The organism is Nitrospirota bacterium (assembly GCA_040757595.1).
Taxonomy (GTDB): Bacteria; Nitrospirota; Nitrospiria; order Nitrospirales; family Nitrospiraceae; genus JBFLWP01.
In genome coordinates this window covers 1-91,374 of sequence record JBFLWP010000015.1, presented here as the reverse complement: position 1 = coordinate 91,374, position 91,374 = coordinate 1, and the positions used below count along the sequence as shown (strand labels likewise).

Below are 91,374 nucleotides of genomic sequence, written 5' to 3'. Positions count from 1 at the left end.
GGCGATCAAGGCGAGGCGGGACGCCGCGGCGCTCCTGACCCCTGAGCAACGGGAGAAGGAAAAGGCGGAGCATGAGAAGATGCTGCGCCACCATCGCGAGAGCTGACGCGGGGGTGGCGGCTGGCCCTGATCGTCCGCGACGGTTCGCGGATGATCCGGGCCTCAGGCGGGGCTCCGATGTGCCGATCGGACCCCCGCCTCTTTTTTTCTGTCATTCGTGCTTCACAAACCTTGATCCGAAAACAATCTGCTGCCTCTCACAATCCGCGGGTCCTGTCGCGGCGGGGGTGCTCGCCGCGCCACCCGTTCTATCTTACGCAGTTTCGCATTACTTTTTTCGGATTTCGGTTGCTATGCCATCTGGAGCTCTAACTGCTCAGTTTTTCTGGTCGGCTCAAGGCCTACCCTGGCTACCAAATTGGCTGGGAGAGGAAGCCGCTCAAGAGCCCGAGGCTCAACTTTGATTGCCCCTGAACCGTAAGACTTCCCAACGAGACCTAGGTTCTGCACGGTTTCCGGATGACTGAGGACTTCCCACAGCCGATCCACGAAGGATTCGGAGCTTTCACGGGGATAGACACAGAGGAAACCGGTCAAGGGCATGACACCTGCTCGATTCCGGATGAAGCGGGCATTTCGCCGACCAAGATACGCGAAGAGAATTGGCGGGACCTGCCTCACTTCCATTTTGTACCAAGGCCTTCGAGACGCGATGAGAGGCCGGTTGGGAAGGTTCAATTGCCCGCCACGTTTCAAGTACTCGCGAACACTCGGAGGGAAATCCTGGATCGGCCTCCCATTTGGGGAGAACAGCAGGGTTGGCCTACCCTTCGCATCTAGCAGAGCCAGCGTTTCATCCGTTATCTCATCACCTTGCACCTCGCGTGTCCGTCCCACAGCAGGCTTGAGAAACTCATTGGGTATGCCCAATTCAGCAGCCATCTTAGAGGTAAGAAAGAAGTACTCGTTTGCGCCTGTGGCAATACCGCGTAACACTTTTGCAAAATCCGAAAGTATGAACGAGGAAGCTGGCACTCGCTGTGGAGCCCGGGAAAGACCGGTAGAAAGTGCCTCACTCAATGGCCTTTGAGTAATTTCTATGCCTTTGAAGCACCGCTTTCGCAAGTCGGATGACATCCATGACTTAAGATCGCGAGTCCCTTGCTTGAGACATCTAGCCCATGCGACTGTCTTTACCGGCCTCGAATTCCGGATTAGGAATATGAGCGGGTTAGTATCCACGCCAGGAAACGGCGAGGCCTCAGGGGAAAAAGTCACAACGCCATCGAGACGATACCTTGCTGTAATCCAGGACCAAAGGCGAGTTGCGAAAACCCCTTCGCACGTATCCGCCGGCATGATGAAAGCCAAGCGCCCTGCTGGCGCAAGGAGTTGAAGTGCTCGTAAAAGGAAATAAATGTGAACTCCTGCACGACCGTCCAAGGGGCGTCCGATCACACGCCCACCGAAACTTCTCAACCGTCCCTTGAGACTCTGCGGCAGCCTGTGATGCCGGATATAAGGAGGGTTTGCCACAATAGCGGAATAGGGACCGCGAGGAGGATTCAGGACAAAGTCTGTCAGACTAATATGAGAGAGATCCCTCGCGGAAAGGCCCCTCTGTCTTGCCTGGAGCAAAGCGGTTTCGTCGAGTTCTGCCCCGACGAGTTTTATTCTCCTACCAGTCTTCTTCCCTATCATCTTGGCTGCGAGAAAGAACGCCCCCGCACCAACAGCCGGATCGAACAAGGAATCACTTCCTGCCGCAAGGGCGTAAGCCGTCATCGCCTCAGCCACCCAGTCAGGAGTCCAGAACTGCCCCTTCTCTCTGAGGGCCTCTCTCTCTGGTCCAGACGGTGGAAGCTTCTGTAGTGGTGCTCTCATAAGACAATCGAACTTGCACAAGACCAGCTAATGGGCAGAGCCAGGAACATTTTTATACTTTACTTAAAGTCTATGGTCAATACCCTTGCCCAGAAGATACAAGTCATCGCATGAGAACAAGGAAGCTAAGTACCCGCCGCAAAGCGTCTCCGATCTGCAAGGAGTTTGGGGCAAAAGTGCGGTATCTGCGAGAGAAAAAGAAATGGTCCCAAGAAGAGCTCGCTCATGTGTCGGGTATCCACGTGACCTATCTGAGCGGGCTTGAACGTGGGCACCGCAATCCAACCCTCAACGTTATTTCGCACCTGGCTGCTGCATTCGGCATTACCACGTCAGAACTGTTGAGGAGTGTCTCAGAGGCCAGCGAATGAGTCCGAGGGGACGAGGGATTGACTTCGAACATCGGTTCAAGACTAGCCGCTGGGCTGAGGACCTTGTCATTCGAGCCCTCGGACAAGACCTCGGATTTCTTACCGTCCGGATCGGGCTCTCAGAAATCCAGGCAAACAATCTCATACCAGGTTCCGCGCAACCCTACAAGGTCCCAGACCTCCTCACTTTCAGACTGCACGCACTGACTGAAGAGGAAAGGCTCCTCTTGCAGCGTACGGACCTCTCGCATGAATCACATGCTTCGTATGGATCACAAGGCGAGTTTGAGTTCGTGATCCGAAAGGCCCTGGCTGCACTAGAGGTCAAGTTCTCTCCCTACAAAGCCTCGGAAATGACTCAGCGGCACTGGCAACCCAGAAGTGAAACCCAGTGGGAGCAAAGACCCCTCAGAAGGGCCAAGCCGCCTACCGCTCCCAATATTTGGGTAAAGGAGAAAGACCTCTCAAAACTGGTTGCCTGGGAGAATCAGTTCCAAGTGCCAGTCCTCATCGTCCACTTGTTCGATCAGGAAGGTTTTGCCATTGCCCTCCGCAAGATCAGGGAATTCAACGACAGGTTAACAGCTCACTCCTCGCAGTCTGTAAAGATTCAAATGACCACGGGGATCTTCAAGAAGGATCAAGCCTACGAGAGAGTTGACGCTCAGGGAGCCCGCGAAACCAAGACGGTTTTCATGGTAGCTCCAGCCGCTGCGGTAAAAGCGGGAAATGTCTCGGATGTGGAGGTCTCGGCACAGTTGGGGTTGAGCGCATCAAAGAAGTACGTTGCTCATCCACTCTTCAAGGGTGGGCGCTTAACGGTTTCTCAAGAGTTCATTGACCTACTTGCTGGCCTACGGCGGTAAAGGCTCAAAAATCTGTGGTGTGAGAGGAGGTCAATCGAAGACGACCGTTTTCTTGCCGTAGACCAGCACGCGCCGTTCGACGTGCAGACGCACGGCGCGCGCGAGGACCAGCTCTTCCAGATCGCGTCCCTTCCGGACCAGATCCTCGACGGTGTCACGGTGTCCCACCCGGATGACGTCCTGCTCGATGATCGGCCCTTCGTCCAGTTCCTCCGTCGCATAATGGGCGGTGGCGCCGATGATCTTGACTCCCCGTTCATAGGCCTGCCTGTAGGGATTGGCGCCGATGAAAGCCGGAAGAAACGAGTGATGGATATTGATGACGGGGCAGCCGACGGAGGCCAGGAACGTGCCGCTGAGCACCTGCATGTACCGTGCGAGCACCACGAGCTCCACCTCGTGCCGCCTGAGCACGGCGAGCACCTGCCGTTCCTGCTGAGGCTTGGTCTCCGGCGTCACCGGAAACACTTCGAGCGGAATCTTGTACAGCTCGGCCCACGGGCGGCAGGTGTCGTGGTTGGACACGATGACCGGCACCTGGATGGACAGTTCGTCCCGGCGCTGACGCTGGAGCAGATCGGACAGGCAATGGTCCTGCCTGGAGACCAGGATCGCGACGCGAGTCCGAGACGGCCTCACGTGGATTTCGTACCGCATCTCGAACACTTTCGCGATCGGCGAAAAGGCTTCGGCGATCTCCGTGGGCGGGAGCTGAAAGCCGTCGAGGGCGAACTCGGTCCGCATCAAGAAATCGCCCTGCTCGCGGTCGGTGTGGTGGTCGGAGTCGAGGATATTGCCCCCGAAGTCGTGAATGAATCCGGCCACGCGGGCCACGATGCCTTTGCGGTCCTTGCAGTGGATGAGCAGAACGACCGAACGGGGGATGACCGTCATGGCCCGCGATTCCGGTTGTCTCAAAGACGACGAGCCGCCGCTCATGCAAGAGCGCGGTCAAACGCAGAACGAGATCAGCCCGGCCCGACGATGCAGCCGACGAGGTCGTAGGCGGCTGCTTCCGTGACGGCCACCTTCACGAACTCACCCGGCACGGGAAAGGGCGCGTTCTTGCGGAGAGACGCCCGGGGCGGGCGGGTGAGATCGATCCGGCCGTCGGTGAGATACACGACCCCGTCAATGTCCGGCGCCTGGCCCTCGTGACGGGCGGCCAGGAGCAGGTCTGATTCTTCGGACGGCCCGTCCACCAGGACCTCGACGGTGCGGCCGACCATCGCCCGGCTCTTCTTGAGCGAGATAGTTTCCTGGAGCGCGAGCAGCTCGGTCCGCCGCTCCTCCATGACCGACCGGTCGAGCTTGCGATCCAGCCTCGCCGCCGGCGTCCCCTCCTCATCGGAATAGAGAAAGACGCCCACCCGGTCGAACTCCATGTCGGCGAGGTATCGCTTGAGCTCGAGGAACTGGGCCTCGGTCTCCCCGGGGAACCCGACGATGAAGGCGGTGCGGAAGGTGAGGCCCGGGATGCGCGCCCGCAGCCGGTCCACCAGCCCGGTGATGGCGGCCTTGTCGCCGAGCCGATGCATGCGTTTCAGCATCACGTCGTTGATGTGCTGGAGCGGCATGTCAATGTACTTGGCGAGCTTCTCCTCCCCCGCGTAGAGCGCGATCAGCTCGTCGTCCACCTGCTGCGGATAGAGGTAGAAGGGGCGGATCCACCGGAGGCCTGGCACCTTCACCAGCTCCTTGAGCAGCGCCGTGAGGCCGCGGCGGAGTCCCAGGTCCACCCCGTAGTTGACCGTGTCCTGGGAGATCAGGTTCAGCTCCTTCACCCCTTCAGAGGCCAGGCGGCGGGCTTCCTCGACCAGGGACTCGACCGGCCGGCTCCGCTGCTTCCCGCGCATGAGCGGGATTGCGCAGAAGGAACAGTTGCGGTTGCACCCTTCGGCGATCTTCACGTAGGCGGAGTGGGGCCGGCCCAGGCGCAGCCGCGGGCTCAGCTCGTCGTAGAGGTAGGGAGGCGGGGCCGTCCAGAGCCGCTGGGTCTTGCGGCCCGGTGTGAGCAGGGTCCGGCAGATCTCGGCGATGCGCCCGATCTCCCCGGTCCCGACCACTCCGTCCAGCTCCGGCAGCTCCTTCAGCAGCTCGCCCTGATAGCGCTGGGCCAGGCAGCCGGCCGCGATCAGGACCTTGCACTGCGCGGTCTTCTTGAGGCCCCCGTACTCGATGATCGCGTTGACGGACTCCTGCTTGGCCTCCTCGATGAAGCCGCAGGTGTTGACGATGATGACCTCGGCCCGCTTGGCCTCCGGGGTCAGCTCGAAGCCGTTGGCCGCCAGCGAGCCCAACATGACCTCCGCGTCCACCTGGTTCTTGGTGCAGCCCAGGTTGACGAAGCCGATCCTGGTCTTGCGCGGCTCCGCGACGAGCGGGACGGATTTGCGCCTTGCCATATGGGAATTGAGTCTACGGGACGGGTCGAAAACCTGTCAACCGACCGTCCCGCGATCGGCTTGATTCGTTCCGCAGACTTCCTCTACAGTGAGCCCGTGATCAGAACTTTCCAGGGCATGATGCCCAAGATCGCCAGGAGCGCCTTCGTCGAGGAGACCGCCGTCGTCGTCGGGGACGTGGTCGTCGGGGAAGACTCCAGCGTCTGGTTCAACTCGGTCGTGCGCGGGGACGTGCACTACATCCGGATCGGGAGCCGGACCAACGTCCAGGACCTCTGCATGCTCCACGTGACCCACGACACGGCCCCCCTGGTGATCGGCGACGACGTGACGGTCGGGCACCACGTCGTCCTGCACGGGTGCACGGTCAAGGACCGGGTCCTGATCGGGATGGGGGCCATCATCATGGACGGGGCCGTGATCGGCGAGGACTCGGTCGTAGGGGCCGGCGCGCTGGTCACGGAAGGGACGATCGTGCCGCCCAAGAGCCTGGTCCTGGGCGCACCCGCCAAGGTCAAGCGGCCGGTCACCGCCGAAGAGCTGGCCTGGATCAGGGAATCGGCTGAGAACTACGTCCGGTATGCCCGCGAGTACCTCTCCGATCCGGCCAAACCCAGGACCGGCTTCCAAGTCTAACTTCTTTCTTCTCCTTCACGTCTCACATCTCACGTCTGACGTTTCACGTCCTCGTGCCGAGGCGGATGAAACAGACCGGGTCGCCCACGATCGCGGTGGGATAGTCTTCCTCCTCGACGACGCAGGGCACAGCCCGCTTCGCGCACCAGCCCACAATCCAGGGGATCTCCTCGACCGACGTGGTCACGAGGCCCGGGAGGGTCAGCTTGTCGAGGCAGGCTTCGGCCAGGGACAAGACCGCCTTCCGTTCCCGCGCAAAGGCCACCGGGTCGAAGGTCGCGGGATTGGCCCTCCCGTACGAGAGGGCCGAGAGCTCTGGAAACCGCTCCGGATCGTTGAACACGCTGACGAGCCACAGGTGGTCGAACCGGCCCCCGGCCGCCCGGCCGTCCCGGGCCTCGAACCGGACCGGCAACCCCCGGCAAGCCCGGTTGAGCAGGGTCACCTCATCGGCCCTGAGATTGTACGCTTCGACTGTCCGCCCCAGCTCCAGGGTCTCCGTCAGGAGCATCGGCAACTCCGCGACGCCCGCACCGACGTAGAGGCTGCGCCCCCCCGGCTTCAACCGGTTGAGCAGCACAAGGGCCAGCCTGACGCCCAGCCTCTCGCACGGCCCTCTGCTGGCCTTCCAGAAAGCCCCACCGCCTTCCTCGCAATAGATGGGACCGAGCCGCCGATAGTCGAGCCGGTCGAACAGCCGCGCGATGGTTTGCCTCGTCCGGAGCTTGAGCCGTCTTTCCTCCGCCCGGTCACTCTCCGTCGCCGCTTGTGAGGGTGTTGGGCCGTTGACTCGCCTCATGATCCTTGGTTCGCCGGCCGCCGTTCACCGGCCAGCTCCTCATCAGCCGAAGCCTTGAGTCGGACGATCCGCTTCACCATGCGGATGCCGGAGGACCGGGCATCGGCGAGAACGGCTCGGCGGATCTTGGCCGGCAAGGCTTCGGGCGGATAGACCCCGGCGAGCTCGCGGGGAGCATGCTTGATGAAGAGCGCGGCGAGGCGGGCGGTCGCCCAGGCGATCGGCGAGATGGACATCCCGCGGAGATGGATCTGGTAGAGGGTGGGAAAGGTAACGTCCCAGCGGATCGCCGTACGTTCTCCGCGCTTCCGGCCTCGCACCAGCACGGCTGCGGCGAAGCGCGCGTTCCGCAGCACCCCCCGGCCGATCAACTCGGCCACCAGGCTCGGGGGCGGGGTCTTGGGAAAGCGTTTCGCGACGAGGCCGCGAGACTTCCTGAGCTTACCCTGTCGGTACCACCGACGCAGCCGCTCGATGTCGCCCCCCCCGATCTTCACGTCCATCTCCTGCAGGTCCAGGACGTGCGGCACCGTGCAGACCTCGTCCTGCGCAGCCAGCACGACCCCGACCGACCCGATCGGGGGGGGAAAGCGGAACAATTCCCGCTCCCCGAAGCGCTGTCCGAAACGGAAGCGGCCCTGCCGGTAGACAGGCGGCCGCGAAGTCGCCTCGGCGAAGGCCACGTCGGGCGACCACTGGGAGACGGGGTTCTCGCTCCTGGTGCTCTCGTACAGCCGCACGTGGACGGCTTCGACCGAGTCGAGCTGATCGGCGCTGCACGCCACGAGCAGGTTCGTGAGACCCGGCGCGGCGCCGGCATCGATCACGGCCAAACGGCGCTTCGCCCGGAAGCGTGCGTCGAAGCCGAGCTGCTCGGCTTTGAAGGGATTGCGCACGAGGTGCGAGGCGGTGTCGAGGTAGTGGGCGCGCAGGCGCAGGGCGGCACGCAGGACGATGGTGTTGAAGACGGCCGGGCAGGCGTTGACGATGAGGTGGGCGCCGCGCGCGGCCCTCACGACGCTCCACAGGTTGCGGGCGTTCACCTGCTGGACCGTGGCCGGGGACTCCTTGCCCAGGAAGCGGTGCGCGCGATCGGGGTCCCGGTCGCCGCAGGAGACCTGGTGACCCTGGCGGGCGAGGAGCTGCGCGAGCAACGACCCGGTGGCGCCCACTCCGAGGACGAAGATCCGCATGGGAGGGCCACTGTACCATAACCGGCCCGGTCAGAGATCAGCGAAGTTCTTGAGCGGAGGCGGGCCGGCCAGCTCGCAGGCCGCCGCAGTCACGGCTTCGGCGACCGCCGCGAGAAACTCGAAGTCCAGCGTCTCCACCGCGTCCGTCGGCCGGTGGTAGTGGGGATTCCGGAAATTGGCCGTGTCGGTGAGCATGACGGCCGGATACCCATGCTCCCAGAAGGCTGCGTGGTCGCTGCGCCTGGCATCGGGCAGCAGCTCTCCCTTCCCCGGCACCAGCAGCGGGACGGTCTTCAAATCCGGGACGCGCCGGCGCGCCGCCGCTTCGATCCCCGCCGCGAACTCCGCCGATCGGGCATTGCCGACGATCCCGAGAAAGTCGCCGACCGACGGGACGGCGATCGGCAAGCCGGCCGGAACGACCTGCGAGCCCGCCTCACGGCGGCAGTACCCGACGCATTCCAGCACGATCGCCCCCTGGATGTCCTCGCACCGTTCCCGCAACGAGGCCGCGTAGGCCAGGCTGCCGAGCAGGCTCTCCTCCTCCAGGCAGAAGCCGATCAGGCGCACGGCGCGGGCCAGCGGCACGTCGCGGAGGGACCGGGCTGCTTCCAGCAGAACCGCCAGCCCGCTGGCGTTGTCGTCGGCTCCGGGCGAACCGGGCACCGTATCGTAGTGGGCGCCGATGAGCAGGGGCGGAAGCAGCGGAAGCACATGCGGAACGCTGAACGATGAATGCTGAATGGGAGAGGCAGAGGCTGGCAGGGTGGCAACGACGTTCTGGAAGGTCCGGCCGAAGGCCTCGACGTCGTGGGTGGAGACGGCGACGCCCAGGCCGCGGAACTGCTCGGCGAGATACCGTTGGGCTCGATGCAGCGCCGCGGGAGAGGAGACGTGGTGGCGCTCGCCGACCAGGGCTTCGACGTGGGTGCGCAACCGGTCTTGAGCCCTGGGTCTCGTCGAAGGGTCGAGGGGCCGGCCGCTCACAGAAGCAGGTCCGAGGATCGGGCGAAGAGCGCCCCGGCCTGCTTCATCGCCTGGACGGCCCGGTCGCAATCGCCTGGCGTCGCGTCGATCCCTCGGATCGCGTCCTCGAGGACGACGACCCGAAAGCCCAGCCGCCTGGCGTCCAGCACGGTGTTCTTCACACAGTAGTCGGTGGCCAGCCCCGTGACGAAGAGGGTCTCGACGCCCAGTTCCCGCAGCCGTCCTTCGAGCGTCGTGCCCTCGAAGCTGGAGTAGGCTTCCTTCTTGGGGTCAGTGGCCTTGGAGACGATGAAGGTGCCGGGCGGCACGACGAGGTCTGGGTGGAACTGGGCCCCGCGCGACATCTGGACGCAGTGGACGGGCCAGATCCCTCCCTGCTCCTTGAAGGAACAGTGGGTGGGCGGGTGCCAGTCCCGCACGGCGATGACGGGGATCTGTCGGGCATGGAACCGGCGGATGCACTCGTTGACGACCGGGATGATCTCGTCACCGCCGGGCACCCCCAGGGCGCCTCCCGGACAGAAGTCCACCTGGATGTCCCCCACCAGGAGGGCGCTCTTCTGATCCGGCTGCGGGACCGTCGCGCGGCGCCCGCCGCCCGCTTTCGAGTGAGCCCTCATACGGCCGGCTCTCGGCAGCGAGCCGTCAGCTTGGTCTCGGGGCTGACCGCTGACGGATTTCTCTAGCAGACGATCTCGGTGCCGATCCCTTTGTGCGTGAAGACCTCCAGCAGGATCGCGTGCGGCATCCGGCCGTCGATGATGTGGGCTTTCCGCACCCCGCCGTCCAGCGCCATCAGGCAGGCATGCACCTTGGGCAACATGCCCTCGCTGATCGTCCCCTTCTTGACCATGCGCTGCATGTCTTTCCGCGACAGGGTGGAGACGTGGCGGCCCTTGGCGTCGCGGATGCCTTTCACGTCCGTGAGCACCAGCAGCTTCTCCGCCTTGAGGGCCGCGGCGACGGCGCCCGCCACCAGGTCCGCGTTGATGTTGTAGGTGTGTCCGTCCCGGTCGGTCCCGATCGGCGCGATGACCGGAATGAACTGCTCCTCCTGCAGCTTGAGGATGATCTGCGGGTCCACGGCCTGGACCTCGCCGACCAGCCCGAAGTCCTCGTCCGGCAGGCCGTCCGGGTCCGTGTAGAGGCTCTCCGCCCAGGCCCGCATCGTGAGCGGCTTGGCCTGGATCAGCCGCCCGTCCTTGCCCGTGAGGCCGACGGCCCTGGCTCCGTGCCGGTTGAGCAGGGCGACGATTTCCTTGTTGATCTTGCCGCCCAGGACCATCTCCACGATCTCCATCGTGGGCCGGTCAGTGACGCGCACCCCCTGCCGGAACTTGGCCTCCAGCCCGAGCCGGTTCAGCATCTGATCGATCTGCGGCCCGCCCCCGTGCACGACGACCGGGTTGAGGCCCACGTACTTCAGCATCACGACGTCGAGGGCGAAGCCGTCCTTGAGGGCCTCGTCGGTCATCGCCTTGCCGCCGTACTTGATGACCACGGTCTTGCCCGCGAAGGTCCGGATGTAGGGGAGGGCTTCGACGAGGACGCTGGCCTTCTTGATGAGTTTGTTCATCTACACCTCCGGTGCGGGCTAGGGGCTAGAGGCACGAGGCTCCGCTCCCCTCGCCTCTGGCCTCGCGCCGCGCGCCTTCTTCAGAGAATAAACCGGCTCAGGTCCTCCGCTTTGGCGATGTCCCGCAGGCGGTCCTGCACGTACTTGGCGTCAACCACGAGCTTCTTGTCCGCGAGCTCCGGTCCCTCGAACAGGACCTGCTCGAGCAGCCGCTCCATGATCGTGAAGAGGCGCCGGGCCCCGATGTTCTCCGTCCGCTCGTTCACAAGCGCCGCGGTCGCGGCGATCTCCTCCAGCCCGTCCGGCGCGAAGTCCACCGTGACCCCCTCCGTCTGGAGCAGGGCGCAGTACTGGGTGACCAGCGCGCCGCGCGGCTCGGTCAGGATCCGGATGAAGTCGTCCTTGGTCAGCGGCTCCAGCTCCACCCGGATGGGGAACCGCCCCTGCAGCTCCGGGATCAGATCGGAGGGCTTGGCCACGTGGAAGGCGCCGGCGGCGATGAAGAGGACGTGATCGGTCCGGACCGGCCCGTACTTGGTGTTCACGGTCGAGCCCTCCACGATCGGCAGGAGATCCCGCTGGACCCCCTCGCGCGAGACGTCCGGCCCCGCGAGCTTCTCGCGTCCGGCGATCTTGTCGATCTCGTCCAGGAACACGATCCCCGCCTGCTCCACCTTGGCAACGGCCTCCCGCACCACCTCGTCCATGTCGATCAGCTTCTGGGCCTCGTCCTGGGCCAGGTGCTTCAGGGCCTCCGGCACCTTCATCTGCCGCTTCTTTTTCTTGCCCGGGAAGAGGCCCCCCAGCATCTCCCGCAAGTTGCTCTCCAATTCCTCCATCCCGCCCGCGTTCGAGATGATGCCGACGGGGAGGCCCCGTTCCTTGACCTCCACCTCGACGGACCGGTGGTCCAGCTTGCCCTCCCGCAACTGCAGGCGCAGCTTCGAGCGGGTGGCCTCGTAGGATTCGTGGACCGGAGGCGGCTCGGCCCCCTGCTCGTCGAAGCTGCCGATCGTCACGCGGGCCCCCTGCGGCGGGAGCAGCAGATCCAGCAGCCGCTCCTCCGCCTGCTGCTCGGCCTTCTGCTGCACCTGCGCGACGTGCGCGGCCTTGACCAGGCTGACCGACTGCTCGGTCAGGTCGCGGATGATGGATTCCACGTCCCGGCCCACGTAGCCGACCTCGGTGAACTTGGAGGCCTCCACCTTGATGAACGGCGCCTGGGCCAGCTTGGCCAGCCGGCGCGCGATCTCGGTCTTCCCCACGCCGGTGGGCCCGATCATGATGATGTTCTTCGGGATCACCTCGTCCCGCAGCTCGGGGCTCAACTGCTGCCGCCGCCACCGGTTGCGGAGCGCGATCGCGACCATCCGCTTGGCGTCGCGCTGGCCGACGACGTACCGGTCCAGCTCGGCCACGATCTGGCGCGGCGTGAGATGGCCGAAGCCGGCGGACTTGGCTTGGGCGTCGTCCCGATCGCGGCTCACGGCTTGAGCTCCTCGATGACGAGCTGCTGGTTCGTGTAGATGTCGATGCCGCCGGCGATCTTCATGGACTCCTCGACGACCGTCCGCGCGTCCAGGGTCGAGTGGGCGAGCAGGGCGCGCGCCGCCGCCAGCGCGTAGGCCCCGCCGGAGCCGATGGCCAGGATGCCGTCCTCCGGCTCGACCACGTCCCCGTTTCCGGAAATGACGAAGGACTGGTCCCGGTCCGCCACGGCCAGGAGCGCCTCCAGCCGGCGCAGGACCCGGTCCGTCCGCCAGTCCTTGGCCAGTTCCACCGCGGCACGGGTCAGGTTGCCCCGAAACTCCTCGAGCTTGGCCTCGAACTTCTCGAACAGCGTGAACGCGTCGGCCGTCGCCCCCGCGAAGCCGGCCAGCACCCGGTCGTGGTGGAGCCGGCGCAACTTGCGCGCGTTGTGCTTCATGACCGTGGTGCCCACGGTCACCTGGCCGTCCGACCCCATGGCGACGCGCCCGTCGCGCCGCACGCAGAGGATGGTCGTCGAGCGAATCCTCACGACTTCCGCCCGGCCCCCGTCCGGCCGCCCGTCGCGGCCTGGGTATGACGGCCGGCCCTCGGATGGGTCCGGTCGTAGACCTGCATCAGGTGATCCGTCGCCAGGTGCGTGTACTTCTGCGTCGTGCCGAGCGAAGCGTGCCCGAGCATTTCCTGGATCGCGCGCAAGTCGGCGCCCTCGTCGAGCAGGTGGGTCGCGAAGGAATGCCGCAGCGCGTGGGGGCTGATCCGTCCCCCGGCCAGCCGGCTGGAATACCGTCCCACGATCCGCTCCACGCTCCGAACGGTCAGCCGGCCGCCCCGGTTGTTGAGGAACACCGGCTCCCCCGAAGGATGAAGGCGGAAGGACGAAGGCGGAAGCAGAGAGCGGTACTCCCGGACGGCTTCGACCGCCACGTCGCCGATCGGGACGATCCGCTCCTTCCGTCCCTTGCCGCGGAGCCGCACCAGCCCGTCGCGCAAGTCGAGGTCGTCCAGATTCATGCCAACGAGCTCGCTCACGCGCGCGCCGGTCGAGTAGAGCGTCTCCAGGACCGCCCGGTCCCGCGCGTCTTTGACCCCGTCGCCCTCGGGAAACTCCATGAGCGCGTTCGCGTCGTCCTTCGTCAGGACCCTGGGCAGGGGCTGCGCCTGCTTCGGGGTCCGCACCTCCTCGGCCGGGTTCAGCCCGACCCGCCCCTCCCGGGCTAGAAACCGGTACAGGCTCCGCAGCGCGGCCAGCTTGCGGGCCATGGAGGACTTTTTCTCCTTCTTCCGGTCCAGCCAGGCCAGGTAGCTCCGGATCGTGAGCGGCTCGACCTCGCCCGGAGCGGGAAGGGGCGCGCCGCCGGGACGAGTCTCGCCCATGAACGAGAGGAACTGACGCAGGTCCGACTGGTAGGCGCGGATCGTCTCGGGGGACGCGCCCCGCTCGACGTCCAGGTAGGTCACGAAAGCCCGGATCGCGTCTTCCATGCCTCGAAGTCCTCCAGCGCGCGCTGGCCGATCCGGCGTCGCTTTTCCTCCTTGTCCCGGATCCGGGCCGGCAGGGGCGGGAACAGGCCGTAGTTCGTGTTGATCGGCTGAAAGTGGCGGGGATCCGCCGTCGTGATGTACGTGAGCAGGCTCCCGTGGGCGGTCGTGGGCGGCGGAACGACGAGCGGCAGGCCCTCCAGCCCCCGGGCCGCGTTGATCCCGGCCAGGCCGCCCATGGCGGCCGATTCGGTGTACCCCTCCACGCCGACGAGCTGTCCGGCGAAGAACACGGTGCCCCGGACCTTCAATTGCAGCGTCTCGCGCAGCAACTGGGGCGCGTTCACGAAGGTGTTCCGGTGCAGGCTGCCGTAGCGGAGGAACTCGGCCTGCTCCAGCCCGGGAATCATCCGGAAGACCCGGCGTTGCTCCGGGTAGGTCAGCTTGGTCTGGAACCCGACCATGTTGTAGCAGGAGCCGTGGGCGTTCTCGGGCCGGAGCTGCACGACCGCGTGGGGGCGCTTGCCGGTGCGGGGGTCTTCCAGCCCCACCGGCTTCAACGGCCCGAACAGCATGGTCTGGCGGCCCCGCTCGGCCATGACCTCGATCGGGATGCAGCCCTCGAAATACGGAACCTTCTCGAACTCCTTGGGGAGCACCTTTTCCGCCTTCACGAGCGCCTCGTAGAAGGCGCCGTAGGTCGCCTCGTCCATCGGGCAGTTCAGATAATCGGCGCCGCCCTTGTCGTAGCGGGAGGCACGGAAGACCAGGTCCATGTTGATCGAGTCCGCGTCGACGATCGGCGAGATTGCGTCGAAAAAGTAGAGGTGCTTGCTGTGCGTCAGGGCCTGGATCGAGGCGGCCAGCGCATCCGAGGTCAGCGGGCCCGTCGCGACGATGCAGACGCAGTCGGTGGGAATCTCCTTGATCTCCTCGCGGATGATCCGGACGTTGGGATGGCCTTCCAGGGTCCGGGTGATCCGCTGCGCAAACTGCTCCCGGTCCACGGCCAGCGCCGAGCCGGCCGGTACTCGAACCTCGTCGGCCACCCGGATCACCAGCGAGTTCAGCCGGCGCAACTCTTCCTTGAGGATGCCGGGCGCGTTCAGGATGTCGGCGGAGCCCAGGGAGTTGGAGCAGACCAGCTCGGCCAGGAGTCCCGTCTTGTGGGCCTGGGTGGACTCCTTGGGCCGCATCTCGTAGAGCGTGACCCTGGCGCCCCGCGAGGCCGCCTGCCAGGCGGCTTCCGAGCCGGCCAGCCCGCCCCCGATCACCGCCACGTCTTCGCGCATCCGCCGGTTACTCCATTAAAAATCGCATCATACGAGCCGCCCTCGAACGATGTCAAGGCAAGGGGATCATGCCAACGGCGCGTTGACGGCCCCGGACCGCTAATGTTAGACTCGCCCCCCTGTGGGCGATTAGCTCAGTGGGAGAGCGCTTCCCTCACACGGAAGAGGTCACTGGTTCGATACCAGTATCGCCCACCATACCAAGCTTCGCTTGAACCGCGGCTCTTTATCGTTTCATCGCGATGGACGCCGGCGGATAAAACCCCTCCAGTGATTTTTTCATACGGCCTTCCCCCCTCTCAGGCGAAAACCGCCGGATCGCTGGACAGGATGGGGATTGTAGGCTAGACTGCGTTTGCAGAATGCGCCTCCAAGAAAGAGAGGGTCCCATGAGAAACGTCACGGTCACCGGGTTCGCTCTGGCGGTCGGCCTGCTGCTCACCGGCTGCAGCAGTACGCAGCAGGGGTACATCCCGCAGCAGACGACCATGTACTCTTCAATGGACAGTACGGCGCTGGTCTACACGAGCCCGGCCACGGCTTCGCCTCTGGAGGACCACCCCCTGCGGCTGCTGGCCTTCGGGATGTACCCGGCCGGCGTGGCTGCCGACTATGCCGTGGTGCGGCCGATCTACACCGTCACGTCGTGGCTGCCCGGCCTGTTCGGCTACACGGGCGAAGACGCGATGATCCATTCCCAGCGGCGGACGGCGTTTCGCACCAAGTAGGACCGGCCCGGGCAGGAACTACCTGATCATCCCACGGGAGCGTGAACGGACAGGAAGGTGGCGAGGGCGGCCAGCCTTCGATTGCGTGAGCCGATCCCCTGTGAAGTCGTCGTTGTCCCCGATCCGATGAATTTTCGGTTCCGCTGCATCCTGCGCTTCTTCCTGCCGCCCCTCACGTTCGGCCTCCTGCTTGCCGGTTGCTCGGACGAGGTCGTCCGCCAAGGGCCTCCCTCCGCGAGCGACCTTCCTCTGCTGAAATCCGCCAAGCTCTGTGACCGGAAGGCCGCTTTTCTTCGGGCCCGCTCCGGCGTACCCCTCGAGCGGCAAACCTGGGGAACCGGGGAGGAGGTTCGCGTTCCGGCCGACCGGAGCGAGTCCGGCGCCGAGGAGTCGTTCTTTTTCGACGAGGATGGGCTTTTGGTCGGCGTCCTCTTCGCCTTTCCCGGGGGCCGCGAGCTGGGGCCCTACCCGGTCCTCCAGGAAACCCTCTCGGCGCTTCCGGTGACCGTGGAGTTTTACCTGCCTGTCGTCCCCATCCCTGGGAAGGAAAATTCCGGTCTGAGCGTGCTGTACATGACCGGGGACGAAACGACGACGACGCAGTACGTGGTTCAAGGAGCGGAGGAGGGGGGGCGACCGGGACCGCGGCGATTCGGGCCGCCCGGTCCGGGCATGCCGGGGGGTAGGCAAAGCTTCATGGATGTCCACGCCGCTACCGTGCTCCTGGCATCCGTCGCGACCGACCCCTACGCCAACCTGCTCTCGCCCTACCGGAAGGAGTTCCTGGCTCGGGTCAGCCGCGGCGAAAAGGCCAAAGGCGCGCCTCGGACCGAGGTCAAAGGGATAGAGGACAAGGAGCCCTTTCCGTCACGGCAACAATTCGCCCGGGGCGAGACCGCCCAGTTGGGCTATTGCGGCGACCGGAACTACGCGATCTCGGTTGACGCGTATGGGAAGGCGATCGCCAGCGGGTTTTCGGACAAGGTGAAGCTTTCCGAGGCCTATCACAAGCTCGGGCTCGCGCACAAAGGGCAGGGACAGTTCGACAAGGCGCGGGACGCGATGCAACAGTCCCTCACGCTCACGCCCAACCGGCCGGAAGTCCTGAACAACCTGGGAGACGTGTATTGGTCGCTGGGCGACAAGGAGAAAGCGCGCTCCCACTTCGAACGGGCCGTCACGCTCCTGCCGAACTACCCGATCGCGCGGTTCAACCTGGCCAAGGTCTACGAAACGGTCAATCCCAAGCTCGCGATCTCGGAATACGAGACCTACATGGCGCTGGTGGAGGGGGTGCCTGAGGAGAGAGACCGGATTGCGCTGGCCAAGAAGCGGGTGGCGGAACTCTCGAAACGCTGAGCGGCCTGCTACTGGCGGACCTTCTCTTCCTGTTCCTGGAGGGTCTTGCACTCGATGCACAACGTGGTCACGGGACGGGCCTTGAGCCGCTTGTACGGGATCGTCTGTCCGCAGCGCTCGCAGATGCCGTAGGTTCCCGACGCGATCCGCTCGAGCGCCTCGTCAATCTTCTTCACGAGCTTCTGCTCCCGTTCCTTCAGCCGCAGCGAGAAGTTCTGGTCCACTTCCGCCGAAGCCTGGTCGGTCATGTCCGGAAAGGGCTCCAGCTCGGACCGGTTCAGCAGGGCCATCCCCGCCTCTTCCAGGAGATCGGCCCGTTGCCGCTCGAGGTCCCGTCGGATGTCCGCATACTCGTCGCTTCCGTTCGCGGCCTGGCGGACGGCGCGTTTGGCGGCGGGCTTGGACGGTTGCTTGGGTTTGATGGCTTTCGCCGCGCTCTTGGGCATCGGTGGTCGCGTGCCTTTCCGGATGAAGCGGTCTCGCAGCTTACAGAGAAACTATAGCAGCCACTGGCGGGCCCAGTCAACGAACGGAAGGCCGGACGATTACAAATCCCGCCGGCCCTCGATCGACTTGATGAGCGTCACCTCGTCCGCATACTCGATGTCCATCCCGACCGGAATGCCGTAGGCGATGCGGGACACCCGCACGCCGTACGGCTTGATCTGCTTCGTCAAATAAATGGCCGTCGCCTCGCCCTCGATCGTCGGGTTGGTCGCGACGATCACCTCCTGGACCTCCCCGCCTTTGAGCCGGTCCAGCAGCTCCCGGGCCTTGATGTCGGAGGGGCCCACCCCGTCGAGGGGCGAGAGGGCGCCGAGCAGCACGTGGTAGAGGCCGCGATACCCTCCGGTCCGCTCGATGGCGTAGAGCGTGCTCGGCTCCTCGACCACCAGAATCCTGGCCTGATCGCGCTTGGGATCGAGGCAGAACTCGCAGAGCTCTCCCTCAGCGATGTTGCGGCACTGCCGGCAGAAGGCCAGGCCGTCCTTCACGGCGCGGATCGCCTCGGCCAGACGCAGAGCCTCTTCCCGTTCGGCCTTCAACAGATGAAAGGCCAGCCGCTGGGCGGTCTTCTGCCCGATGCCGGGCAGCCGTACGAGCTCACGAACCAGTTGGGCGAGCAGCCCCCGGTTTTCAATACTCATGCACAGTCCGTGCTGAGTGCTGAGTGCTGAGTGCTGAATGGAGGCCTTGACCTCCGTCACTCAGCGTTCTGCATTCAGCGTTCACCATTGTTTCTAGAAGAGTCCGGGAATGCGCAGCCCGCCCGTGACGGCTTTCATGTCCTCCGCCATCATGTCGCGCGCCTTGCGCAGGGCGTCGTTGGCGGCGGCCGCGACCAGGTCCTGGAGCATGTCGGCATCCCCGGACTTGACCACCTCGGGATCGATCTTGACCGCGACGATCTCCAGCGCGCCGTTGGCCGTGACCGTGACCATGCCGCCCCCGGCCGTGCCGTCCACCCGCTTGGCGGCGGCCTGCTCCTGGATCTTGGCCATCTGCTCCTGCAGCGCCTGAGCCTGCTTCATGATGTTGCCGAAATTGCCGAACGGGTTTCTGGTCATTCCGTTGACTCCTTGCGTGAGGATACGTGCCGCACGTCGGCCAGCTCCCCGCCGAACGTGCTCAGCGCCTGCCTGACGAGGGGATGGGATTTCGTCCGCTCCAGCAACGCCTGCTTCTGGTCCCGCTCCCGCGCCGCGCGGGCCTGGGCCAGGCTGGGACCGGCCGCCTGTCCGTCCGTCAGCTCCACGACGCGGATCTGGACGGGCCGGCCCGCCAGCTCCGAGCAGATCGCGGCCACCGTCCGGAGCGAATCCTCCCGTTGCATCCGCGCGAAGGCCACCGAGGCGGTCCTGGGATAGCCGATGGTGACCTGCGAACCCTGCACGGGCAAGAAGGTGCCCTGCGCCATGAACGGAGCCAGGCTGGGATGCTGGTGCTCCATCCGCTCCACGACCTGCTCCCACTGGAGGGAGACGGGCGGCTCCGCTTTCTGAACCGCGGCTTGGCTTGGCGCTTTGACGATCGGCTTGGAATCCTTGGGCGGCCCGGCGGCCGGCGGACGAGTCACCGCGGGAGGCGCCTCTCCAAGCCCTGCCCGGGCTGGCGCGGGGTTTGGCGCAGCGGCAGGATGGGGCGCCGGTTTCGTCCCCGCCACAAACTCCGTCTTGGAAGCGGGAGGGTTCGTCGTCCCGGCGGGCTTGGCCCCGAACGGCACCTCCCGGGCCTTCTCTTGAGGCTGGCCCTGCATCGGCGCCGAGGCTGGCGCAGCTTGCCGGGCTGCCGGTGGCCCGCCCGGCTTCTGCGGAGTGGCAGCGGGAGAAGATGCGGCAGGCCGGGCCGGCCCGGTTATCGCCGAGGCGGAGGGGGCCGTTCCGGCGTGACGCAGCAGCCGCGTCGCCCGCACGGCGGCGACTTCCAGCACGAAGCGCGGCTGCGAACTCAACCGGAGCGAGTCCTCGGCCTGGGAAAAGAGCCGGAACAGCTCCTGAAGCTGCTCCGGCGAGAATGAACCAGCGTCGGCGGCGATCTGCCGGATCTCCTCCGGCGGGAGGTCAATCAAACCTTGCAGCCCCTGGGCCTGCTCACCGGCCGGCACCACGGCCGCCACCAGCAGGTTGCGGACGTGCTCGACCAGGTCCGCGCAATAGGCCCGGAGGTCGTGGCCCTGGTCCAGCAGCTCCGCCACCACGCGCACGGCCGCCGGACTGTCCTGGGCGACGATGGCCGCGATCATGGCGCGCACGTGCTCCTGCGGCACCGCCCCCAGCAGAACCTCCAGGTCGCCGTGCCGGATCGCCTTCCCGCCGAAGGCCACCGCCTGGTCCAGCAGGCTGAGGGCGTCCCGCATGCTGCCCTCGCTGGACCGGGCGATCGCCGCGAGGCTGCGGTCCTCGACCTGGAGCCCTTCCTCCGCAGCCACGTGCCGCAGCCGCTGGATGATCTCGGTCCGGGGGATGCGGCGGAAGTTGTAGTGCTGGCAGCGCGAGAGGATGGTCGCGGGAATCTTGTGAATCTCGGTGGTCGCGAAGATGAAGACGACGTGGGCGGGCGGCTCCTCCAGCGTCTTCAACAAGGCGTTGAAGGCCGAGTTGGACAGCATGTGGACTTCGTCGATGATGTAGACGCGGTACTGGCCGCGGAACGGCGTAAACTTGACGTTCTCGCGGATCTCCCGCACGTCGTCCACGCCGGTGTTGGAGGCGCCGTCGATCTCGATCACGTCCACCGAGGTGCCTTGCGCGATCTCCTGGCAGTTGGGACAGACGTCGCAGGGGGCGGCCGTGGGGCCCCGCTCGCAGTTGAGCGCCTTGGCCAGGATGCGCGCGACCGTGGTCTTGCCCACGCCGCGCGTGCCGGAGAAGAGGAAGGCGTGTGCGATCCGCTTGGTCGTGATCGCGTTGACCAGGGTCTGCACGACGTGCGGCTGGCCGATCACGGACTCGAACGTGCCCGGCCGGTACTTTCTCGCAGAGACCTGATACTCCATAAAGACCGTGATGGGTGATGAGTGCGCGTGACGGGTAAGAACTATGAAGAGTCCTTAGGATGCTTCGCCAAACATGCCTTGCTCGTTACCCTTCACCGATCACCCATCACGTGCCTTGAAATAGTGGGGCCAGGTGATCCTGCGGCACCCAGACTGGCCTGCTTACCGTTGCTTCCTTCCGGACCTGGCGGGGTTCACAGGATTCTGTCGCACAGGGCCCAGCCCCTTTCAATACTGTGACGAGTGATCGGTGACGGGTGACAAGTTAGAGCGATGCAAACTAGAACTCCCCCTAAATCTCTTACCTGTCACGCGTCACCCATCACCCGTCACGTCTTCATGGCGGAGAGGGTGGGCATTCGAAGTCGCGCTTGCAGTTTCAGCTCGCGCTCCTACTGAGGGGGCCAGCCCCCTCGTATCTCCCCACGCGGTGGGCACACCCCCCGCGATCCCCCCGTTCGAATCCCACCCTCTCGCGTGGCCTCGTCGTTCAACTACTAACGCTCGTCGCGGAGCGACACCGCTTCATGGGCCATGAAAATCACTGCCTGTTGGTAATGCTGGCGCGCCACTGCCCTTCGGCAAACAAGCTGACAGTTTCTATCGCGCCAAGTTATGGCGGAGAGGGTGGGATTCGAACCCACGGTCCCGTTGCCAGGACACGTGCTCTCCAGGCACGCCGATTCGTCCACTCTCGCACCTCTCCGCGCCCATGCCCGTCGAAAGAGCAGGCATCTTAGCACGCGGGGTAGGGAGCGGCAAGACGAGGAAGTTGCCCAAGTCCCCGCTTGACGCTGCGTACGTGGTATAGTCTGCTCCAAGGAAAAGTCAGACGTGGAGGAGCATGCAATGTCCATCAAACCCTTCGATCCTGTCCAATACAAAGCCGCGCAGAAGCAGGACTGGAGCAACGTCGCGGCCGGCTGGAAGAAGTGGTGGAAGACGATGGAGCAGAGCGCGAGGCCGGCGAGCGACCGGTTGGTGGAGCTGGCCGCGCTCAAGCCCGGCCACCAGGTGCTGGACGTGGCTACCGGCATCGGGGAGCCGGCCGTCACGGCGGCGCGAAAGGTCGGCCCGACCGGCCAGGTCATCGCCACCGACCAGGCACCGCAGATGCTGGCCATCGGGCGGGAGCGGGCCGCCGAGCTGGGGCTCGCCAACGTCGAGTTCCGGGAGGCGGACGCCGAAACGCTGGACTTTGTGCAGCAGAGTTTCGACGCGATCCTCTCCCGCTGGGGGCTGATGTTCCTGCCGAATCTGTCCGGAGCCCTGACGCGGATGCACCGGCTGCTGAAGCCGGGCGGGCGGCTGGCCGCGGCGGTCTGGGGGCCGCCGCCGAAAGTGCCCTTCATCAGTCTGGCCATGGGGACGGTCCGGCAGCAGTTGCAGCTCCCGCCGCCCCCGCCGGACGTGCCCGGTCCCTTCAGCCTGGCGGACGTGGGCGTCCTGGAACGGGCGTTCGCGCAGGCCGGCTTCCGCGAGGTCCGGAGCGAGCCGCTGGTCCTGACCTTCGAGTGGCCTTCGGCGGAGGACTACACCCGCTTTCAGCAGGACATCGCGGCGCCGATCCTCGCGCTGGTCGCCAAGGAGCCGCCGGAGCGGCAGGCTGCGGTCTGGCGCGCGATCACAGAGGCGGCCCGGCAGCACGCCGGCGCGGACGGACGGGTCAGGATGGCGGGCGAGGCGATCTGCGTGGTTGCACAACGCTGAGAGGCGGGCGTCGCAAGGGACCGGGACTGTGCTGAACCGGCTAGGGCAATCGGGCCGCGAGATCAAGCGCGAAGCGGCCGTGTATCAGCTTGTGCTGCGCGATCCCCGGACCCCTCGGTTGGCCAGGTGGCTGCTCGCGGGCGCGATCGGGTATGCAGCCCTGCCGTTCGATCTCATCCCCGACTTCATCCCGATCATCGGCCATCTTGATGATGTGGTGATTGTGCCGGGTCTCCTTGCGCTGGCACTGAAGATGATCCCTCCGCAGGTCGTCGAGGACTGCCGCGCGCGGTCCTGCGGAGGGCCATCGGCGCCCCCACCCGCCTGATCAGAGCTTGCAGGCGTTCTGGGCCCGCTCGCCCGCCACTTGGTCGCCGGGCACGGTCGCGAGGATCTTGTAGTGGCCGAGGCCCAGCTCCTTGCCATAGGCCTCGCCGACCAGCACATCCTGCACGTGCTGATGGTCCCAGGCGCGGAAGTAGGACCGGCCCTCCTTGAGCCCGTCGAAGTCGTGCCCCTCCAGTTCCTTGATCACGGCCTGGGTGTCGGTCGTGCCGGCCCGGCGCACCGCCTCCAGGATCTGGGTCATGGCCGCATAGCCGAGGTAGCAGCGGGAAGTCGGCGTGTGGTTGTACTTGTCGATCACGCCCTGGATGAACCGCCGCGAGCTCTCGGTATTGACCTTGGGGTCCCAGATCAGGCCCCAGACCCCTGCGTTGTTGGCGTAGCCCAGCGGCCGGCCGATCTGCTCGCCCCCGATCATCCCGCCCACGCCGATCTTCTCCTTGGCCAGCTCCAGCTTCGTGTAGGCCTTCAGCGCGTGCACGAGGTCCCAGCCGTACAGGTTCAGGACGACCACGTTCGGCTTGGCCGCCTTCGCCTCGGTCATGACGGCGGTGAAGTCGGTCGTGCCGAACGGCGTCGTGCTCCCGCCCGCCGGCTCGCCGCCCCGCGCCCGGAGCGCCTCGGTCATGGCCTGGAGCGAGGCCCGGCCGTCCACCGTGTCGGCTGTGATCGTGTACCAGCGGTTCCCGTAGGCCTTCAGGATGTGGGGCGCGACCGCCGCGGCGAGCATGCGGGCGTTCGGCATGAACACGAAGGTGTGGGAGTTGCAGCGGGCGCCGGTGAGGTCCATGACGTGGGCGCCGGTGACCATGAAGAGCTTGTTTTCCTTCTTGGCCAGCTCGGCCACCGCGAGGGCCACGTCCCCGTTGAAGGTGCCCATGAGAAAGTCCACCTTCTGGTCCTTGATCAAGTCGGTCGCCGCCTTGACGGCGATCTGGACGTTCGACGCGTCGTCCTTCTCGATGAGCGTCACCTGGCGGCCGAGCACGCCGCCCCGCTTGTTGTAGAAGTCCAGCGCGACCGTGGCCCCGTGCACGTCGTGGATCGAGGAGGTCTTGTAGGGGCTCGACAGGGGGTCAAGGATGCCGACCTTGATCGGCGCACCCCCCTTTGCCGGTTCGGCGGCGAGGGCGAGCCCGGCAAAGGGGGCGCGTCCGAGCATCCGGTCCGCCGCGTGGCCCAAGGCCAGCGCGCCGCCGGTCAGGGCCGTAAGTCGCAGAAAACGTCGGCGAGAGATCTCCGTCATGGGTGGACCCTCCTTCCTGGGTGTCAAACCGGCCCGGAGTCGTGCCGGAGCCGGTCTCCGAAACCGCGAACAGGATCGCACGATATAACTATCAAAATGTAATTTTGACAGTTATACCGTGAGTCGGCTAACCTGTCAACGGTCATGTTGCCGGTTGCCCGTACGAGGACCAGCAGGGGCCTCTGAACGATGCGCGCACGCCAGGCCAAGCCGCCGTTCCTGTTCGTGGGCAATCATCTGTGTCTAGATTTCATCAACACAGAGATGATTGTCCGAGGGCAACGGACGAACCTTCTTGAGGAGTGGACAGACCTAATCGCCTGGCTGGTCCGGGCGAAGATCCTGAGCCAGGCCGAGAGCAATGAGACGGTGGGACGGCTCGATCCTGAAGGTGGAGAGCGGCTGCTCGGCGAGGCGAAGGAGTTCCGGACGACCTTACGGGAGATGGCGGAGCGGATCGTGGCGAGGAAGCCGGTCTCCGGTTCGACGGTCGAGGCCATCAACCGGATGCTCCGCCGGCATCCCGGCTACCCGCAGCTCGTCCGCGTGGCCGGACGATTCGAGCGGCGGTTCCAGTCGGAGACCGACGGGGCGACCCGGCTGCTCGCCCCGCTCGCCGAAGCCGCGGCCGACCTGCTCTGCTCCGCGGACCTGGCGTTGGTCAAGAAGTGCCGCAACGCCGCCTGCATCCTCTACTTCTACGACACGACCAAGAACCACGCCCGCCAGTGGTGCAGCATGGGCCTCTGCGGCAACCGGATGAAGGTCGCCGCGCATTACCGGCGGACGCGAGCCAAGCGATAGATCACGCCGGCTGGAGCAGGAAATGCGGAAGGGTCCACTCAACTGAACATGTCGTAGGTGTCGATCTGCTTGATCGACCAGAAGACCGCTTCCTTCAGCTTCTTCAACATCAGATCGTCCGGATCGCGCAGCTTCTGGAGCTTTCGATCCAGCGCCTTCAAGGGCGCTTCGGCCTTCTTGTCGGGCAGCCGCCCCAGAGCCCAGGCGACTTCGATCTGGACCCGGATGTCAATGCCGCTGGGCGGATCCAGCATCTCCAACAGCGTCGGGATGATGCGGGGGTCCGGGTTGATGTTGCCCACCTGTCCCAGTCCCTTGGCCGCCGCGGCCTGCAACTCGGGATCCTTGGAGTTTTTGAGCATGTCGATGAGGATCGGGATGCTCTCCTTGCCGACGTTGCCCAGCGCCACCGCCGCCTGCTTGGCGAGCCCCTTGTCCTTGAGCGCCTCCCTGAGCTTGGGCAGCGCCTCGTCCGCGAGCATCTCCCCCAGCAGCGAGATGATCTTCAGCTTGCGGAGCTCGTTGGTGCCGGGATCATCGAGCAGCTTGACGAGTCGCTCGTGATGGCCCCATTCGGCGGCCAGGAGCACGGGGAAGTCATACTGGCCGAGCCGCTTCTTGAGGTCCCCGAGCGCATAGTCCCCCGGGTCGGCCGCGTTGGCCTTCTGCGCCGCCTGCACTGCGTCTTCAAAGTCGGTACGGACCTCCTTCTGCCACTTCACCCTGGTCCCCCCGAGCAGGTAGTTGAGCTGGCAGGCCGGCCCCTTCCACACCCGCGAGGGGGAATCGGGCAGGTCCGCGTCGCCCCCCTGCGGGGTCGTCCCTTCCCAGGTCTTCCGCTGCTCGCACTTGACCTTGAACTCCACGTCGGAGGGCTTGGTCGAGTCCGTGACGACCTCGTAGCCCAACTCCTGGAGTCGGCGCGTGACCACCTCGGCGATGGGGCCCGGGTCCGCCTTGCCCTTGTCCGTCAGGGCGATTACTTCCAAGCGGACCATCTGCACCTTGGCCAACTGCGCCTTCTGCTCCGGCGTAAAATAGTCCCGATACGCCCACCCCTCCGACCCGGTGAGCTGGGCTGCGATAAAGATGGCGATAACGAGCACAAGACGTATCATGACGCACCTCCCCTCCGTCTGAGCAATTCGTCCGAGGCGTGCGAGGAATGGGAATGACCGCATAGCATCGCCCAGAGGCTCTACAGGGCGGGGGGAGCGCCGGCGGCGCGCGGGACTCGGTCGTCGGAGCGGTAGCAGGATCGACTCCGCGGTGCCGGCCCTCAACGGTATGCTCCGGAGCTGCCCCCGCGTATCAGTCACAGTATACCCCCCCTCCCGAACCCTGCGCCAGAGCGGAGCGCGACGCGCGCCGGGCCGCCGGCCGGCCCCCGCAGCAACGCCCGCTCCCTGTTGACAGTAGGGCGTGGCGGCCTGTACAAGGATACGGACGTGCAGGGGACTTGCTGTGATCCTGACGTGCGTGGCTGACGCTCACCGACAGAGTGCGAGAGTGGCGGAACTGGCAGACGCGCGAGACTTAGGATCTCGTGGGAAACCGTGGGGGTTCAAGTCCCCCCTCTCGCACCACCCTCGTGTTGGTTCGCGCTGAAACGTCTCCCCACCCAACCCAAGGTTGCCGCACCGCATGAAGCTCGAAGTCACGGAACTTGGACCAGTCAAGCGGGCCCTCAAGATCGAGGTGCCCGAAGAGGAAGTCAACCGGCAGTTCGCGCAGGCCTACGCCGAGCTCAACAAACAGGTGCACATCCCCGGCTTCCGGCCCGGGAAGGCCCCGCTGGCCCTCCTGGAAAAACGGTACGCCAAGGCCGTGGAGGAGGACCTCGTCCGTCGGTTGATCCCGGACTATTATGACCGCGCCATCAGGCAGGCGGGGATCGTGCCGGTGCTGGTGGAAGTGCCGCCCATGGAGCGGGTGAAGATCCGGAAGAACGCCCCCTTCACCTTCACCGCCACCGTCGAGATCAAGCCCAAGATCGATCTGCGGGATTACAAGCCGCCCAACCCGATCTCACTCAAGCCAGATAAGCGCACGATCACCGACGAGCAGGTGAGCCAGACGCTGGAGGCCCTGCGGGAGCAGCAGGCGAAACTGCAAGCCGCCCCCGCGGGTACGGCGCTCAAGGAGGGCGACTACGCCTCCGTCAACGTGGAGGGGTTCCTGGACTTGGCCCCGGTGGAAGGCGCCAAGCAGGAGGGACAACTCGTGAAGATCGGGGCCAAGACGCCGGTCCTCGGCCTCGAGGTGGACCAGGCCCTGGTGGGCAAGAAGGAAGGCGAGTTCGTCGAGATTCCGCAGCCCTATCCCGCGGCGCACCCGGACCACCGGCTGGCCGGCAAGACGGTGGTCTTCCGGGTCAAGGTGGCGTCGGTCAAGCAGAAGGCGCTGCCGCCGCTGGACGACGAGTTTGCCAAGGACTGCGGCCCCTATGGCTCCCTGGCGGAGCTGAAAGACAAGCTCCGCGCCGAGATGGAAGCGGCGCTCAAGAAGGACGTCGAGGAGACTCACAAGGACGCCATCCTGAAGCGGCTCGTCGAGACCCATCACTTTGACATCCCCGAGACGCTGGTCGAGCGGGAATTGGCGGCGATGGTCCGGCAGCAGGTCCAGGCGCGGTCCCGGCAGCGGGGGAAAGCGGGAGCGGGAGAGGAGCCGGCCGTCAGGCAGGATGAGATCAAGAAGCTGCAGGAGGAGCTGCGCCCCGAGGCAACCCGCCGCGTGAAGGTCGGCCTGATCCTGGAGGCGATCGCAGAAAAGGAAGGGCTGACGGTCAACCAGGAAGACGTGGCGGCCGAGCTCCAGCGGCTGGCGAAGGACCTCCGGCTGTCCGTGGAAGAGCTTCAGCGACTGATCCAGGCGGGCGGCGAGGACTCCCTGGACGAGCTCCGCGGCCGGATTCTGGCCGACAAGACCCTGGACTTCGTCTACCGTCACGCCGTCATCCAGGGGTAGCTCGGTCTCGGCGACGTGATCGCGCGGCGTGCGGCGAAAAACGAAAAATGTGGTAAGATTGTGCCGGTTTCCTGAACCGAGAAGAAAGGACAGGTCGGGATTATGTTAGTGCCCATCGTCATTGAACAGACCAACCGCGGCGAGCGCGCCTACGACATCTATTCGCGCCTGCTCAAGGACCGGATCATCTTCCTCGGCGCACCGGTCGACGACGTGTTCGCCAACCTCATCATCGCCCAGTTGCTGTTCCTGGAGGCCGAGGACCCGGAGAAGGACATCAACCTCTACATCAATTCCCCCGGCGGCAGCGTGACGGCCGGCCTGGGCATCTACGACACCATGCAGTACGTCAAGCCGCCGATCAACACGATCTGCCTGGGGCAGGCGTCCAGCATGGGCGCGCTGCTGCTGGCGGCCGGCACCAAGGGGAAGCGCTTCGCGCTGCCCAACGCCCGCATCATGATCCACCAGCCCATGGGCGGGTTCCAGGGGCAGGCCACCGAGATCGACATCCACGCCCGCGAGATCCTCAAGATTCGCGAGCGGCTGAACGATATCTTGGCCAAGCACACGGGCCAGCCGCTCGACAAGATCGCCCAGGACACGGAACGGGACTATTTCATGTCCGGCGACGAGGCCAAGCGGTACGGGCTCATTGACGAAGTGATCACGCGCGCGCCCAAGGTGGCCAAGGAACTGTTGAAGGACGCGGGCAAGGAATCGGATCGGGACGGCTCCAAAGACAAGTAGCGGCCAACCGGGCGAGGGGAGGCGGCATGCCTAAACAGGAGAAGACGGATCGCCACCTGCGGTGCTCCTTCTGCGGCAAGAGCCGGGACGAGGTCCGCAAGCTGATCGCCGGACCCACGGTCTACATCTGCGACGAGTGCGTCAACCTCTGCAACGACATCATCGCGGAGGACTGGGAGGAAGCCAAGGAGGAGATTTCGTCCAAGCTCCGCAAGCCCGCCGAGATCAAGCACCATCTGGACCAGTACGTCATCGGCCAGGATCGGGCGAAGAAGATCCTCTCGGTCGCCGTCCACAACCATTACAAGCGCATCTCGGCCAACGAGGTGGACGACGTCGAGCTTCAGAAGGGCAACATCCTCATGGTCGGGCCGACCGGCACGGGGAAGACCCTGCTGGCCCAGACGCTGGCCCGCTACCTGGACGTGCCTTTCACGCTGGCCGACGCGACCACGCTGACCGAGGCCGGCTACGTGGGCGAGGACGTCGAGAACATCATCCTCAAGCTGCTGCAGGCCGCCGACTACGACGTGGAGCGGGCGGAGCGCGGCATCGTCTACATCGACGAGATCGACAAGATCAGCCGCAAGAGCGACAGCCCTTCGATCACGCGCGACGTGTCGGGCGAGGGCGTGCAGCAGGCCCTTCTCAAGCTGATCGAGGGCACCGTGGCGAACGTCCCTCCGCAGGGCGGCCGGAAGCATCCCCACCAGGAATTCATCCAGGTGGACACGAGCAACATCCTCTTCATCTGCGGCGGCGCCTTCGTGGGGCTCGAAACGATCATCGAACAGCGGCTCAACAAAAAAACGATGGGCTTCGGCGCCGAGGTGCGCGGGAAACACGAGAGCCGTCTGGGCGAGATGCTGGCCCAAGTCCAGCCGGAGGACCTTTTGAAGTACGGGCTGATCCCCGAGTTCGTCGGGCGGCTGCCGGTCGTGGCGACGCTCGAGGACCTGGACGAGAAGGCGCTCATCCGCATCCTGACCGAGCCGCGCAACGCCCTGACCAAGCAGTACGAGAAGCTGCTGTCCTTCGAGAAGGTCAAGCTCAAGTTCACCGAGGGGGCCCTGGGGGCGATCGCGCGCAAGGCCTACACCCAGCGGACCGGGGCCCGCGGCCTCCGGGCGATCCTCGAGGAAGTGATGCTCGAGCTGATGTATGACGTGCCTTCCCAGAAACTGATCAAGGAGGTCGTGATCACCGAGGAGGTCATCCTCGGGAAGAGCCAGCCGATCCGCCTCTTCGAGCAGGACAAGGAGATGAAGAGCGCGTAGCGACGACCGAGTACGGGCGACGAGCGTGGTCAAGGGGCGCCCAGCCGGGCGCCCCTTTTCGTTGGAGCCCAAGTCGTTCAAAACCGCGCCGCCGCTTCGCCAACGGCGCGGTCTGCGCTATACTGGGCGGCCATGAAACAGAAGAACGCGAACGGCCCGCGCAAACGCTGGCCGGTGGCCGTGAGCGAGGCCCACCAGGGCAAGTCGCTGGAGGTGGACGTCGCCAAGGAAACGATCTCGTTGATCGGGCCCTCCGGAGAAAATCTGGGCACGGTGACCTGGGCCGCCGTCATCGAGCTGATCCAGGAAACCTACCCGCCTCCGCGGACCGAGGCGCGTGCCCATCCCCGCGTCTCCCTCGTCATCCGCGTCCGTTACCGAACCGCCGCCGGCGTGGAGGCCGAAACCCGCGCCTCGGGCATCGGGGGCGGCGGGCTCTTCATCGAGAGCACCTCCCCGCTGCCGGTCGGCACGGAGCTGGCGTTGGAGTTCGCTCTGCCCGATCGTCCCACCGAATGGCTGTCCGCAAAGGGCGCGGTGGCCTGGGTCTGCCCAAAGTCGGACCACTACACCTTCTTTCCCGGCATGGGCGTGCGCTTCACGCAGATCGCGGCAGGCGTCCGCGAGCGGGTGCAGGCGCTGGTCGCCTCCCTCCAACGCACCGACGAGGGCAAACGGTGACACGCGCCGCCGTCTGGGTCGGCTGCCTGCTCACCGTGCTCCTGCTGGCTCCCGTCGCCGCCCCCCGCGAGCCTGCCGGCAAGGACGGGGCGCCGATGGTCCTGATCCCGGCCGGCGAGTTCACGATGGGCAGTGCGGAGCTGGCCGGCGCCGCCCCCGTCCACCGGGTCTACCTGGATTCGTTCCACCTCGATCGGCACGAGGTCACGGTGGGACGATACATCACGTTCCTCGAATCGACCGGCCGGCAGCCGCCGCGCCATTTCGACGAGATCAACCTCGCCCGGGACAAACATCGGCCCATCGTCGGCGTGAGCTGGCTCAGCGCCGACGCCTACTGCCGGTGGGTCGGCAAGCGGTTGCCGACGGAGGCCGAGTGGGAGAAGGCCGCGCGGGGCACGGACGGACGCCTCTATCCGTGGGGGAACGAGCCGCCGACGGACCAGTACGGGCTGTTCGGGAAGGCGCGCTGGATCGGCTACGAGACCCTGGCCCCGGTCGGCAGCTTCGCATCCGGCCGAAGCCCCTACGGAGTCTACGACCTGGCGGGGAACGTCTGGGAATGGGTGGCGGACTGGTACGACAAGGACTACTATGCCCGGAGCCCTCGCAAGAATCCCACCGGCCCGGAGAAGGGGGAAGAGAAGGTCTATCGCGGCGGGGGCTGGAACTACGAAGGCTTTCTGGCGCAAGCCGCGCTGCGGAACCGGGACGATCCGGACACCCAACTCAACACCCTCGGCTTCCGCTGCGCCATGGACGCGTCCCCTCGACAACGATGAACGATCAATGCTGAACGATGAATGGGGGGCTCGATCGTTCCTCGTTCATCGTTCTGCATTCATCCTTCCTACTTCATCCTTGCGTAAGCGCCGTCACCGCCCAGGCCGCCCAGCGGCGGACGCCAGGGTCCTCGTCCTTCGTGGAGATGTACCGGAGGAGGGGCAGGATGGACTCGTCGCCGATCTTGCCGAGGCGAAAGGCCGCCTCCGCGCGGACGCCGGGGGCTTCGTCCCGGAGCAAGCGATTTCGCAAGGCCGGGATGGCGTCCGGCTCGGCCAGCTCTCCCAGCGCCGCCACCGCCCCCTGACGGACCAACGCGTCTTCATCCCCCAGTGCCGTGAAGAGGGCCGGCACCGCGGCGGGGGCTTCCAGCCAGGTCAGGGCCTGCACTGCGGCGCGTCGCGTCGCCGCGTCCGGCCCGTCCATCTCGTCCATCAACAATTCGACCATGTCCCGCGTCGCGCCGATCCGGCCGATGGCCCGCGCCGCCTCCTCCTTCACAGCGGGGATCGGATCGTGCAGGCTGCGGATCAGCGCCGGGCCAGCCTGATCGAGCACCGCGTCACCCAGGTGGCCCAGCGCCCAGGCACTGTGCTGACGCACGAGGGGATCGGGGTCTCCCAGCCCTCCCACGAGGGCGGGCGCGGCCTCCGGCTCGGCAACCTTGCCCAGAGAGAGGGCGGCCATGCGCCGCACTTCCGGCTCGCGGTCCTTCAACAACCCCACGAGCCGCGGCACCACCGATCCGGAATCGGGCGGGGGCGACTGCACCTCGCAGCCAGCAAACAGGGAGCAGAGGAGACCGGCGAGAATGGCACTGGGGGTCATGCAGCGCGGCACGGCGAGTCGTTGCTCGTCATTCGTCGTCCGTCATTCGTGCGGGGAAAACTCTAACCAATTGACGATTGACGGATGACGAATTACGACTGCTTGGGGGGCTCTTCCTGCACGTCGGGCATCTGCTTGGCGGCCTCGATTGACTGCTCAATCTCTTTCTGCGCCGCATCCATCTCGGCCTGAATCGTCCGCATCTCGGGATCAATCGTGCCCCGCACGTCCGAGACGGCCTGGCGGAACGTGCGCAGCGCATCGCCGAGCCCTTCGCCGAGGCTCTGCATGTCCTGCGAAGACAACCCGCTACCCTGAGCCGACTTGGCCCCCGCCGGTTGCGCCGCTTTCTGTTTGAGCGCGGCCTGCTGGGCCATGACCCGGGCCACGGCATCCCTGTTCACGACAGCCGACGGCCGCTTCTGCTGAGGCTTGGCCTGGGCGGTCGGAGGCAGGGGAGGATACTGAGCCCGCTGCACCGGCGGGGGCTGCGTCGTCCGCTGTTCCATCGTCGGTGGAGGCGGAGCCACACCCTGTCCCCGTGTCTCCCCTTCAGCGCGTCCCCCACCCGCCGACGCGGCGGGAGCCGCCGGCCTTGCGGCCGGCTGCGGAGCGACCTTCGGCTTCGGGGGCTGGTAGGGCTGGGGCGCGGCTTGGGCCATCAATGCCGCGGTCGTCCCCGGCGTCAGCTCCGGACCGGGCACGTACGGCTTGGCGGCGGCCGGCTGGGCCGCTGCCGGAGCGGGCGAGCCAGTCGCCGAGGAGGCAGCGGGCGTCTGTACCACCTGGGCCTCTTCGATCGGTGCCGGTTGGGGCTGGGCGGCGCCGGGGTCCACGGGAGGCGGCGCCTCGTGCACCTCTTTCTTGAAGCTCTTGAGGGCCTTGCCGAGCCCCTCGCCGATCTGCGGCAGCCGCCCGGCGCCGAAGATGATCAGGACGATGGCTAGGATGATGATGAGCTCTGAGAATCCGAGTGTGCCGAACATGGGCGTACGTCCTTTGGCGCGGCCATTGCGCCCAGGCAAACTCTAGCCGGTGGAGCGGAATGGTGTCAAGCGGAGCGGGTCAAGGGCAAGGGGCGAGAGGCTCTAGGTTATGAAGGGAGAGCTATAACCTCTCGCCGCGGACCTCTAGCCTCGGGCCTACGCCAGCATGGCGACGATTTCGGTCTGCAGCGGGAGCCCGTAGACGACCGCCTCCCGGTCCGACAGGTAGACGTCCAGCTCGCTGCGGATGCCGAACTGGCCTTCCAGGTAGATTCCGGGCTCGATCGAGAAGCAGGTGCGGGGCAGGAGGCGCCGGCCGTCGCGCGTCTCCAGATTGTCGATGTTCGCGCCGTTGCCGTGCACTTCCTCGCCGATCGAATGGCCGGTCCGATGGAAGAACTTCACGCCGTAGCCGGCGTCGCGGATCACGTTCCGGCTGACCTCGTCCACCTCCCAGCCGCAGGGGAAGTCTCCGGCGGCGACCCTCGCCTTGACGAACTCCAGGGCGGCGTCGCGGGCCCGGCGCACGATTGCGAAGATCTCGCTCTGCCTGGGCGGAACCGTGCGGCCCACGTAGCCGGTCCAGGTGATGTCCGCATAGACCGACCGCGGCGCCGGCTGCTTGGCCCACAAGTCAATCAGCACCAGATCCCCCTCGGCGATCACGGAGGCCCCCTGCGGCGCCGGACTATAGTGGGGGTCGGCGCTGTGGGCGTTGACCGCCGCGATCGGCGGGGTGGCGGTCACCAGCCCGTACTCCTTGAACCGGGAAAGGATGAACTGCTGGAGGTCGTACTCCGTGAGGGAGCGGTGCGCCGCGATGGAAGCGCCCACGTGCCGGAAGGCCTCGTCCACGATCCGGCGCAGCGCTTCGGCCGCGACCCGGTGCGTGGCCAACTGTTGGTCGTCCCAGACCGCTTCGAACCGCTGGACGAGGTCCGCCGAGGTGACCACCTCGACCCCGAAGCCGCGAACCTGCTCGACGGTGCCCGCGTCCACCCGGGAGACGTAGGGGATCGCGTTCTGCGGGGAGTACTGCATCGCCGCCCGCTTGACGCCGGCGAGGACGCGCGACAGGCAGGCGCCGAGCGACTGCCAGGACATGTAGAATTGGGTCTCGCCGGGCAGCTCCTCCAGCACGTGGGGCTCGATCTTGTGCATCAGCTTGACCGGCTCGCCGGTCGCCGGCACCCAGTAGTACCAGCGCCGGGTCACGTGTCTGGCCGGATCGAGCCGGAGCACCCGGTAGGCGAGCGGATCGCTCCCGCGGAAATCGTAGAACAGCCAGCCGTCGAGGTCCGATGTCTCTTGGAGGGCTTTCTGAATGTCTGCGATGCGCTGGTGATGAGGGCGCTGTGTCCCGGCCATAACGGCGAACATCATACCCTGAATCGAGCGGGAATTCCCATCCCTGGCCGGACCACGGAAGTGACGGGGTTGAGCGAAAAAGTCCTCAACCAGGAAACCGTGAACTACTCCGTCTGACTGTTGGAAAGCGGTTCGTGCTGGCCGACGCGGCTCCCGGCTCGGACGTGCGAAACGGCGACGTCCGGCCGAGCACATCTCAACGTGATTCCCAGATGCAGGAGGGCGTGGCGGAGACGGAGCCCCTCTTCCGGACGGACTACTTCGTCCCTGGCGTGCCTTGAATCGGGTCGAGCACCTGCTTGCGGTAGGCGTCCGCCGTCCGCGCGCTTTCCTCGCGCTTGGCATTGTTCGCGTTGATAATCTGGTCAAACCGCTGGGCGCAGCCCTTCACGTCTGTGGGGTCGAGGCGGCAGGCTACGCAGGCGGCGTAGCTCAATGCGTAGACCCGGTTCACGTCGTGCGCGGCCGGATAATACTTCTCCAGCGCGCCCTGAATGTCCCCGGCGGCGTTGATGCCGGCCACCGACTTGATAATCCCGCTGACGTCCGCGCTGAATTTCTTGATGTTATTCCGGTCCTCATCCGCCACGCTGGGCGGGAGCGGGCAGTACTCCCCCTTGATCTGCACCTCGTCGCTGCTGCCGCAGCCTTGCAGCAACAGGAGCAGGCCCATGATGGAAACCAGCGCGGCTGTCATGTGTCGCGTGAAAGAGACCGGCGTCGGTGTCGTCATAACGTCCCCCTGACTGAGACAATTTTCAGAAGTGGTAGTTGAGCCCGAGGTTCAGCGTGTTCGCGGAGTAATTGGCTTCAAAGCCCCGTCCCGGTCCCAGCACGTTGTCGAAGCTGAGGCGCGCATAGTGGTACCGGTATTCGAGAGACATGGACACGTGCTCGATCAGCAGGATGTTGAGCCCTCCGAAGGCGTTGGCGCCCGGCGTCCAGTTCGATGACGAGACCCCGTCGGCATTGGCGAAAAAGACGCCGAGCCCGCCGCCGACGTAGGGACGAAACCTCTCGCCCGGATAGCGGGCCACCAGATTCGTGGACCAGACCGTCATGCGCAGATTCTGCCCGCCGTTCGCACCCAAGCCTGTACCACCGGTCACCGCCGTCTGTTTGGGATTGATGTGCGGCGTCGAATTGGAGACGTCCATGTCCACGCCCAGCCACTTGTGGCTCTCGAAGAAATAGCCCACCTTGCCCCCGTAGGAGAGCGTCGTCTGCTGGGTGAAGGTGGTCAAGGTGCCGCCTTGCTGTCCCGTGCCGGTTGTGTCGGTCAGGCCGTTGGGGATGGTCGCGCCGATCGTGCCGCCCACGTACCACTCGGCCTGGACGGGGACCGCCGAAATACCCGCCGCCGCGCAGAGCAGCCCGGCGAGAGCCGCAGGTCTTATCCATTCGTAACCTTGCATGCAATCCTCCTTGAGCGGGCTCTAAGGTGACTGGCAAACCAACTGCGCGAGGTGATAGTTCGTGCCCCCTCCGGCGGGATAGGTGCCTCTGGCGTTTACCGGCGCCCAAGGCGGCGTGATGACGCAATGATAGCGGAAATTTTCCGTGACCGGGAACGGACCGCCATTATTCGGTCCGCCCGATAGCGGCAAAAAGTTATAGGTAATGTTGTTTCCGGTTGGGGGAGCCGTTCCATCAACCGGTGCCTTGAAGGCGGGCAAGGCTGTGCCGTCAGTCGGCGCTGTGGCCGGGACCGGCACTCCGTTGGGCTGTTGTGCTGGTGTGCCATAGACGAGGTGGTACTGGTTCCAGGCGCTGTAGTCGGTCCTGGATATGGGGTGCGGCGGTGTGGACGGTAATACGGTAGGAGTCGTTACGACAGCCGTGGAAAAATCGACCAGATAGGCCGCGCAGCCGTTTTCATTGCACACAAATAGGTCATTGTGATGGGGTGCACCGCCGCTGACCAGGCAGGAAGCATCCAAGGCGGCTTGCACGCTGTTCGGATCGCTAAATGCCTTGATCTTCTGTATTTGCGAGACGTAATTGTTGCCGGTATTGTAATTGGCCGCATCGCAGGTGCCAAAAGGGGAATACTGGCTCTGCACCGGTTTATCCTCGATCATGTAGAAGTACAGCAGGCCGCTGGTGGTGTCGTAGAAGAAAGTCTGATTGGCGATGAAGGTCGCTATGTCGGACGACTGCGGGTTCTTGATTGCCATCAGGGTCTTGTAGGGCGCCTCAAAGTTCTTCCATTGATCCGCCTGGGTTGCACCCATTGCTGCCGGTATAGTCATCCCACCGGCATACGGCGATACGTTCCTGGCGCGGTTGAGACAATCTTGCCACTTCGTCTCCTTCGTGCTTTGGTTTTGACTGAATATGCCATCACAGGTATTGCCGGCGCCCCCCGGCGGAATGAAATTGGGCGGGTACGACAACGGCGAGTTCCCGTAGAGTTGCCCTCCCCACTGACGGCGAATCCGATAGACCTTGATGTTGGCCGGCGTCGTCACCGGTTGATAGACCGCGACGCGATTGACGAAAAACTCCCCCGTCTTCTTCACGCCCGGGTCGGTATAGCTGAAGAGAAGCTGATTCTGAAGGGCCGTGAGAGTATACGGCGGATTGTTTTCAGTGCCTTGCGCCCCGTAAACCACGTAGCCCATCCGATCCATGACAAAGGGTTCATAGATCGGTAATTGGCCGCGACCATTCAGAAACAGGCTCGGAAAGACTGTATCGCCGTAGGCGGGCATGTCCCGCTGAACCACCACGCGAAAGCACGTGGGGATATAATTAGCACCTGCATTGCTCGCTGGGCACGTTCCCGTGCCGCCATACGGCGGGTTGTTCACCGATTCGATGTTCAGCGTGGCATACTTGTGCGGGCTCATGAGCGAGGTTGAGCGGAAATCGTTCGGGCCTCGCGAATGGGGCTCGTCCACGGTGAAATCTGTGGCAAAGTAGTCCACGCTGTTGAGCGAGATCGGCACGACATTGGGATCGGAATGGCCGCCGCCGTCCACGACCCTCAGGCCGCTCAGTTGACTATCCAGATCGCGGATCACGGTCGTCTTGTCCCCGTCGTTGAAGGGGCCCATGTTGACCGCCTCCGTATAGACCTGGTGCTTGAAGTCCACATTGTCCCAAATGCTGTCGCGGATATATTGCGTCGGCGGAACGGTTTGCGCGTTGGATGTTTGCCACCCGTTGGCCACGTCGCCGACATAGCCTTTGTAGTTCGAGGACGGAGCGGCATTCGCTGCAGCCTGGGTCACAAGGCCCTCGAGTTGGCCTTGCGTTCCGTAGGTGGCGATGTTCTGAATGTCGGTCTTGGTCAGCAACCGGGCGGCCTGATCGGTCGCATGAATGCCTGTGGGATCGAAGCGGAAATTGAGGAAGCGGTTGTGCTCGATCCTGGCCGGGCCATCATAATAACTGTAGCCCTGGACGTTCGTATTGGAGCTCGGGTAATTGCCCCACGTGGCGCCTGATCCCAATAATTGCACATCGGTACATTCTGTTTGCCAGGTGGTGGCGGCGGGCGCGGAACCGAGTTTACAGACCGGATACCGCTCCACGTTATTCCTGGTCATCCCGGCGATCACGTTTTGGTAGACGAGACCCCAGAAGCCGGGGAAGGTCCCTTCAGGCCCGCCACCCACTAGCAGCGAGAACCCGCGCAGGTTCGTGGCAAACCGATGATTGTGAAGAGTGACATACCAGTTTCGGAACCAGGCTGCCTTATTGCGCGAACGGGTGATCGTGTTGTCGGTCAGCACGAGCACAGGAGCGTATTGTGACGAGTTTGACAACATGGGGTAGGGCTGCTGGGTGTTGCCCGTCTCATCATCGTTGTCGATCCCGTTGTAACATCCGTGGACGCGATTGCCTGTGAATTCCGGGTAGTTAGTGCTTCCCGTGCCCTGGGCCAAGAGCCAATAGCCTCGGCCTAAGCTCTGGCACCCGGCCACCGAATTGTTGACGAAGGTGTTGCCGAGGTTGGTGATCCAGAACCCACCTGGGTGTGTCGAGTCCAGAGGATTCGCATTGGCATTGGATTGGGCGGTGTCCGGGATGTTCTTGACGTTGTACCAGTTGCTGTTGGATGCCTGCGCGCTTTGTAAATTATCCCCATCCCAGTAGATGCTGGGCGGCTGCGGCGGATAGGAATAGGTAGTCTGGGCCGTCATGGTGCCGGCGATATGGTTCCGCATGAACTGGTTGCCAGTGATATGGCTGCCGTCTTCCAGGTACATCCCCTGGCCGACCGTGCGGACGCAGACATTGTTATAGAACTTGGCGTTGGGAGTCTGGTGGGGCACATAACACTTGTTGTAACTATGGTGGACACTCACATCCTGGACCAGCACGTTCCCGCTGGGTAGTTGTTGCAGCATGTGCAGATGAACCGGGTACCGTCCTGTAAGCCCTTGCCCGAATTTTTCGATCTCCACTCCTACCAGTTTGAGGGTGGGGTATGTCGCGCTGGTGACCATCGCAACCAAGTGGCCACCGATGAAATTGTTGGCGTCGGTGGTTTGGCCGGCCACCGAGGTCAGCTTGATGTTCCGGGACAGCAGAGCCACTTCCGCCCGCTCGTCAATGCCGTAGTTGCGGGTGTGATCGTCATAGAAGCTTTTCGCCTGATAGCTCACGTTGATCGGCTTACCGCCGGTCACGACCGTCTGCGTCGTGTTGGCCGGGAAGAACCCCGGCGTGGGTGCCAGGCCACCATAGTGGTAATGCTTGAGTGGGGTGGTTGAACACAAGGTGATCTGGCTCACGCTGGTGGGCAATCCCAGTGCAGACGCCTGTGGGTCTGGGTTGGTGACGGATGAGATCGCGCAAATCTGCACGATCTCCGTCTGATGGGATGAAAAGCTGGTCGTGGCGACGGAGATCCAGTCGTTTTTCTGCCAGTCCACCGTGGTCGCCAGGGTGAGGGTGGTAGCCGGATTGGTCGCCGGTACGGGGGCGCTGACGTTTTCCGCATCGTTATATGTCGCCGGACCGGCCGGCGCGGTCAGGTAGGTCCAACTCTTCGTGCCGCCCACAATGTCGTTGTTCATGGTGCCTGGCGCCGCCGACAGCCCCTTGCTCCCGTACAGTTGCAACACCCCCCCGTCCATCACGGTGATATCGCGCGAGTTGGGCGTGGTGTTCGAGGTGCTCACGATCGCAGCAGAGCCTGTGGCAGTAGGGGCCAAGGCTGCCGATTGATTCCCGGCCATGACGATGGTGATTTGACCTTGGATCGGACTAGCCGCCGATCCGGCTTGCATGATCCCGGCGTTCTGAATGAGAAACGAGCTGGCATAGAGCGTCGTCGAATTGCCCGCGCCCGGATCCTGAAATGCCAGGGTGCCGCCGGCTCCGACGACGACAGGGATCAGGGGAGTCTGGGCTGTGAACGCCGTCGTATCCGCGGTGCTCACCGTGACGTTGCCGCAGGACGTACCGCTGTTGATAAAAAGTGCTTTTGGCACAGGGGGGTTGTGGCCCTGTGCCTGAATCGCTTGTATGCAGCTCGAAGTGGCCAGCGCCGTGGTCAGGCTCATACCTTGCCCGGCGGCTGGAGCCTTTGCTAGGGGCCTGCCTGCGACCGCCCCGCCTCCCAGAGCCGCGGCCAGCTTGTCCGCCTCGGCCCGCTTGGCCTGGCTTTCCTTCTCCATCGAGGCGGCGAGTGTCCGCTCCTGCTCCAGCTCCGCGCGCATCTTGGCACTCGCCTGCTCGCGCTCTTGCCGGACCTGCTCCACGTCGCCGGAGGTGGCGCAGCCGGCCAGCATGACGACGGCGATCAGTGTGACACGTCCTGCTCCCCGGCTGCCGTACATGTCGGTCCTCCTCAAGCTGGTCATGGACATTCCGTTGTTGGAACGTGTCACGCCCGCGCGACATCCCGCGCGGATCTCCATTCACGGTGTTGGAAAGACGACCGGCGCGGTTTGCTTGGTCGCCACCGGCGCGAAGGGGGTGCCGATGACGAGGGAGCCGTTATTCGGAAAAGGTCCGGCCGGGAAGCCGTTTCCGCCTCCTTTGCTCCAGGCCGTCGTCAGGAGATTGGAGTTGGGGGGGGTCAGGAAGGCGTTCTCGACATAATACTGTCCGCTGGCGCTGGTCAGGTTGACGACATAATTCCCCTGATACAGGGTCTTGGTCCCGTTAGTGATGGTGAGCCCGTAGACGTTGATCCCCGGGGCGCCGGCGATCGCAGCGTTCTGCGAGCCGCCCACGGTGTAGGAGGAGCCATTGATGGCGAAGGTGTAGTTCGACGGCGGGGTCTTGGATGTGCCCACGGACCAATTGAGGCCGGTGCCGAAGGAGATGGAACCGCCGGTGAGAGACGGGAGCGCGCCGGCCGTTGTCCCGTAGACAGGGACAACGTAGGATTGAATGGCATGGTCATTGTTTGTGCCCGTGGCGGTGGCGCTGATTTGATAGGTGGTGCCGGGGCTCAGGCCTGAGATCGTGGTTCCACTTGGACTGGGCATGGCTGGGGTGAGTGTGACTCCGGGGACCGGAATACCCCCACCGTAACTTATGTTGACCGTATAGCCCGTCGCGCCGCTAACGGCCGGCCACGAAATCGTCAGCGAGGAGCTGGTCGGATTCGACACGGTGACCTGCGGGGCGTTCAACCGGTTGTCGTTCAGAATGGTGATGCGCATCGTGGGCACGTTGCTCGGCAGCGGCACGTAGGGGCTGGGCCGTCCGCCGCGGTCGCTGTAGGCAAACCCATAGGCATCCGACAGGTTGTAAAAGACCGCCGCATAGGCATTGTAATGGCCGTCGTTTTTCTTCCGCGCGCCACCGAAGGGGTAGAGGATCGGCGGGTTACTGTACCAATTCGCGCTATTCTGCGGGGCGTTGCTCCCTTTGCCCACGTAGCCGAAGTTGATCCCGGCCATGAAATCCCCGGCGATCACCGCATAGAGGCTGTTGGGGACGGCTCTGATCTGCGCCGACGTCATGCCAGTGGTCGGCACTGAGAAGGCCGTCGCCGGCGCGCCATAGAGGTTGACGTCGTATCCCGCATCCTTGGAAGGGGCCGGCAGCTTGACCGTGACGGTCAGATTCTGCGGGAGCGTCACGGTTTGGGGATTGGGACCGGGTGTGATTCCGCAGGGCGTCCCATTCGTCGCGCCCGTCAAGGTTACGACATAGCCGCCCTTCCCATCCGAGGCAAAGCTCGCCGAGTAGGTGTATGGGACGGCGTTGGGACACCCGGCATTCCCGGCTCCGCTGACCGTGAATGGCTGTCCGACCAGGGTGGTCAGGTAAGGCCCGAAGCTGGGATAGGGGGCCGGTGAGCCGTTTGACGAAGCGGACGCCAGCAGGGAGGGGCCCATGACGCGGGAAAACTGCGTGAGGCCCTGGCTCGGCGTCCAGGTGCCGGTCTTCGTCGAGCCGATCGCCTGGAAGGCCTGGCCCATCGCGGGGCTGAGCCCGTAAAGCTGGTTCAGGATGGTGCCCGTCGAGGCGTAATAGGTCATGGTGTTCAGCACGGTGTTGGCGCCGTCCAGGTAGTCGAACTGCATCGGGATCCCGAAGAAGTCCATGGAGGTCAGGTCCGCGCCGCTCCCGGGATAGCCGAACTCCATCTTGTCCCAACGGAAGGATTCGGTGCCGGTGGGGAAATTGCCGTTGGAGACGGCAACCGGGGTCTTATAGGAGACCATGAGCCGCCCGCCGCTGATCGCCGCGACCGAGAATTGATACACCTGGAGCGAGCGGCCGGTGTAGGGCGAGATCACGGTGCAGGCCAGCGCCGGTAGCTTGCTCACGGGTTTGGCCGCCGCCGATCCCGTGGGGTTGCTGCCGATATCCAGATAGGAAAGACCGTTAGGGGGACCGGTCGGCCAGCCAATGCCCTTGCCCGTCAAGAGCAGATAGACGTCGCTGTCGGACTGGTCGCTGTCATTGACCACCTGGATGGCGAGCGCATGGGGATTCGTATTCGGCGGGCAGACGGTCGGCGCCCTCAGCGCCTTCCCATCCGACGCGCCGCCCCCCAGGGCCTTCGCCAGCTTCTCCGCCTTAGCTTTTTGGGCTTCACTTTCTTTTTCCATCGAAGAGGCAAGCGCACGCTCCTGCTGGAGTTCGGCGCGCATCTTGGCTTTCGCCTGCTCGGACTCGCGCCGCGCCTGCTCCACATCGCCGGAGGAGGCGCAGCCAGCCAACAGCACGAGCGCGGAGAGCAGGACGCTTCCCGCCCAGAGGAAACCGTTCATTGCGGTCGTGCGTGCCATGGGCTCTCTCCCTCCCGGTTCGTGTCAGTGTGCGCGCCCCATGCGCCACTCTCTATTCAAGGTTTTTCATGGCGGCCCGGACTTGATTGAGGGCGTCCACGTGTCGTGCTTCTTCCGCTTTTAAATATTCTTTGACGGACTGGGAAATCTTGGCATGGGCGGCACGCAAGGCTTCATTCTCCTTGGCCAAGGCGGAGAACTGTGTCTGCTCCTTCATCAAGTCGGCCCGCAAGGCGCTCTCCCCTTGCCTCGCCTCCTGGCGGATCTGTTCCAGGTCGCCGGAGGAGGCGCAGCCGGCCAACAGTCCCGCACACAAGAGGAGCCCTGCTTTCCCCGTGGTCAATACGTGCCGGCTGATCGTCTTTCGTTCGGTTGCCACGATGATCCTCCTTGCCTAAGAAGTTTCATGGTGCAGCGGTTAAGGGCGCACAGTGTAGCGGAGCAGGAGGAACCTGTAAAGCAGCTTTCGGTTGGTTAGGCAAGCCTTATGCCATCTCAGGGGGTGATTTCTTCGATATCCGCTTCGAAGGTGTTCCTAAAATCAACCGTAACCACGAAGCCAGTTTAGGTATTTCGTACGAAAGCAGATCGCCCCGTCATTTCGGAGATGATTCAGGTAATTTTTGCCCCCTCTGGTCTGTGGGATTGACGCAACTGTGTGTTAAATTGGCCAGTCGGCGGAGAACGAGCCCTATTCCTTACACGGCCTTTTGTGCCATAAGGGGAGTCAGAGGAACACGGTATGTCTTTTCTTCCCTCGCCCCAACTGCCGCAGTATCGGGTGACGCTCTTCTACGGCCCCGAGCCCGTTGAGGGGAAGCCGGAGGTCCTGCGCTGCGTTTTCAACGTGAAGAAGCGCAGTTGGAAGGGCGGCGTGCAGGTCGTCGTCGAGATGGCCGAACCCCAGATGGAACGGGTGAAGCAGGCGCTCGGGCTTGCCGCCCGGCTGGAACGGACCATGGCCCACATACCGGACGACGAGCGGGCGGACTATCGGCACCGTGCCGGAGACCTCTTCGTACAAGCGATCTGCTGTCTCAAGCTGGACCTAGCGATCGAGGCCGGTCTTCAGCAGGAGAACCGGATCCTCGACGACACCATCCTCGCCGGCGAGCTGGATCAAGCCGTGCGGGAGCAGTCCGATCGGATCATGTCGCAGATCCTGGCGGAACTCGACATCCCGCAGAAAGCAGAAGGATGAAGTTAGGAAACTTCATCCTTCTGAAAGTTAGGGTTGCATCGGCTGGGAAATCTGCTATAAGACACTACATGCTGTGGCCTGCCTGTCCCTCATCCCCCACAGGCTCGGTCTTAGCCAACAAGTGAAGAAAGGAGGCACTTCCCGTGCGTAGTTCATGGACGAAGGCGGTGGTGGTTGTGATGATCCTAGCCCTGGCTCACCTGACCGTGACTCCGACTGGGTGGGCGGCCGAGCCTGCCAAGACGTCGAGCGTCTCAACGGAGGATCCTAACGCCGGCACCCTCAGTGGCGCCGGATTGGGAGCCGCCAGTTGGCTCGTCACGCTTCCGTACGGAGCGGTCAAGATCGCCTTCGCCATCCTGGGCGGCGTGACCGGCGGCCTCACCTGGGTTTTTTCCGGCGGCAACAACGAGGCGGCCATGAGCGTCGTCGGGACGAGCGTGTACGGCACGTACGTCATCACGCCGGAGCATCTGACGGGCGACCGGTCGGTCCGCTTCCTGGGGGTGCCGGCGAACGATGCCTCGGGCACGAAGTGACCGCCGACCGCCCCGGCCCGGTGCGGCGGGAGCGCCCCGCTCGACGGACCAACCATGAAACCCCTCATCGGCGTCACGCCGGACTTCAACGCGGGCGACAGGAAGGAATGGGGCGGCAAGGAGCCGACCTACTTCCTGCGCGCCCGGTACGTGCGCGCGGTGGAGGACCTGGGCGGCCTGCCCGTCATCCTGCCGCTCACTTCCGACCCGGCCCTGCAGCGCCGGCTGCTCAAGGGCCTGGACGGACTGCTGCTCACCGGCAGCGGCCCGGATCTGCCGCCCCGTCTGTACGGGGAGCGTCAGCGGTACCGGTTCCGGGTGATGAGCCGTCAGCGGTATGAATTCGAGCTGGGGGTGGCGCGGCTGGCCGTCAAGGCCCGCGTGCCGATCCTGGGCGTCTGCGGCGGGATGCAGGTGCTCAACGTCGCGCTGGGAGGCAGCCTCGTGCAGGACATCGCCGCGCAATGCCCGTCGGCGCTCCAGCATCGGGCGCCCGGGCCGGCGACCAAGGCGGCCCATCCGGTGCAGGTGGCGCCCCGCAGCCTCCTGCGTCGGATCACGCGCGGGGCTCGAATCCTGGTGAACAGCTCGCACCACCAGTCGGTGAAAAAACCGGCGGCGGCCCTGACCGTCAGCGCCGAGGCACCGGACGGGATCATCGAAGCCGTCGAGGCTGCGGATGCGTCCCGCCATCCGTTCCTGCTGGGCGTCCAATGGCATCCGGAGTTCCTCTACGACCGGGACGAAACCCAGCGCCGGCTGTTCCTGGCCTTCCTCGCCGCCGCCCGCCTCAGTTCGTGACGCGTGACGAGTGGTGCGTGATGAGTAAACTCGCCGCGCGTCTCACCCGTCACCCGTCGCCCATCACCCTTCACGGACTCCGTTGACCATGTTGTCGTCCCTGTTCCGCACCAAGAGCGTCGAGCAGATCCTGGAGGACTGCAACCATCCGACTCACCGGCTCAAGAAGACGCTGACGGCCTGGGACCTGACCGCGCTCGGCATCGGCGGGATCATCGGCACCGGCATCTTCGTGCTGGTGGGGACCGCCACGGTCGGCGACGGCAACCGGCCCGGGGCGGGGCCGGGCATCGTGCTCTCGTTTGTCCTCTCGGGCCTGACCTGCACGCTCGCCGCCCTCTGCTATGCAGAGCTGGCCGCCATGCTGCCGGTGGCCGGCAGCGCCTACACCTATTCCTACGCCACGCTCGGCGAGTTCCTGGCCTGGATCACCGGCTGGAACCTGATCCTGGAATACGGGGTGGCCTGCGTCGTGGTCTCGATCGGCTGGTCCGGCTACTTCAACAACATCCTGAAAACCCTGGGCCTCCACCTGCCGGCCTGGGCGATCCACCCGCCCGGCGTGGACGGCGGCCTGGTCAACCTGCCCGCGGCGATCATCGTCCTGCTGGTGACGATCGTGCTGGTGATCGGCGTGAAAGAGAGCGCGCGGACCACCGGCCTGATCGTGCTCGTCAAGATTGCGGTCATCCTGTTCTTCATCTTCGTCGGGCTGCGGTGGGTCGAGCCGGCCAACTGGACGCCCTTCATGCCCTACGGGTATCAGGGGGTGGGCGCCGCCGCCGCCATCGTCTTCTTCGCCTACATCGGCTTCGACGCCGTGTCCACGACGGCGGAGGAGGCGCGCAACCCGCAGCGGGACCTGCCAATCGGCATCATCGCGTCGCTGGGGATCTGCACCGTGCTTTACGTGGCCGTCGCGGCGGTCCTGACCGGCATCGTCCCCTACGCGAAAATCGACGTGCACGCCCCGGTCGCGGAGGCGCTGCGTCTGGTGGGGTTCAACTGGGGGGCGGCGCTGGTGGCCACCGGCGCCCTGGCGGGGATCACGAGCGTGCTGTTCGTGATGATGATCGGGCAGATCCGCGTCTTCTTCGCCATGTCGCGCGACCGGCTCCTGTGGCCCTGGCTCTCGACCGTGCATCCGCGCTTCGGCACGCCGCACCACGCGACGCTCCTCACGGGCGTCGGCGTGGCCGTGCTGGCCGCCCTGGTGCCGATCGGCGAGGCCGCCGACATGACCAACATCGGCACTCTCTTCGCCTTCGTGCTCGTCTGCGCCAGCGTCATCGTGCTGCGGCGGGCCCGCCCGTCCCACCCCCGGCCGTTCCGCATTCCGTTCATGCCCTGGGTCCCCATCCTGGGCATGGCCGCCTGCCTCGGCCTGATGGCCTTCCTCCCGCTGATCACCTGGATCCGGTTCGGGGTCTGGACCGTCATCGGCACCGCCCTGTACCTGGGGTACGGGATGAGGCACAGTCGGCTGGCGGAACAGGGGGCAAGAGGCGAGGGGCGAGGGGCAAGGGAAAAAGCTTCCGGCGAAGGGAGCATCCTCTAGCCCCGCGCCTCGGGCCTCTCGCCTGCGAGAGATCAGCTCGCGTCGCCGGCCGGCGCGGCCTTTTCGGCGGGGGTCTCAGCCGATTCGGGTTTCGGAGCGGGAGCGGCTGCCGGTTTGGCCGGCGCCGGCGAGGCCCCGCCGGTCGGAGCGGCACCCGTGGGAGGCTTCGGGGCGGCGGGCGGCTTCGGCGGGGCGGGTTTCTCCGGCTTGATCCCGCTCTCCCAAGACGGCCCGTCGTACATCTCCGAGGCGAGCCCTTTGGTCTTCCACTTCTCCTCGAAGTCGGCCGCCGCCTTGTTCGGCGTCTCGCCCTTCCCCACCACGTCGTTCCACGGATAGAACCGCGGCCCGATCTCGCAGCCGTGATCCGTCCGCTTCAGATACAGCGCGATGGGATTCCCGCGGTAGGGTCCGAGAAAGATATGGATGCAGCCGACGTATTCCAAGAGCGGCGCCACCTCAATGACTCCAAAAGAGAAAACGGAGAAGAATCCGAGGGGTGGCATGATGCCATAACCGAAGACCCTAGGCAAGAGCGGGTGACGAACGACGCTTCTCTACGCCAGGCCGAGGAGCGGGCAGAAGAGACGGAGCGTCACCCAGATCAGGACGGCGCCGAGCAAATCGAAGAGGATGCCGGCCTGGACCATGCTCCGCATCGGGACGAGACCGGTCCCGTAGACCAGCGCGTTGGGCGGGGTGGAGACGGGCAGGGCGAAGCCGAGACTCGCGCCCAGGCAGGCCCCCAGGGCCGGCGGGACCGGCGAGACTCCGGCGGACTGGGCGATCGCGATCGCCAGCGGCACGAGCATGCTGGCCGAGGCGGTATTGGAGGCCAGTTCGCTGACGAGCACCGACGCCGCAATCGAGACCGCCGTGAGGCTCCACAGCGTGCTCACGCCGAAGTACTCGACGAAACCCCTTCCGACCGTGTTCGAGAGTTCCGTCTTGACCATGAGGTCCCCGAAGGCCAGCCCGCCGCCGAACAGCAGGATCGTGCCCCAGTTGATGTCGCTCGCCTGCCGCCAGGAGAGGGTGAAGCGCCCCTGCTTGAAATCCGTCGGGAGGATGAACAGCAGGCAGGCGGCCAACAACGCGACCAGCTCGTTCGGCAGGCGCCGGTCGAACCAAGCCACGAGGGGATTCTCCGAGCCGAGCCACGCCGCGAGCAACCCGGGCCCGATCCAGAGCAGCAGGGCGAGGCCGAAGACCAGGCAGGCGTTGACCTGCCCCCTGGTCCATGGGCCGAGCGCGCGGCGCTGCTCGTGAAGTTGGTGAGCGAAGTCCGGCAGGACCGGCGTCTCAGGGGGATGGAGCTTGAGGAGCAGGCTCCAGCAGACGGCGAGCATCAGGATCGCCAGCGGCAGACCGAACACCATCCAGGTCAGGAAGGGAACGGCCGCGCCGGTCTGTTGCGCGAGGAGTCCCGCCCCGATCAGGTTCGGCGGCGTGCCGATGATCGTGGCCACCCCACCCGCCGTCGCGGCGTAGGAGAGCATGAGCATCAGGGCGATCCGGCATTCGCCCAAGTGATCCACTTCGGTCCCGCGGAGCGTGGCGCAGACGCCCAGCGCCACCGGCAGCATCAGGGCCGTGGCGGCGGTGTTGCTGATCCACATCGAGATCACGGCGGTGACGAGGCCCATGGCCAGGAGCACCCGCGAGGGACGGGCCTGGACCCAGGAGAGGCCGAGCATCCACGTGGCGAACCGACGGTCCACGCCGTGGGCGGCCATGGCCTCAGCCAGAAAAAAGCTTCCGATGAACAGGAAGATGATCGGATGGGCGTAGGAGGCGAAGATGCTTTTGGCTGAGCCCAGGCCCGCCAGAACGCAGAGCGCCGTGCCGAGCAAGGCCGTGACCGGCAGCGGGATCGGCTCGGCGATCCAAAAGAGGACGACCCAGGTCAGGATCGCCGCCAGCGTATGGGCGGCCGGGGAAAGGGCCGGCAGCGGGGCCAGGTAGACGAGTCCGGCCACGACCGGCCCGAGGGTCAGCCCGACAACCTGCTTCCACTGCTCCGCCGGCTTGTCCGGCTCATCCACGGGCGCGAGAGGCGTCGGCATCGACGGTCAGGGAAAGACAGACTGGCGACGGCGGTGGACGAGGGTCATGGCCGGGGCGCGAGACTCGTCGCGTCCGCTTGCGCCGGCCGCTTGCGGATGACGAAGACGCCGACGACCAGGACGATGATGACCCCGACGTTGACCCCGACGTCCATCAGGTACCGGTTGAACAGCTCGCTGGTGATGTCCGGCTGGTGCGACAATTCGGCGCTGGCCGTCAGGATCCGCCTCGTGCAGGCGATGATGCCGACGGCCAGGTAGGGCTCGAGGGCCAGGATCTCGGTCTGGAGGAAGCGGACGACCGTACGAAAAAGCTCGAGCAGGATGATGACCAGCAGGAGGTCGTTCAACAGCTTGAGGCCGGCCACGAGCAGTCCGACCTTGAACGCACCGTGGATGAACGTGTACCAGCTGTAGGCGAAAATCAGCATGCCCAGGATGAGCAGGCTGAAGCCGGCGGTGATGTAGCCCCACCGATCCAGCCATTCCATCCTGGTCAGCCAATCCTTCATCGCCTCGGTCCGGTCGCGCATAGGGCCCCCGTGACTCGTCGTTCGTGGCTCGTGACGCCGGTCGCAAAGAAGTTCTCAGTTCTCAGTTTCCGGCACTGACACCTGAAAACTGACCCCTCCTTCACTATTTACGTTTCACGTCTCACGGTTCACGTTTCACGTCTTCATGCCGTTCCCTGCTGACCCGTCTCGCCCGGCGGCGTGCCGCGCATCTGCCCGAACCGCAGGTCCTGCACCGACGTGACCGTGAGCGAATGGCCGCAGCAGACGATCTCCTGAAAGCCGGCTCCCCCGTCCAGGACCATGACCCGGAGGCCGCAGGAGCCGGGGTGCAGCCTCTTCTCGTCGAGCACGCAGCCGACCGGCAGGCCTCCCTTCCTGCGTCCCAGGGGCGAGCCGAGCTGCGTGACGACATCCTCCTCGGTCAGCTCGTGTCCGCAGCAGACGATCTTTTCGAACCCCTCGCCCCCGCCCATGATCTTCACGACCAGGCCGCACCCGTCCGGGTGCCGCTTCCGCTCGTCAATGATGTCGCCCTTCTTCAACGCCATAAAAATCCCGTGAGATGCACGAGGTGAGACGTGAGGCGAAAGGATGAGAAGAGGCCCAGCTTGCAGCGCGCTCCACGTCTCACGTGTTTGATGCGGCGGCCTTTCCCCGCGCCTCGTCCACCGTCTGGAACGCCAGCAGCCCGATCGCGAACAGGACGGCCATGGACAGGACGGCCCAGCGCTGGCTGCCGGTCCGGGCCGTCACCTCCCCGTAGATCACCGGCCCCAACACCGCCGCGAACTTGCCGGTGACCGAGAAGAAGCCGAAGAACTGCGCCTGCCGGCCGACCGGCGTGAACTGGCCGAGCAGCGTGCGGCTGGCCGTCTGGTTCGCGCCCAGGACCGAGCCGGCCAGGAGACCGATCGCGTAGAACTGGGCGTGGGTCCTGACCAGCGAGGCGGCAACGGCCAGCGCGATCCAGATGAGCAGGGTCACGCTGATCGTCCGCTTGGCGCCGATCCGGTCCGCCAGCCGGCCGAAGCCCACGGCGCCCAGCCCGGCCGTCACCTGCGTAATGAGGAAGTAGATAATCAGATCGCCCGGCGAAAAGTCCAGGACTTTGTTCGCGAAGATGGCCGACGCGACGATGACCGTGTTGATGGCATCCGTATAAATCAGGTACGCGACGAGGTAGGCGGCCAGGTCCCGGTAGCGGCGGAGTTGCCGCGCGGTGGCGGCCAGCCTGGAGAAGGCCTGCTCCCAGAAGGAGACTCCGCGGTCCGGTTGCGGCACCGCCCGCTCCTTGAGCAGCCAGAACGTCGGCAGGGCCGCAACCAGGAAAAAAGCGGCAGTCACGACGAAGCTGAGCCGGTACTGGGAGAGGTTGCTCTCCGCGAACCCGTTCTTGATGAACGGGTAGGCGAGGGCCAACGAGAGGAGCCCTCCGGCGTAACCGAGGCCCCAGCCGTAGCCGGAAATCCGGCCCATCGTCTCCGTGGTGGCGATCTCGACCAGGAACGCGCTGCAGAAGAGGAAGCCCAACTCGAAGGCGACGTTGGCGGCGCCGAACAGGACCAGCCCGGCCCAGACATCCCCGGCCTGGACGACGTAGAGGAGCGCGGTGCAGGCGACGCAGACCAGGGTCGAGCCGATCAGGAAGGCCCGCTTGGCGGCGCGCGCGTCCGCCACGGCGCCCAGGGACGGGGAGAGGACCGCCGCGAGCAGCATCGAGACCGCGTAGCCCCAGAACCAGACGCGCTCCGCCGAGCCGGCTAGCCCGACGTCCCGGGCGACCACCTGGACGAAGTACACGCTGTAGGCGACCGTGACGATCAGGGTGGTGAAGGAGGAGTTGGCGAAATCATACATGCACCAGGCCCAGATCTCCCTGGGCCCGGCCGGTCCGACCTTGCCGGTGGCTGGACCGTTCACGCAGGCGTCTTCACGGACGGGGGACTGGTCCGCACGAGGGCCTCGAGCACCGAGCGGTGCGCCTGGCTCCCGACCATCAGCCGCGCAGCAACCGGGTCGGCCGGTGCATAGGGATGGAGGAAGCGCTGCTTGAGGGCTGCGATCCGGCGGAGCGAGGCCTCCAGACTGGACGGCGCGATCGTACCGTCCTCCACCGCCCGCCGCACCGTTTGCATGGCCGCAACCTGCCGCTCGCGCTCCTGGCAGATCAGGAGCAGGTCCGCGCCGGCCTGCAACGCGAGGACCGCCGCCTCGCCGACGCCATAATGGTCGCCGATCGCCTGCATTTCCAGGTCGTCCGTCAGCACCACTCCGTCGAAGCCCAGCTCGTTCCGCAGGAGGCCGGTCAGGATCGGCGCGGACAGGGTGGCGGGGGCGTTTTCGTCCAAGGCCGGATAGAGGACGTGGGCCGTCATGATAGTTGCAAGCCCGTGCCGGATCGCGTGGCGGAAGGGGAGCAGCTCGACCGTCTGGAGCCGTTCGCGCGAAGCTCTGACGACGGGCAGCTCCTTGTGGGAATCCGCTTCCGTGTCCCCGTGGCCGGGGAAGTGCTTGCCGCAGGCCACGACCCGGCGGTCCTGGAGCCCCCGCAGGGTTGCCAGCCCCAGTTCGGAGACCGCGGCCGGATCGGCGCTGAAAGCCCGGTCCCCGATGATCGGATTGGCCGGATTCGTGTTCACGTCCAGGACCGGCGCCATGTTCATGTTGACGCCGACGGCGCGCAATTCGCTCGCAGTCACGGCCGCAGCCCGGTAGGCCAGGTCCAAGGCCCGTTCGGTCGGTTGGCAGCTCCCCAGGAGGGCGCAGGGGGGGAAGATCGTGAAGCCGGCCGGCAGCCGGGAGACGCGCCCGCCCTCCTGATCGATCGCGATCAGGAGGGGGGAGTCCGGCGAGAGTTTCTGCAGCCCGTTCGTGAGAGCGACGATCTGCTCGACTCTTTCGAGGTTCCGCGCGAACAGGATGACGCCGCCGGGCTTGTACTCCCGCAGCAGGTCCGCCAGTTCAGCCGACACCGAAGTGCCGGCGAACCCCAGCATGAAGAGTTGGCCGATCTGGTCGCGCAGGGCGGTCATCGGCAGCCACACCAGACCGTGACAGGTGATGCGTGACACGTGACGCGTAAAGAATCGGAAGCGTCTCTGAGTCTTTTCGTCATCGCTTGTCACCCGTCACGCGTCACTCATCACGAGATTCGGCTTCGTGCAGCAGGTACTGGAGCAAGAGACGCGTGCCGATGCCCGTCGGGCCCTTGGCGATGTAGGCCCGCTCCCGCTCGCTCCAGTCGGTGCTGGCGATGTCCAGGTGCACCCAGGGACAGTCCCCCACGAACTTGCTCAGGAACAGGGCGGCCGTGATCATGCCGCCGCCTCGCCCGCCGATGTTCCGCATGTCGGCCACGTCGCTCCGGAGCTGCTCGAAGTACTCCTCCCAGAGCGGCATCTCCCAGACCCGCTCGCCCGCCCTCGCCCCCGCCTGCTGGATGCGGCCCTTCAGCCGCTCGTCGTTGCTGAACATCCCGATCGCGAACTGCCCGAGCGCCACGACGCAGGCACCGGTGAGCGTGGCCACGTCGACGATCGCCGCCGGTTTGTAGCGGGTGGCGTAGGCCAGCCCGTCCGCGAGGATCAGGCGGCCCTCCGCGTCGGTGTTCTGCACCTCCACGGTCTTGCCCGAGAGGGTCTTCAGGATGTCGCCGGGCTTGATCGCGCGGCCCCCCGGCATGTTCTCCGTGGCCGGCAGGATGCCGACCAGGTGGAGGGGCAGGCGGAGCCGGGCGGCCGCCCGGACCGTCGCCAGCACCTCCGCGCCGCCGGTCATGTCGGCCTTCATCTGCTCCATGTTCTCGGCCGGCTTGAGCGAGATGCCGCCCGTGTCGAACGTGATGGTCTTGCCGACCAGCACGATCGGCCTGGCATTCCCCCCCTCACCCGGGCCCCGCGCCCCGCGCCCCGCGCCCCGCGCCTGTCCCTGGTACTCCAGCACGATGAACTTGGGCGGCTCGTGGCTCCCCCGCGCGACGCCGATGAAGGCCCCCATGCCCAGCCGCTCCGCGTCCCGCCGCTCCAGGACCCGCACCCGCACTCCGCGCTCGGCCCCGATCTTCCTCGCCTCGGCGGCGATGCGGGACGGCGTCATCACGTTCGAGGGGTGGTTGCAGAGGTCGCGGACGTACATGGTCGCCTCGGCGCTCGCCAGCCCCCGCCGGACTCCCTCCTTGACGGAGGCGAGCGGCTCGTCCTTCGACGGAACCAGCGTGACGCGCTGCAGGCCCCTCGGCTCGTCATGGTTGTCGCTGCGATATTCGGTGAACCGGTAGCCGCCCAGGACCGCCCCCTCGACCATGGCCTGCGCGGTCTCGACCGCTGAGGCCTTCGTCGTCGTCCGGCCGAGCAGCGGGACCGTAAAGCTTTTCGCTCCGGTCTGGCGAACCCGTTTCGTGACCGTCGCGAGGGCCTGCCGGACCGTGTCCAGCCGCGCCTCCTTCTTCTGACCCAGGCCCACGAGCAGGACCCTCTTTGCCGGAACCCGCCCCTGGGTGTGGACCACCACCGTCTGGCAGCTCTTGCCTTCGAACTCTCCGCTCTTGAGGAGGTCGCGCAACAGGCCCTTCAAGGCCCGGTCCACTGCGGCGGCCTCGCCCTGCAGCCCTCGATCATCCTCGTAATGGCCGAGGACCAGGACCTCGGCCGGCTCCCTCTCGATCTTTCCTTGCTTCACCTTCACGTCAACGACGTCCATTCAAGTCTCCTCATCCTCATGCATTTTCACACCCCGCGCATCTCAGGATCCCAAATGTATTTGTGGAGCTGGAGTTGGAACCGCACGGGAAGCCGGTCGCCCAGGATCCATTCGGCCAGCAGGCGCGGCTCCAGGGTTCCGAAGACCGGACCGAAGAGGACCGTGCACCGCCCGGCCAGGTCATGCTGTCGGACGAGCGCTTTCGCCCACTCATAGTCCTTTCGGTCTTTGATCACGAACTTGACCTCGTCCTTGGACGAGACCCGGTCAAGATTCTTCCAGTCCATCCGGTCCGTCATGCCGCTCCCGGGGCACTTCACGTCCAGGATCACGTGGGCCCGCTTGTCCACCGGCGCGATGTCAATGGCCCCGCTGGTCTCGACCAGCACCTGGTAACCCTCGACACAGAGCTTCTCGATCAGGACGAACGCCTCCGGCTGGTGGAGCGGCTCCCCGCCGGTGACTTCCACCAGGGGACATGCGCAGGCCTTCACGCGGGCCAGGATCTCCTCGAGCGTCACGTCCGTCCCGCCGGAGAAGGTGTATTCGCTGTCGCACCAGGTACACCGGAGCGGGCAGCCGGTCAGGCGGACGAAGACACAGGGCAGCCCGGCGTAGCTGGACTCGCCCTGGATGCTCTTGAAAATCTCGGTGACGCGCATGGCTCAGAAGCGGCGACGCGTGATGCGTCACGATTCTACGTCCATTTCGCGACCGGCCAGCCCTCGCGGCGAGCGATGCGGCCCATGCCACGGATCGGGTTGACAACCAGCGGATGGCCGACGAGACGCAGGAGGTCCGCGTCGCCCGGACTGTCGCCGTAAGCATAACTGTTCTTCAGGTCGAGCCCCTCACGGGCCACCAACGTCTCGATCAGCCGCAATTTTCCCTCTCCGTACGGGAGCGGCGGCAGGACCCGGCCCGTATACAGGCCTCCGCTCCGCTCCAAACGGGCCGCCAGCACCAGGTCCACCTTCAGGAACTCGCCGAGGGGCGCCGCCAGAAACTCCGGCGTGCCGGTGACCAGAATCAGCCGATGTCCCGCCCGCCGGTGCCGCTCCAGCGAGGCCAGCGCCGTCGCCGAGAGAAACGGGCAGACCTCGGTCTGGACGAACGTCCGGGCCTGCGGCTCGATGTCCGCCGACCGCTTCCCGACCAAATAGACCTTCCGCTCGCGGAGCGGATGCAGGGAGACCGGCGGCACCTGGCCGAGCAAATGGAGGAGGCTGCCGGCCGCCTCGCGGGCCCCGACCAACCCCCTGCGCCAGAGATACCGGAAGAACCGGATCTCGATGGCGGACCCGGCGATGAGCGTGTTGTCCACGTCGAAGATCGCGGCCGCACCCGGGTCGGAACCGAGGGCGGGCGCGTGGCTCTGGGCTGGCTGCACGGTCACGTCGTGATCCTGAATCGGGTGAGGTCGGGCGGGCGACAGGGTTCAGGCAGAACGTTGATGCCCACGATGGAGGGGATTCTACCGAAGGGGTTCGTTCATTGACAAGCCTTTTGACCCCTCCCTATAATGCGCCCGGCGCCGAAGTGGCGGAATTGGCAGACGCGCACGTTTGAGGGGCGTGTGGGGTAACCCGTGCGGGTTCAAGTCCCGCCTTCGGCACCATCCCTCCCTGAACTCCTTCACTCCCGGCCCTCGAGCGGGCGACGACTTGACTCGCCCGGGCGGACCGCCTAGCCTGGACCCATTCATACGGGTCATACGGGCAGGTTTTCATGAACGGCTTTATCCGCTTCTTCCTTCTCACCGGTCCGCTCCTGCTTCTGACCGCCGGCCTGGCGGCCGGCTGCGCGACCTCCGGCACCGGGCAGCCCGATCCGTCTCCCCACGCACCCCAGGCAGTCCAGCAGGCCTCTCATGGCCCGGTGCCGTGCGAGGAAGAGTTGGGCCGTTTGCGGAAGCAGCTCGACGCCGCCCGGTTCGCGCTCGACACGGCGCGCAGGGTCCAGGAAGAGGCGATGGTCGCCCGCGGGGCGGCGGACGATCAGATGAAAGAGCTGGCCGACCGGATCGCCTCACTGGAGCAACAGCTCAAGAACAGCGAGACCCAGCGGGAGCAGGCGGTGGCGGCGCAGCGGGCGGCCGAGGAGCAGGTGCGCGCCTTGAGCAAACAGGTCGCGCCGGTGGAACAGCCGCTGCAGCCATCGCAGACTCAGGAGCCGGCGAAGCCCGTTCAATCAGAAGCCCCGGTCCAACCGGGGGCGGCGCCCCTCTCCACCGCGTCCACCGCTTGCCGGGACATGTCCCAGGAAACGGCCCTCCCGAAGGAGCCCTCTGCGGCGGAGCCGCCAGTGGCGCGGCAGAGTCTTCAAGAGATTGTGGCAGCGGTCGTACCGCGCCGGACCGACGGCGAGGCGGCCCCCTTGGTCATCCTCCTCCAGACCGACGCGCTCTTCTCGCCCGAGCAGGACCTCACGCCCGCCGGCCGGCAGGTGCTTGCGCCGATCAAGCTGGTTCTGGCTTCCATGCCTCAGGCCACGGTCGAGGTCCGCAGCCATACGGACGGCCGACCCGTCGTCGGGCGAAAGCCGGGCCGGCCCCGGTCCAACTGGGAACTGGCGGCCCTGCGCGGCGGCAAGGTGGCGGCTTACCTGTTGGAGCCACCCGGCCTGGCACCGGACCGTCTCCGCATCGTCAGCTTCGCGGACACGAAGCCGCTGAAGGCCGAGCGGACCGAGGCGGACCGGCGGAACAACCGCCGCATCGAGTTGCACGTCCTACCCGGACCCTGACCCGACGGCAACGCGCCCGATCGATGAACCAGCGCGACGCAAGGTGATCGCTGCCCGGTTTCGCCCGGCTTTCAGGAGATAATCCAGCAGTCGAAAACGCTGGGCTAAGGGGAGAGGAAAAAACGGGACGTGGGGGAGAAGGGAAGGGGCGCGGCGCGGGGCCGCGCCCCATAACGTTATTACTTGCCGCCCTTCTTGTCCTTCTTCTCGTCCTTCTTGTCGCCCGCGAAGACGAGCTTGCCGCCCTTCTTATCCTTCTTCTCTTTGTCGCCAGCCGGAGCCGGGTTGCCCGCGAAGGTGGTGACGGTCCCCATGCCGAAGGTCAACGCCAGCGCCAGCGCCATCATGCCAACGAGCTTCTTCATGTCGAGCCCTCCTTAGAAAGATGAATGTGATTGATCCGGGGATGGAGCCCCTCGGTCGCCTAATCGGGCCGTCAGTGATAGCAGGATACCCGCGCAAGGTCAAGGGGAAAAACGACGGCATCCTCTCTTTTTCTGAGAGAACATGGGCATCGAAGGGGCCTTCACAATACACGCCGATATGGACAAAACCTCTGCCAGGTAGTCCAAAATGTCCAAAGCTCACGATCTTCGCCGAATAGCTGATGGCGGCAAGTTATGGCATACTAAAGCGGATTGGGAAAAGGTGCCCGTGGGAACCATAATGGGTCTATCTTCCCCGCTCAGCATGCTGGTGACCACCGCCGAGGAGTTCGACCGGGTCGCAACCGAGGCCCTGCCGGAGCTCCTCGACCGGGCCACCGCCCAGACCAGGCGGTTCCTGCGCGAGACCGGACAGTGGCAGGAGGACGTCGCCCACGAGAAGTTGGCTCTCCGGTGGGGCTACGACCTCGTGGAGCGATTCCTCGCCTGCGGGCGCTCCGAAGTCCCGTGCCGTCCCTTCCTGCTGCTGGAAAGCCTGGTCACCAAGTACTTCAGTCAGCCGGAGCCGCTCTGCTACCACAAGGACCTCCTGTCTCCGCTGGGCCGCTTCCTCGACGGCCTCGCGTCGCGGGCCGTGATCAGCCGGGACGCGTTGATCGCCCTGTTCTACCACTTCTACGGATTGGGCCAGGGCCAGGTGGCGCGGCTGCTCGGGCTCGGTTCCGTCGAGAGCCAGCGCGTCTACAAGAATTTCGAGCGATGGCGCCGGACCGGTTGGCAGAGGACGATCGAGGAGATCGGGCTCACGGACCAGGACCTTCAAGAGATCGAAACGCAGAAGCAACAGCATCCGGACCGGCTCAAAGGCGAGGCCGAGCGGCTCCTCCTGGTCGTCCAGACCCACTACCGGAAGAGCGAGCCCCAGCACTTCCCCTGCCGGTCGCGCGAGGAATGGGCCGACCTGTTCAAGGAAGGCTACGGACTCGACTACCGGATCTGGCACCTGGCGATGTGCCGGAACTGTCTCTTGGAGGTTCATGCGCTGCGGACGGACGGGACGGAACGCAGACCAGCGCCCCAGGTTGACCTTCACGTGCGCCCGCTCGTGAAGGGCCGATTCCTGACCCTTGTCCTGGGAGAGACCGGAGGAAACAATGGAAACGAAACGGGACGACGAGCTCAGCATCTATCGGGAACATCTGCTTGAGCAACTCCGCACGGACGTGAACCTGGTGCGGCAGGAGGAGCCCGGCTCGCTCCAGGTCTTCGTCAACCAAGAGTGCGTGGGCACGTTGGAGTGCAGCGAGTCACGCGTGACGCTGGCGTTCACGAGCCAGGAGCGGCCCATCCACCTGGTGGAAATCCGGACGGCGGCGGGCCGGCTGGCCGGCGCCCTCTGCCTGGACGGAACCGGCGTGAAGCAGGAGCGGTTCCACGCCGGACGCTTCCTGGTCGAAGCGCATCTGCGAAACCAATCGGATCGGGGGATCCTGCAGGTGGCCTGTCACGCGGTCAGCCCGGCGCGGCAGCGCATCAGAAGTCTGGTGACGGGGGTTGCCACTGGCGGTCGGTGGGACGGCCAGACGGATGCCAGGGTTCTCGGATTCCGGCCGGGCCTCTCCCTCGCCGCCCAGGTGGTGCTGGCGACGGCGGTCGCCTTTCTGGTGGCCGACCGGCTGACCACCAGGTCCGAGCCCGGAGGCCAGACCGCCCGTATCCTGCCCATCGTCGAATCCACCACCCAGAAGCTGGCGGCGATGGAGGAGACCATCGCCAGGCAGGAGCAGGTGCTGGCCAGGTTGGCGCAGGCTCAACAGGTCTCGACCCAAGCCTCCGAGGCCCAGCAGGAGGCCGCGCAGGTGCACCGGGCCGTGGCGAGGCTGGCGCAGGCCCAGCAGGCTTCGACCCAGACCCTCCAGGCCCAGCAACAGCAGATCGCTCAAGTGCACCAGGCGGTGGAGGCGATGGATCAACGGGTCCGGACCGACGCCGCGGCCCTGCGGCAACTCGTCGGCGATTCGAGGAAAGGATTCGAGGACGCCGTCGAGCGGCATGTGCGCCTGGCTCAAATCGGCGACGAGAAGGAGCGCGCGCAGCTCCGGAGCCAAGTCCAGCAACTGGTGGCCGCCAGGGACGTGCTGAGCCGCGAAGTCGCGGCGCTCAAAAGCCGGGAAGTCGAGCAGGGGCTCAAGCAGCAGGCGGTCGTCATGGCCCGGATCCTGTCGCCGCAGGAGGCGGAGCGCAAGACCGCCGAGGTGGCGGAGGTCACGGTCCTGCCCGGCCCCACCTCGGTCCCGGCCAAGGCGGGAGAGGTGGAAGCGCAGCCCTTCACCTTCTGGGTCTCCTTCCAGGACGGCACCTCCGAGGAGAACATCGAGCGGCTGATCCACGCCATCCAGGGCCGCCGCGGGCCGACCAACGCCGGGTGGTACAACGTCGAGGTCAACCTGCCCAAGCCTCAGACGCCCGAAGGCTTCTTCGAGTCGCTCAAGCGGGAGAAGATCGTCAAGGCGGTCACCCTGACGAGAAACGGACCGGCAGGGAAGTAAGCCGCTCCGCTTCGTCGCGGGACATCGGTCGAGCCGGCACGCGCTCAGGCGAAGGCCGGCTCGACCGTTTCCCCCTCCGGGACCCAACGGGATTGGTCAGGCCGCCCGCTCGCCAGAAAGGGGGAGCGGCGGGCCAATCCGCCCCGTCCGCCCGCATCTCGCCGGCACTTCCCTTGCGCCATCCGCCATCGTCGGGAACGAAGCGCCGCCAGCATCCTCGCGTCCCTCCTCGAACGAGGAACGAGCCCCGGCGAGACCGCTCCCCCCGGCCCAGACCAGGAACCGGTTGACGCACCGGTCGGTGACGGAATAAGGTCGTCCAAGGTGACGGCAGATTATCGGGAAACCCCACCCTCGCGGAGCAGTCCCATGTCAACCTTCTCCAGCCAAGGGGTGCTGCTTGTCGCGCTGGCGCTCCTCGCCGGCTGCACCGCCGGCTCTGCGCCCCCGCCCCAGGATTCCGGGACGATCACGATCGTGTTCAAGCACGGCAAATTCGCCGGCGATCCCGAAGCCTTCACGGCCCTCCTGCGGGACTTCGAGCGGCGCACTCCGGGAGTCGTCGTCAAGGAGGAGGTGCTGCCCGCCTCCACCGATCAGCAGCACCAGTTCTACGTGGTCAATCTGGAGGGTCGTAGCGTGGCCTTCGACCTCCTGGCGGTCGACGTGATCTGGGCACAGGAGTTCGCGCGGGCCGGCTGGCTCGCCGAGTTGGACCACCTGTTGCAGCCTGCGGAGCGCGAGGACCAGTTTCCTGAGATGATCCGGGCGGCGACCTACGCAGGACGGCTGTACGCGATCCCTTGGTACATGGAGGCGGGCCTGTTGTACTACCGGCGCGATCTCCTGGAACGGTACGGGCTCGCGCCGCCGAGGACCTGGCCGGAGCTGGTCGCGGCCGTCCACGCGATCCAGCGAGGCGAGCGCGATCCGGGCTTGCAAGGGTTCCTCTGGCAGGGAAAGCAGTATGAGGGGCTGGTCTGCGTGGCGCACGAATTGGCATGGGGAGGGGGAGCGGACCTCCTGGAAGGCGGGGCGGACGCCGCGCAGGCGGTCTCGTTCATGCGCCGGCTGGTCGGCGAGGCGGTCTCTCCCGCGTCCGTGGCCACGGCGGACGAGGAGACGACCCGCCGCCTGTTCGGGGCCGGCCGCGCGATCTTCATGCGGAACTGGTCGTACGCCTGGACACTCCTGCAGCAGGACGGCTCGCCGGTGCGGGACAAGGTGGGGCTGGCCCCGCTGCCGGCGTTCCCGGGACACGAGTCGGTCTCAGCGCTCGGCGGCTGGCTGCTGGCCGTGCCGAAGCGCGCCGCGCACCCCCGCGAGGCCCAGGCCCTGATCCGGTACCTGACCTCGCCGGAGGTCCAGCGGCGCTTGACGCTCGATCTGGGATACCAGCCGGCCCGCCGCGACCTCTACCGCGACGCGGCGCTGATGGAGGCCAAGCCCTGGCTGCGCGACCTGCTCCCGGTGCTGTCCGCGGCCAGATCCAGACCCGTGACTCCCTATTACCTCACCCTGTCGCACATCCTGCAGCCGGAGCTGAGCGCCGCCCTGGTCGCCGCGAAGTCGCCGGAGGAGGCGCTGGCCTCGGCCAAGCGGCAGGTCGGGGCGCTGCTGGGCTCGAGACCGTGGGAGAGGGGATGAACGGAAGGGACGGCCATCGGGGCGCGTCGCGCCGGGGGATCTCGGAGAGAGCCTGGGGAGCCCTCTTCGCCGGGCCGGCCCTGTTCCTCGTGGGATTGCTGGCTCTCGCCCCGCTCCTCGGCGCCGTCTGGCTGAGCTTCCATCGGCGGCTGCCGATCTTCGGGATCAGCGAGTTCGCGGGCGCGCGCAACTACTGGCTCCTGTGGGGGGACGAGCGATTCTGGGCCGCCTGCCGGACGACGCTCCACTTCACGGGGCTCTCGGTTGCGGCGGAGCTGTTTCTTGGGCTCGGCCTGGCCCTGTTGCTGGACCGCGTGCTGAACGGCCGCGCCGCGGAGGCACGGTGGGTCCAGGCGGCCGTGCTGATCCCCTGGGCGGTTCCCACCGTGGTCTCGGCCCAGATGTGGAGCTGGCTGTACCATCCCGACTACGGGTTGCTCAATTATCTCCTGCAGGCGACAGGCCTCGTGTCCTCGCCGATCAACTGGCTCGACGACCCGGTCCGGGCCCTCCATGCCGCCGTCCTGATGGACGTCTGGAAGACCACGCCTTTCGCGGCGCTCCTCCTGCTCGCCGGGCTGAAGACGATTCCGCGCGACCTGTACCTGGCCGCCCGGGCCGACGGGGCCGGCCGATGGGCCGTCTTCCGGCACCTGACGCTGCCGTTGCTCCTGCCGGTGATCCTGATCGTGCTCGTCTTCCGCACGATGGACGCGGTCCGGATCTTCGACGCGGTGTACGTGCTGACGGGCGGCGGCCCGGGGAACGGCACGGAAACGCTTTCGATCTACGCGTACAAGACCCTGTTCCAAACCCTGCAGTTCGGCTACGGCTCGACGCTCGCCACGGCCATGTTCCTGGTCGTTCTGGCCCTGACAGCCGGCTATCTCCTGCTGCTGCGCCGGCACCTGAGGGAGATAGCATCATGACCGAGGGGCGAAGCCACAGAGGCACCAACGCGGCCAAGGTCCAGATCGGGCGCGCGCTCCTGGCCCTCGCCTGCGTCTTCTGCGTCGGCCCGGCCGTGTGGCAAGCGGTCACCTCTCTCAAGCCGGACGCCGAGTTGATCCGGCTTCCGCCGCTGCTGCCAGGGGAGCCCACGGCCAGCCACTACCGGGCGGCCGTGGGGGAGCCCTCGCTTCCGCGGGCGCTTCTCAACAGCGCGCTCGTGGCCACCGGCGCCACGGTCCTGGCGGTCGGCCTCGGCGGGCTCTGTTCCTTCGCGCTGGCGAGGCTGCCGGTCGGCGGGAAGCGTGCGATCCTGGCCGTCGTGCTCTGCGCGTCCATGTTCCCGCCGATCGCCGTCATCAGCCCCCTCTATCTGCTCGTGCGGGCCCTGGGATTGCGGGACACCCTCACCGCGCTGATCCTGACCCACGCCGCCTACGCGCTCCCGCTGACCGTCTGGATCCTGACGAGCTTTTTCCGGCAGATCCCGACGGATCTCTACCGGGCCGCGCGGGTGGACGGATGCAGTCCCTGGCGCGCCCTGGCCCTGGTGATTCTGCCGCTGGCGAGGCCCGCGCTGGCCGTGGCCGCCCTTCTCGTCTTCATTTTTTCCTGGAACGAATTCATGTTCGCCCTGACCTTGACCGCCAGCGAGGCTGCGCGAACGGCTCCCGTCGCCCTGGCCCTGTTTCCCGGGCTCCACGAGATCCCCTGGGGCGACCTCGCGGCCGCGTCGGTGCTGGTCATGGCCCCGGTGGTCCTGCTGGCCGTCCTGTTCCAACGGCACCTCGTGGCCGGGCTCACGGCGGGAAGCGTGAAAGGGTAGGGAGACGTGACGGGTGATGGGTGACGAGTGGAAAAAAGAGAGACAACAGAAAGGATGCGGCGCAATCTATAGAGAAAAGGCTTTGCGCGTTTTCGGACTCATCATGCTGATCACGCATCACGCATCACGCGTCACGGGTTGAGATGGCTGAAGTCAGGCTGGAAGGGCTGCGCAAGGTCCTGGGAGGCTCCGAGATCCTCGCCGGGATCACGCTCACCGTGCGGGACGGGGAGCTGTTCACGATCGTGGGGCCTTCGGGCTGCGGCAAGTCCACCCTGCTCCACCTGATCGCGGGCCTCGAGAGACCCACGGCCGGGTGCCTCCTCTTCGACGGGCAGGACGTCACGTCGTGGGAGCCCCGGGAGCGGGACGTGGCCCTGGTGTTTCAGAGCTACGCGCTCTACCCGCACATGACCGTGGCGGACAACCTGGCCTTCCCCTTGCGCGTCGCCCCGCGCCGGAGCCGGCCGGATCGGGCGGTCAGGGAGCGCGAGGTCCGTCGCGTGGCCGGCCTCCTCGGGCTCGAGCCGCTCCTGGACCGGCGGCCGGGGGAGCTCTCCGGCGGCCAGCGGCAGCGGGTGGCCCTGGGCCGGGCCCTGATCCGGAGGCCCCGCGTGTTCCTCCTGGACGAGCCGTTGTCGAACCTCGATGCGCAACTGCGGGCCGACATGCGGGCTGAGCTGCGACGGCTCCACGACCGTGAGGGCATCACGATGATCTACGTCACGCACGACCAGACCGAGGCCATGACGCTGGCCGACCGTCTCGCAGTCCTGCGCGACGGGCGCCTGCAGCAGGTCGGCACGCCCCGGGACCTGTACGAGGCGCCGGGCAATGCGTTCGTGGCCGGGTTCATCGGGTATCCGAGCATGAACCTGCTGCCGGCACGCCTCGCGCGCGGACGGATCGTAGCCGGTCCGCTTCAGCTCCCCTGTCCGACCGATCTCGCGGCGGCCAGCGGGCTTCTCGAGGGCGCCGCGGTGACGCTCGGCCTCAGACCGGAAGGCCTCCGCGTGTCGGCCTCCGTTCCCGCAGCCGGGGCGCCGACCGGCATCGTCCGGCTGGTCGAGCCCATGGGTGGCCAGACCTGGGTGACCCTGGAGCTGGAGATGGAAACGGGCGTCATCCTCACGGGCCGTGGGGACAAGGAATTCTCGGGAAAACCGGGGGAGCGGGCTTCGCTGTGGATTGAGGCCATGTCGCTGCACCTGTTCGACGCCGGAACGGGTCTGCGCCTGACCGGCGAGCCGGCCGCGCTCAAGCGGACTTGCGGGAGGTCCTGACCATGCCGAGCTTTTCGCTGTCGTCCTTCACCGCCTGGCTCTTCGATTCGGCCGTGGGCCTGGGCCAGGTCGGGCTCCACGTCGCGCTGGTCATCGTGGCCGGCGTCGTCGCCCTGCGGTTCCTTCGCGCCGGGATCGGACGACTGGAGGCCTTGCTGATCAAGGCCGGGGAGGCCAAGGAGCTGGTGCCGGGCGCGGCCAGTCAGCGGATCGCCACGCTGACGAGCCTGCTGCGGACACTGGCCTCGGCGATGATTTGGGCGATTGTCGTCGTCCTCGCCCTGGCGCAGCTCGGGCTGGACATCAGGCCCATTCTGGCCGGCGCGGGGATCGTGGGGCTCGCAGTGGGCTTCGGCGCGCAGAACCTCGTGCGCGACCTGATCAGCGGGTTCTTCATCATCCTGGAGGACCAGGTGCGGGTCGGGGACGTCGCCGTCGTCAACGGCACCGGCGGGCTCGTGGAAGCGATCACGTTCCGCACGATCACGCTCCGCGACCTGGCCGGCACCGTCCACGTCTTTCCGAACGGCACGATCACCACCTTGTCCAACATGACGAAGGGCTGGTCGGCCTACGTCATCGACGTCGGCGTGGCGTACAAGGAGGACACGGACCGGGTGGTCGAGGTGATGCGGCAGGTGGCGGAGGAGCTCCGGCAAGATCGCGCCTACGCGGACAAGTTCCTCGAGCCCATCGAGATCCTCGGGGTGGACGAGTTCGGGGACTCGGCGGTGGTGATCAAGGCGCGACTGAAGACGAGACCCATCGAGCAATGGACCGTCGGGCGCGAGTACCGGCGGCGGCTCAAGAAGGCCTTCGACGCACAGGGGATCGAGATCCCGTTCCCGCACCGGTCCCTGCTCCTGGCGGAGGCGGAAAGGCCGGTCAGAGTCGAGGTTCGGTCCGACGCGGATCGTCGGTGAAAAGGAGGGGACTCGATGGGCAGGCGCGCACAGACACCCTTCCGGTTCGTCAGTTGCATGGAACTGCGCGAGATCATGGGCGTCCGCGCCCACGACGAGCAGCGTCTATTAGAGCTGATCGAGGAGGTGCCGCTCGATTCGATCTATTACCATACCCACAGCTATTTCCTGCGGCACGCCTACCTCCGGGGCCTCTACCCCAACGATTTCGCCACCTGGGTCGCCGTCCAGGTGCAGGACCCCATCCTGGGGGAGCGGTTGGCCGCAATCGATCCGTTCGAACACGAAGGCCTGGAAGCCCTCCGCGCGGAGATCGCGGGCATCGTCGCGGAGCATCTGAGCCGGCTGAAAACCATCCCCCGCATCGTGGCGGGCGAGCCCTTCGAGTTCATCCGCTCGCACGTCATCGAGGTGGACCTGGGGATGGAGGTCTGGACGCTCCAGGAATTCCGCGACGGCCTGGCGAGGGTGGAAGCCGGCGCGATCTACAATCACGTCTGTGAGGCGCGCATGCGCAAAGGGCGCTTGCCGGGCGACTTTGCCTGTTGGTTCCTGGCCAAGGAGGGGCTGGACATGCCGGAGCTGGCCGAGCAGGTGGTGAAGGTGGGGCGCCTGGGATTGGGATTGGAGGGGGTCCGGGAACGCGTCGTGCGACTGTGCGACCAGGCGCTGGCGGCACGATAGACGGAGGAACGGGAGGACCGGCGATGGGCATCACTCTCGAAGACTATCGGGAGGTCGCACCTCAGGGGACCGTGGATTTCCTGAAACGGCTGGCCCGCAGCCTCAAACGGAAGCGGATGCTTCACGTCAACTCGACTCGGTACGGCGGTGGGGTGGCGGAGATCCTCCAGCGCATGGTGCCGATGTTCCAGGAACTGGGAATCGAGGCCCGATGGGAGGTGGTCACGGGGTCGGACGCCTTCTACCGGACGACCAAGAGCTTCCACAACGCGCTCCAGGGGACCAGACAGCACATCACGGCCGACATGTACGAGGCCTACCTGGCGTGCAACCGCGAGAACGCGGAGCGCTTGGACCTGAGCGCGGACGTGGTCATGATCCACGATCCCCAGCCGGCTCCCCTGATCGAGGTTCGCAAGCCCGGGGCCAAGTGGATCTGGCGGTGCCACATCGACCTTTCGACGCCCCAGCGGTCGGTCTGGCAGTTTCTCCGCCCCTACGTGGTCCGCTACGACGCCGCGGTCGTCTCGCTCCCCAAGTTCGCGCAGCGCCTGCCCATCCCGCAGGTTTTGGTCTACCCCTCCATTGACCCGCTCAGCGACAAGAACCGCGAGCTGCCGGCCGAGGAGGTGGATCGGATCCTGCGCCGGCTGGGTATCCCGCGCGACAAGCCGATCCTGTTGCAGGTCTCCCGGTTCGACCGGTTCAAGGACCCGGTCGGCGTCGTCGAGGCCTATCGGCTCGTGAAGAAGAGCCACGACTGCCGGCTGGTCCTGGCGGGCGGCACCGCGGCCGACGACCCGGAAGGGGCGGAAGTGCTGGCGGAGGTGCAGCAAGCGGCCGGGACCGATCCCGACGTCCACATCCTGCTCCTGCCGCCGACCGCGAACGTCGAAATCAACGCCCTGCAGCGGGCTGCCGCGATCGTGTTCCAGAAATCCACCAGGGAGGGGTTCGGGCTGACCGTGGCGGAAGCCCTCTGGAAGGGAAAGCCCGTGATCGGCGGGCAAACCGGCGGCATCATGGTGCAGATCATCCCCGGCACGACGGGTTACACGGTGAATTCCCCCGAAGGAGCCGCATTCTACGCCAAACGCCTCCTGAACGAGCCCGACTGGATGGCAGCCATCGGCCGCCGGGGGAGGGAGTACGCCCGCCACCGATTCCTCATCACCCGCCATCTGCAAGACTACCTGGGACTGATGATCCACCTCTGCCGCTGACCGGTCCGGAAACCCGGAACCGGCCCGCCCCTGAGGAGGGCCCACGGCGGTGGAAGTGTCGACCGTGGAGCGCCAGCCTCCCGCCGACTGGACATTTTCCGGCCACCATTCCGATTTTGTCCACTGGAGGAAAGCGGAGCGGATTGATAAGGTCCAAAAGCGTGATGGCGAAAGCGGGTTGCGGCCCATGGGCTCTCCTGAACCGGTCAGGGCGGACAAGGCGTTCCCTCGTCCGCTGGCCTTCCTGGCGGCGTGCTGCATCCGGGGTGTGCTGGCCGCTTCGGCCGCCGGGCAGCCGGCGGCCTCGTCCTACATCCTCAAGGGCGAGCTCCTGAAGATCGAGGCGGACATTTACGTCGTCAGGGATCTGCAGGGACGGTTCATACGCCTCCGGACGGACAAGAACACGAAGCTCGACCGCATGATCGTCCCCGGGGAAAAGATCGAGGCGGAAGTCTCGGCCAACGGTCTGGCGCTGTCGATCAAGCCGGCGTCGTAGCAGGATCCGCCCTTCGCCGCGGCCGCCGGGTCTTCGAGGAACGGCCTACGGTCGAGCGCATGATGCAGGCCTATTCCGGATGTACGAATAGGGGCGGACCATGCTGGAGGGTGTTGCGGAGAGCGCAGGCCGAGAGAACCGGTCCGGACAGCCGCTTGCGCCGCACCTGCTCAAGACCCGCGACTTCGGCTTGCTGTTCAGCGGACAGCTGATCTCCCAGATCGGCGACAGCCTCAACAAGGTCGCGCTGCTCTGGTTCGTCTACGAGCTGACCGGATCGGCGCTCAAGATGACGGCGATCGGGCTCCTGCAGACCGTTCCCCCCCTGGTCTTCGGCCCGTTGATCGGCGTCTACCTGGACCGGCTGTCCAAGAAGCGGGTCATGATCTGGGTGGACGTGGCCCGGACGTTCCTCGTCCTGCTGATCCCCTTCCTCTATGCCCTGGACGCCCTGACCCTCGAGATCCTGTACGTGCTGGTCTTCGTGATCGCGGTCGTCTCGACGGTGTTCGGTCCCGCGCTGGCCTCGGCCGTCCCCCTGATCGTGCGCCCGACCCAGCTCACCGCGGCCAACGCCCTGCTGCAGGGGACGGCCAACATCGGGATGATCGTGGGGCCGGCCGTCAGCGGCCTGGGCATCGTGCTGGCGGGGGCCCAGAACGTCCTCTATCTCGACGCCGCCACCTTCCTGATCTCCGCCCTCTGCCTGATCCCGATCAGGGTCGGTGAATCCCGCGCGGCCCGCACGGCCCGGACCTCCGGTTCCCTGTTCCAGGAGCTGACGGTGGGATTCCGGTTCGTGTTCGTGCAGCACCGGACGGTCTTCACGCTCATGCTCATCGCGACCCTCTACAGCCTGGGCACGAGCGCGTTCGTCTTCCTGCTGCCGGTGTTCGCCAAGGAGCTGCTGCGCTTCGGGCCGCTGGAGCTCGGCCTGCTCTGGTCGGCGCTGGGCGGCGGCATGCTGGCCGCGTCGGCCTGGCTGGCCTGGGCGCGGCACAGCGGCCTGCGCGAGCGCATGCGGATCGTCTCCCGTTCCATGGCCGTGGGCGGGCTGGCGGTCTGCGGCCTGAGCGTCCTCGAGACTCCCCTCCTGGCCACCCTGCTGATCATGGTGATCGGGGGCAGCACGGCCATGCTGATCCCCGTCGTCTGGGGCGTCCTGCAGGAACTCACTCCGAACCATCTCCTGGGACGCGTGTTCACGGCGTTCAGCACGGGCGGGATGTCGTCCGCCATGGCCGGAATGGCCGGGTTCGGGTGGGCGGCGGATGCGATCGGCCCGACCGCCAGTCTTTTGGGCATCAGCCTGATCCTGTTCGGAACAGCCACCGTTGCGGCCCAGTTGAGCCGACGGAGCGGGCCTGCCCCCAGCCCCCTGGCCTCCCGCTGACGCCCGTTCACCGAGGACCGGGCCGATGACGCCGTTCCGGGTCTCGCGGCGCGGAGGGAGGAGGCGTGTTCGGCGATCGCGCGACGGTCCACCCGATCCGGACTTCGGCAAACTCCGACTCGCAGACCGTCAAGGACGCGGTGATGATGATCACCGCCAACGCGCGCGTCGTGAAGGAAGCGTCAAGGAAGAGCACCTGCTCAACCTGGAGAAGGACACGAAGATCGAAGCGAAGGTGGCGGCGAACGGGACAGCCGTGCCGGTGAAGGCGATGCAGTAAGCAGACCGCTTCCGGTTGGCGGACCGGCCCGATCCCGCCGCGGCGACGACGGCCGCGGACGCGTCCGGGCTTGCGCCGTAGGATCGGCGCCTGCCTCCTCCCCGCCCGGTTCTTCCACAGAGAAGACGACATGATGACACAGCGTCGCGCGCGAGCGTCCTGTCTGACGACAATGCCGATCGTCCTCCTGGCCCTGGCCCTGCCCGCCCCGGCCGCCGATCCCGGTCCCGCACCGGCACCCGAGTCTTCCAAGGCGCCTTCGGGCGAACAACGGGTGATCGAGCAGAGGCAGCCGGAGTCCAAGAGCCCCGAGGCTCCCGCGGCCAAACCCGAAGGGCAAGCGAAGCCGGACGGGACACCGAAACCAGACGTCCCGGCCGGTACTCCCGCGAAAACCCGGGAGCCGACGCCCCCGTGGCCCGCCGGCTCGACGATCTTGAAGGTCAAACTGGCCCTGATGGCGGATTCCCGCCTGTTTCCCTACGAGATCGACGTGGACCTGCACGGCTCTGAGGCCGTGCTCGCGGGGAAGGTGTCGAGCCAGGAGGAGAAACTGGCGGCCACGGAGGTCGCGTCCCGCGTGGGCGGCGTCAAGTCGGTCTCGAACCTGCTGGAGGTCGCCAAGGGGCTGCACGCCACGCTGGCGCGGAAGCAGGACGAGATCATCACCCAGTACGTCAAGGACCGGTTTGCCAAGAGCAAGACCCTGGAGGCGGCCAACTTCGACGTGAAGACCGAGAACGGGATCGTCTCGTTGAGCGGCACCACGCGCTTCCAGGTGATCGTGCTCGAAGCGGCGGAAGCCGCGCGGCAGGTCCCGGGGGTCAGGGCCGTGCACACGGACGCGGTGCGCGTGAGCGCCGGGGACTGACCGGCGAGGGCGGGCAACCGCCGCGGGCCGCATCGCTGGAGATCAGGGAGGCTGCAATTGGGATGGACGCAGGAGGACGCTCCGAGCCGGCGACGCCGCTTGCTCACGCGGGATTTCAGCCTGGTCTGGTGGGGGCAGATGATCGCACAGGTCGGGGACGGCGTCTCCAAGCTGGCGCTCCTCTGGTTCGTGTACTCGGTCACCGGTTCCCCCATCAAGACCACGGTAATCGGCCTCCTGCAGACGATCCCGCCGATCCTCTTCGGCCCTCTGATCGGAGTCTTCGTCGACCGGCTGCCCAAGAAGCCGATCCTGATCTCGATGGACGTACTCCGCGCGCTGGTGCTCGGCTTGATTCCCTGCCTGGTATCGGTGCAAACTTTCACCGTGGAGAACCTGTATCTCCTCGTGTTCCTCCACTCGGTCGCGTCCGCGATCTTCGGGCCGGCCCTTTCCGCGTCCGTGCCCCTGATCGTCGCCCGGCCCCAGTTCACCGCCGCCAACGCGCTGCTCCAGAGCACCACGAGCCTCGGCATCATCGTGGGACCTGCGCTGAGCGGGCTGGGAATTGCGGTGCTGGGTCCACAGGAGGTCCTCTGCGTGAACGTGGCTTCCTACCTGACCTCCGCCGCCTGCTTCGTGCCGGTCCGCTTCGCCCGTGCGGCGCCCGCCGGCGAACGGGCTGCTCCGTCCTCCATGACGCAGGACCTGATCGAGGGGATTCGGTTCGCGCTGGTGGAGCAGCCGACGATCCTGGTCCTCACCGGCACCGCCGCTCTGTACACGTTCGGAACCAGCGCCTTCACGACGCTCTTTCCGGTGTTCGGCAGAAAAATGCTGGACCTGGGACCGGTGGAGGTGGGGTACCTGTGGTCGGCCCTGGGGGTCGGGCTGCTGATCGCTTCGTTCGGGCTCGTCCGGCTGACCGAATGGGATCTGCCGAGCCGGGTGCGGGTCATCTCGACTTCGAGCGCGGTCAGCGGGGCGGCCCTCTGCGGGCTCGTCTGGGTCCAGGACCGGATTCTCGCCGGCCTGCTGATGAGCGTCATCGGGATCGGCTTCGGGGCCCTGACCCCGATCGCCTGGGGCGTGCTGCAGGAGATCTCCCCGTCGGGCATCGTCGGGCGGGCGCTGGCGGTCTATTCGACCGGAGCCATGGCCTCGGCGGTGGCGGGCATGACCTTCTTCGGATGGACCACCCGCGAGTTCGGCGAACGGGTGAGCGTGGTCGGCATCGGAGCGATGCTCTTCATCACGGCGCTCGCCGCCTCGGCCCTCAGCCACTGGGCCAGCCTCCGGCGGCCGGCGCCGGCGCCGCTGGCAGTCCCTGAGACGGCGCACCTGGGCGAGCGATGAGGCGCGCCGCGCCTGCGGACGAGGGTTGCCCGTCTCCGACTGAAGCACGGGATGTCGGCTGGCGCCTGCTCAAGGCACGCGACTTCCGCCTGCTCTTCGTGGGACAGTCCATCTCCCAGATCGGAGACGGGCTGGTCAAGGTCGCGCTCCTCTGGTTCGTCTACGAGCTGACCGGATCGGCGCTGAAGATGGCCGTGGTCGGCTTGCTCGAGACGCTCCCTCCGCTGGTGCTCGGCCCGCTCATCGGGGTCTACCTGGACCGGATGCCGAAAAAACGGATCATGATCGCCATCGATCTCATTCAGGGGACCTTGATCCTGCTGATCCCCGTCCTCTACGCCCTCGACGCGCTCACCCTGAAACGGCTGTATCTCTTGGTCCTGCTGATCGCGATCCTCGGCTCGGCCTTCGGTCCCGCGCTGGCATCGGCTGTCCCGCTGATCGTCGACCGGCAGCGGCTGACGGCGGCAAACGCCTTTCTGCAGATCACGACGAACATCGGGGTGCTGGCGGGACCCGCCATCGCCGGTCTTGGGATCGCGTTCGTCGGCGCCCAGAACGTGCTGTACCTGGACGCCGCCTGCAACTTTGCCTCCGCCGCATTCTTGATGTCGATTCGGATGCGGGAAGCCGTGGTGCCGGCCAGGGAGGCCGCGTCACGAACGGTCTGGCAGGATCTGCTCGCCGGCTTTCGTTTCGTGTTCGTCCAGCAGCGCATCATCTCCACCCTGATGATCGCGGCCGCCCTTTACAGTCTGGCGGCCAGCGGCTTCATCTTCCTGCTCCCCGTGTACGCCAAGCAACTGCTGCACATCGGCCCCATCGAGTTGGGAGCGATCTGGTCGGCCCTGGGCGCCGGCATGCTGGCCGCGTCGGCCTGGCTGCTGTGGATGAAGCCCCGGGCCCTCGCCAGCCGACTCCGCGTTCTTTCCGCTTCCATGGCCGTCGGCGGCGCGGCGGTCTGGGGACTCAGCCTGCTCCAGGCTCCGCTCCTCGCGGCCATGGCGGTCGCCGTCATCGGGGTGAGCACGGGCCTGTTCATGCCCGTCGTGTGGTCGTTGCTTCAGGAGCTGACCCCCACGAACCTGCGCGGCCGCATGTTCACCACGTTCAACACCGGCGGGACGGTCTCGGCGATGGCCGGGATGACGGGCTTTGGATGGATCGCCGATACGCTGGGCGCTCGCCTTTGCCTCATCGGCGTCGGATTCTTCCTCCTCGGAGGCGGTCTCTGTTGCCACCGCTTCAGCCGTCGGAAAACCGCGACGGCCGATGCCGCCTCCCGGCCCTTCCGAACGGGAGCCCTCACCGACGACATCGTCCGGGCGCAAGACGGGTACTATATTCTCGCCACTTCCACCATCGTGGACGACCGCACCCGCGTGCTCAAGCAAGGCGAGACGTTCGCCGTCTTCAACCGGGCCGGGGACATCCATCCCGTGGGACTCGGCTATCAAGGGCTGTACCACGAGGGGACTCGGTTCCTCTCGCGCTTGGAGCTCACCCTGAACGACCGCCGTCCCCTGCTGCTGGGCTCCACGGTCAAGGAAGACAACACGCTGTTCACCGTCGATCTGACGAACCCGGACATCCGCACCGACAGCCACATGTCGATCCAGCGAGACACCGTACACCTGTTCCGGTCGAAATTCCTGTGGCGGGGCGTCTGCTATGAGCGGTTTCGGATCGCCAATTACGGGCCCGTACCGCTCCCCGCCAGGCTTACTTGCAAGCTCGACGCGGACTTCGCCGACATCTTTGAAGTCCGGGGCCTGAAACGGGCTCGACGAGGCCGCCGCCTGGCCGATCCGGTCCAGGACGGGACGCTGCTTCTCGGCTACGAGGGGCTCGACGGAGTCACTCGGCAGACCCGTGTCGCCTGCACGCCGCAACCGGCGAGTCTGTCTCCGTCCCAGGTGGTCTTCGAGGCCCTTCTGCAGCCGAGGGAACGTACCGAGTTCTTTCTGACCATTTCCTGCGAGCTTGGTGGCCGACCGCCCTCCCCCCCGTTGGCCTACGATCAAGCCTTCTTCGAGGCCAGAACATCCCTGGACACGGCTGTGGCCCGGGGTTGCCACATTCAGACCGCCAACGAGCAATTCAATGATTGGCTCAATCGAGCCCGCCCGGATCTCCACATGATGGTTACGGAGACCCTCGAAGGCCCCTATCCCTTCGCCGGGATTCCCTGGTTCAGCACCCCGTTCGGACGCGACGGCATCGTCACGGCGCTGGAGTACCTGTGGGTCAACCCCGAACTGGCCAGAGGGGTTCTCGGTTTCCTCGCGGCGACGCAGGCCAGGGAAGAGATTCCCGAGCAGGACGCCGAACCGGGCAAAATCCTCCACGAAACCCGCAAGGGGGAGGTGCCCGCGCTCGGGGAGGTCCCGTTCGGACGGTATTACGGCAGCGTGGACGCGACCCCGCTCTTCGTGATGCTGGCCGGCGCCTACTATGAGCGGACCGGCGACCGCGCGCTCATCGAGGCCATCTGGCCCAACCTGGACCTCGCGCTGCGCTGGATGGACACCTACGGCGACCGCGACGCGGACGGTTTTGTGGAGTATGTCCGGCACTCCTCGCGGGGCCTGACGCATCAAGGATGGAAAGACTCGCGCGACGCGGTGTTCCACGCGGACGGCACGCTGGCGGAAGGGCAGATCGCCCTCTGCGAGGTCCAGGCCTACGTCTATGCCGCCAAGCGGAGCGCGGCGGCGCTGGCCGTGGCGCTGGAAAACGGGGACCGGGCCGAGGACCTGCTGCGTCAAGCCGAAGACCTCAAGGAGCGGTTCCAGAAGGCCTTTTGGTGCGAAGGGATTTCCACGTACGCGTTGGCGCTCGACGGCAAGAAACAACCCTGTGCGGTGCGGACCTCCAATGCGGGACATTGCCTCTGGGCCGGGATCGCCTCCGACGAACAGGCCCGGCAGCTCGCCGGCACTCTTTTGGAGCCGGCGATGTTCTCAGGATGGGGGATCCGCACCGTCGGCGAGTCGGAGGCGCGCTACAACCCCATGTCCTACCACAACGGCTCGGTCTGGCCGCACGACAATGCGCTGATCGCCATGGGGCTGGCCCGGTACGGATTCAAGGACCAGGCCCTCGCCATCCTGCGCGGGCTCTTCGATGCAACGGCGTTTCTGGATCTGCACCGGCTGCCCGAGCTCTTGTGCGGATTTGTCCGCAGGCACGGCGAGGGGCCCTGCCTGTATCCCGTGTCCTGCGCGCCGCAGGCTTGGTCCGCCGCGGCGGTGTTCCTGCTCCTGCAGGCGGCCCTGGGCCTTTCGATCCAGGCGCAGCCGGGGAAAGTCTCCTTCTTCCGCCCGGTCCTGCCGGACTTCCTGCCGGAGATTCAGATCGCGAACCTCAGGGTCGGAACGGCCTCGGTGGACCTCTACCTCAGGCGCGGCAAGCAGAATGTCGAGATCGCCGTGGCCCGCCGGGAAGGGGACGTCGAGATCGTGGTGATCGAGTAGAATGGAGTGAGCGGGGAGCCCAAGGGAGACCGTGATGCCAAACCCACCCATCATCGTCGTGTCGAACCGCGAGCCGTACGAGCATCGGCGGGTCAAGGGACAGCTCACGTGCCAGCGGACCGACGGCGGCCTGACCTCGGCCCTCGACCCGGTGCTCAGGCGGCTCGGCGGGACCTGGGTCGCGTGGGGAAGCGGGGACGGGGATCGGGAGCCGGTGGACGCCCGGGCGGGTCTCGATGTGCCGCCCGAGGCGCCGACCTACCGGCTCCATCGCGTCTGGCTGGGCGAGGACGAGGTGAAGGGCGGATACCTGGGCTACGCGAACCAAGTGCTCTGGCCCCTCTGTCACATCACGTTGGACCGGGTGACCTACCGGAAGACGTTCTGGGAGAGCTACGCCGCCATGAACCGGCGCTTCGCCGAGGCCGTGCTGGACGAGCTGAGGGAGCGTCCGGGGCTGGTCTGGGGCCACGATTTCCACCTCGCCCTGCTGCCGGGCTTGCTCCGCAACGCCCGTCCCGGCACCACGATCGCGATGTTTTGGCACATCCCCTGGCCGGGCCCGGACGTGTTCCGCATCCTGCCCCAACGACGCGAGATCTTGGAAGGACTGCTGGCGGCGGACAGCCTGGTCTTCCAGACCGCCGACTCCGTCCGGCTGTTCGCCGACTGCGCCCGGCAATTCCTGAAGGCCGAAGTGGGAAACGGCGGGACCGCCATCGACTACAAGGGGCATCGGACCAGCCTCGCCGCGCACGCCATCAGCGTGGACTTCCGGAGCTTCTCCGAGACGGCGGAGACCCAGGCCGTCAAGCGGGCGATGGTCCAGATCAAGGAGCGGCTCCATCTCGGCCCGGAGGTGCGGCTGGGGCTGGGCGTGGACCGGTTGGACTACACGAAAGGGCTGCTCAAGCGCCTGGGGGCGCTGGACACGTTTTTCGACCGCTTCCCGCAGTATGCGGGCCGGTTCACCTTCGTCCAGATCGCAGTCCCGACGCGGAGCGAGGTGGAGGCCTACCGCCGCTATCGCGAGATGATCCGCCAGACCGTGGCCGAAATCAACGGCCGGTACGGTCGCGACGGCTGGCGGCCCATCGCCTATCTGGAAGGCCGGATCAGCTTCGAGACGCTGGTCGCCTGCTACCGCATGGCGGACCTGGCCCTGGTCAGCTCGGTCTATGACGGGATGAATCTGGTCGCGAAGGAGTACGTGGCCTCTCAAACGGACGGAGAGGGCGCGCTGCTCGTGAGCCAGATGGCCGGCGCGTCGGAAGAGTTGACTGAAGCCCTCATCATCAATCCCTACGACCTGGAAGGCACGGCCGACGCCGTTGCGCGAGCGCTCGCGATGCCGATGGCGGAGCGGCACCGCCGGATGCAAGCGATGCGCAGACATCTCCAGGCCAACGATGTCCACATGTGGGTCGTACGCTGCCTGCGCGAGGCCGGCCTGGTCCTGCCGATTCCCCAGGAAGCTGCTGCGGAATGAGGCGCCCCTCGCTCCGCGCCAGGCTGGCGGCCCTGCCGCTTCACCGGCTGCTCCTGTTTCTCGACTACGACGGCACGTTGACGCCGATCGTTCGGCGGCCATGCGACGCGCGACTGCACGCCTCCGTCCGGCAGGTCCTGCGCCGGCTGGCCCGCTCGATCCCGGTCGTGATCGTCAGCGGCCGGGCACTCTCCGACTTGCGGCGGCGGGTCGGGCTGCCGGAGCTCCGGTACGTGGCTTGCCACGGACTCCTCTATCAGGAAGACGGCTCGACCGCCCGCTGGCTGGGACGTCCGGCCCCGCGGAAGACGGTCCGCTCGTGGATCCGCGCGCTCGCGGCTGCGGCGGCCGAAGTTCCGGGCGCCCTGATTGAGGACAAGGAACACAGCGTCGCCCTGCACGACCGCGCGGTCAGCCCGGCCCGACGCCGGCGCCTCAGGCGGCGGGCCCGGCAAGCCCTGGCCCCCTGGCTCCGAAGCGGAGCCGCAGTGCTGCTCCGCGGCAAGCGCGTGCTGGAGGCCAGGCCGCCTGGGCCGTGGAACAAAGGGACCGCCGTCGCCCGCCTGCTGAAGGAACCGTGGGCGCGCGGACGCGTGCCTGTCTATTTCGGGGACGACCGCACGGACTTCCCCGCCTTCCGCGTCGTGCGGGGACGGGGGCTGGCGGTGCGGGTCGGCGGGCGGCGAGACGCGGCCGGCGAAGGGGCGTGGGTGCCGGGGCCGGCGACCGTCCTTTCGTTGCTGCGCCGGCTGGCGGAGCGAAGCACGCGAGAGCCCTGACTGGCCCTGGCGAGGGCTCCTCCCCGCGGAAGGCGGGCGTCCCGGCAACCGCGCCGACCGTCTCTCGGAATCTCTCGTAATCCCCCGTTTCACCTGGGGTTTTTCCCCTCTCTCGCCACTGGACATTTTCACGTACGCAACCAAATCTTGTCCATTGGAAGCGGGGAATCCGTTTGTTAAGTGTGTAGGAGGAAAGCGTCCCGGAAGGCCGCCCAGACGGCTCGATCAATCACCACGTCGCGCGGAGAACGCAGGGGAAAGGTCCGGAGTCTGCGCGAACCACCACGTGAAGGAGACAGGGGATGAAAATCGCGCAGGTCTCGCCCTTATGGGAGAGCGTTCCGCCAAGGTTCTACGGCGGCACGGAGCGGATCGTGTCCTACGTCACCGAAGAACTGACCCGGCTGGGGCACGAGGTCGTGCTGTTTGCAAGCGGAGACTCGGTGACGGACGCCGAGCTTCGGGCCGTCTGTCCTCAAGCCCTCCGTCTGAACACGGGGATCTTCAACCGAGATGCGCCGCTGATCATGCTGCTCGAGCAGGCGTTCGGGTCGCCGGGCGACTTCGACGTCATCCACTCCCACTTGGACTTCCTGGGCTTCCCTTTGGCCCGGCGGTGCCACGTGCCGGTGCTGACGACCCTCCACGGCCGGCTGGACCTGCCCGAGCTGCAGCCGGTCTTCCGGGAATTTGCCGAGATGCCCCTGGTGTCCATCTCCGACGCCCAGCGTCGGCCGATGCCGTGGGCCAACTGGCAGGCGACGGTGCACCACGGGCTGCCCCGGAACCTCTACACCTTCCGTTCCGGGCCGGGCCGATATTTGGCCTTTCTCGGACGGATCTCGCCGGAGAAGCGGCCGGACCATGCGATCGAGGTCGCCAAGCGCACGGGGATGCCCCTGCGCATCGCCGCGAAAGTGGACCCGGCCGACCGTGAGTACTTCCGCGCCGAAATCGAGCCGCTCATGAACCACCCGCTGGTGGAATACGTCGGCGAAATCACGGACGCCGAGAAAAACGACTTTCTCGGCGACGCCTACGCCCTTGTCTGCCCCTACGACTGGCCCGAGCCGTTCGGGATCGTCTTCATCGAAGCCTTGGCCTGCGGGACGCCCGTGCTGGCGTACCGCCGCGGCTCGATACCCGAGATCATCGAGGACGGCTGCACCGGCTTCGTGTGCGACCATCTCGGCCGCATGGCCGACGCCGTGCAGCGAGTATCGCAGATCGACCGGTCCCGGTGTCGGCGGGCGTTTGATGAACGGTTCACGGTCGAGCGGATGGCGCAGGATTACCTGCGCGTGTACGAGCAGCTCGTCGGCTCGACGGAGCGTGTCGCCATCCCGTCGAACGGCCGGTTGGCTCACGACCTGATCTGAGCGTCGGGATCGCGAGGGGCTGCCAAGGCAAGGGATGAGGCGCGGGACGCGCGCGGTTCGCGTAAACCGGAGGAGGGAGATGGCGAAAGAGGGGATCGGATGGACCGTCCGTCGTCTAAGCCTCGCTACGACGGCGGTCGCCGCGGCGCTGGCCTGCTGGCCAGGCCCCGACGGCGCATCGGCCGCGACGCCGCCGGACGGGGGCTCCCGCACGCAGGCCGGCTCGGCCGGCCCCGGTGCCGACGGGACGCTCCAGACCGTGAGAGGCGAGGTGATGATGATCTCCGCCGACGTGTGCGTCGTCAAGGACGCGTCCGGGAAGAGCCAACTCCTCAACCTCGGGAAAAACGCCAAGATCGAGGGCCAAGTAAAGGAAGGCGCCCGCGTCGAAGCCCAGGTCGACGCGAACGGCAACGCCGTCTCGCTCAAGGCCGTCAAGTGAGCCCGGTTCGCGAGAGGTGGCCTAGCTCCGCCGGGTCGCCAGGATTCCTCGCGGGCCCGGTTCGATCGTCACAGAGCGTCGGTTCCCATCATCCTTCCGTGCAACTCTTCGTCAGATCCCTTCATGGGACGGTCATCGTGCACATCACGGGGCCGCGAGTCCCGATGCGCCACCAGGGAGGCGACGTATGGAAACTGCGCGACGTCTCCAAGCATCACGGGGCTGCTCGTCGGGCTTCTCGTGGCGGTCATGGCCGGCTGCGGCGGCGACGGCGTGTCCCCGCCGCCGGGTCCTTATCCGTACGGGAGACATCCGGTCTATCCGCGGCCCTACTATCGGGAAATCGGGCCATGGGACTTGCCGAGCAGCCCGTATCCTGGTCCGCCGACCTGGTATGGCTGCCCTCAACAGAGTCTCTCGTGCTTTCCGGACTGACCCTGACGACGCGGGCCGAATCGCGCAACTGACGGCCAGCATCGAGGGTCTCGACAAGCGGATGCCGGACCTGGAGCGGCCGCCGGACCGGGCCGGCTCCACGTTCAACGACCTGCAAGCCCTGGATCTGTCCGCTTGGCGCCTTCGCCGGCAACAGTGGGTGTTGCAGCGAGACCATCTGGAGCTGGCTCGGGAGCTGCTCCGACAGGCCGCGGAGAGCCCCGATCAAAGGGCCAGGCTCGGCGAGCAGTGGGCGGATCATGCCCTACTACGGGCCTGATCCTTGGGGTTACGGCGGGGTCGGCTACGGCGGTCTGGGCTACGGGCCCGCTTACGCGGCCGTGCCGTACGAGGAGACGATCAATTCGTTGAAGGGGACCGCCATCCGGTATGCGAAACCGGAAGCGGCGTCGCCGTGACCGGCACGGGGCGGCGAAAGAGATAGAAGGAAGCAGGATGCCGAGTCCATCCCTCGTCGTCGCGTCCAATCACCGGCCGTCCGAACACCGGCTGGCTCCGGAACGGACCCCCTCCGAGAGGGCCGAGGGAGGGCTGACGACCGCCCTCGACCCGATCCTGGAGCAGTTCGGAGAGACCTGGGTATCGTGGGAGAACGGGGAGGATGATCGGGAAACGGCCGTCGCCCGTGACGGGATCGAGGGTCCGCCCAACGCGCCCGCTTGGCGCCTGCGTCGCGTCCGGTGGAGCCAGGAGGAAAAAGGAGGCGACCCGGGCTATGCCGCCCAGGTGCTCTGGCCGCTCTGCCACATCGCACTGGACCGGATCGCCTACCGGAAGACGCTCTGGGACGGCTATGTCGCCGCCAACGAACGTTCCGCCAGGGCCGTGCTGGAGGCATCGCGCGGTCGGCCGGGGCTGGTCTGGGTGCGCGATTTCCGCCTCGCACTGCTCCCCAGGCTGATCAGAGCGGCCCGGCCCGCCGCGAACGTGGCGGTGTTCTGGCCCATTCCCTGGCCAGGCCCGAACGTGTTTCGCATCCTGCCCGAGGGCCGTGAGGTCTTGGAAGGCCTGCTGGCCGCGGACAGCCTGGTCTTCCAGACCCACGGTGCCGCCAAGCTGTTCGTGGACTGCGCCAGGCAATTTCTGAACGCCGAGGCGGACGAGGCCGGGACGGTCGTCGCCTACCAGGGGCACCGGACCGGCGTCGTCGCGCACCCCGCCAGCGTGGATCTCCGCGCCATCTCGCGCATCGCCAACACTCCCGCCGTCAAACGGGCCATGGCTCCGATCCGGGAACGGCTCGGGCTCGTCACCGGCGTGCGGCTCGGTCTGGGCCTGGATCGTCTGGACTACACGGAAGGGCTGCTCAAGCGTCTGTGGGCTCTCGAGACGTTCTTCGACCGCCACGCTCACCATGTCGGGAAGTTCACGTTCCTTCTGATTGGAATCCAGACCCGAAGCGAAGCAGACGCCGCCGGTCGCGGCGGGGAAGTGGTCCGTCAGGCCGTCTCCGAGATCAACGGCCGCTTCGGTCGAGGCGGCTGGCGGCCGATCGAATATCTTGAAGGCCGCATCGGCTTCGTCGAGCGCGTGGCGTACTACCGGATGGCGGAGCTGGCCCTGGCCAGCTCGGCATGTGACGGCATGAACCTGACGGCAAAAGAATACGTGGCGTCCCAGTTTGACGGGAACGGCCTCCTGCTCGTGAGCCAGATGGCCGGGGCGGCCGAGGAATTGACCGACGCGCTGGTCATCAATCCGTACGACCTGGAAGGCACGGCCGACGCCATCGCGCAAGCGCTCGAAATGCCGACGGAGGAGCGGCGGCGGCGGATGCGCGCGATGCGCGGGTATCTGCGCATCCACGACATCCATGCGTGGACGGCGAGCTGTCTTCGGGAGGCGGGGATCCTGCCGCCCCTTTCTGACGGAGTCGCCGTGTGATGGGACGAGCGGGCGCGCCGCGCGAGACCATGCCGTCCGGCTTGCCGAGAACGTCCGTGCGGAGAGGGACCGACGGCCCGGCAGGGTTCGCCGGCAGATCCCTCGGCTGGGGAGCACTCCTGCTGGCGCTGCTGACGGGCTGCGCCATGTCCCGAGACCCGTCTCACTGGATGGAGCAGCGCACCGCGATCGAGCAATTGCTCTTCAGCCAGGCCGTGGAACGGAGCGTCGCCCCGATCAGCCTTCCGCTGCCGGAGGGGGCCACCGTCTCCATCGACGTCGTCGCGCCGAGCCCGCCCCTGCTTCTCTCGTTCGTCCGGGACATGGTGGCCAAACGCCTCGGGGCCCAGGGACTGCGCGTCCAGAAACAGGAGAGAGACGCCGCCTACCTGGTGCGGGTGCTGGCCCAAAGCCTGGGCACCGAGCAGGGGAAGAACCTTATCGGGCTGCCGTCCATGCAAAGCGCGCTCTTGCCCATTTCCACGCCGGAGATCGCGTTGTTCAAGGAGGAGCACAACCAGGCCCTCATCCGCTTGTTGCTGGACGTGTCCGAGCGGGAGACCGGACGGCACATCCTCTCGACCCGGTGGTACGAGGGGGAAACGCACTTCAATCAGTACACCGTGTTCGTGGTGATCGGGTACCGCATGACCAACCTTGTGATCCCCAATTAGGTCGTGAAGAGATGCGGGGGAGAGAGGCTCGCTTTGTGGATTCCGGCAGCCCTGGGATTGGTCGGTTCGCTGCTCGGAGGGTGCTCCGGCGCGGACCGGGTGATTCCGCTCGAAATCCGGGCACTCCCCCCCGCAGTGCAGGCCGCACCTTCGGAACGGGATACGCTGGGGTTTGCCGTGGCGCCGCTCAGGGATGCGCGGCCGGAAGGGAGCAGGCTGGGAAGCCACACCCAGCTCTGGGTGACGAAGGCCTACTTCAACATCGAGGGAGGGGAGATCGGGGACATCGCGGCGCAGGTGTTCATAGACCATTTGAAGCACGAGAAGGGATGGCGGGCGTGGCTCGCGAAGCCAGGGGTAGCCCCTCCCGAGGGGAGGCCCTACGTCACGCTGACCGGGAGCTTGCTGGAGTGCGCGGTGGAGGTACGGGGCTGGCTCGCGATCACGACGATGACGGTCAGGACCAAGCTGGCGTTCGAGCTCTCGGGCGCAGGAAGGGAGAAGCCGATTGACTTGACCGTCAAAGGGGAAAAGTCGGAGTGGACGTTCGGATTCGACCGGCACGGCGTCGAGACGCTGTTGAACAAGGCCCTCCTTGAAAGTCTCCAGGAGTTCCTCGCCGATGCACGGATGAAGGAGCTGAACCGTCAGGCGCGGGAGGGCGCCTGATCCCTCCGCGACGGCGATCTTTGAAACGGCTCCGCCCCGTCCATCCCTCTTCCGACGCACGCGCGCCGCCGAGATAGCGCCCTCCTGTCACTGGCGAGCCTTCACGATCGAGCGGGCATGGCCATCCGGCGACACCTCGGCCTCGATGAGATCGCCGACCGCGACGGTCTTGTCGAGCAGGGTGTCTCTGCCCACTTCGATCCGCACTTCCTCACCTCTGTCATCTTTCAGCACGTACGATTCTCGTTCGATCCTGATCAGGTGTCCCCTCACGGTCTTTGCGAGGATCACGGAAGGCGGCGGCGATTCCGGCTTTGGTCCCTGGGCAAAGGTCGTCCACGTATTCCCAACGCCGAACGTTATGGCCACGATCAGAGCCGGTATGCCGCGCGACCAGGCCATGGCAGGTCCTCCTTGGAAATGGCTCCCCATCATCGGCAAGGGCCAAGGGGGATCACGCCGGTTGTAGCAGAATGGCCGGCGGGAGTCACGGAGGAGCCGTCACCGCCACGGCGACAGGCGACCGCGAGGCCGGTCCGGCTGCCCGGGTCTCGGGCCCAGGAGAGGTACAGGGCTCGTTGTGGGGTCCCGGAGCCTGTGCTATAGTTTCTTCATTGCATCACCACCTCGTCTTGATCTTGCGCCATGCCCATCCCGTCCACGACACGCGTCGCGGCGCTCGTGCAGCATGACCGGCTTCGCTACGGCGACGCCTGGGCCCTCCAGCACCGGCTGGTGGAGGAGCGGATCGCCGACCGGCGGCCCGACAGCCTGCTCCTCCTCGAGCATGAGCCGGTCTTCACGGTCGGGCGGAGCGGACAGGCCGGCCACTGGGGCGGAGACGAGGCGCTCAGCGCGGCCGGCTATCCCCTCTATCACGTGGAGCGGGGCGGCTCCGTCACCTATCACGGGCCGGGCCAGGTCGTGGGCTACCCGATCCTGCGTCTGGCGGACTTCTGTCCCGGCCCCAAGGCCTACGTCAGGCTCATCGAGGAAGCGCTCATCCGCACCCTCGCCGCCTGGGGCCTCACCGGCCGAAGGGTCGAAAAGTTCCCGGGCGTGTGGACGGACCCGGACCCGTCCGATCCGGCGAGCCGGCCGAGGAAGATCGCGGCGCTGGGGGTCCGGATCGTGCGGGGCGTGACCATGCACGGGTTCGCGTTGAACGTGACCGTGGACCTCGCGCCGTTCGACCGGATCGTCCCCTGCGGGATCGCCGGCTGCCGCGTCACCTCGATGCAGGCCGAGCTCGCCCGGGCCGGCCAGCCGGTCCCGGACATCACGCTGGTCCGGCGGCGGGTCGCGGAGGAGTTTGCCAGGACCTTCGGCCTGGAGTGGATGGACGGGACGGATGGGCAGGAGGCCGGCCCGGGCGAGCGGGCCGAGCGGAACGCGATCGGGATGGACACATGGTGAACGAGCTCGACAACCATACGTACCGGCTTGCCGTCGCCCAGTTTGACGAGGCGGCGGAGCGCATGAACCTGGATCCGAATTTGCGGGAGCGGCTGAAGCTGCCGGAGCGCTCGCTCATCGTGAGCGTACCCGTGCGGATGGACGACGGGTCCGTCAAAGTCTTCACCGGCTATCGCGTGCAGCACGACTCCTCCCGCGGCCCCTCGAAAGGCGGCATCCGCTACCACCCGGACGTGAACCTGGGCGAAGTGGCTGCGCTGGCCATGTGGATGACCTGGAAGTGCGCGCTGGCCGGCCTGCCCTACGGCGGGGCCAAGGGCGGCGTGCGGGTGGCGCCGGAAAAGCTGTCCCGCGGGGAGCTCCAGCGGCTGACGCGCCGGTACGCGTCCGAGATCTTCCCAATCATCGGGCCGGACGAGGACGTGCCCGCGCCCGACGTCGGCACCAACGCCCAGGTCATGGCCTGGATCATGGACACCTACAGCCAGCAGGTGGGCTACGCGTCGCCGGGGGTCGTGACCGGCAAGCCGCTTTCGATCGGCGGGAGCCTGGGGCGCGAGGAAGCGACGGGGCGCGGCGTCGTGAACGTGACCCTGGAAGCCATGCGGCACCTGGGGCTGGACGTGAAGCAGGCCACCGTGGCGGTGCAGGGGTTCGGGAACGTGGGCTCGCACACGGCCCGGATCATGGCGGAGGCCGGGGCCAAGGTCATCGCGGTCAGCGACAAGTCGAGCGGCCTCTACAACGCGAAGGGCCTGGACATCCCCGCGCTGCTGAAGTGCTACCGCACCGACGGCCATTCGCTTGCGCACCCCGAGTTGGGCGAGGCCATCACCAACGAGGAGCTCCTGGCGCTCGAATGCACCGTGCTCGTGCCGGCCGCCCTGTCGGAGCAGATTACCGAGAAGAACGCGGGCGGGGTTCGCTGCAAGATCCTGGCGGAGGGGGCCAACGGGCCGACCACCCTGGAGGCCGACCGGATCCTGACCGACAAGGGGGTCTTCATCATCCCGGACATCCTGGCCAACTCCGGCGGCGTGATCGTGTCCTACTTCGAATGGGTCCAGGACGTCCAGCGGTTTTTCTGGAAGGAGGCGGACATCCGCGAGCGGCTGCACGAGATCATCGTCGCCGCCTTCCACCGCACGCTGGAGTTCGCCCGGACCCGCAAGGTGACGATGCGGATGGCGGCCCTCATGAGCGGGATCGACAAGGTCGCCGAGGCGCACCTGGCGCGCGGCCTCTACCCATAAGTAAGGTGACAAGTGATGGGTGAGCGCTGCGTGCTGCATCCACTATTCCTATCGCGTCACTGATCACTCATCACCGATCACGGTGTGCGATGAAATACGTCCTGGCGGCGATCGCCGGCATCTGGATGGCCGACGGGCTGGCGCTCTTGGTCGCACCCCGGCAGGTGGTGGAGCGGGTGCGGGACGCGCTCGCCCTCTCCCCGACGGTGCTGCGCTGGGAAGCGGCGGCGGCCGGCCTGGGCCTCCTGCTGCTCCTGGGTGCGCAGGGTCTGCACTACCAGCCCCTCTGGACGGTCACGGGCCTCGCGATGGTCGCGAAGGGCCTGTTCCTGGCGGCGGGGCCGGAGCGACTGAAGAAGGGCGTGCTGGACTGGTGCCTCAAGCGGGAGGACGTGGATTACCGGTTCTGGGGCCTGGGCCTCTGTACGCTGGCCCTCCTGCTCCTCCATGCGCTCGGCTGGCTCGGCAACGAGTGAGGCGTTGACTGTACCGATGGTGACGCTGCTGCTCTTCGGCCTGATCAGCCTGCTCTGGCTCGCCGCCGGGGTGGCCATGATCGCCTTGCCGGCTTGGTGGATCGAGCGGATGCGGGCCGTCCTGTCCGATCCGCTTCGCCGATTTGTCCTGCTGCAGGGGGTGCTGCTGGTGGGGCTGGTGCTCGTGCTCGGAGCCCCGGAGCGGCGGGGAGTCTGGCTCTGGGCGACGCTCGGCCTGGTGGCCGCTGCCAAGGCCCTGCTGCTGCTCGGCCTGCCGGACCGGCTGCGCACGGCCCTGACGGACTGGTGGACGCGCATCCCGCTCTGGACCCACCGGGCGGCCGGCTTGGTGCTGACCGTCCTCGCCACGCTGCTCGCCATTGATTCCTTCAGCGGAGCCCCGTGAGCGAGCTTCTGACCCTCTGGGACGAGCACCGGAACGCGGGCTGGCCCCGCTTCTCGGATCCCCGCGAAGGGGAGCTGATGACGCTCGACACCGTCATCAGCGGCTGCGTGACCTTTTACCTGGAGTCGGAGGGAGGGCTGGACCAGCCGCGCGTCGAGATCCTGGAGAGCTGTCTGGCCGACCTCGAGCCGCTCCTTCCGAACCTGCCGGACGAGGCGGTCGAGTACTTCGCGCGGTTACAGATCCTCGCCCGACTGCTCCTCGAAGCCAGCCTTCCCACCTAAGCGCGCGCCCGCTCACATACCGGACGATCAGCCGCTCCGAGATCAATCGGATCGGAGGAAGGAAGCCAGGGACTCGGCTGTCGGCAGCCCGACGAGGCTCTGGCCGTTCTGATGGAGCAGGAGCGGGACGGCCAGGCGGCCGGTCCGCTCCCAGTCGTTCTGCCAGCGGCCCACGGTCGCCGCCGTCAAGTGCCGGTCCAGACCGGCGAACGAGAGGCCGGCGAATCCGGCTTGCCACGCCACGAGGTCCAGGACCGAGGGATCGGAGAGGTCCGCGCCCTCGCACCAGAGGGCCCGATACAGCAGGTCCTTGAATTCTCGTCCCCGGGAAGGGTCCGCCGACATCGCAAAAGCCGCGGCCTGGATGGCCCGTGCCGTGTTCGGCTTGCCCGGCGGCACCGTGATCGGCAGGTCCGCGGCCAGCCGATGGACCGCGTCCACCTCCCGTTTTAGCTCGCCGGCCTGATCACCGCGACACGGACGCAGGGGCACGGGCAGGCCCGGCGCATGCTGCACGCCGCGCCAGGACACCTGCCCCTCGACGCTCAGTGATCGGAGCCGCTCGTTCAGCGCGTAACAGAAGGGACAGTTGAAGTCGCTGTAGACCGTGATGGGCGACGTCACGGCACCTCGACGATGTCCTTCTGCGCCGGCCCCAGCAAGGCCAGCAATTCCTGCTGCTCCTTCGCCGGGACCTTGAGCTGGTTCAGCGCACCGACCAGGTCCTCGACCAGCGCGTTGAAGTCCGCCGTCGAGATCCTCATGCCCGCGTGCGTCGTCTTCATGTCCCGGCCCTTGTAGGCGCAGGGCCCGCCCGAGGCCTGGCAGACCTGGTCCACCAGATGCCGCTTCAGCCTCGGGATGTCGGTCGTGGCGAAGCGCCCGTTGATCCGCTTGTCGCCGGCCACGTTGGCCACGAACTGATCCACCACCGCCGTGATCGCCGCCTTCCCGCCCAGCCTGTCGTAGAGCGACGCGGCCGGAGGCGCGCCGCTCGGCCCCGCCGACGCGCAGCCGGCGGCCCCCGCCAGGAACCACGCCAGGCCCGCCCAGAGAACCCATCCGCTGACGTCTTTCAGATTTCCGCTCACCATGGCACCTCCATGACAAAAGAGAGAACGGTCAGGATCATCGTTGACGGGCCGACGATACCCCGCTATGATGCCATAGGTCCAATATATTGTTTTGATAAAAACGATAGTTTATTCCTATCAACTGACCGAGCGATCGGGAGAACTTCGGGGAGGGTCTCGAATGGAGATGCGGCAGTTGCATTACTTCTTGGCGGTGGCCGAGCACCGGCACTTCACCCGTGCGGCCGAGGCGGTGCACGTCTCCCAGCCATCGCTCTCGATCCAGGTGGCCGCGCTGGAGGAGGAACTGGGGACGCCCCTGTTCGACCGGCTCGGCAAGCAGGTGGCCCTGACCGAAGCAGGCGAGGTCTTCCGAGAGCATGTCCTCCGGGTCCTGCGCGAGCTGGAGCAGGGGGTGCAGGCCGTCCACGAGCTCACGGGCGGGGAGCGTGGACGGCTGCTCGTCGGCACCCTGTCCAGCGTGAACCTCTACCTCATCCCTCCGCTGGTCTGCCGGTTCCGTGAACGGTTTCCCAACGTCCACCTCCAGGTGCAGGCCAGGCCTTCCGGAGACATCGTGGCCGACCTGCTCGCGAACCGGCTGGACCTCGGCCTCTGCCTCCTGCCGGTCCCGGACGAGCGTCTGGCCTCCATCCCTCTGTTCCACGAGACGCTGGCGCTCGTTGCACCGGCCGGCTTCCGCCCGCCGAAGGCCCGCCTGCGGATGAAGGACCTGGCCCGGTTTCCGCTCGTCCTCATGCCGGCCGACTACTGTCTGCGCAAGATGGTAGAGGAGGAATGTCGGGAGGCGGGGGTGCGGCCCCAGGTTTCGGTGGAGATGACTTCCCCCGAAGGAATCCTGGAGGCGGTCAAGCAGGGGGCCGGTCTCACGATCCTGCCGGAGCTGTACGTGCGCCACACGCACCGGGGGGGCGCCCTGCGGGTGATCGAGCTCTACGACCCGGTGCCGCGCCATCCGGTCGGGCTGGTCCACCTCGCCAACCGGAGCCTGGGGATCGCGGCACAGGAATTCATCCGCCTCTGCCGGAGCACGCTGGAAACGCTGGACGTGGAGGCGGGTCCAAGCCGCGCGGCGAAGATGCGCCGCCCGTTGCGCAGCGCCGCTGGCTGAGGCGGAGGCGACCTACGAGGCGGCCAGCTCCCGGTATTTGGCGAAGCAGATGAGATCCAGCCCGTGGTAGTGGTTGGGCAGGAGGGCCTCCGGCCTGTAGCCCAGACCCAGGAACAGCCCGATGTTGCGCGGCGTTTTGAGCATGGTGCAGACGTAGAGCTTGTGCGCCCCGGCCGCCAGCCGCTCGATCTCCCGCATCAAGGCCTTGCCCGCGCCGCGGCCCTGGTGCGAGGGGCTGACCGAGAGGAGGCGGATCACGCAGACCCCGGCCACGACCCAGAAACGCACCGACCCGATGACCGCCCCGTCCCATTCGGCCACCAGGATCGCCTTGTCGGCCGCGTCCGACTCGAGGCTCTCCAGCGTCTCGGTGGTCCAGGGGCTCACCTCGTAGACCCGGGCATATTCCGAGAAGGCCTCCCGCTGGATCCGGAGGATAGCCGGAAAGTCGTTCTTCGCGGCCCGACGCACCGTCAGCATGGCGACAACCGTCCCGGCGGCCTGGACCGAGCCCGGATCGGAAGACGGACGGCGGGTCGGGAGTCGGTCCGCCGGATCGGGCCCTCCGAGTTGATCTGCCCGGACTCCCGTGCTATGCTTGGGCCGCAATTCATCGCTACGGGGCCGAGTGATGGAGAGCCGGGCAGAGCGGCCCTGAACCGATGTTGCCTTGCGAGCGGAAGCTGGCCGGAAAGCTGAGTGACCTGATGGTGCAGTTCGTCCCGCGCCGTGGCATCTCTCCTTCTCCCCTCCGTTCCCTCGCTTCAAGACAACAGCAGTGCAGGAGGTAGCCGTGGGAAACAAATTATACGTGGGCAGTCTTCCCTATTCCACCACCGAGCAACAGCTAAGCGAGCTGTTCGCGCAATACGGCACGGTCCAGTCCGCGAAGGTGATCACGGACCGGTATACCGGGCAGTCGAGGGGCTTCGGCTTCGTGGAGATGGCCACGAGCGAAGAAGCGCAGAAGGCGATCCAGGGCCTGAACGGAACGAACCTGGGCGGGCGGACCCTCGTGGTGAACGAGGCACGACCCCAGGAGAAGCGGCCGTTCGGTGGAGGCGGGGGCGGCGACCGCGACCGCTACTGAACGTGGGCTCTCCGGCGCTTGGCCGGGGAGCAGATGAACCGTCAAGGCAACCGCGGGGGACCGTTCGCTCACGCAGCGGTCCCCCGTTTCATTTCGGCCGTCTCAGCCGGTGCGCCCGTAGCTCAGTTGGATAGAGCGTCGGGCTTCGAACCCGCAGGTCGCAGGTTCAAGTCCTGCCGGGCGCACCATTTTTTCAACGACTTGCAGCGGCACGGTGTTCGCGCAGACGCCCGACTGTGCTAATTTTGTGCTCCTACCGCTTCCCACCCCGTCCAATACCTCGATGCCCGCCCGCAGGCTTTCCGGGTAATGGTGCGCGTACCGCATCACCATATCACCATAGAGATCGTCTTCCACCGGCCCAGCTTCTGGACCGCGTAGAGGTCCACACCGGCTTGCACGAAGCGGGTCGCAAAGGTGTGCCGCAGGTCATGGAAGCGGAACTTCCCGATCTTGGCGTTTTTCCGCGCCGCGTAGAAGGCGCGAAGCAGGTCCCTGGCGTCCATCCGGTTCTCGGCCCCGTTGAAAAAGACATAGTCGGTCTTCTCTGACCGCACCTTCGCCCTCTCTTTCAGGACCTCCAACGCGGTGGCGTTCACCGGGAGCGTGTCCTTGCACCGGTTCTTCTGCTCCAGCAAGGTGATCGTCCTCCGGAACAGGTCCACCTGGGGCCATTGAAGATCGAGGATCTCCCCCTGCCGCAACCCGTGTTGACGGCAAAGAGTAGAATCTCCCTCAACCAGTTCGGTGACGCGGCTAGGAGCCGGGCCTCTTCGTCCAGCGTCAACCAGCGTTCAATCTGGTTGTGCACCTTCTCTCGCGACACCCGAAGCACCGGGTTGTCGTGCCCCACTTAAGATTTGGACAGGTAGAATAGGTCAGGAGGGATAATGGAAGCGACGATCAAACCTGTCCAGAATGGGCGTGGACGGAAGCGGCGGCGGGCGGCTGAGCAGAAGCTCGCGCTCTTGCAGGAATGGAAGAACGGAATCCCCTCCCAGGCCTGCTTGGAGACATTCGAGACGGTGGAACGGCAGATCCCCGTGTGGCTCGACCATTCCAACCAGCAGGCGCCGCACAGTGCGCTCGGAATGCAGTCACCGGCCGCGTTCTATGCGGACTGGAGAGTCAAAAACACGAAACGACCTGTCCAAAATAGGTGGGGTAGTACACTCGCTCGAAAGAGCGGACGTGGACTGGAATGTTTTAACCCCGCTCGCGCTCCATATCGGACGAGGGTTGATCCTTCCTTTAGAAAGGACCAGCCCTCCCCCTCGTTCCTATTGCCTTGAGGAGCCTAAGACTTCGCGGACTTTCGCGCGCAAGGCGTCCGGAGAGCAGGGCTTGAGCAAAAGGGCGCTGTCCTCCTTCGAGTCTGGTCCCGTTGCGGGAGCCCGTCCTCCTCGCCGGAGTCGCCTTGAAGAATCAGTTCAATTTGACCTTTCTGACTCAATCGGATAAAATGTCTTCCATGAAAGGCCATGC

At 66.2% G+C, this 91,374-nt stretch carries 90 protein-coding genes, 5 tRNA genes and 1 other RNA gene; 53 read left to right on the top strand and 43 right to left on the bottom strand.

What is annotated here, in order from left to right:
* Window positions 1-351: 351 nt before the first annotated feature.
* A complete protein-coding gene (locus AB1411_13585; GenBank protein MEW6544623.1) occupies window positions 352-1,884 on the bottom strand; it encodes an N-6 DNA methylase in 1,533 nt (510 codons plus the stop codon).
* 110 nt (window positions 1,885-1,994) lie between these two features.
* On the opposite strand from AB1411_13585, the gene AB1411_13580 reads away from it, so the two are divergent.
* Complete coding sequence (locus AB1411_13580) at window positions 1,995-2,255, top strand: helix-turn-helix transcriptional regulator (protein ID MEW6544622.1); 261 nt, start codon at window positions 1,995-1,997, stop codon at window positions 2,253-2,255.
* Window positions 2,252-3,121, top strand: a complete 870-nt coding sequence (locus tag AB1411_13575) for a hypothetical protein (GenBank protein ID MEW6544621.1) — start codon at window positions 2,252-2,254, stop codon at window positions 3,119-3,121. Before AB1411_13580 ends, AB1411_13575 begins: the two co-directional genes overlap by 4 nt.
* Before the next feature lie 30 nt (window positions 3,122-3,151).
* On the opposite strand, the gene purU is transcribed toward AB1411_13575, so the two are convergent.
* Both purU and rimO read right to left on the bottom strand, forming a co-directional pair.
* Window positions 3,152-4,015: a formyltetrahydrofolate deformylase gene (gene purU, locus AB1411_13570; GenBank protein MEW6544620.1), complete on the bottom strand. Its 864-nt coding sequence runs from the start codon at window positions 4,013-4,015 to the stop codon at window positions 3,152-3,154.
* Between the two features lie 74 nt (window positions 4,016-4,089).
* The gene (gene rimO / locus AB1411_13565; GenBank protein ID MEW6544619.1) at window positions 4,090-5,526 is read right to left on the bottom strand and encodes a 30S ribosomal protein S12 methylthiotransferase RimO; all 1,437 of its coding nucleotides are present in this window, start codon (window positions 5,524-5,526) and stop codon (window positions 4,090-4,092) included.
* A gap of 96 nt (window positions 5,527-5,622) precedes the next feature.
* On the opposite strand from rimO, the gene AB1411_13560 reads away from it, so the two are divergent.
* Window positions 5,623-6,162 (top strand): gamma carbonic anhydrase family protein, encoded by a 540-nt coding sequence (locus tag AB1411_13560; GenBank protein ID MEW6544618.1) that lies wholly within the window; start codon window positions 5,623-5,625, stop codon window positions 6,160-6,162.
* A gap of 43 nt (window positions 6,163-6,205) precedes the next feature.
* Here AB1411_13560 and AB1411_13555 read toward each other — a convergent pair whose 3' ends face one another.
* The 9 genes from AB1411_13555 to trmFO all read right to left on the bottom strand — a co-directional run bounded on the left by AB1411_13555 (window position 6,206) and on the right by trmFO (window position 14,979).
* Window positions 6,206-6,961 carry a hypothetical protein gene (locus tag AB1411_13555; protein ID MEW6544617.1) on the bottom strand — a complete coding sequence of 252 codons (756 nt, stop codon included), beginning with the start codon at window positions 6,959-6,961 and terminating at the stop codon, window positions 6,206-6,208.
* Window positions 6,958-8,154 (bottom strand): saccharopine dehydrogenase NADP-binding domain-containing protein, encoded by a 1,197-nt coding sequence (locus tag AB1411_13550; protein MEW6544616.1) that lies wholly within the window; start codon window positions 8,152-8,154, stop codon window positions 6,958-6,960. The genes AB1411_13555 and AB1411_13550 overlap by 4 nt, the downstream gene beginning before the upstream one ends.
* A gap of 30 nt (window positions 8,155-8,184) precedes the next feature.
* Window positions 8,185-9,141, bottom strand: coding sequence for a M20/M25/M40 family metallo-hydrolase (locus AB1411_13545; GenBank protein MEW6544615.1), 957 nt, complete (start codon window positions 9,139-9,141; stop codon window positions 8,185-8,187).
* Window positions 9,138-9,761: a nicotinamidase gene (locus AB1411_13540; GenBank protein MEW6544614.1), complete on the bottom strand. Its 624-nt coding sequence runs from the start codon at window positions 9,759-9,761 to the stop codon at window positions 9,138-9,140. The genes AB1411_13545 and AB1411_13540 overlap by 4 nt, the downstream gene beginning before the upstream one ends.
* A 62-nt stretch (window positions 9,762-9,823) precedes the next feature.
* Window positions 9,824-10,717 carry an acetylglutamate kinase gene (argB, locus tag AB1411_13535; GenBank protein MEW6544613.1) on the bottom strand — a complete coding sequence of 298 codons (894 nt, stop codon included), beginning with the start codon at window positions 10,715-10,717 and terminating at the stop codon, window positions 9,824-9,826.
* 80 nt (window positions 10,718-10,797) lie between these two features.
* A complete protein-coding gene (hslU, locus tag AB1411_13530) occupies window positions 10,798-12,204 on the bottom strand; it encodes an ATP-dependent protease ATPase subunit HslU (protein ID MEW6544612.1) in 1,407 nt (468 codons plus the stop codon).
* A complete protein-coding gene (gene hslV, locus AB1411_13525; GenBank protein ID MEW6544611.1) occupies window positions 12,201-12,731 on the bottom strand; it encodes an ATP-dependent protease subunit HslV in 531 nt (176 codons plus the stop codon). The genes hslU and hslV overlap by 4 nt, the downstream gene beginning before the upstream one ends.
* A 2-nt stretch (window positions 12,732-12,733) precedes the next feature.
* Window positions 12,734-13,690 carry a site-specific tyrosine recombinase/integron integrase gene (xerA, locus tag AB1411_13520; protein ID MEW6544610.1) on the bottom strand — a complete coding sequence of 319 codons (957 nt, stop codon included), beginning with the start codon at window positions 13,688-13,690 and terminating at the stop codon, window positions 12,734-12,736.
* Window positions 13,663-14,979, bottom strand: a complete 1,317-nt coding sequence (gene trmFO, locus AB1411_13515) for a methylenetetrahydrofolate--tRNA-(uracil(54)-C(5))-methyltransferase (FADH(2)-oxidizing) TrmFO (protein ID MEW6544609.1) — start codon at window positions 14,977-14,979, stop codon at window positions 13,663-13,665. The genes xerA and trmFO overlap by 28 nt, the downstream gene beginning before the upstream one ends.
* Window positions 14,980-15,102: 123 nt before the next feature.
* Here trmFO and AB1411_13510 point away from each other — a divergent pair.
* The 3 genes from AB1411_13510 to AB1411_13500 all read left to right on the top strand — a co-directional run bounded on the left by AB1411_13510 (window position 15,103) and on the right by AB1411_13500 (window position 17,066).
* A tRNA-Val gene (locus tag AB1411_13510) sits at window positions 15,103-15,177 on the top strand.
* A gap of 191 nt (window positions 15,178-15,368) precedes the next feature.
* Complete coding sequence (locus tag AB1411_13505) at window positions 15,369-15,707, top strand: hypothetical protein (GenBank protein MEW6544608.1); 339 nt, start codon at window positions 15,369-15,371, stop codon at window positions 15,705-15,707.
* 126 nt (window positions 15,708-15,833) lie between these two features.
* Window positions 15,834-17,066 (top strand): tetratricopeptide repeat protein, encoded by a 1,233-nt coding sequence (locus AB1411_13500; GenBank protein ID MEW6544607.1) that lies wholly within the window; start codon window positions 15,834-15,836, stop codon window positions 17,064-17,066.
* Window positions 17,067-17,074: 8 nt separating this feature from the next.
* On the opposite strand, the gene AB1411_13495 is transcribed toward AB1411_13500, so the two are convergent.
* The 6 genes from AB1411_13495 to AB1411_13470 form a co-directional block, all read right to left on the bottom strand.
* On the bottom strand, window positions 17,075-17,512 hold the full coding sequence (locus AB1411_13495) for a TraR/DksA C4-type zinc finger protein (protein ID MEW6544606.1): 438 nt from the start codon (window positions 17,510-17,512) through the stop codon (window positions 17,075-17,077).
* A 99-nt stretch (window positions 17,513-17,611) separates the two neighbouring features.
* Window positions 17,612-18,214 carry a recombination mediator RecR gene (gene recR / locus AB1411_13490; protein MEW6544605.1) on the bottom strand — a complete coding sequence of 201 codons (603 nt, stop codon included), beginning with the start codon at window positions 18,212-18,214 and terminating at the stop codon, window positions 17,612-17,614.
* Between the two features lie 93 nt (window positions 18,215-18,307).
* The gene (locus tag AB1411_13485; protein MEW6544604.1) at window positions 18,308-18,634 is read right to left on the bottom strand and encodes a YbaB/EbfC family nucleoid-associated protein; all 327 of its coding nucleotides are present in this window, start codon (window positions 18,632-18,634) and stop codon (window positions 18,308-18,310) included.
* Window positions 18,631-20,562: a DNA polymerase III subunit gamma/tau gene (gene dnaX / locus AB1411_13480; GenBank protein ID MEW6544603.1), complete on the bottom strand. Its 1,932-nt coding sequence runs from the start codon at window positions 20,560-20,562 to the stop codon at window positions 18,631-18,633. The genes AB1411_13485 and dnaX overlap by 4 nt, the downstream gene beginning before the upstream one ends.
* Before the next feature lie 82 nt (window positions 20,563-20,644).
* An RNA gene (ffs, locus tag AB1411_13475) (signal recognition particle sRNA large type) lies at window positions 20,645-20,876 on the bottom strand.
* A gap of 302 nt (window positions 20,877-21,178) precedes the next feature.
* Window positions 21,179-21,268: transfer RNA gene (locus AB1411_13470), tRNA-Ser, on the bottom strand.
* Window positions 21,269-21,411: 143 nt separating this feature from the next.
* On the opposite strand from AB1411_13470, the gene AB1411_13465 reads away from it, so the two are divergent.
* Window positions 21,412-22,272, top strand: coding sequence for a methyltransferase domain-containing protein (locus tag AB1411_13465; GenBank protein ID MEW6544602.1), 861 nt, complete (start codon window positions 21,412-21,414; stop codon window positions 22,270-22,272).
* Window positions 22,273-22,300: 28 nt separating this feature from the next.
* Window positions 22,301-22,600: a YkvA family protein gene (locus AB1411_13460; protein MEW6544601.1), complete on the top strand. Its 300-nt coding sequence runs from the start codon at window positions 22,301-22,303 to the stop codon at window positions 22,598-22,600.
* Here the strand turns inward: AB1411_13460 and AB1411_13455 are convergent, their stop codons facing one another.
* On the bottom strand, window positions 22,601-23,863 hold the full coding sequence (locus AB1411_13455) for an ABC transporter substrate-binding protein (GenBank protein ID MEW6544600.1): 1,263 nt from the start codon (window positions 23,861-23,863) through the stop codon (window positions 22,601-22,603).
* A gap of 189 nt (window positions 23,864-24,052) precedes the next feature.
* On the opposite strand from AB1411_13455, the gene AB1411_13450 reads away from it, so the two are divergent.
* Entirely contained in the window at window positions 24,053-24,667 is a 615-nt protein-coding gene (locus tag AB1411_13450; protein MEW6544599.1) for a CGNR zinc finger domain-containing protein, read from the top strand.
* A 38-nt stretch (window positions 24,668-24,705) separates the two neighbouring features.
* Here AB1411_13450 and AB1411_13445 read toward each other — a convergent pair whose 3' ends face one another.
* Window positions 24,706-25,785 carry a HEAT repeat domain-containing protein gene (locus tag AB1411_13445; protein MEW6544598.1) on the bottom strand — a complete coding sequence of 360 codons (1,080 nt, stop codon included), beginning with the start codon at window positions 25,783-25,785 and terminating at the stop codon, window positions 24,706-24,708.
* A 385-nt stretch (window positions 25,786-26,170) separates the two neighbouring features.
* Between AB1411_13445 and AB1411_13440 the strand changes: the two genes are divergently transcribed.
* From AB1411_13440 to AB1411_13415, 6 genes are all read left to right on the top strand, one after another.
* Window positions 26,171-26,253: transfer RNA gene (locus tag AB1411_13440), tRNA-Leu, on the top strand.
* Window positions 26,254-26,311: 58 nt separating this feature from the next.
* Window positions 26,312-27,637: a trigger factor gene (tig, locus tag AB1411_13435; protein MEW6544597.1), complete on the top strand. Its 1,326-nt coding sequence runs from the start codon at window positions 26,312-26,314 to the stop codon at window positions 27,635-27,637.
* Window positions 27,638-27,739: 102 nt separating this feature from the next.
* On the top strand, window positions 27,740-28,387 hold the full coding sequence (clpP, locus tag AB1411_13430; GenBank protein ID MEW6544596.1) for an ATP-dependent Clp endopeptidase proteolytic subunit ClpP: 648 nt from the start codon (window positions 27,740-27,742) through the stop codon (window positions 28,385-28,387).
* A gap of 26 nt (window positions 28,388-28,413) precedes the next feature.
* The gene (clpX, locus tag AB1411_13425) at window positions 28,414-29,664 is read left to right on the top strand and encodes an ATP-dependent Clp protease ATP-binding subunit ClpX (protein ID MEW6544595.1); all 1,251 of its coding nucleotides are present in this window, start codon (window positions 28,414-28,416) and stop codon (window positions 29,662-29,664) included.
* Window positions 29,665-29,796: 132 nt separating this feature from the next.
* The gene (locus AB1411_13420; GenBank protein MEW6544594.1) at window positions 29,797-30,345 is read left to right on the top strand and encodes a PilZ domain-containing protein; all 549 of its coding nucleotides are present in this window, start codon (window positions 29,797-29,799) and stop codon (window positions 30,343-30,345) included.
* Entirely contained in the window at window positions 30,342-31,127 is a 786-nt protein-coding gene (locus tag AB1411_13415; protein MEW6544593.1) for an SUMF1/EgtB/PvdO family nonheme iron enzyme, read from the top strand. Before AB1411_13420 ends, AB1411_13415 begins: the two co-directional genes overlap by 4 nt.
* Window positions 31,128-31,200: 73 nt before the next feature.
* On the opposite strand, the gene AB1411_13410 is transcribed toward AB1411_13415, so the two are convergent.
* The 8 genes from AB1411_13410 to AB1411_13375 form a co-directional block, all read right to left on the bottom strand.
* Complete coding sequence (locus tag AB1411_13410) at window positions 31,201-31,956, bottom strand: HEAT repeat domain-containing protein (protein ID MEW6544592.1); 756 nt, start codon at window positions 31,954-31,956, stop codon at window positions 31,201-31,203.
* A gap of 92 nt (window positions 31,957-32,048) precedes the next feature.
* Window positions 32,049-32,942, bottom strand: a complete 894-nt coding sequence (gene tatA / locus AB1411_13405; GenBank protein ID MEW6544591.1) for a twin-arginine translocase TatA/TatE family subunit — start codon at window positions 32,940-32,942, stop codon at window positions 32,049-32,051.
* A 156-nt stretch (window positions 32,943-33,098) separates the two neighbouring features.
* Window positions 33,099-34,310, bottom strand: a complete 1,212-nt coding sequence (locus tag AB1411_13400) for a M24 family metallopeptidase (protein ID MEW6544590.1) — start codon at window positions 34,308-34,310, stop codon at window positions 33,099-33,101.
* Between the two features lie 256 nt (window positions 34,311-34,566).
* Window positions 34,567-35,043, bottom strand: coding sequence for a hypothetical protein (locus AB1411_13395; GenBank protein MEW6544589.1), 477 nt, complete (start codon window positions 35,041-35,043; stop codon window positions 34,567-34,569).
* Between the two features lie 25 nt (window positions 35,044-35,068).
* Window positions 35,069-35,725 carry an outer membrane beta-barrel protein gene (locus AB1411_13390; protein MEW6544588.1) on the bottom strand — a complete coding sequence of 219 codons (657 nt, stop codon included), beginning with the start codon at window positions 35,723-35,725 and terminating at the stop codon, window positions 35,069-35,071.
* Between the two features lie 21 nt (window positions 35,726-35,746).
* The gene (locus AB1411_13385; protein ID MEW6544587.1) at window positions 35,747-40,105 is read right to left on the bottom strand and encodes a G8 domain-containing protein; all 4,359 of its coding nucleotides are present in this window, start codon (window positions 40,103-40,105) and stop codon (window positions 35,747-35,749) included.
* Window positions 40,106-40,186: 81 nt separating this feature from the next.
* Window positions 40,187-42,520, bottom strand: coding sequence for a hypothetical protein (locus tag AB1411_13380; protein MEW6544586.1), 2,334 nt, complete (start codon window positions 42,518-42,520; stop codon window positions 40,187-40,189).
* Window positions 42,521-42,572: 52 nt separating this feature from the next.
* Window positions 42,573-42,899, bottom strand: a complete 327-nt coding sequence (locus AB1411_13375) for a hypothetical protein (GenBank protein ID MEW6544585.1) — start codon at window positions 42,897-42,899, stop codon at window positions 42,573-42,575.
* Window positions 42,900-43,262: 363 nt separating this feature from the next.
* Here AB1411_13375 and AB1411_13370 point away from each other — a divergent pair, with 363 nt between their 5' ends.
* The 4 genes from AB1411_13370 to AB1411_13355 all read left to right on the top strand — a co-directional run bounded on the left by AB1411_13370 (window position 43,263) and on the right by AB1411_13355 (window position 46,619).
* Window positions 43,263-43,721: a hypothetical protein gene (locus AB1411_13370; protein MEW6544584.1), complete on the top strand. Its 459-nt coding sequence runs from the start codon at window positions 43,263-43,265 to the stop codon at window positions 43,719-43,721.
* 143 nt (window positions 43,722-43,864) lie between these two features.
* The gene (locus AB1411_13365) at window positions 43,865-44,260 is read left to right on the top strand and encodes a hypothetical protein (GenBank protein ID MEW6544583.1); all 396 of its coding nucleotides are present in this window, start codon (window positions 43,865-43,867) and stop codon (window positions 44,258-44,260) included.
* A 54-nt stretch (window positions 44,261-44,314) separates the two neighbouring features.
* Complete coding sequence (locus AB1411_13360) at window positions 44,315-45,061, top strand: gamma-glutamyl-gamma-aminobutyrate hydrolase family protein (GenBank protein MEW6544582.1); 747 nt, start codon at window positions 44,315-44,317, stop codon at window positions 45,059-45,061.
* Between the two features lie 88 nt (window positions 45,062-45,149).
* Window positions 45,150-46,619 carry an amino acid permease gene (locus AB1411_13355; GenBank protein MEW6544581.1) on the top strand — a complete coding sequence of 490 codons (1,470 nt, stop codon included), beginning with the start codon at window positions 45,150-45,152 and terminating at the stop codon, window positions 46,617-46,619.
* Between the two features lie 32 nt (window positions 46,620-46,651).
* Here AB1411_13355 and AB1411_13350 read toward each other — a convergent pair whose 3' ends face one another.
* From AB1411_13350 to AB1411_13310, 9 genes are all read right to left on the bottom strand, one after another.
* A complete protein-coding gene (locus tag AB1411_13350; protein MEW6544580.1) occupies window positions 46,652-47,077 on the bottom strand; it encodes a hypothetical protein in 426 nt (141 codons plus the stop codon).
* Window positions 47,078-47,176: 99 nt separating this feature from the next.
* Window positions 47,177-48,685: a DASS family sodium-coupled anion symporter gene (locus AB1411_13345; GenBank protein MEW6544579.1), complete on the bottom strand. Its 1,509-nt coding sequence runs from the start codon at window positions 48,683-48,685 to the stop codon at window positions 47,177-47,179.
* Between the two features lie 44 nt (window positions 48,686-48,729).
* Window positions 48,730-49,218 (bottom strand): phosphate-starvation-inducible PsiE family protein, encoded by a 489-nt coding sequence (locus AB1411_13340; GenBank protein MEW6544578.1) that lies wholly within the window; start codon window positions 49,216-49,218, stop codon window positions 48,730-48,732.
* A 143-nt stretch (window positions 49,219-49,361) separates the two neighbouring features.
* Window positions 49,362-49,748, bottom strand: a complete 387-nt coding sequence (locus tag AB1411_13335) for a hypothetical protein (GenBank protein ID MEW6544577.1) — start codon at window positions 49,746-49,748, stop codon at window positions 49,362-49,364.
* Window positions 49,749-49,827: 79 nt separating this feature from the next.
* Complete coding sequence (locus AB1411_13330) at window positions 49,828-51,120, bottom strand: MFS transporter (GenBank protein ID MEW6544576.1); 1,293 nt, start codon at window positions 51,118-51,120, stop codon at window positions 49,828-49,830.
* Window positions 51,117-52,232, bottom strand: a complete 1,116-nt coding sequence (nagZ, locus tag AB1411_13325; protein MEW6544575.1) for a beta-N-acetylhexosaminidase — start codon at window positions 52,230-52,232, stop codon at window positions 51,117-51,119. The genes AB1411_13330 and nagZ overlap by 4 nt, the downstream gene beginning before the upstream one ends.
* Window positions 52,233-52,335: 103 nt before the next feature.
* Window positions 52,336-53,898, bottom strand: coding sequence for a leucyl aminopeptidase (locus AB1411_13320; protein MEW6544574.1), 1,563 nt, complete (start codon window positions 53,896-53,898; stop codon window positions 52,336-52,338).
* 26 nt (window positions 53,899-53,924) lie between these two features.
* Window positions 53,925-54,560 (bottom strand): 7-carboxy-7-deazaguanine synthase QueE, encoded by a 636-nt coding sequence (gene queE / locus AB1411_13315; GenBank protein ID MEW6544573.1) that lies wholly within the window; start codon window positions 54,558-54,560, stop codon window positions 53,925-53,927.
* A 35-nt stretch (window positions 54,561-54,595) separates the two neighbouring features.
* Complete coding sequence (locus AB1411_13310) at window positions 54,596-55,294, bottom strand: HAD family hydrolase (protein MEW6544572.1); 699 nt, start codon at window positions 55,292-55,294, stop codon at window positions 54,596-54,598.
* Window positions 55,295-55,431: 137 nt separating this feature from the next.
* On the opposite strand from AB1411_13310, the gene AB1411_13305 reads away from it, so the two are divergent.
* Window positions 55,432-55,516: transfer RNA gene (locus AB1411_13305), tRNA-Leu, on the top strand.
* A gap of 110 nt (window positions 55,517-55,626) precedes the next feature.
* Entirely contained in the window at window positions 55,627-56,643 is a 1,017-nt protein-coding gene (locus AB1411_13300; GenBank protein ID MEW6544571.1) for an OmpA family protein, read from the top strand.
* Between the two features lie 179 nt (window positions 56,644-56,822).
* On the opposite strand, the gene AB1411_13295 is transcribed toward AB1411_13300, so the two are convergent.
* Window positions 56,823-57,008, bottom strand: a complete 186-nt coding sequence (locus AB1411_13295; GenBank protein ID MEW6544570.1) for a hypothetical protein — start codon at window positions 57,006-57,008, stop codon at window positions 56,823-56,825.
* A gap of 325 nt (window positions 57,009-57,333) precedes the next feature.
* On the opposite strand from AB1411_13295, the gene AB1411_13290 reads away from it, so the two are divergent.
* The 24 genes from AB1411_13290 (at window position 57,334) to AB1411_13175 (ending at window position 82,759) form a co-directional block, all read left to right on the top strand.
* Window positions 57,334-58,236 carry a hypothetical protein gene (locus AB1411_13290; protein ID MEW6544569.1) on the top strand — a complete coding sequence of 301 codons (903 nt, stop codon included), beginning with the start codon at window positions 57,334-57,336 and terminating at the stop codon, window positions 58,234-58,236.
* The gene (locus tag AB1411_13285; protein ID MEW6544568.1) at window positions 58,184-59,578 is read left to right on the top strand and encodes a hypothetical protein; all 1,395 of its coding nucleotides are present in this window, start codon (window positions 58,184-58,186) and stop codon (window positions 59,576-59,578) included. Before AB1411_13290 ends, AB1411_13285 begins: the two co-directional genes overlap by 53 nt.
* 369 nt (window positions 59,579-59,947) lie before the next feature.
* Window positions 59,948-61,225 carry an ABC transporter substrate-binding protein gene (locus AB1411_13280; protein ID MEW6544567.1) on the top strand — a complete coding sequence of 426 codons (1,278 nt, stop codon included), beginning with the start codon at window positions 59,948-59,950 and terminating at the stop codon, window positions 61,223-61,225.
* Window positions 61,222-62,154, top strand: a complete 933-nt coding sequence (locus tag AB1411_13275; protein MEW6544566.1) for a sugar ABC transporter permease — start codon at window positions 61,222-61,224, stop codon at window positions 62,152-62,154. Before AB1411_13280 ends, AB1411_13275 begins: the two co-directional genes overlap by 4 nt.
* Window positions 62,151-62,999: a carbohydrate ABC transporter permease gene (locus AB1411_13270; GenBank protein MEW6544565.1), complete on the top strand. Its 849-nt coding sequence runs from the start codon at window positions 62,151-62,153 to the stop codon at window positions 62,997-62,999. The genes AB1411_13275 and AB1411_13270 overlap by 4 nt, the downstream gene beginning before the upstream one ends.
* A gap of 143 nt (window positions 63,000-63,142) precedes the next feature.
* Window positions 63,143-64,282 (top strand): ABC transporter ATP-binding protein, encoded by a 1,140-nt coding sequence (locus AB1411_13265; GenBank protein MEW6544564.1) that lies wholly within the window; start codon window positions 63,143-63,145, stop codon window positions 64,280-64,282.
* Window positions 64,283-64,284: 2 nt separating this feature from the next.
* The gene (locus AB1411_13260) at window positions 64,285-65,205 is read left to right on the top strand and encodes a mechanosensitive ion channel family protein (protein MEW6544563.1); all 921 of its coding nucleotides are present in this window, start codon (window positions 64,285-64,287) and stop codon (window positions 65,203-65,205) included.
* A 15-nt stretch (window positions 65,206-65,220) separates the two neighbouring features.
* Window positions 65,221-65,889, top strand: coding sequence for a DUF5752 family protein (locus AB1411_13255; GenBank protein MEW6544562.1), 669 nt, complete (start codon window positions 65,221-65,223; stop codon window positions 65,887-65,889).
* A 23-nt stretch (window positions 65,890-65,912) separates the two neighbouring features.
* Complete coding sequence (locus tag AB1411_13250) at window positions 65,913-67,112, top strand: glycosyltransferase (protein MEW6544561.1); 1,200 nt, start codon at window positions 65,913-65,915, stop codon at window positions 67,110-67,112.
* A gap of 49 nt (window positions 67,113-67,161) precedes the next feature.
* Window positions 67,162-67,611: a hypothetical protein gene (locus AB1411_13245; protein MEW6544560.1), complete on the top strand. Its 450-nt coding sequence runs from the start codon at window positions 67,162-67,164 to the stop codon at window positions 67,609-67,611.
* 100 nt (window positions 67,612-67,711) lie between these two features.
* Window positions 67,712-69,004 (top strand): MFS transporter, encoded by a 1,293-nt coding sequence (locus tag AB1411_13240; GenBank protein MEW6544559.1) that lies wholly within the window; start codon window positions 67,712-67,714, stop codon window positions 69,002-69,004.
* Between the two features lie 25 nt (window positions 69,005-69,029).
* Window positions 69,030-69,284, top strand: a complete 255-nt coding sequence (locus AB1411_13235) for a hypothetical protein (GenBank protein MEW6544558.1) — start codon at window positions 69,030-69,032, stop codon at window positions 69,282-69,284.
* A gap of 172 nt (window positions 69,285-69,456) precedes the next feature.
* Window positions 69,457-70,155, top strand: a complete 699-nt coding sequence (locus tag AB1411_13230) for a BON domain-containing protein (GenBank protein MEW6544557.1) — start codon at window positions 69,457-69,459, stop codon at window positions 70,153-70,155.
* Between the two features lie 57 nt (window positions 70,156-70,212).
* Window positions 70,213-71,511, top strand: coding sequence for an MFS transporter (locus AB1411_13225; protein ID MEW6544556.1), 1,299 nt, complete (start codon window positions 70,213-70,215; stop codon window positions 71,509-71,511).
* The gene (locus AB1411_13220) at window positions 71,508-74,987 is read left to right on the top strand and encodes an MFS transporter (GenBank protein MEW6544555.1); all 3,480 of its coding nucleotides are present in this window, start codon (window positions 71,508-71,510) and stop codon (window positions 74,985-74,987) included. The genes AB1411_13225 and AB1411_13220 overlap by 4 nt, the downstream gene beginning before the upstream one ends.
* 34 nt (window positions 74,988-75,021) lie before the next feature.
* Entirely contained in the window at window positions 75,022-76,476 is a 1,455-nt protein-coding gene (locus tag AB1411_13215) for a trehalose-6-phosphate synthase (protein ID MEW6544554.1), read from the top strand.
* Window positions 76,473-77,255: a trehalose-phosphatase gene (gene otsB, locus AB1411_13210; GenBank protein ID MEW6544553.1), complete on the top strand. Its 783-nt coding sequence runs from the start codon at window positions 76,473-76,475 to the stop codon at window positions 77,253-77,255. Before AB1411_13215 ends, otsB begins: the two co-directional genes overlap by 4 nt.
* A gap of 302 nt (window positions 77,256-77,557) precedes the next feature.
* A complete protein-coding gene (locus tag AB1411_13205; GenBank protein ID MEW6544552.1) occupies window positions 77,558-78,634 on the top strand; it encodes a glycosyltransferase family 4 protein in 1,077 nt (358 codons plus the stop codon).
* Window positions 78,635-78,713: 79 nt separating this feature from the next.
* Window positions 78,714-79,076: a hypothetical protein gene (locus AB1411_13200; protein ID MEW6544551.1), complete on the top strand. Its 363-nt coding sequence runs from the start codon at window positions 78,714-78,716 to the stop codon at window positions 79,074-79,076.
* 394 nt (window positions 79,077-79,470) lie between these two features.
* Complete coding sequence (locus AB1411_13195) at window positions 79,471-79,791, top strand: hypothetical protein (protein ID MEW6544550.1); 321 nt, start codon at window positions 79,471-79,473, stop codon at window positions 79,789-79,791.
* Window positions 79,772-79,930 carry a hypothetical protein gene (locus tag AB1411_13190; GenBank protein ID MEW6544549.1) on the top strand — a complete coding sequence of 53 codons (159 nt, stop codon included), beginning with the start codon at window positions 79,772-79,774 and terminating at the stop codon, window positions 79,928-79,930. The genes AB1411_13195 and AB1411_13190 overlap by 20 nt, the downstream gene beginning before the upstream one ends.
* A gap of 37 nt (window positions 79,931-79,967) precedes the next feature.
* Entirely contained in the window at window positions 79,968-81,416 is a 1,449-nt protein-coding gene (locus AB1411_13185) for a trehalose-6-phosphate synthase (protein MEW6544548.1), read from the top strand.
* Window positions 81,416-82,090, top strand: coding sequence for a hypothetical protein (locus AB1411_13180; GenBank protein ID MEW6544547.1), 675 nt, complete (start codon window positions 81,416-81,418; stop codon window positions 82,088-82,090). The genes AB1411_13185 and AB1411_13180 overlap by 1 nt, the downstream gene beginning before the upstream one ends.
* A gap of 33 nt (window positions 82,091-82,123) precedes the next feature.
* Window positions 82,124-82,759 carry a hypothetical protein gene (locus tag AB1411_13175; protein MEW6544546.1) on the top strand — a complete coding sequence of 212 codons (636 nt, stop codon included), beginning with the start codon at window positions 82,124-82,126 and terminating at the stop codon, window positions 82,757-82,759.
* An 87-nt stretch (window positions 82,760-82,846) separates the two neighbouring features.
* Here the strand turns inward: AB1411_13175 and AB1411_13170 are convergent, their stop codons facing one another.
* Entirely contained in the window at window positions 82,847-83,161 is a 315-nt protein-coding gene (locus tag AB1411_13170) for a hypothetical protein (GenBank protein ID MEW6544545.1), read from the bottom strand.
* A 243-nt stretch (window positions 83,162-83,404) separates the two neighbouring features.
* Between AB1411_13170 and lipB the strand changes: the two genes are divergently transcribed.
* The 5 genes from lipB to AB1411_13145 all read left to right on the top strand — a co-directional run bounded on the left by lipB (window position 83,405) and on the right by AB1411_13145 (window position 86,594).
* Complete coding sequence (lipB, locus tag AB1411_13165; protein ID MEW6544544.1) at window positions 83,405-84,175, top strand: lipoyl(octanoyl) transferase LipB; 771 nt, start codon at window positions 83,405-83,407, stop codon at window positions 84,173-84,175.
* Complete coding sequence (locus AB1411_13160) at window positions 84,169-85,428, top strand: Glu/Leu/Phe/Val dehydrogenase (GenBank protein MEW6544543.1); 1,260 nt, start codon at window positions 84,169-84,171, stop codon at window positions 85,426-85,428. The genes lipB and AB1411_13160 overlap by 7 nt, the downstream gene beginning before the upstream one ends.
* A gap of 89 nt (window positions 85,429-85,517) precedes the next feature.
* Entirely contained in the window at window positions 85,518-85,904 is a 387-nt protein-coding gene (locus AB1411_13155; GenBank protein MEW6544542.1) for a hypothetical protein, read from the top strand.
* Between the two features lie 4 nt (window positions 85,905-85,908).
* Window positions 85,909-86,310 carry a hypothetical protein gene (locus tag AB1411_13150; GenBank protein ID MEW6544541.1) on the top strand — a complete coding sequence of 134 codons (402 nt, stop codon included), beginning with the start codon at window positions 85,909-85,911 and terminating at the stop codon, window positions 86,308-86,310.
* Window positions 86,307-86,594, top strand: a complete 288-nt coding sequence (locus tag AB1411_13145) for a hypothetical protein (protein MEW6544540.1) — start codon at window positions 86,307-86,309, stop codon at window positions 86,592-86,594. Before AB1411_13150 ends, AB1411_13145 begins: the two co-directional genes overlap by 4 nt.
* A 42-nt stretch (window positions 86,595-86,636) precedes the next feature.
* Here the strand turns inward: AB1411_13145 and AB1411_13140 are convergent, their stop codons facing one another.
* Entirely contained in the window at window positions 86,637-87,218 is a 582-nt protein-coding gene (locus AB1411_13140; GenBank protein MEW6544539.1) for a DsbA family protein, read from the bottom strand.
* Window positions 87,215-87,688, bottom strand: coding sequence for a group 1 truncated hemoglobin (locus AB1411_13135; GenBank protein MEW6544538.1), 474 nt, complete (start codon window positions 87,686-87,688; stop codon window positions 87,215-87,217). The genes AB1411_13140 and AB1411_13135 overlap by 4 nt, the downstream gene beginning before the upstream one ends.
* A gap of 160 nt (window positions 87,689-87,848) precedes the next feature.
* On the opposite strand from AB1411_13135, the gene AB1411_13130 reads away from it, so the two are divergent.
* Entirely contained in the window at window positions 87,849-88,799 is a 951-nt protein-coding gene (locus AB1411_13130) for a LysR substrate-binding domain-containing protein (GenBank protein MEW6544537.1), read from the top strand.
* Between the two features lie 12 nt (window positions 88,800-88,811).
* Here AB1411_13130 and AB1411_13125 read toward each other — a convergent pair whose 3' ends face one another.
* Window positions 88,812-89,279, bottom strand: coding sequence for a GNAT family N-acetyltransferase (locus AB1411_13125; protein ID MEW6544536.1), 468 nt, complete (start codon window positions 89,277-89,279; stop codon window positions 88,812-88,814).
* A 313-nt stretch (window positions 89,280-89,592) separates the two neighbouring features.
* Between AB1411_13125 and AB1411_13120 the strand changes: the two genes are divergently transcribed.
* Window positions 89,593-89,889: an RNA-binding protein gene (locus AB1411_13120; protein ID MEW6544535.1), complete on the top strand. Its 297-nt coding sequence runs from the start codon at window positions 89,593-89,595 to the stop codon at window positions 89,887-89,889.
* A gap of 111 nt (window positions 89,890-90,000) precedes the next feature.
* A tRNA-Arg gene (locus AB1411_13115) sits at window positions 90,001-90,077 on the top strand.
* A 138-nt stretch (window positions 90,078-90,215) separates the two neighbouring features.
* Here the strand turns inward: AB1411_13115 and AB1411_13110 are convergent.
* On the bottom strand, window positions 90,216-90,593 hold the full coding sequence (locus AB1411_13110; protein ID MEW6544534.1) for a site-specific integrase: 378 nt from the start codon (window positions 90,591-90,593) through the stop codon (window positions 90,216-90,218).
* Between the last annotated feature and the right edge of the window lie 781 nt (window positions 90,594-91,374).

Bases quoted from the DNA above. Each gene is read 5' to 3' on its own strand.
- AB1411_13190 (MEW6544549.1), top strand. From the start codon at position 79,772: ATGCCCTACTACGGGCCTGATCCTTGGGGTTACGGCGGGGTCGGCTAC.
- tig (MEW6544597.1), top strand. From the start codon at position 26,312: ATGAAGCTCGAAGTCACGGAACTTGGACCAGTCAAGCGGGCCCTCAAG.
- lipB (MEW6544544.1), top strand. From the start codon at position 83,405: ATGCCCATCCCGTCCACGACACGCGTCGCGGCGCTCGTGCAGCATGAC.
- rimO (MEW6544619.1), bottom strand. From the start codon at position 5,526: ATGGCAAGGCGCAAATCCGTCCCGCTCGTCGCGGAGCCGCGCAAGACC.
- AB1411_13445 (MEW6544598.1), bottom strand. From the start codon at position 25,785: ATGATACGTCTTGTGCTCGTTATCGCCATCTTTATCGCAGCCCAGCTC.
- AB1411_13230 (MEW6544557.1), top strand. From the start codon at position 69,457: ATGCCGATCGTCCTCCTGGCCCTGGCCCTGCCCGCCCCGGCCGCCGAT.
- AB1411_13300 (MEW6544571.1), top strand. From the start codon at position 55,627: ATGAACGGCTTTATCCGCTTCTTCCTTCTCACCGGTCCGCTCCTGCTT.
- AB1411_13420 (MEW6544594.1), top strand. From the start codon at position 29,797: ATGAAACAGAAGAACGCGAACGGCCCGCGCAAACGCTGGCCGGTGGCC.
- AB1411_13580 (MEW6544622.1), top strand. From the start codon at position 1,995: ATGAGAACAAGGAAGCTAAGTACCCGCCGCAAAGCGTCTCCGATCTGC.
- otsB (MEW6544553.1), top strand. From the start codon at position 76,473: ATGAGGCGCCCCTCGCTCCGCGCCAGGCTGGCGGCCCTGCCGCTTCAC.
- AB1411_13320 (MEW6544574.1), bottom strand. From the start codon at position 53,898: ATGGACGTCGTTGACGTGAAGGTGAAGCAAGGAAAGATCGAGAGGGAG.
- AB1411_13390 (MEW6544588.1), bottom strand. From the start codon at position 35,725: ATGCAAGGTTACGAATGGATAAGACCTGCGGCTCTCGCCGGGCTGCTC.
- AB1411_13255 (MEW6544562.1), top strand. From the start codon at position 65,221: ATGGGCAGGCGCGCACAGACACCCTTCCGGTTCGTCAGTTGCATGGAA.
- AB1411_13550 (MEW6544616.1), bottom strand. From the start codon at position 8,154: ATGCGGATCTTCGTCCTCGGAGTGGGCGCCACCGGGTCGTTGCTCGCG.
- AB1411_13250 (MEW6544561.1), top strand. From the start codon at position 65,913: ATGGGCATCACTCTCGAAGACTATCGGGAGGTCGCACCTCAGGGGACC.
- recR (MEW6544605.1), bottom strand. From the start codon at position 18,214: ATGAGTATTGAAAACCGGGGGCTGCTCGCCCAACTGGTTCGTGAGCTC.
- AB1411_13160 (MEW6544543.1), top strand. From the start codon at position 84,169: ATGGTGAACGAGCTCGACAACCATACGTACCGGCTTGCCGTCGCCCAG.
- AB1411_13135 (MEW6544538.1), bottom strand. From the start codon at position 87,688: ATGGTGAGCGGAAATCTGAAAGACGTCAGCGGATGGGTTCTCTGGGCG.
- AB1411_13205 (MEW6544552.1), top strand. From the start codon at position 77,558: ATGAAAATCGCGCAGGTCTCGCCCTTATGGGAGAGCGTTCCGCCAAGG.
- nagZ (MEW6544575.1), bottom strand. From the start codon at position 52,232: ATGACCGCCCTGCGCGACCAGATCGGCCAACTCTTCATGCTGGGGTTC.
- AB1411_13235 (MEW6544558.1), top strand. From the start codon at position 69,030: ATGACGCCGTTCCGGGTCTCGCGGCGCGGAGGGAGGAGGCGTGTTCGG.
- clpP (MEW6544596.1), top strand. From the start codon at position 27,740: ATGTTAGTGCCCATCGTCATTGAACAGACCAACCGCGGCGAGCGCGCC.
- AB1411_13340 (MEW6544578.1), bottom strand. From the start codon at position 49,218: ATGCGCGACCGGACCGAGGCGATGAAGGATTGGCTGACCAGGATGGAA.
- AB1411_13380 (MEW6544586.1), bottom strand. From the start codon at position 42,520: ATGGCACGCACGACCGCAATGAACGGTTTCCTCTGGGCGGGAAGCGTC.
- AB1411_13170 (MEW6544545.1), bottom strand. From the start codon at position 83,161: ATGGCCTGGTCGCGCGGCATACCGGCTCTGATCGTGGCCATAACGTTC.
- AB1411_13265 (MEW6544564.1), top strand. From the start codon at position 63,143: ATGGCTGAAGTCAGGCTGGAAGGGCTGCGCAAGGTCCTGGGAGGCTCC.
- AB1411_13130 (MEW6544537.1), top strand. From the start codon at position 87,849: ATGGAGATGCGGCAGTTGCATTACTTCTTGGCGGTGGCCGAGCACCGG.
- queE (MEW6544573.1), bottom strand. From the start codon at position 54,560: ATGCGCGTCACCGAGATTTTCAAGAGCATCCAGGGCGAGTCCAGCTAC.
- purU (MEW6544620.1), bottom strand. From the start codon at position 4,015: ATGACGGTCATCCCCCGTTCGGTCGTTCTGCTCATCCACTGCAAGGAC.
- AB1411_13575 (MEW6544621.1), top strand. From the start codon at position 2,252: ATGAGTCCGAGGGGACGAGGGATTGACTTCGAACATCGGTTCAAGACT.
- AB1411_13335 (MEW6544577.1), bottom strand. From the start codon at position 49,748: ATGGCGTTGAAGAAGGGCGACATCATTGACGAGCGGAAGCGGCACCCG.
- xerA (MEW6544610.1), bottom strand. From the start codon at position 13,690: ATGGAAGACGCGATCCGGGCTTTCGTGACCTACCTGGACGTCGAGCGG.
- AB1411_13220 (MEW6544555.1), top strand. From the start codon at position 71,508: ATGAGGCGCGCCGCGCCTGCGGACGAGGGTTGCCCGTCTCCGACTGAA.
- AB1411_13540 (MEW6544614.1), bottom strand. From the start codon at position 9,761: ATGAGGGCTCACTCGAAAGCGGGCGGCGGGCGCCGCGCGACGGTCCCG.
- AB1411_13485 (MEW6544604.1), bottom strand. From the start codon at position 18,634: ATGACCAGAAACCCGTTCGGCAATTTCGGCAACATCATGAAGCAGGCT.
- AB1411_13410 (MEW6544592.1), bottom strand. From the start codon at position 31,956: ATGACCCCCAGTGCCATTCTCGCCGGTCTCCTCTGCTCCCTGTTTGCT.
- AB1411_13345 (MEW6544579.1), bottom strand. From the start codon at position 48,685: ATGCCGACGCCTCTCGCGCCCGTGGATGAGCCGGACAAGCCGGCGGAG.
- AB1411_13400 (MEW6544590.1), bottom strand. From the start codon at position 34,310: ATGGCCGGGACACAGCGCCCTCATCACCAGCGCATCGCAGACATTCAG.
- AB1411_13355 (MEW6544581.1), top strand. From the start codon at position 45,150: ATGTTGTCGTCCCTGTTCCGCACCAAGAGCGTCGAGCAGATCCTGGAG.
- AB1411_13450 (MEW6544599.1), top strand. From the start codon at position 24,053: ATGCGCGCACGCCAGGCCAAGCCGCCGTTCCTGTTCGTGGGCAATCAT.
- argB (MEW6544613.1), bottom strand. From the start codon at position 10,717: ATGAACAAACTCATCAAGAAGGCCAGCGTCCTCGTCGAAGCCCTCCCC.
- AB1411_13585 (MEW6544623.1), bottom strand. From the start codon at position 1,884: ATGAGAGCACCACTACAGAAGCTTCCACCGTCTGGACCAGAGAGAGAG.
- dnaX (MEW6544603.1), bottom strand. From the start codon at position 20,562: ATGGAGTATCAGGTCTCTGCGAGAAAGTACCGGCCGGGCACGTTCGAG.
- AB1411_13495 (MEW6544606.1), bottom strand. From the start codon at position 17,512: ATGCCCAAGAGCGCGGCGAAAGCCATCAAACCCAAGCAACCGTCCAAG.
- AB1411_13555 (MEW6544617.1), bottom strand. From the start codon at position 6,961: ATGAGGCGAGTCAACGGCCCAACACCCTCACAAGCGGCGACGGAGAGT.
- AB1411_13195 (MEW6544550.1), top strand. From the start codon at position 79,471: ATGGCTGCCCTCAACAGAGTCTCTCGTGCTTTCCGGACTGACCCTGAC.
- AB1411_13395 (MEW6544589.1), bottom strand. From the start codon at position 35,043: ATGACGACACCGACGCCGGTCTCTTTCACGCGACACATGACAGCCGCG.
- AB1411_13465 (MEW6544602.1), top strand. From the start codon at position 21,412: ATGTCCATCAAACCCTTCGATCCTGTCCAATACAAAGCCGCGCAGAAG.
- AB1411_13270 (MEW6544565.1), top strand. From the start codon at position 62,151: ATGACCGAGGGGCGAAGCCACAGAGGCACCAACGCGGCCAAGGTCCAG.
- tatA (MEW6544591.1), bottom strand. From the start codon at position 32,942: ATGTTCGGCACACTCGGATTCTCAGAGCTCATCATCATCCTAGCCATC.
- AB1411_13280 (MEW6544567.1), top strand. From the start codon at position 59,948: ATGTCAACCTTCTCCAGCCAAGGGGTGCTGCTTGTCGCGCTGGCGCTC.
- AB1411_13240 (MEW6544559.1), top strand. From the start codon at position 67,712: ATGCTGGAGGGTGTTGCGGAGAGCGCAGGCCGAGAGAACCGGTCCGGA.
- AB1411_13385 (MEW6544587.1), bottom strand. From the start codon at position 40,105: ATGTACGGCAGCCGGGGAGCAGGACGTGTCACACTGATCGCCGTCGTC.
- AB1411_13275 (MEW6544566.1), top strand. From the start codon at position 61,222: ATGAACGGAAGGGACGGCCATCGGGGCGCGTCGCGCCGGGGGATCTCG.
- AB1411_13505 (MEW6544608.1), top strand. From the start codon at position 15,369: ATGAGAAACGTCACGGTCACCGGGTTCGCTCTGGCGGTCGGCCTGCTG.
- clpX (MEW6544595.1), top strand. From the start codon at position 28,414: ATGCCTAAACAGGAGAAGACGGATCGCCACCTGCGGTGCTCCTTCTGC.
- trmFO (MEW6544609.1), bottom strand. From the start codon at position 14,979: ATGCGCGAAGACGTGGCGGTGATCGGGGGCGGGCTGGCCGGCTCGGAA.
- AB1411_13500 (MEW6544607.1), top strand. From the start codon at position 15,834: ATGAATTTTCGGTTCCGCTGCATCCTGCGCTTCTTCCTGCCGCCCCTC.
- AB1411_13295 (MEW6544570.1), bottom strand. From the start codon at position 57,008: ATGAAGAAGCTCGTTGGCATGATGGCGCTGGCGCTGGCGTTGACCTTC.
- AB1411_13155 (MEW6544542.1), top strand. From the start codon at position 85,518: ATGAAATACGTCCTGGCGGCGATCGCCGGCATCTGGATGGCCGACGGG.
- AB1411_13370 (MEW6544584.1), top strand. From the start codon at position 43,263: ATGTCTTTTCTTCCCTCGCCCCAACTGCCGCAGTATCGGGTGACGCTC.
- AB1411_13360 (MEW6544582.1), top strand. From the start codon at position 44,315: ATGAAACCCCTCATCGGCGTCACGCCGGACTTCAACGCGGGCGACAGG.
- AB1411_13455 (MEW6544600.1), bottom strand. From the start codon at position 23,863: ATGACGGAGATCTCTCGCCGACGTTTTCTGCGACTTACGGCCCTGACC.
- AB1411_13125 (MEW6544536.1), bottom strand. From the start codon at position 89,279: ATGCTGACGGTGCGTCGGGCCGCGAAGAACGACTTTCCGGCTATCCTC.
- AB1411_13285 (MEW6544568.1), top strand. From the start codon at position 58,184: ATGGAAACGAAACGGGACGACGAGCTCAGCATCTATCGGGAACATCTG.
- AB1411_13290 (MEW6544569.1), top strand. From the start codon at position 57,334: ATGCTGGTGACCACCGCCGAGGAGTTCGACCGGGTCGCAACCGAGGCC.
- AB1411_13185 (MEW6544548.1), top strand. From the start codon at position 79,968: ATGCCGAGTCCATCCCTCGTCGTCGCGTCCAATCACCGGCCGTCCGAA.
- AB1411_13260 (MEW6544563.1), top strand. From the start codon at position 64,285: ATGCCGAGCTTTTCGCTGTCGTCCTTCACCGCCTGGCTCTTCGATTCG.
- AB1411_13180 (MEW6544547.1), top strand. From the start codon at position 81,416: ATGGGACGAGCGGGCGCGCCGCGCGAGACCATGCCGTCCGGCTTGCCG.
- AB1411_13215 (MEW6544554.1), top strand. From the start codon at position 75,022: ATGCCAAACCCACCCATCATCGTCGTGTCGAACCGCGAGCCGTACGAG.
- AB1411_13200 (MEW6544551.1), top strand. From the start codon at position 78,714: ATGGCGAAAGAGGGGATCGGATGGACCGTCCGTCGTCTAAGCCTCGCT.